General features: G+C 64.0%; 120 protein-coding genes, 3 tRNA genes and 1 pseudogene (2 of these 124 only partly in view). 50 read left to right on the plus strand and 74 right to left on the minus strand.

Features of this window, described 5'->3' with window-relative positions; all coding sequences use genetic code 11:
- The 5 genes from ACSBP4_RS08195 to grpE form a co-directional block, all read right to left on the minus strand.
- Positions 1-374, minus strand: the 5' portion of a protein-coding gene (locus ACSBP4_RS08195) for a DJ-1/PfpI family protein (protein ID WP_373632747.1). 217 nt of this gene lie to the left of the window's left edge; only the first 374 of its 591 coding nucleotides appear in the window; the start codon lies at positions 372-374; its stop codon lies off the left edge, out of view.
- Between the two features lie 130 nt (positions 375-504).
- Entirely contained in the window at positions 505-909 is a 405-nt protein-coding gene (locus ACSBP4_RS08200; protein WP_435551997.1) for a carboxymuconolactone decarboxylase family protein, read from the minus strand.
- A gap of 760 nt (positions 910-1,669) precedes the next feature.
- Positions 1,670-2,854: a molecular chaperone DnaJ gene (gene dnaJ / locus ACSBP4_RS08205; RefSeq protein ID WP_435551887.1), complete on the minus strand. Its 1,185-nt coding sequence runs from the start codon at positions 2,852-2,854 to the stop codon at positions 1,670-1,672.
- A 318-nt stretch (positions 2,855-3,172) separates the two neighbouring features.
- On the minus strand, positions 3,173-5,104 hold the full coding sequence (gene dnaK / locus ACSBP4_RS08210; protein ID WP_435551888.1) for a molecular chaperone DnaK: 1,932 nt from the start codon (positions 5,102-5,104) through the stop codon (positions 3,173-3,175).
- Between the two features lie 227 nt (positions 5,105-5,331).
- On the minus strand, positions 5,332-6,399 hold the full coding sequence (gene grpE / locus ACSBP4_RS08215; RefSeq protein ID WP_435551889.1) for a nucleotide exchange factor GrpE: 1,068 nt from the start codon (positions 6,397-6,399) through the stop codon (positions 5,332-5,334).
- 212 nt (positions 6,400-6,611) lie between these two features.
- Here grpE and ACSBP4_RS08220 point away from each other — a divergent pair, with 212 nt between their 5' ends.
- On the plus strand, positions 6,612-8,078 hold the full coding sequence (locus ACSBP4_RS08220; protein WP_435551890.1) for a DEAD/DEAH box helicase: 1,467 nt from the start codon (positions 6,612-6,614) through the stop codon (positions 8,076-8,078).
- 135 nt (positions 8,079-8,213) lie between these two features.
- Here ACSBP4_RS08220 and ACSBP4_RS08225 read toward each other — a convergent pair whose 3' ends face one another.
- Positions 8,214-8,795 carry a hypothetical protein gene (locus ACSBP4_RS08225; RefSeq protein ID WP_435551891.1) on the minus strand — a complete coding sequence of 194 codons (582 nt, stop codon included), beginning with the start codon at positions 8,793-8,795 and terminating at the stop codon, positions 8,214-8,216.
- Positions 8,796-8,909: 114 nt separating this feature from the next.
- Here ACSBP4_RS08225 and ACSBP4_RS08230 point away from each other — a divergent pair, with 114 nt between their 5' ends.
- The 3 genes from ACSBP4_RS08230 (at position 8,910) to ACSBP4_RS08240 (ending at position 12,021) form a co-directional block, all read left to right on the plus strand.
- On the plus strand, positions 8,910-10,466 hold the full coding sequence (locus ACSBP4_RS08230) for a DUF790 family protein (protein ID WP_435551892.1): 1,557 nt from the start codon (positions 8,910-8,912) through the stop codon (positions 10,464-10,466).
- A gap of 64 nt (positions 10,467-10,530) precedes the next feature.
- Positions 10,531-11,499, plus strand: a complete 969-nt coding sequence (locus ACSBP4_RS08235; RefSeq protein WP_435551893.1) for a malate dehydrogenase — start codon at positions 10,531-10,533, stop codon at positions 11,497-11,499.
- 69 nt (positions 11,500-11,568) lie between these two features.
- Positions 11,569-12,021 carry a response regulator gene (locus tag ACSBP4_RS08240; RefSeq protein ID WP_435551894.1) on the plus strand — a complete coding sequence of 151 codons (453 nt, stop codon included), beginning with the start codon at positions 11,569-11,571 and terminating at the stop codon, positions 12,019-12,021.
- A gap of 40 nt (positions 12,022-12,061) precedes the next feature.
- Here ACSBP4_RS08240 and ACSBP4_RS08245 read toward each other — a convergent pair whose 3' ends face one another.
- From ACSBP4_RS08245 to ACSBP4_RS08255, 3 genes are read right to left on the minus strand one after another with little or no spacing between them, the layout of a single operon-like run.
- Complete coding sequence (locus ACSBP4_RS08245) at positions 12,062-12,622, minus strand: DUF7122 family protein (protein ID WP_435551895.1); 561 nt, start codon at positions 12,620-12,622, stop codon at positions 12,062-12,064.
- Positions 12,622-13,530 (minus strand): RsmB/NOP family class I SAM-dependent RNA methyltransferase, encoded by a 909-nt coding sequence (locus tag ACSBP4_RS08250; protein WP_435551896.1) that lies wholly within the window; start codon positions 13,528-13,530, stop codon positions 12,622-12,624. Before ACSBP4_RS08250 ends, ACSBP4_RS08245 begins: the two co-directional genes overlap by 1 nt.
- 56 nt (positions 13,531-13,586) lie before the next feature.
- Positions 13,587-13,838 carry a hypothetical protein gene (locus tag ACSBP4_RS08255; protein WP_006650853.1) on the minus strand — a complete coding sequence of 84 codons (252 nt, stop codon included), beginning with the start codon at positions 13,836-13,838 and terminating at the stop codon, positions 13,587-13,589.
- A 119-nt stretch (positions 13,839-13,957) separates the two neighbouring features.
- Between ACSBP4_RS08255 and ACSBP4_RS08260 the strand changes: the two genes are divergently transcribed.
- The 4 genes from ACSBP4_RS08260 to ACSBP4_RS08275 all read left to right on the plus strand — a co-directional run bounded on the left by ACSBP4_RS08260 (position 13,958) and on the right by ACSBP4_RS08275 (position 16,770).
- Entirely contained in the window at positions 13,958-14,704 is a 747-nt protein-coding gene (locus tag ACSBP4_RS08260; protein WP_435551897.1) for a proteasome assembly chaperone family protein, read from the plus strand.
- A 109-nt stretch (positions 14,705-14,813) separates the two neighbouring features.
- Positions 14,814-15,611, plus strand: a complete 798-nt coding sequence (locus ACSBP4_RS08265; RefSeq protein WP_006180583.1) for a succinylglutamate desuccinylase/aspartoacylase domain-containing protein — start codon at positions 14,814-14,816, stop codon at positions 15,609-15,611.
- A gap of 108 nt (positions 15,612-15,719) precedes the next feature.
- Positions 15,720-16,064: a glutaredoxin family protein gene (locus tag ACSBP4_RS08270; protein WP_006180581.1), complete on the plus strand. Its 345-nt coding sequence runs from the start codon at positions 15,720-15,722 to the stop codon at positions 16,062-16,064.
- A gap of 121 nt (positions 16,065-16,185) precedes the next feature.
- Positions 16,186-16,770: a DUF7110 family protein gene (locus ACSBP4_RS08275; RefSeq protein WP_006180580.1), complete on the plus strand. Its 585-nt coding sequence runs from the start codon at positions 16,186-16,188 to the stop codon at positions 16,768-16,770.
- Between the two features lie 101 nt (positions 16,771-16,871).
- Here the strand turns inward: ACSBP4_RS08275 and ACSBP4_RS08280 are convergent, their stop codons facing one another.
- Positions 16,872-17,438 carry a hypothetical protein gene (locus ACSBP4_RS08280; protein WP_049966795.1) on the minus strand — a complete coding sequence of 189 codons (567 nt, stop codon included), beginning with the start codon at positions 17,436-17,438 and terminating at the stop codon, positions 16,872-16,874.
- A 148-nt stretch (positions 17,439-17,586) separates the two neighbouring features.
- On the opposite strand from ACSBP4_RS08280, the gene ACSBP4_RS08285 reads away from it, so the two are divergent.
- Positions 17,587-18,060 carry a hypothetical protein gene (locus tag ACSBP4_RS08285; protein WP_233274372.1) on the plus strand — a complete coding sequence of 158 codons (474 nt, stop codon included), beginning with the start codon at positions 17,587-17,589 and terminating at the stop codon, positions 18,058-18,060.
- Here ACSBP4_RS08285 and ACSBP4_RS08290 read toward each other — a convergent pair.
- Together ACSBP4_RS08290 and ACSBP4_RS08295 are read right to left on the minus strand one after the other, a co-directional pair.
- Entirely contained in the window at positions 18,057-18,797 is a 741-nt protein-coding gene (locus ACSBP4_RS08290; RefSeq protein ID WP_049966797.1) for an SDR family NAD(P)-dependent oxidoreductase, read from the minus strand. The two genes, ACSBP4_RS08285 and ACSBP4_RS08290, sit on opposite strands and share 4 nt — an antisense overlap.
- Positions 18,798-18,873: 76 nt before the next feature.
- Entirely contained in the window at positions 18,874-19,986 is a 1,113-nt protein-coding gene (locus ACSBP4_RS08295) for a glutamate-cysteine ligase family protein (protein ID WP_435551898.1), read from the minus strand.
- Positions 19,987-20,216: 230 nt separating this feature from the next.
- Here ACSBP4_RS08295 and ACSBP4_RS08300 point away from each other — a divergent pair, with 230 nt between their 5' ends.
- Positions 20,217-21,188 (plus strand): phosphoadenosine phosphosulfate reductase family protein, encoded by a 972-nt coding sequence (locus ACSBP4_RS08300; protein WP_006650858.1) that lies wholly within the window; start codon positions 20,217-20,219, stop codon positions 21,186-21,188.
- Between the two features lie 135 nt (positions 21,189-21,323).
- On the opposite strand, the gene ACSBP4_RS08305 is transcribed toward ACSBP4_RS08300, so the two are convergent.
- The 3 genes from ACSBP4_RS08305 to ACSBP4_RS08315 form a co-directional block, all read right to left on the minus strand.
- The gene (locus tag ACSBP4_RS08305; protein WP_006180574.1) at positions 21,324-21,518 is read right to left on the minus strand and encodes a DUF7333 family protein; all 195 of its coding nucleotides are present in this window, start codon (positions 21,516-21,518) and stop codon (positions 21,324-21,326) included.
- Between the two features lie 82 nt (positions 21,519-21,600).
- On the minus strand, positions 21,601-22,371 hold the full coding sequence (locus tag ACSBP4_RS08310; protein WP_049905981.1) for a hypothetical protein: 771 nt from the start codon (positions 22,369-22,371) through the stop codon (positions 21,601-21,603).
- Between the two features lie 103 nt (positions 22,372-22,474).
- Complete coding sequence (locus tag ACSBP4_RS08315; RefSeq protein WP_435551899.1) at positions 22,475-23,317, minus strand: aldo/keto reductase; 843 nt, start codon at positions 23,315-23,317, stop codon at positions 22,475-22,477.
- Between the two features lie 191 nt (positions 23,318-23,508).
- On the opposite strand from ACSBP4_RS08315, the gene ACSBP4_RS08320 reads away from it, so the two are divergent.
- Positions 23,509-24,111, plus strand: a complete 603-nt coding sequence (locus tag ACSBP4_RS08320) for a trimeric intracellular cation channel family protein (RefSeq protein ID WP_371827954.1) — start codon at positions 23,509-23,511, stop codon at positions 24,109-24,111.
- Positions 24,112-24,135: 24 nt separating this feature from the next.
- On the opposite strand, the gene ACSBP4_RS08325 is transcribed toward ACSBP4_RS08320, so the two are convergent.
- Together ACSBP4_RS08325 and ACSBP4_RS08330 are read right to left on the minus strand one after the other, a co-directional pair.
- Positions 24,136-25,560 (minus strand): amidase, encoded by a 1,425-nt coding sequence (locus ACSBP4_RS08325; protein ID WP_435551900.1) that lies wholly within the window; start codon positions 25,558-25,560, stop codon positions 24,136-24,138.
- An 84-nt stretch (positions 25,561-25,644) separates the two neighbouring features.
- Positions 25,645-26,130 carry a DUF309 domain-containing protein gene (locus ACSBP4_RS08330; protein WP_006650863.1) on the minus strand — a complete coding sequence of 162 codons (486 nt, stop codon included), beginning with the start codon at positions 26,128-26,130 and terminating at the stop codon, positions 25,645-25,647.
- A 101-nt stretch (positions 26,131-26,231) separates the two neighbouring features.
- Between ACSBP4_RS08330 and ACSBP4_RS08335 the strand changes: the two genes are divergently transcribed.
- From ACSBP4_RS08335 to ACSBP4_RS08380, 10 genes are all read left to right on the plus strand, one after another.
- A complete protein-coding gene (locus tag ACSBP4_RS08335) occupies positions 26,232-26,360 on the plus strand; it encodes a hypothetical protein (RefSeq protein ID WP_006180568.1) in 129 nt (42 codons plus the stop codon).
- Between the two features lie 125 nt (positions 26,361-26,485).
- Positions 26,486-26,568, plus strand: a tRNA-Leu gene (locus tag ACSBP4_RS08340).
- Between the two features lie 172 nt (positions 26,569-26,740).
- The gene (locus ACSBP4_RS08345; RefSeq protein ID WP_435551901.1) at positions 26,741-27,538 is read left to right on the plus strand and encodes an inositol monophosphatase family protein; all 798 of its coding nucleotides are present in this window, start codon (positions 26,741-26,743) and stop codon (positions 27,536-27,538) included.
- Positions 27,539-27,634: 96 nt separating this feature from the next.
- Positions 27,635-28,762 carry a DUF63 family protein gene (locus ACSBP4_RS08350; protein WP_435551902.1) on the plus strand — a complete coding sequence of 376 codons (1,128 nt, stop codon included), beginning with the start codon at positions 27,635-27,637 and terminating at the stop codon, positions 28,760-28,762.
- Positions 28,763-28,880: 118 nt separating this feature from the next.
- Positions 28,881-29,759, plus strand: coding sequence for an NOP5/NOP56 family protein (locus ACSBP4_RS08355; protein ID WP_435551903.1), 879 nt, complete (start codon positions 28,881-28,883; stop codon positions 29,757-29,759).
- Complete coding sequence (locus tag ACSBP4_RS08360; RefSeq protein WP_435551904.1) at positions 29,752-30,387, plus strand: fibrillarin-like rRNA/tRNA 2'-O-methyltransferase; 636 nt, start codon at positions 29,752-29,754, stop codon at positions 30,385-30,387. Before ACSBP4_RS08355 ends, ACSBP4_RS08360 begins: the two co-directional genes overlap by 8 nt.
- A gap of 132 nt (positions 30,388-30,519) precedes the next feature.
- Complete coding sequence (locus tag ACSBP4_RS08365; RefSeq protein WP_435551905.1) at positions 30,520-30,660, plus strand: hypothetical protein; 141 nt, start codon at positions 30,520-30,522, stop codon at positions 30,658-30,660.
- A 390-nt stretch (positions 30,661-31,050) separates the two neighbouring features.
- Positions 31,051-32,643 (plus strand): fatty acid--CoA ligase, encoded by a 1,593-nt coding sequence (locus ACSBP4_RS08370; RefSeq protein WP_435551906.1) that lies wholly within the window; start codon positions 31,051-31,053, stop codon positions 32,641-32,643.
- 87 nt (positions 32,644-32,730) lie between these two features.
- The gene (locus ACSBP4_RS08375) at positions 32,731-33,813 is read left to right on the plus strand and encodes a glutamate--cysteine ligase (protein ID WP_435551907.1); all 1,083 of its coding nucleotides are present in this window, start codon (positions 32,731-32,733) and stop codon (positions 33,811-33,813) included.
- Positions 33,814-33,868: 55 nt separating this feature from the next.
- Entirely contained in the window at positions 33,869-34,498 is a 630-nt protein-coding gene (locus ACSBP4_RS08380; protein WP_435551908.1) for a helix-turn-helix domain-containing protein, read from the plus strand.
- A 12-nt stretch (positions 34,499-34,510) separates the two neighbouring features.
- On the opposite strand, the gene ACSBP4_RS08385 is transcribed toward ACSBP4_RS08380, so the two are convergent.
- Positions 34,511-35,641, minus strand: a complete 1,131-nt coding sequence (locus tag ACSBP4_RS08385; RefSeq protein ID WP_435551909.1) for a M24 family metallopeptidase — start codon at positions 35,639-35,641, stop codon at positions 34,511-34,513.
- A 155-nt stretch (positions 35,642-35,796) separates the two neighbouring features.
- Here ACSBP4_RS08385 and ACSBP4_RS08390 point away from each other — a divergent pair, with 155 nt between their 5' ends.
- Entirely contained in the window at positions 35,797-36,675 is an 879-nt protein-coding gene (locus ACSBP4_RS08390) for a cytochrome oxidase assembly protein (RefSeq protein ID WP_435551910.1), read from the plus strand.
- Positions 36,676-36,713: 38 nt separating this feature from the next.
- On the opposite strand, the gene ACSBP4_RS08395 is transcribed toward ACSBP4_RS08390, so the two are convergent.
- Positions 36,714-37,205, minus strand: a complete 492-nt coding sequence (locus ACSBP4_RS08395; protein ID WP_049966812.1) for a metal-dependent hydrolase — start codon at positions 37,203-37,205, stop codon at positions 36,714-36,716.
- A 168-nt stretch (positions 37,206-37,373) separates the two neighbouring features.
- Here ACSBP4_RS08395 and ACSBP4_RS08400 point away from each other — a divergent pair, with 168 nt between their 5' ends.
- A complete protein-coding gene (locus tag ACSBP4_RS08400) occupies positions 37,374-38,012 on the plus strand; it encodes a uracil-DNA glycosylase family protein (protein ID WP_435551911.1) in 639 nt (212 codons plus the stop codon).
- Here the strand turns inward: ACSBP4_RS08400 and ACSBP4_RS08405 are convergent.
- A complete protein-coding gene (locus ACSBP4_RS08405; RefSeq protein ID WP_435551912.1) occupies positions 38,009-38,311 on the minus strand; it encodes a cupin domain-containing protein in 303 nt (100 codons plus the stop codon). The genes ACSBP4_RS08400 and ACSBP4_RS08405 overlap by 4 nt on opposite strands.
- Before the next feature lie 193 nt (positions 38,312-38,504).
- Here ACSBP4_RS08405 and ACSBP4_RS08410 point away from each other — a divergent pair, with 193 nt between their 5' ends.
- The 3 genes from ACSBP4_RS08410 to ACSBP4_RS08420 all read left to right on the plus strand — a co-directional run bounded on the left by ACSBP4_RS08410 (position 38,505) and on the right by ACSBP4_RS08420 (position 42,367).
- On the plus strand, positions 38,505-39,866 hold the full coding sequence (locus tag ACSBP4_RS08410) for an NAD-dependent succinate-semialdehyde dehydrogenase (RefSeq protein ID WP_435551913.1): 1,362 nt from the start codon (positions 38,505-38,507) through the stop codon (positions 39,864-39,866).
- A gap of 107 nt (positions 39,867-39,973) precedes the next feature.
- Entirely contained in the window at positions 39,974-41,050 is a 1,077-nt protein-coding gene (locus ACSBP4_RS08415; protein WP_435551914.1) for a S1C family serine protease, read from the plus strand.
- Between the two features lie 162 nt (positions 41,051-41,212).
- The gene (locus tag ACSBP4_RS08420; protein WP_006180551.1) at positions 41,213-42,367 is read left to right on the plus strand and encodes a multicopper oxidase domain-containing protein; all 1,155 of its coding nucleotides are present in this window, start codon (positions 41,213-41,215) and stop codon (positions 42,365-42,367) included.
- A 94-nt stretch (positions 42,368-42,461) separates the two neighbouring features.
- Here the strand turns inward: ACSBP4_RS08420 and ACSBP4_RS08425 are convergent, their stop codons facing one another.
- The gene (locus tag ACSBP4_RS08425) at positions 42,462-42,719 is read right to left on the minus strand and encodes a hypothetical protein (RefSeq protein WP_049966817.1); all 258 of its coding nucleotides are present in this window, start codon (positions 42,717-42,719) and stop codon (positions 42,462-42,464) included.
- Complete coding sequence (locus ACSBP4_RS08430) at positions 42,720-43,694, minus strand: transcription initiation factor IIB (RefSeq protein WP_435551915.1); 975 nt, start codon at positions 43,692-43,694, stop codon at positions 42,720-42,722.
- 190 nt (positions 43,695-43,884) lie between these two features.
- On the opposite strand from ACSBP4_RS08430, the gene ACSBP4_RS08435 reads away from it, so the two are divergent.
- A complete protein-coding gene (locus ACSBP4_RS08435; RefSeq protein ID WP_435551916.1) occupies positions 43,885-44,280 on the plus strand; it encodes a DUF5830 family protein in 396 nt (131 codons plus the stop codon).
- Here the strand turns inward: ACSBP4_RS08435 and ACSBP4_RS08440 are convergent.
- Positions 44,277-45,416, minus strand: coding sequence for a DUF7115 domain-containing protein (locus tag ACSBP4_RS08440; protein WP_435551917.1), 1,140 nt, complete (start codon positions 45,414-45,416; stop codon positions 44,277-44,279). The genes ACSBP4_RS08435 and ACSBP4_RS08440 overlap by 4 nt on opposite strands.
- A gap of 102 nt (positions 45,417-45,518) precedes the next feature.
- Between ACSBP4_RS08440 and ACSBP4_RS08445 the strand changes: the two genes are divergently transcribed.
- Positions 45,519-45,670: transfer RNA gene (locus ACSBP4_RS08445), tRNA-Met, on the plus strand.
- 1,110 nt (positions 45,671-46,780) lie between these two features.
- Positions 46,781-46,903: a hypothetical protein gene (locus ACSBP4_RS08450; protein WP_435551918.1), complete on the plus strand. Its 123-nt coding sequence runs from the start codon at positions 46,781-46,783 to the stop codon at positions 46,901-46,903.
- A gap of 531 nt (positions 46,904-47,434) precedes the next feature.
- Here ACSBP4_RS08450 and ACSBP4_RS08455 read toward each other — a convergent pair.
- The 5 genes from ACSBP4_RS08455 to ACSBP4_RS08475 form a co-directional block, all read right to left on the minus strand.
- Complete coding sequence (locus ACSBP4_RS08455) at positions 47,435-47,701, minus strand: hypothetical protein (protein WP_006651200.1); 267 nt, start codon at positions 47,699-47,701, stop codon at positions 47,435-47,437.
- Between the two features lie 258 nt (positions 47,702-47,959).
- Positions 47,960-49,057: a glycosyltransferase gene (locus tag ACSBP4_RS08460; RefSeq protein WP_435551919.1), complete on the minus strand. Its 1,098-nt coding sequence runs from the start codon at positions 49,055-49,057 to the stop codon at positions 47,960-47,962.
- Entirely contained in the window at positions 49,054-50,040 is a 987-nt protein-coding gene (locus ACSBP4_RS08465; RefSeq protein ID WP_435551920.1) for a glycosyltransferase family 4 protein, read from the minus strand. Before ACSBP4_RS08465 ends, ACSBP4_RS08460 begins: the two co-directional genes overlap by 4 nt.
- Before the next feature lie 65 nt (positions 50,041-50,105).
- Positions 50,106-50,969 carry a hypothetical protein gene (locus tag ACSBP4_RS08470; protein ID WP_435551921.1) on the minus strand — a complete coding sequence of 288 codons (864 nt, stop codon included), beginning with the start codon at positions 50,967-50,969 and terminating at the stop codon, positions 50,106-50,108.
- A gap of 132 nt (positions 50,970-51,101) precedes the next feature.
- Entirely contained in the window at positions 51,102-52,697 is a 1,596-nt protein-coding gene (locus ACSBP4_RS08475) for a sulfatase (protein WP_435551922.1), read from the minus strand.
- 121 nt (positions 52,698-52,818) lie between these two features.
- Between ACSBP4_RS08475 and ACSBP4_RS08480 the strand changes: the two genes are divergently transcribed.
- Both ACSBP4_RS08480 and ACSBP4_RS08485 read left to right on the plus strand, forming a co-directional pair.
- Positions 52,819-53,838: a lysylphosphatidylglycerol synthase transmembrane domain-containing protein gene (locus ACSBP4_RS08480; RefSeq protein WP_435551923.1), complete on the plus strand. Its 1,020-nt coding sequence runs from the start codon at positions 52,819-52,821 to the stop codon at positions 53,836-53,838.
- A 70-nt stretch (positions 53,839-53,908) separates the two neighbouring features.
- Positions 53,909-54,379 (plus strand): metal-dependent hydrolase, encoded by a 471-nt coding sequence (locus ACSBP4_RS08485; protein WP_435551924.1) that lies wholly within the window; start codon positions 53,909-53,911, stop codon positions 54,377-54,379.
- Positions 54,380-54,409: 30 nt separating this feature from the next.
- Here the strand turns inward: ACSBP4_RS08485 and ACSBP4_RS08490 are convergent, their stop codons facing one another.
- On the minus strand, positions 54,410-54,862 hold the full coding sequence (locus tag ACSBP4_RS08490) for a metal-dependent hydrolase (RefSeq protein WP_435551998.1): 453 nt from the start codon (positions 54,860-54,862) through the stop codon (positions 54,410-54,412).
- 126 nt (positions 54,863-54,988) lie between these two features.
- Between ACSBP4_RS08490 and ACSBP4_RS08495 the strand changes: the two genes are divergently transcribed.
- Positions 54,989-55,513 (plus strand): DedA family protein, encoded by a 525-nt coding sequence (locus ACSBP4_RS08495; protein ID WP_049966827.1) that lies wholly within the window; start codon positions 54,989-54,991, stop codon positions 55,511-55,513.
- A gap of 99 nt (positions 55,514-55,612) precedes the next feature.
- On the opposite strand, the gene ACSBP4_RS08500 is transcribed toward ACSBP4_RS08495, so the two are convergent.
- From ACSBP4_RS08500 to ACSBP4_RS08525, 6 genes are all read right to left on the minus strand, one after another.
- Positions 55,613-57,046: an aryl-sulfate sulfotransferase gene (locus tag ACSBP4_RS08500; RefSeq protein WP_049966828.1), complete on the minus strand. Its 1,434-nt coding sequence runs from the start codon at positions 57,044-57,046 to the stop codon at positions 55,613-55,615.
- Between the two features lie 126 nt (positions 57,047-57,172).
- Entirely contained in the window at positions 57,173-58,051 is an 879-nt protein-coding gene (locus tag ACSBP4_RS08505; protein ID WP_435551925.1) for a universal stress protein, read from the minus strand.
- A 102-nt stretch (positions 58,052-58,153) separates the two neighbouring features.
- Positions 58,154-58,453, minus strand: a complete 300-nt coding sequence (locus ACSBP4_RS08510) for a HalOD1 output domain-containing protein (RefSeq protein ID WP_435551926.1) — start codon at positions 58,451-58,453, stop codon at positions 58,154-58,156.
- 106 nt (positions 58,454-58,559) lie between these two features.
- A complete protein-coding gene (locus ACSBP4_RS08515; protein ID WP_435551927.1) occupies positions 58,560-61,724 on the minus strand; it encodes a PAS domain S-box protein in 3,165 nt (1,054 codons plus the stop codon).
- A gap of 75 nt (positions 61,725-61,799) precedes the next feature.
- The gene (locus ACSBP4_RS08520; RefSeq protein ID WP_435551928.1) at positions 61,800-62,846 is read right to left on the minus strand and encodes a DNA-methyltransferase; all 1,047 of its coding nucleotides are present in this window, start codon (positions 62,844-62,846) and stop codon (positions 61,800-61,802) included.
- A 134-nt stretch (positions 62,847-62,980) separates the two neighbouring features.
- Positions 62,981-63,511: a hypothetical protein gene (locus ACSBP4_RS08525; RefSeq protein WP_373632675.1), complete on the minus strand. Its 531-nt coding sequence runs from the start codon at positions 63,509-63,511 to the stop codon at positions 62,981-62,983.
- A 461-nt stretch (positions 63,512-63,972) separates the two neighbouring features.
- Here ACSBP4_RS08525 and ACSBP4_RS08530 point away from each other — a divergent pair, with 461 nt between their 5' ends.
- The gene (locus ACSBP4_RS08530) at positions 63,973-64,614 is read left to right on the plus strand and encodes a hypothetical protein (protein WP_435551929.1); all 642 of its coding nucleotides are present in this window, start codon (positions 63,973-63,975) and stop codon (positions 64,612-64,614) included.
- Here the strand turns inward: ACSBP4_RS08530 and ACSBP4_RS08535 are convergent, their stop codons facing one another.
- Complete coding sequence (locus tag ACSBP4_RS08535; protein WP_049966834.1) at positions 64,615-65,208, minus strand: NADPH-dependent FMN reductase; 594 nt, start codon at positions 65,206-65,208, stop codon at positions 64,615-64,617.
- A gap of 108 nt (positions 65,209-65,316) precedes the next feature.
- Here ACSBP4_RS08535 and ACSBP4_RS08540 point away from each other — a divergent pair, with 108 nt between their 5' ends.
- Positions 65,317-66,306, plus strand: coding sequence for a nucleoside recognition protein (locus tag ACSBP4_RS08540; protein ID WP_435551930.1), 990 nt, complete (start codon positions 65,317-65,319; stop codon positions 66,304-66,306).
- A gap of 91 nt (positions 66,307-66,397) precedes the next feature.
- Here ACSBP4_RS08540 and ACSBP4_RS08545 read toward each other — a convergent pair whose 3' ends face one another.
- From ACSBP4_RS08545 to ACSBP4_RS08600, 12 genes are all read right to left on the minus strand, one after another.
- Positions 66,398-66,790, minus strand: coding sequence for an SPW repeat domain-containing protein (locus tag ACSBP4_RS08545; RefSeq protein ID WP_435551931.1), 393 nt, complete (start codon positions 66,788-66,790; stop codon positions 66,398-66,400).
- A 188-nt stretch (positions 66,791-66,978) separates the two neighbouring features.
- Complete coding sequence (locus tag ACSBP4_RS08550; RefSeq protein WP_049966836.1) at positions 66,979-67,407, minus strand: SPW repeat domain-containing protein; 429 nt, start codon at positions 67,405-67,407, stop codon at positions 66,979-66,981.
- A gap of 199 nt (positions 67,408-67,606) precedes the next feature.
- Positions 67,607-67,834 carry a hypothetical protein gene (locus tag ACSBP4_RS08555; protein ID WP_435551932.1) on the minus strand — a complete coding sequence of 76 codons (228 nt, stop codon included), beginning with the start codon at positions 67,832-67,834 and terminating at the stop codon, positions 67,607-67,609.
- Positions 67,835-68,647: 813 nt separating this feature from the next.
- Entirely contained in the window at positions 68,648-68,905 is a 258-nt protein-coding gene (locus ACSBP4_RS08560; protein ID WP_435551933.1) for a hypothetical protein, read from the minus strand.
- A 118-nt stretch (positions 68,906-69,023) separates the two neighbouring features.
- The gene (locus ACSBP4_RS08565) at positions 69,024-69,926 is read right to left on the minus strand and encodes a hypothetical protein (RefSeq protein ID WP_435551934.1); all 903 of its coding nucleotides are present in this window, start codon (positions 69,924-69,926) and stop codon (positions 69,024-69,026) included.
- Between the two features lie 912 nt (positions 69,927-70,838).
- A complete protein-coding gene (locus ACSBP4_RS08570; RefSeq protein WP_435551935.1) occupies positions 70,839-71,873 on the minus strand; it encodes a tyrosine-type recombinase/integrase in 1,035 nt (344 codons plus the stop codon).
- A 111-nt stretch (positions 71,874-71,984) separates the two neighbouring features.
- Positions 71,985-72,578: a hypothetical protein gene (locus tag ACSBP4_RS08575; protein WP_435551936.1), complete on the minus strand. Its 594-nt coding sequence runs from the start codon at positions 72,576-72,578 to the stop codon at positions 71,985-71,987.
- Positions 72,578-72,865, minus strand: a complete 288-nt coding sequence (locus ACSBP4_RS08580; protein ID WP_435551937.1) for a hypothetical protein — start codon at positions 72,863-72,865, stop codon at positions 72,578-72,580. The genes ACSBP4_RS08575 and ACSBP4_RS08580 overlap by 1 nt, the downstream gene beginning before the upstream one ends.
- Entirely contained in the window at positions 72,858-73,439 is a 582-nt protein-coding gene (locus tag ACSBP4_RS08585; protein ID WP_435551938.1) for a J domain-containing protein, read from the minus strand. The genes ACSBP4_RS08580 and ACSBP4_RS08585 overlap by 8 nt, the downstream gene beginning before the upstream one ends.
- Positions 73,440-73,524: 85 nt before the next feature.
- Complete coding sequence (locus tag ACSBP4_RS08590) at positions 73,525-73,770, minus strand: hypothetical protein (RefSeq protein WP_435551939.1); 246 nt, start codon at positions 73,768-73,770, stop codon at positions 73,525-73,527.
- Positions 73,770-74,039, minus strand: coding sequence for a hypothetical protein (locus ACSBP4_RS08595; RefSeq protein WP_435551940.1), 270 nt, complete (start codon positions 74,037-74,039; stop codon positions 73,770-73,772). The genes ACSBP4_RS08590 and ACSBP4_RS08595 overlap by 1 nt, the downstream gene beginning before the upstream one ends.
- Positions 74,039-74,836: a PadR family transcriptional regulator gene (locus ACSBP4_RS08600; RefSeq protein WP_435551941.1), complete on the minus strand. Its 798-nt coding sequence runs from the start codon at positions 74,834-74,836 to the stop codon at positions 74,039-74,041. The genes ACSBP4_RS08595 and ACSBP4_RS08600 overlap by 1 nt, the downstream gene beginning before the upstream one ends.
- 257 nt (positions 74,837-75,093) lie before the next feature.
- Between ACSBP4_RS08600 and ACSBP4_RS08605 the strand changes: the two genes are divergently transcribed.
- Positions 75,094-75,354, plus strand: a complete 261-nt coding sequence (locus ACSBP4_RS08605; RefSeq protein ID WP_435551942.1) for a winged helix-turn-helix domain-containing protein — start codon at positions 75,094-75,096, stop codon at positions 75,352-75,354.
- 64 nt (positions 75,355-75,418) lie between these two features.
- Positions 75,419-75,610, plus strand: coding sequence for a hypothetical protein (locus ACSBP4_RS08610; RefSeq protein ID WP_435551943.1), 192 nt, complete (start codon positions 75,419-75,421; stop codon positions 75,608-75,610).
- Between the two features lie 8 nt (positions 75,611-75,618).
- Here the strand turns inward: ACSBP4_RS08610 and ACSBP4_RS08615 are convergent, their stop codons facing one another.
- Positions 75,619-75,891, minus strand: coding sequence for a hypothetical protein (locus ACSBP4_RS08615; protein ID WP_435551944.1), 273 nt, complete (start codon positions 75,889-75,891; stop codon positions 75,619-75,621).
- Positions 75,892-76,033: 142 nt separating this feature from the next.
- Positions 76,034-77,047, minus strand: a complete 1,014-nt coding sequence (locus ACSBP4_RS08620) for a Cdc6/Cdc18 family protein (protein ID WP_435551945.1) — start codon at positions 77,045-77,047, stop codon at positions 76,034-76,036.
- 317 nt (positions 77,048-77,364) lie between these two features.
- Between ACSBP4_RS08620 and ACSBP4_RS08625 the strand changes: the two genes are divergently transcribed.
- Positions 77,365-79,530, plus strand: coding sequence for an ArnT family glycosyltransferase (locus ACSBP4_RS08625; RefSeq protein WP_435551946.1), 2,166 nt, complete (start codon positions 77,365-77,367; stop codon positions 79,528-79,530).
- 409 nt (positions 79,531-79,939) lie between these two features.
- Here the strand turns inward: ACSBP4_RS08625 and ACSBP4_RS08630 are convergent, their stop codons facing one another.
- The 14 genes from ACSBP4_RS08630 to ACSBP4_RS08695 form a co-directional block, all read right to left on the minus strand.
- Positions 79,940-80,305 carry a hypothetical protein gene (locus ACSBP4_RS08630; protein ID WP_435551947.1) on the minus strand — a complete coding sequence of 122 codons (366 nt, stop codon included), beginning with the start codon at positions 80,303-80,305 and terminating at the stop codon, positions 79,940-79,942.
- Entirely contained in the window at positions 80,302-80,610 is a 309-nt protein-coding gene (locus ACSBP4_RS08635; protein ID WP_435551948.1) for a hypothetical protein, read from the minus strand. The genes ACSBP4_RS08630 and ACSBP4_RS08635 overlap by 4 nt, the downstream gene beginning before the upstream one ends.
- 5 nt (positions 80,611-80,615) lie before the next feature.
- Positions 80,616-80,981, minus strand: coding sequence for a hypothetical protein (locus ACSBP4_RS08640; protein WP_435551949.1), 366 nt, complete (start codon positions 80,979-80,981; stop codon positions 80,616-80,618).
- 18 nt (positions 80,982-80,999) lie between these two features.
- On the minus strand, positions 81,000-83,003 hold the full coding sequence (locus ACSBP4_RS08645; RefSeq protein WP_435551950.1) for a hypothetical protein: 2,004 nt from the start codon (positions 83,001-83,003) through the stop codon (positions 81,000-81,002).
- A 147-nt stretch (positions 83,004-83,150) separates the two neighbouring features.
- Positions 83,151-84,707: a hypothetical protein gene (locus ACSBP4_RS08650; protein ID WP_435551951.1), complete on the minus strand. Its 1,557-nt coding sequence runs from the start codon at positions 84,705-84,707 to the stop codon at positions 83,151-83,153.
- Complete coding sequence (locus ACSBP4_RS08655) at positions 84,704-84,835, minus strand: hypothetical protein (protein ID WP_435551952.1); 132 nt, start codon at positions 84,833-84,835, stop codon at positions 84,704-84,706. Before ACSBP4_RS08655 ends, ACSBP4_RS08650 begins: the two co-directional genes overlap by 4 nt.
- Position 84,836: 1 nt before the next feature.
- Complete coding sequence (locus ACSBP4_RS08660; protein WP_435551953.1) at positions 84,837-85,097, minus strand: hypothetical protein; 261 nt, start codon at positions 85,095-85,097, stop codon at positions 84,837-84,839.
- Positions 85,094-85,387, minus strand: a complete 294-nt coding sequence (locus ACSBP4_RS08665; protein WP_435551954.1) for a hypothetical protein — start codon at positions 85,385-85,387, stop codon at positions 85,094-85,096. The genes ACSBP4_RS08660 and ACSBP4_RS08665 overlap by 4 nt, the downstream gene beginning before the upstream one ends.
- A complete protein-coding gene (locus ACSBP4_RS08670) occupies positions 85,377-89,294 on the minus strand; it encodes a hypothetical protein (RefSeq protein ID WP_435551955.1) in 3,918 nt (1,305 codons plus the stop codon). The genes ACSBP4_RS08665 and ACSBP4_RS08670 overlap by 11 nt, the downstream gene beginning before the upstream one ends.
- A 3-nt stretch (positions 89,295-89,297) precedes the next feature.
- Positions 89,298-89,477 (minus strand): DUF2188 domain-containing protein, encoded by a 180-nt coding sequence (locus tag ACSBP4_RS08675; RefSeq protein ID WP_435551956.1) that lies wholly within the window; start codon positions 89,475-89,477, stop codon positions 89,298-89,300.
- Position 89,478: 1 nt separating this feature from the next.
- Positions 89,479-89,796, minus strand: coding sequence for a hypothetical protein (locus ACSBP4_RS08680; RefSeq protein ID WP_435551957.1), 318 nt, complete (start codon positions 89,794-89,796; stop codon positions 89,479-89,481).
- Positions 89,793-90,008, minus strand: coding sequence for a hypothetical protein (locus tag ACSBP4_RS08685; protein ID WP_435551958.1), 216 nt, complete (start codon positions 90,006-90,008; stop codon positions 89,793-89,795). The genes ACSBP4_RS08680 and ACSBP4_RS08685 overlap by 4 nt, the downstream gene beginning before the upstream one ends.
- Before the next feature lie 25 nt (positions 90,009-90,033).
- Complete coding sequence (locus ACSBP4_RS08690; RefSeq protein ID WP_435551959.1) at positions 90,034-90,429, minus strand: hypothetical protein; 396 nt, start codon at positions 90,427-90,429, stop codon at positions 90,034-90,036.
- A gap of 7 nt (positions 90,430-90,436) precedes the next feature.
- Entirely contained in the window at positions 90,437-90,853 is a 417-nt protein-coding gene (locus ACSBP4_RS08695) for a hypothetical protein (protein WP_435551960.1), read from the minus strand.
- Positions 90,854-90,978: 125 nt separating this feature from the next.
- On the opposite strand from ACSBP4_RS08695, the gene ACSBP4_RS08700 reads away from it, so the two are divergent.
- From ACSBP4_RS08700 to ACSBP4_RS08760, 13 genes are all read left to right on the plus strand, one after another.
- The gene (locus ACSBP4_RS08700) at positions 90,979-91,278 is read left to right on the plus strand and encodes an AbrB/MazE/SpoVT family DNA-binding domain-containing protein (protein ID WP_435551961.1); all 300 of its coding nucleotides are present in this window, start codon (positions 90,979-90,981) and stop codon (positions 91,276-91,278) included.
- Complete coding sequence (locus tag ACSBP4_RS08705; protein ID WP_435551962.1) at positions 91,271-91,822, plus strand: hypothetical protein; 552 nt, start codon at positions 91,271-91,273, stop codon at positions 91,820-91,822. Before ACSBP4_RS08700 ends, ACSBP4_RS08705 begins: the two co-directional genes overlap by 8 nt.
- Positions 91,819-92,679, plus strand: coding sequence for a hypothetical protein (locus tag ACSBP4_RS08710; protein WP_435551963.1), 861 nt, complete (start codon positions 91,819-91,821; stop codon positions 92,677-92,679). Before ACSBP4_RS08705 ends, ACSBP4_RS08710 begins: the two co-directional genes overlap by 4 nt.
- Positions 92,680-92,852: 173 nt before the next feature.
- Positions 92,853-93,806, plus strand: coding sequence for a hypothetical protein (locus ACSBP4_RS08715; protein ID WP_435551964.1), 954 nt, complete (start codon positions 92,853-92,855; stop codon positions 93,804-93,806).
- Positions 93,806-94,324 carry a hypothetical protein gene (locus ACSBP4_RS08720; RefSeq protein ID WP_435551965.1) on the plus strand — a complete coding sequence of 173 codons (519 nt, stop codon included), beginning with the start codon at positions 93,806-93,808 and terminating at the stop codon, positions 94,322-94,324. Before ACSBP4_RS08715 ends, ACSBP4_RS08720 begins: the two co-directional genes overlap by 1 nt.
- Positions 94,325-94,326: 2 nt before the next feature.
- Entirely contained in the window at positions 94,327-96,492 is a 2,166-nt protein-coding gene (locus tag ACSBP4_RS08725; RefSeq protein ID WP_435551966.1) for a hypothetical protein, read from the plus strand.
- Complete coding sequence (locus tag ACSBP4_RS08730; protein ID WP_435551967.1) at positions 96,489-97,100, plus strand: hypothetical protein; 612 nt, start codon at positions 96,489-96,491, stop codon at positions 97,098-97,100. Before ACSBP4_RS08725 ends, ACSBP4_RS08730 begins: the two co-directional genes overlap by 4 nt.
- On the plus strand, positions 97,093-97,443 hold the full coding sequence (locus tag ACSBP4_RS08735) for a hypothetical protein (RefSeq protein WP_435551968.1): 351 nt from the start codon (positions 97,093-97,095) through the stop codon (positions 97,441-97,443). The genes ACSBP4_RS08730 and ACSBP4_RS08735 overlap by 8 nt, the downstream gene beginning before the upstream one ends.
- Positions 97,433-97,753 (plus strand): hypothetical protein, encoded by a 321-nt coding sequence (locus ACSBP4_RS08740; RefSeq protein ID WP_435551969.1) that lies wholly within the window; start codon positions 97,433-97,435, stop codon positions 97,751-97,753. The genes ACSBP4_RS08735 and ACSBP4_RS08740 overlap by 11 nt, the downstream gene beginning before the upstream one ends.
- Positions 97,743-98,945 (plus strand): glycosyltransferase, encoded by a 1,203-nt coding sequence (locus ACSBP4_RS08745; protein ID WP_435551999.1) that lies wholly within the window; start codon positions 97,743-97,745, stop codon positions 98,943-98,945. The genes ACSBP4_RS08740 and ACSBP4_RS08745 overlap by 11 nt, the downstream gene beginning before the upstream one ends.
- Positions 98,946-99,021: 76 nt before the next feature.
- Complete coding sequence (locus ACSBP4_RS08750) at positions 99,022-99,648, plus strand: class I SAM-dependent methyltransferase (RefSeq protein WP_435551970.1); 627 nt, start codon at positions 99,022-99,024, stop codon at positions 99,646-99,648.
- On the plus strand, positions 99,645-100,160 hold the full coding sequence (locus ACSBP4_RS08755; RefSeq protein WP_435551971.1) for a hypothetical protein: 516 nt from the start codon (positions 99,645-99,647) through the stop codon (positions 100,158-100,160). The genes ACSBP4_RS08750 and ACSBP4_RS08755 overlap by 4 nt, the downstream gene beginning before the upstream one ends.
- The gene (locus tag ACSBP4_RS08760; protein ID WP_435551972.1) at positions 100,157-100,984 is read left to right on the plus strand and encodes a hypothetical protein; all 828 of its coding nucleotides are present in this window, start codon (positions 100,157-100,159) and stop codon (positions 100,982-100,984) included. The genes ACSBP4_RS08755 and ACSBP4_RS08760 overlap by 4 nt, the downstream gene beginning before the upstream one ends.
- Before the next feature lie 699 nt (positions 100,985-101,683).
- Here ACSBP4_RS08760 and ACSBP4_RS08765 read toward each other — a convergent pair.
- The 10 genes and pseudogenes from ACSBP4_RS08765 to ACSBP4_RS08810 form a co-directional block, all read right to left on the minus strand.
- Positions 101,684-101,875 carry a hypothetical protein gene (locus ACSBP4_RS08765; RefSeq protein WP_435551973.1) on the minus strand — a complete coding sequence of 64 codons (192 nt, stop codon included), beginning with the start codon at positions 101,873-101,875 and terminating at the stop codon, positions 101,684-101,686.
- Positions 101,872-102,459, minus strand: a complete 588-nt coding sequence (locus ACSBP4_RS08770; RefSeq protein ID WP_435551974.1) for a tyrosine-type recombinase/integrase — start codon at positions 102,457-102,459, stop codon at positions 101,872-101,874. The genes ACSBP4_RS08765 and ACSBP4_RS08770 overlap by 4 nt, the downstream gene beginning before the upstream one ends.
- Before the next feature lie 211 nt (positions 102,460-102,670).
- Positions 102,671-103,936, minus strand: a complete 1,266-nt coding sequence (locus ACSBP4_RS08775; RefSeq protein ID WP_435551975.1) for an AMP-binding protein — start codon at positions 103,934-103,936, stop codon at positions 102,671-102,673.
- Positions 103,936-104,625 carry an SDR family NAD(P)-dependent oxidoreductase gene (locus ACSBP4_RS08780; protein WP_435551976.1) on the minus strand — a complete coding sequence of 230 codons (690 nt, stop codon included), beginning with the start codon at positions 104,623-104,625 and terminating at the stop codon, positions 103,936-103,938. Before ACSBP4_RS08780 ends, ACSBP4_RS08775 begins: the two co-directional genes overlap by 1 nt.
- Positions 104,600-106,462: a hypothetical protein gene (locus ACSBP4_RS08785; RefSeq protein ID WP_435551977.1), complete on the minus strand. Its 1,863-nt coding sequence runs from the start codon at positions 106,460-106,462 to the stop codon at positions 104,600-104,602. Before ACSBP4_RS08785 ends, ACSBP4_RS08780 begins: the two co-directional genes overlap by 26 nt.
- 47 nt (positions 106,463-106,509) lie before the next feature.
- Positions 106,510-107,406 (minus strand): glycosyltransferase, encoded by an 897-nt coding sequence (locus tag ACSBP4_RS08790; protein ID WP_435551978.1) that lies wholly within the window; start codon positions 107,404-107,406, stop codon positions 106,510-106,512.
- On the minus strand, positions 107,399-108,055 hold the full coding sequence (locus ACSBP4_RS08795) for a class I SAM-dependent methyltransferase (protein WP_435551979.1): 657 nt from the start codon (positions 108,053-108,055) through the stop codon (positions 107,399-107,401). Before ACSBP4_RS08795 ends, ACSBP4_RS08790 begins: the two co-directional genes overlap by 8 nt.
- An 18-nt stretch (positions 108,056-108,073) precedes the next feature.
- A tRNA-OTHER gene (locus tag ACSBP4_RS08800) sits at positions 108,074-108,146 on the minus strand.
- A gap of 554 nt (positions 108,147-108,700) precedes the next feature.
- Positions 108,701-108,904 (minus strand): annotated as a pseudogene (locus ACSBP4_RS08805) (hypothetical protein); the annotation flags it as partial.
- A gap of 449 nt (positions 108,905-109,353) precedes the next feature.
- On the minus strand, positions 109,354-109,820 hold the end of the coding sequence (locus tag ACSBP4_RS08810; RefSeq protein WP_435551980.1) for a helicase C-terminal domain-containing protein. Its footprint extends 1,504 nt past the window's final position; only the last 467 of its 1,971 coding nucleotides appear in the window; the start codon falls outside the window, past its right edge; the stop codon is at positions 109,354-109,356.

Genomic DNA, 109,820 nt, shown 5'->3' on the forward strand with positions numbered 1-109,820 from the left:
GCGAGGATCTGGAGGCCGTGACACAGCGCCGCGACGGGTTTGTCTTCCGCGAAGAAGTGCCGGGTAATCTCGAGGATCTCGTCGTAGGTCCGGAGGTACTCGGGCGCGCGGCCGCCCGGCACGACAAGCGCGTCGTACTCGGACGGCTCGACCGCGTCGAAGTCGTGGGTCAGTTCGAACTGGTGGCCCGGTTTCTCGGTGTATGTCTGATCGCCCTCGAAGTCGTGGACGGCAGTCGGACAGGTATCGCCGCTTTCTTTCTCCGGACAGACAGCGTGGACCTCGTGGCCGATCATCTGGAGCGCCTGAAACGGGACCATTACCTCGTAGTCCTCGACGAAGTCGCCCGCGAGGAGCAGGATCTGTTGTGACATGGGTATCCACGTGTTCGTTCGACCATAATCGCCATAGATTGTGTTGGACGCTACCGTGACACTCACCAATCGGAGACGGTTCGCCCGAGTCGATCGGATCGGAAAATATGGAGACCGGAAAACCGGTCATTCAGTCGTCGCTCGGTGCCGCGGCCCGTTGGTCCCTGACGTGGTCGACGATCGCACCGGTCTCGGTCACGAACTCCTCGTGATCGATCTCCGCCCCGTGGAGTACCGTCGAGAAGTTTCGCACGTTGGCCGCGATCGCGATCGCTTCGCTCAGTTCGTCGTCCGTCACCGCCTCGAGTTTCGCCTCCTCCCTGTGGAAATGAACGCAGTACGGACACTGGATCGCCGACGCCGCGCCGAGGGCGACCAGCGCCTTCTCCCGCTGCTCGAGGGCGGTCTCTCCCAACAGGAGATCCCGCACGACCTCCCAGCTGTGGTCCGCGGCCGACTCCGGCAGCGCGTCGATCCAGCTCGGGACCTGCCCGAGGTACTCTTCGACCTCCGCTCGCGTTTCAGTTGATACCATGCTCAACACCTGTGGGCGTCGCACCGGTGACGTCCTCCCCGTGGTAAACGACGGGGCTTCCCCAGCACGAGGAAACCCGGCCTGTTGCCGAGCAGGTTTCAGGACTGTCTCTCCCGAGGTCGGTGGAACGGGTTTCGTTCCTCGATCGGGAGCGTCCTGTGGCACCGCCACGTGTGCTCCCATCCGCAAGCGTGTCATCGACGCTCGGTTTCTCAGAGCGTCTCTCACCCAAGCGGTCATGCCTCGCGGCATCGACGGTTCGGTCACACTTAGCCGCCCAGTGGGTCGGTTTACCGTGCTCGCGAACGACGCGAACCCCGCATCCGATGAACCGTGGTCCATCCGACCGTGGGAACCTTCGCCCCGGAAAACCCAGGACGTTGGTTTCAGCGCGTCTCGTACTTCCGCGCAAGTGCCGAAAGCCGACGTAACCCTTGGGAATACGTACGATTCGGTGCGTACTAAGCGTTGGGGTTTCGGACCGGTCGACGACGGTAGACTGAGTAGTCGAGTGACGCGATTCACGCCCGCCGTGAACGGCGGGATTCTCTCGCTGTTTGAAGAATAGCCTGACGCAGCCTCGCTCACCGCTACCAGTGGAACCCGGTTACGCTACGCCTCACGGGGTAATGAACCTGTCAGACAAGTATCCGATACCACAGTGCGGGGAGTTAACACGAATCATGATAACGACAAGACCGGTCGCGGTCGGTTCGCGTTCGACGGCGGGTCCAGGTTCATAGACCCCGTCGTCGGCCGTCTAGAACGCCCGCTTGATCTTCTCGAAAAAGCCTTCCTTCACTTCGATCTCGTCGCCGCCGGCCTCGGCGAACGACTCGAGGGCCTCGCGCTGGTCCTCGTTTAAGCTCTCGGGGGTGACGACCTGCACTTTGACGTAGAGGTCGCCCTGCCCGCGACCGCGCAGTCGGGGCATCCCCTTGCCCTCGAGGCGGAAGGTCTCGCCGCTCTGGGTTCCCTGCGGGATCTCGAACTCCGCCCCGCCCTCGAGGGTGGGGACCTCGACGGTGTCGCCGAAGGTGGCCTGTGGGAACGAGACCGGCAGCCGGTAGCGCAGGTCGTCGCCCTCGCGTTCGAACTCCTCGTGGTCGCGGATCGAGACGTCGATCAGCAGGTCACCGCGAGGGCCGCCCTCGGGACTGGGCGCGCCCTCGCCTTCCATCCGCAGCGTCTGGCCCTCCTGAATACCGGCCGGGACCTCGACGGTCAGCGTCGCCTCGGTGCGGACGTAGCCCTCGCCGCGACACTCGCCGCAGGTCTCGGAGTAGATCGTCCCCTCGCCCTCACAGCGGGGACAGGCCGTCGTCTGCTGAACCCTGCCGAGCGGCGTCTGCTGAACCTGCGTCACCTGCCCGCGGCCCTGACACTCCGGACAGGTCTCGGCGTCGGCCTCCGGCGGGTGGCCCTCGCCCTCGCAGACGTCACACTCCTCGGGCCGCTCGAGCGAGAACTGCTTTTCAGCGCCCTCGTAGGCCTCCGCTAAGTCGATCTCGAGTTCGGTTCGCAGATCGCGGCCCTTTCGGGGCCGCCGACGACCGCGGCCGCCGCCACCGCCGCCGAAGACCTGCTCGAAGAGGTCGCCGAGGCCGCCGCCACCGCCGCCCATACCACCCATACCGCCACCGCCCATGCCGCCGCCGAACGGGCCGCCGCCCATGCCGCCCGCGCCGCCGGACTCGCTGGCGTCGAAGCCGTGTTTCTCGGCCTGCTCGTAGCGCTCGTGGCCCATCTGGTCGTAGGCCTCGCGCTTCTCCTCGTCGGTCAGGACCTGCTTCGCCTTCTGGATCTTCTTGAACTTCTCCTCGGCGTCGGGGTCGTCGCTGACGTCGGGATGGTACTCGGTGGCCTTCGTCCGATACGCCTGCTTGATCTCCTCCGTCGAGGCGTCGGGGCTCACGCCGAGTACGTCGTAGAAGTCCTCGCTCATTCGTTGTGCAACCGATACTCGTCTGAGGCACTTGAAACGACCGTTCCGCAAGTACCTTTTTGCGCCTCGGGTTCGCTCGTTTCATCTTCGCGCGGCGTTGCCGCGCGAATGGTCCGTGGGACCTCCGGTCCCACGCTACTCGCTCACCTCTCGGCGCAAAAATCTACGCTAAAAAGGCCGCCTCCGCGGACTTCGTCCGCTTCGGCGGGGAACCGCTCGCTACGCTCGCGGATGCTCACCGTGGTACTGCCTTTATTTTCACGCGCGGAATTCGATAACCGAGCGTCGAAACAGGGCTGAGTGGCGAGCCGTCGAGCGTTACTCTTCGTCGCCTTCCTCGAAGTCGACGTCCTCGAAGTCGGCGTCGACGAACTCCTCGCCCTCGTCGCCGGCAGCGCCTGCATCGGGGCCGGGGTTCGGACCGCCGCCCATGCCGCCCATTCCGGCACCGCCGGCACCTGCTGCGCCGCCGGCCGCACCGCCAGCTCCGGCAGCGCCCGCACCGGCTTCCTGCTGGTAGACCTGCTTGCCGATCTCCTGCAGCGCCTCACTCAGGCTCTCGGTCGCGGCCTCGATGTCGTCGGCGTCGGCCTCGTCGTCGTCGATCGTCGCCTCGAGGTCCTCGATCTCGGCCTCGATGTCGGCGCGGAGGTCGTCGTCGACCTGCTCGTCGTTCTCCTCGAGCAGCGTCTCGGCGCGCTGGATCGTGGCCTCGGCGTTGTTGCGGGCCTCGATGCGCTGGCGCTTTTGCTGGTCTTCCTCGGCGTGTTTCTCGGCCTCGCGCTGCATCTTCTCGATCTCCGAGTCGGAGAGGCCGGCGCCGCCCTCGATGGTGATCTCCTCGGTGGTGCCGCTGCCCTTGTCCTCCGCGGAGACGTTGACGATGCCGTTCTCGTCGATGGAGAACGTGACCTCGATCTGGGGCGTTCCGGCGGGGGCCGGCGGGATGCCGGTCAGGTGGAACTCGCCGAGCATCTCGTTCTCCTCGGCCAGTTCGCGCTCACCCTGGAAGACCCGGACCTGAACTGTCGTCTGGTTGTCCGCCGCGGTGGTGAAGATCTTCGACTCCTCGGTCGGAATTGTCGTGTTCTTCTCGATGAGGCGCTCGAAGAGACCGCCCTTGACCTCGATCCCCAGCGAGAGCGGGGTGACGTCCAACAGGACGATGTCGTCGACCTCGCCGCCAAGCACGCCGCCCTGGATCGCCGCGCCCAGCGAGACAGCCTCGTCGGGGTTGACGTTCTTCTGGGGCTCCTTGCCGGTCAGCTCCTCGACCTTCTCCCCGACCTGGGGCATCCGGGTCGAGCCGCCGACGAGCAGCACTTCGTCGATCTCGTCTTTCTCGTAGCCGGCGTCTTCGAGGGCCTGCTCGGTCGGTTCGACGGTCCGTTCGATGAGGTCGCTGGTCAGCGACTCGAACTTCGCGCGGGTCAGCGACTCCTCGAGGTGGATCGGGCCGTCGTCGGTCGCCGTGATGAACGGGAGGTTGATCTCGGTCTCCTTGCGCGAGGAGAGTTCGATCTTGGCCTCCTCGGCGGCGTCTTTGAGCCGCTGGAGGGCCTGGCGGTCCTCGCGGAGGTCGATCCCGTGTTCCGCCTCGAACTCCTCGGCGAGCCAGTCGATGATGGCCTCGTCCCAGTCGTCGCCCCCGAGGTCGTTGTCACCGTTGGTCGCGACGACCTCGTAGACGCCGCCGCCGAGATCGAGAATGGAGACGTCGAAGGTCCCCCCGCCGAGGTCGTAGACGAGGACGGTCTGGTCCTGATCGTCCTCGAGGCCGTAGGCCATCGAGGCGGCCGTCGGCTCGTTGATGATGCGCTCGACCTCGAAGCCGGCGATCTCGCCGGCGTCTTTGGTCGCCTGGCGCTGTCGGTCGGAGAAGTACGCGGGGACCGTGATGACGGCTTTCTCGACTTCGTCGCCGAGATAGTCCTCGGCGTCGCGTTTGATCTTCTGGAGGATCATCGCCGAGATCTCCTCGGGCGTATACTCCTCGTCGTCGATCTCGACGGTGTAGTCTTCCTCGCCGATGTGGCGCTTGATCGACTGGATCGTCTTTTCGGGGTTCTGGACGGCCTGATTCTTGGCCGGTTTCCCGACGAGTCGCTCGTCGTCGGAGAAGGCGACGACGGAGGGTGTCGTCCGTTCGCCTTCGGAGTTGACGATGATCTCCGGATCGCCGCCTTCCATCACCGCAAACGCGCTGTTCGTCGTGCCGAGGTCGATTCCGAGAATTTTGTTGCTCGCCATCGTGGAGGGGTATTGTGCGCACTTTGTTTTAAAGGTTACTAGCCGGGCTCGAAACCCGAATAAAAGCCCGATACGAGGGAGTAGCGGCTCGCTCGCGGTAGTTGGGTCTCAGTAAAAACGGGCGGGGAGATCGGTCGATCGGCCCGCCGTGTCGGACCGGCGGTCGACTGTGAACCGGTCAGTTGCGTCGTCGTGACGGACAGAGCAGCGATACTCTGAGAGAACGGCTACTCGTCGTCGGCGACTTCGCCGCCGAGTTCGATCGCCTCTGCGTCCTCTTCGCCGTCGTCGGATTCGGCCGACTCCTCGTCGGTCCTGGACTCGCCGTCGTCGGCGCTCGAGCCGTCGACGTCGCCGTCCGCATCGGCGCTCGAGTCCTCGTCGTCGGCGAACTCCCCGTTCGAGACCGTGACCTGTGCGTTTTGGATGACCTTGTCGCCCATCTCGTAGCCGGGCGTGTAGACGTCGGCGACGGTTCCCTCGGGCTGGTCGCTGTCGACCTGCATCATGACCTCGTGGCGCTGGGGATCGGTCTCGGTGCCGGGCTCGGGATCGATCTCGGCGACGTTCTCGTCCTCGAGGATGCGGTCGAACTCCTTGAGCGTCATCTCGACGCCCTCCTGCAGACTCTCGACGTCGTCGCTGTCCTCTTCGAGGGCGCGTTTGAGGTTGTCCCGGACGGTGATGAGCCGCTCGACGAGGTCCTCCGTCGCGCGGTCTTTGATCTGCTGTTGGCGCTTCTTGGCGCGTTTCTTGTAGTTCTGGAAGTCGGCCTGCTTACGCTTGAGCCGGCTTTTCAAGTCCTCGACTTCCTCCTCGTATTCCTCGAGTCGGTCGTCGCGGGCCTCGAGTTCGTCCTGCAGTTCACCGATAGTTTCGGCCTGTGATTCGACGCGTTGCTCGAGGTCCTCGAGTTCCTCGCGTTGGTGGCTGACGGTCCCGTTCAGGTCGCGGGCCTCCTCGACGATCGAGTTGACCTGCCGAGCGAGTTCGTCGTCGTACTCGGTGACCCGATCGAGGAGCCGCTGGATGTCCTCGCTGGTTTCGGGTGCGTCAGTCTCGTCCGCCGCGGGGGCCGACTCGCCCTCGGCAGCGTCCCCGTCGGCGTCGGTCGTCGCCTCGCTCTCGTCGTCGGTTCCCGCGGGTTCCGCGTCCGACTCCTCGACGTCGGGAGCCGGCTCTGATTCCCCATCCGTCGAGACGTCGGGGTCCGCCGCGGCCGTCTCGCCGTCGTCGGATTCCTCCTCGGACGGGACACCCGGGGCGGACGTCTCCGTGCCCTCGTCTTCGCTCATATGGCTGTCAACGAACAGCGGTAATAAAAGGGTTGAGGTACCCGTGTCGGAGCCGCCGGCATCGCTGTGCCCATCTATAGTAGCCACTGAAAGTCATTGCACACCTGATCGCACGACTGCGTCGCGCTCAGTGTGTAAATCATTTCAGTGGCTACTATAGTCGCCCGGACCGCCCCACCTCCGGATTTGCCGTCCCGAGTACCCGACCGTATATGTGTATCTACCCCCCACTGGGACGCGTGACGCGGAGCCCGAACGACGAGCCGACCGCGATCGAATGTCGGTACGAGGACGGGACGGTTCGGATCGACGACCTCAAGACGGCACCGCTCTCGCCGTCGTCGCTCCGGGAATCGGTCCCCGAACTCGAGGCCGATTCCCGAACCGGCTGCTGGCGCGTCCCTGCCTACCGCTACGCCGAACTGCGGGCGGCGCTGTGGCGGGCCGACGCCGCGGTCGAGGACCGCGTCCTCGATCTCGAGTCCGTCGGGGACCTCGCGTCAGCCTACGAACTCCGGCCGTACCAGGAACGGGCGCTCGAGTCGTGGCTCGAGACCGACCGGTGGGCCGACGTGCCCGGGCCGGAGTCGCCCGCTCGAGCGCCCGCCGGCGTCCTCGAACTGCCGACCGGCAGCGGCAAGACCGTCATCGCCCTGAAGGCGATCGAGCGGCTCTCGGTCCCGACGTTGATCGTCGTCCCGACGATCGACCTCCTCGAGCAGTGGGAACGGGAACTCGAGCGGGAGTTCGACACGCCGATCGGGCGCTTCGGCGGCGGCGAGCAACGACTCGAGCCGATCACCGTCTCGACGTACGATTCGGCATATCTGAAGGCTGATTCGGTGGGTGACCGGTTCGGGTTCGTCGTCTTCGACGAGGCCCACCACCTCGGCGGCGAGGGGTACCGCGAGATCGCACGCTTGCTCGCCGCCCCCGCGCGGGTGGGTCTGACCGCGACCTTCGAGCGCCCCGACGGTGCCCACGAGGTCGTCGAAGCCCTCGTCGGGCCGCTCGTCCACCAAGTCGACGTGGACGACCTCGCCGGCGACCACCTCGCGGCCTACGATCTCAAGCGCCTCGAGGTATCGCTGACCCCCGAGGAGCGCGAGGAATACGAACGAAACCAGGAGACGTTCACCGGCTACCTCGCGAGATCGAACATCGAGATGCGAAGCGGCTCGGACTACCAGGAACTGGTCAAGCGGTCGGGGTCGGACCCAGAGGCCCGCGAGGCGCTACTCGCGCGCCAGCGCGCACGGGAGATCATGTTCGGCAGCGAGGCGAAACTGGAGGCGCTGTCGGGGATCCTCGACGACCACCGGGACGATCGGGTCATCGTCTTTACCGCCCACAACGACCTCGCGTACGACGTCAGCGAGCGGTTCCTGATTCCGACGATCACCCACCGGACCGGGGCCGCGGAGCGTCGCGAGATCCTAGAGCGGTTCCGCGATGGGAGCTATACCCGGATCGCGACCTCGAACGTCCTCGACGAGGGCGTCGACGTCCCCGACGCGAACGTCGCGGTCGTCCTCTCGGGCAGCGGCAGCGAGCGGGAGTTCGTCCAGCGACTCGGGCGGATCCTCCGTCCGAAGGCCGACGGCGGACGGGCGGTCCTCTACGAGGTCATCACAGCCGATACCGGCGAGCAACGGATCGCCGCCCGACGGCGGGAGTGACGCGCCGAAGGGGCCCCGCAGCGGGTCGTCACCGATCGAATCGAGCGACTCCGACCGACCGTTGCACTCCACGTCGGCCCACGCTCGAGGCGGCACAGTCCCGCGATCCGGCCCGTGTGGTCTTGCCGCGTCGCTTCAGTGGGTATCGTCCACGTTCCACTCTCCACCGAGGTCCCCCCGCTCGGTCGTCACGAACGAGCCGTCCTCGAAGCGCGTCACGCGGCCGGTCTCCTCGCTCAGCGTCAACGTCGACACCACGTTCGGCCGCCGGGAGGTATCCAGTGCGCTCATGTGGCGCGACCCCATCCAGTCCTCGTAGCCGGGATCGTCCGGATCCGCCTTCCCGCTCTCGAGTTCGTCGGGCCCGAGGTCGGTAAACCGGACCAGTTGTTCCTGGACGACGCCGTCGACGCTGACGACGACGGCCCCGTCGCGGGTCCTCGCGACCTCTCGGGCCGTCTCGTAGAAGGCGTCGAGATCGAGACAAACGTCGTGACAGCGGTCCGTCGGCCACGTGTTGTCGCCCATCGGGTACGCGAAGTCCGCGACCGACGGCCCGATGACGACGGCGACGTACATGCCGGGACCTTTGACGTACTGTTCGTCCCACCGATCGAAGTCGATGCTGAGCGACTCGAGGGCGTGTACCAGGCAGTCGATCAGTTCCCGAACCCCGTCGTGGGTCTCGTACGCGATCCGGAGCGACGAATCGTCCATACCGGAGGGTGGAACCGAACCGCCGTAATATCAGTGCCTGAGCCCCGTCGGCGAGGGCGATCGCCGGGTCTTCGTCCGGGTCACTTTTGCCGGTGCCGCGCCGACATCGGACGAATGCTGACGAAGGACCTGCTGCGCGTCTCGCGGGCCGGCGGCGGCTACCACCCGCAGTTCGCCGGCCGCGACCAACGCCCGCTCGCGGCCAGGGTGATCGGCACCTATCAGGGCCACGTCGGCGAACCCCGTGGCGAACTCGAGGACGCGCTGACTACCCTGGAGAACGAGGCCGACGACTTCAAACTCGTCCGCGGCCTCTCGGCGCTGCTCGAGCGCGAGGCGACGTTCGAGACCGACGCGGCGATCGACCCCGAGAAGGCCCGCCGGGCGGCCTTCGAGGCCGCCGAAGCGATCGGCGTCGTCACCGAGGACGAGCGGGCGATGGCGCTGATCCGGGCGGGCGAGTCGCTCGACGTCTCGGCGGACGACCTCGAGACCGCCCTCTACGCCGACCTCGAGGAACGACAGGTCCTGACCGCGGTCGAGCCGCGTTGGGACCCCGACGGCCTGCTCGCCCAGTACAACCTCTCGCTGGCTCAGACGGCGCTGTTCGACGCGACCGAAGTCCGGGTCCGCTCGAGCGATCCGAAGGCGCTGATCTCGGCGATCAAGCGCCTGCGGCTGCTGTACGAGATCCGGCGACTCGAGGAGGAACCGACGCCGAGCGGCGGGGTTGCGGAGACGGACCTCGCGGACGGGATCGCCGAACGGGAGGTCGTCGTGACCGGCCCGACCCGGCTCTTCCGGGCGACGCGGCGGTACGGCACTCGCTTCGCCCGGCTGCTGCGGACCGTTGCGTCGGCCGAGCGGTGGTCGCTCGAGGCGACGATCGACGACCGCGGGACCGAACGGACGCTCTCGCTCTCCCACGATGATCCCGTTCAGGTGCCCGACGCCGAACCGGTCGCGGACGTCTCGTTCGACAGCGGCGTCGAGGCCGACTTCGCCGCCCGGTTTACGAACCTGGATCTCGACTGGGACCTCGTCCGCGAGCCCGAGCCGCTCGCGACGGGGACGCGGGTGATGATTCCGGACTTCGCGTTCGACTACGCCTACGGCGACTTCCGGCTCTACTTCGAGATCATGGGGTTTTGGACCCCCGAGTACGTCGAGAAGAAACTCTCGCAACTGGCCGACCTCGAGGACGTGGACATGCTCGTGGCCGTCGACGAGTCGCTGGGCGTCGGCGAGGAGATCGCGGCCCGCGACCACCGGGCGATCCCCTACTCGGGAACGGTCCGGGTCAAAGACGTCGCCGACGTCCTTCGGGAGTACGAACGCCAGCTGGTCGCCGAGAGCGCGGCCGCCCTGCCCGACGAACTCCGGCCCGACGAGGACGCGATCGCGCTCGAGCGGCTGGCCGAGCGCCACGGCGTCAGCGAGGACGCCCTTGCGGACGTCTCCGTCCCGGACCACGAGCGCGTCGGCCGAACGCTCGTCCGGCCGGCCGTCCTCGAGTCGCTCGCCGACGCGATCGAGGCGGGGATGGCCCTCGAAGATGCCGAGGCGGTCCTCGAGGAGTACGGGATCGCCGACGCGAGCGCCGTCCTCTCGCGGCTGGGGTATCGCGTCGAGTGGGAAGGGTTGGCCGGCGGGACGCTCGTCGAGCGCTGACGGCGCTCCCGCCGGATGACAACTTCCCGGCCAAGTTACAAGTGCCCGCGCCGATAGCTCGGCCATGAACGTCCTCGTCGTCGGCGGTGGTGGGACGATCGGCAGCACCGTCGCGTACACGCTGGCGGTACAGCGTCCGGAGACGACCGTCACGCTCGCGGATCCCCAGACGGCGGTCACGACCGGCCATGCGATCGATCTGCGCCACGCGCAGTGTCACGTCGCCACCGCGGCGGGGCGTCCGTCGTTCGGCGACGACTCGCCCGGCACCGTCACCGCGATCGATCCGAGCGCGTCCCCGGGTCCCGATCCGATCGACGCGGCTGACGCGATCGTCGTCACCGCGAGCGCCGCGCGCGACCCCGACAGCTTCGAACGGGGCGGTCGACTGTCGAACCTCGAGCGGAACCTCGAGATCGCCGCCGACATCGGCGAGTGGTTCGGCGAGGCCGACCCGACGCCGACGGTCGTGGCCGCCAACCCGACCGATCGGGTCACCTACCGTCTGTGGGAGGCGAGCGGCTGGCCCCGCGAGCGGTTCCTCGGCTACTCCCTGTCGGAGACGGCCCGCATCGCGGACGAACTTGCCCGCCGGTTCGACACCTCGCCCGCCGCCGTCTCCTGTCCGGTCCTCGGCGAACACGGCGAACACATGGTCCCCGCGTTCTCGCGGGCGACCGTCGACGGCGAGCCGATCGATCTCTCGGCGACCGAGCGCGAGGCCGTCCTCGAGTACGTCCGCGACGTTCCCTACGACGTCATCGAGCGGCGGGGGCCAGAGGACTCGTCGCGGTGGGTTACGAGCCGCGGCGTCGCCACGATCGTCGCTCGACTGGCCGACGGCGGAACCGACGAACCGGTCTGTCTCTCGACCCCGCTTTCCGGCGAGTACGGGCTCGAAGGCGTCAGCGTGAGCGTCCCCGTCCGGCTCGACGCCGGCGGCGTCGGCGAGGTCGTCGAGTGGGACCTGGCCCCGAACGAGCGGGACGGACTCGAGCGTGCTGCCGCCGCCGTTCGGCGCTCACTGGCGTGATCCGGGCCGATACCAACGTCTGTAGTGGACATCCTTAACCACCGGACCGCACTATTCCGAGACAGTCACGTGTCCCATCAGTCTTCCCCGGAATCGGTTTCCCTCCTCCTCGTCGAAGACAACCCCGGCGACGTGCGGTTGATCGAGGAGGCGTTCAACACGGCGTCGTTCGATGTCAGCTTGCACACGGAGGCCGACGGCGACGCCGCCCTCGAGTTCCTTCACGAACGGGCGGCGAGCGAGGACGGCCCCGAAGTGGACCTGATGTTGCTCGATCTGAACCTGCCCAGGACCGGCGGGTTCGAGGTCCTCGAGACGATCAAGGACGACCCGGAACTCGCGTCGCTGCCGGTGTTGGTCCTGACGAGTTCAAAAGCGAACGAGGACATCGTCCGGAGCTACGAACTGTGTGCGAACGCCTACCTGACGAAACCGACCGATCCCGACGAGTTCGCCGACATCGGCCGTGCGGTCGAGGCGTTCTGGATCGAGGAGGCGGCGCTGCCCCCGATCCCCTCGTAACGGTAGTCACCCAGCGGGCAGCGTCGGGGGCCGACCGACGCTACGACTCGAGGTCGCGTTGCCGGCCCTTCGGCACCATCGAACGGAGTTCGCCGTGGACGTAGAGGCCGACACCGATCGGCTCGCGTTCGCCCCGGTCGACGGGTTCACCGTCTCCCTCCGGTCGGCCCGCCGGCCCGACCCCGATGTCGTGGACGGCGATCAGATAGCCCCAGTCGCCGTCCCACCGCTCGATCTCCTGATCCTCCCCCGCGGCGAACCGGCGGGCCTCCGCGGGCTCTAAGTCGATCACGCAGTCGGTCGCCGCGCGGCCGAACCGCTGGACGAAGTCGGTCGTGGGCTTCCAGTGTTCTTGGCGGGTGCGGAGACAAGTCATGCCGATGGCCTCGATCTCGAGCGGCGTCGACGCCTCGCCGCCGTAGACCCAGATCTTGCCCGCGCCCTTCTCCCAGAAGGTGTAGTCGTCGAACGCTTCGGACGGAATCCCGAACCGGTCGGCGAAGTAGTCGACGACCTCCTCGCGGGTGGCCCGGCCCTCGACGTCCCGTTCCGCTTCGGTCGCGGGCAGCCGGTCGAACCGCTGGCCGTCGTTGTCGCTCATCACGCGGTCACCTCCAGTTTCGCGACGAAGAAGCCGCCGGTGTCGTTGTGATGCGGGTAGATCCGGGCCGCCTTCTCGAGGCTCGAGTCGAACGTCTCGCCGTCCCACTCGGTCAGGCCGGGCGCGTGTTCCAGCCCGAGATCGAAGTCGACGACGCGACAGTCCTCCTCGTCCATGGCGTGTTGCACGACGGCCTCGTTCTCCTCGGGGGCGAAGGTACAGGTCGAGTAGACGACCGTCCCGCCCTCGCGGGTCGCCTGGATCGCCCGACGGATGATCCCCTTCTGGATCCCCGCGACCGAGGAGATGTGGTCCGGCGACCAGTTGTCGAGCGCGTCGGGGTTCTTCCGGATCGTCCCCTCGCAGGAACAGGGGGCGTCGACGAGCGTTCGGTCGAACTCGTCGAAGTCGAAGCGGGACAGCGAGTAGTTCCGGGCGTCGGCGTTGGTCACCGCGAGGCTGGTCGCACCCAGCCGTTCGGCGTTAAAACGCAGCGCCGAGATCCGCCCGAGGTTGTTGTCGTTGGCGACGACCGTTCCCCGGTCGTCCATCAGCGCGGCGATCTGGGTCGCCTTCCCGCCCGGTGCGGCACAGCAGTCCCAGACCCGCTCGCCGGGTTCGGGATCGAGGACGACCGGCGGCACCGCCGAAACCTCCTCCTGCCCGTGGGTAAAGCCGTGAAACGAGGCCCACGTCGAGCCCGGCGAGTCGGTCTCGAGGTCCAGTACCCGGGGGTTCCAGTCGGCCTGTTCGTACGCGAGTCCCTCCGCCTCGAGGGTCGCGAGGGCCCGGTCGACCGAGGCCTTGATCGTGTTCACGCGGACGGCGTTGCCGAGCGGCCGCTGACAGGCCGCCAGAAAGTCCTCGAAGTCGTCGATGATCGGTCGATACCGCTCGAGTGGCTCCATCGACTGCGGGTTCGCGCGACTGGCGTTTGTGGGTTTCGAAGCGCGGCCCGTCCGGCTCAGTCCCGGAACGGCGGGACCAGTTCGAACGCCGCCCCGGCGACCGCAATACTGACCGCGAGCGAAGCGACCGCGAGCCCCGTCGAACCGTCGATAAGAAGGCCCCGCACGCCGACGGCCAGAAACAACAGCGAGAATCCCAGCAGCGAGAGGGTCCCGACGGCGTCGAAAATCGCGTCCGCGACTGCGGAGCGGACGACTGCGTCGCGGTCCTCCCGTGTCTTCTCCGACTCCGGATCGGTCGTCGTCATCGCTGGACGAACGATCGGCGGTGATTGATATAAATACACGGTCGACGGGGACGAACCCGGCGACGGTGTCGGCACACCCTGCCCCCGATTTTAAGCCGGTGACGTCCGTCGGTCCGAGCATGGCAGGAATCCGCGTCCACGGCGAATCGGTCGCGCTCGAGGATCCAACGCTCGTCGAAGGGTTTCCGGGCGTTGGTCTCGTGGGCAAGATCGCGACCGACCACCTCATCGAGCAACTGGAAATGGAGTACTACGCGAGCGTCGGCTGCGAGGGACTGCCGCGGATCGGCGTCTACCGCGAGGGCGATCGGACCGCTCGACCGCCGGTCCGGCTCTACGTCGACGAGGAACACGATCTGCTGGCGCTGCGAAGCGACGCGCCGATCAGCGCCAAGGCCGTCGAGACCGTCGCGGACTGTCTGACCGGCTGGATCGTCGAGCAGGAGGCGACGCCGCTGTATCTCAGCGGCCTCCCCGCGGAACGCGAGAACGGGGAGCGACCCGATCTCTACGGGATCGCGACCGGGGACGCCGGGGAGCGACTCGAGGACACTGACGTGGCGACCCCACCGGAGGACGGCGTCATCACCGGGCCGACGGGCGCGTTGATTAACCGCGCCGCCCACGAGGACTACGGCAGCCTCGGCTTCGTCGTCGAGTGCAACCACCGGTTCCCCGACCCCGAGGCCGCGAGCGTCCTGCTCGAGGAGGGGGTCGCCCCCGTCACCGGCCTCGAGATCGACGTGAGCGAACTGGTCGACCGCGCCGAGGAGATCCGGGCGAAACGGGAGCAGTTGGCCCAGCAGATGCAGGCGATCGCACAGGAGGAGAGTTCGCAGGCCCAGCCGTTGCGGATGTATCAGTAGCATCGATCGCCGACCGAGGCGGAGAAACGGCTCAGGCGTGCGACATGCCACCACGTCTGTCGGGTAAGAGACCGAATCGCCTTTGGCTCTTCAGCCGAACTAACTAGTAATGAGAGTCGCACAGCTCGGGTCGGGGGAGCCGGAGATCGCAGTCGTCGCGGGCGTTCACGGGGACGAACCCTGTGGCGTCCGGGCCGTCGAACGGCTGCTCGACGAGCGCCCGACCGTCGAACGGCCCGTCAAGCTCATCGTCGCCAACGAGGAAGCGCTCGAGCGACGGGTTCGATTCATCGACGAGGACCTCAACCGTGCGTTCCCCGGCGATCCGGACGCGACGACCCACGAGGGCCGCCTCGCAACCGAACTGGTCGACGAACTCGAGGGCTGTCTGACCTTCTCGATGCACTCGACCCAGAGCCACGCCGAACCGTTCGCCGTCGTCAACGGCGTCAGCGAGACGGCCGAGGAGATCGTGCCACAGCTGCCCGTGACGGCGATGGTCGAGACGAGCAACTTCGCGGAGGGGCGACTGTTCGCCGAGATCGACACGGTCGAGGTCGAGTGTGGACTCCAGGGCTCGGAGACGGCCGCCGAAAACGCCGACCGGCTGACGCGGGCGTTTCTGACCGCCGTCGGCGTGTTGCCCGGCGATACGGTCCGACGCGACCTCCCGATCTATCGGCTCACGGACGTCATCAGCAAGGAGCAGGCCGATTCCTACGAGGTGTTCGTCGAGAACTTCACCGAGGTCGAGGCCGGCGACTCCTTCGCCGCTGCCGACGGCGACGAGCAGGTCGCCGACGAGTCGTTCTATCCCGTCTTGATGTCCCCGAACGGCTACCGGGACGTCTTCGGCTACGCCGCCGAGAAACTCGACGTCCTCGAGACGCCGGCGTCGGCCGACTAGATCGCCCGGGTTCCCTGTGCCAACGGTGTGTCCGGCCGGCGGTCGCGACCGACCGGCGTGAGTGCCGATGACGCAAGGCATATCCCCCTTACCGCCCTACGGACGAGTATGGAGTTCCCACCGAACCAGGGTCTCGATCAGGACGAAGTCGACGAACAGGTCGCCGAGGCGCTCGAGGAAAACGAGGTCGTCCTCTTCATGAAAGGGACCGAACTGATGCCCCAGTGTGGCTACTCCCGCAAGGCGCTTGGCCTGATCGACCAGCACCGCGACGAGTTCGAGACCGTCGACGTCCTCGACTCGCTCGACGAGTACCGACAGGCGCTGTCGGAACACAGCGGTTGGGAGACGATCCCCCAGACGTTCGTCGACGGCGAGTTCGTCGGCGGCTCCGACGTCCTCGAGGAACTCGAGGAACGGGACGAACTCGCGGAGACGCTCGAGACCGCGTAGGGCCGGCCCACTGGCGTGACCCATATACTCGAGTTGATATCTCACGCATTTAATAGCAGCTCATATAAGTCACGCCCTCGTAGTAGCAGATCACGACTATCGCCGTACACACCTTCCCACAATGTCAACAGAGGAATCCAGACACGTATATCGGCTGCATTCGACCCTTGAACTGCCCCTCGAAGACCTTCGAGAACACATCGACGAGGCGAGATATCCCGACGGGATCGACGACGTCGAGATCACGCGGCGCAACAACACGCTGATCCTCAAGGCGGTCGCCGAGGATCAGTCGGTCAGCAAGTACACGCCGACGGCCCAACTCAAAGCCAGCGTCACGGAAAACCGGGTCTACGAGGAAGACCCCGACGAGCGGCGACAGAAGTCGTTCAGCTGGGACGAGGAAGAGGAAGAGGAGATCGAGTCCGAACTCGTCGAGTTCGCCGCGTTCAAGGGCGACCGCGAGACGGTCCTCCAGAACTCGCTGTTGCAATACGAGATGTTCCTCGTCCTCTGTGAGATCGCTGAGGCCGCCGAGAAGGGGACGCTGACGGCTATCTCGGAACGCGACGGCGACCTCGATGCGACCCGGATCGTCGACGGCGAACCCCGTCCCGCGGACATCGAAGTCGTCGAAGGGCCCCGCGATACCGGCTCGGGGCAAGGCGGCGTCAACTGGCGGGACAACAAGTTCATCACGGACTGAAGGCGCTTCGGCCGGAACAGAGCGGAGAGCTAACCGATGCGCTTTCCTCGCTGAAGATCAGGAGCCGTAGCTATGGCGGCTAACCGCACGGACGTAGCAAATTAGTTCTCAGCGTCGGTCGCACTGATCTCGAGGTCGACTGAGTCCCCGTCAGAGACCGTCCCGGGAATCTGGCTCGTTCCGTACCCGGCATCGAGCGCGAGACCCAATTCCGCCGACTCTTCTTGCGAGAGAAGCACGTGATTTTCGGGTTCGTCGAGCCGATCAATCGCTTCGGGACCGTCGAAGCCGCCGTCAGGAAAGAGAACGACGCCGCCGGTCGGAGAAACCGTCGTGGACAACTCGATCTCGTGGGCCGACTGATTCTCTGCCTTAATGAGTTTGGGAAACCCGGTAACGGAGCCGTCGTTTACACCTAGTCCCGGATCGGAAGTACCGTTATCGACCTCGGTGATCTCGACGGTGATCGTCCCGTCGCTCTCGCCCGTGACGAACCCGCCGTCGTCCCCGGAGCCAGGTGCGAGTCGCAACAGCGCGGCGTCGTCGACTGCGGTCGACACGGTGACACCGCGCTCGGCTTCAGTCCGGCTGAACGCACCGGTCCCGAAGGCCACCCCACCACCGGCGGTGAGAGCCCCCAACCCGACCAGAACCGTGCGTCGTTTCATTCGGTGGTCACTCTCGAGCGCTCCTATCAATATTTAATACTATAGATACATAACCGTTCTGTATCGACCGAAAAACGACGGACGGGCGCGAACGGACAGCCGAAAATAACCTCGCATGAACCGACTCGTCTCCGCGTTCGGTCTCCTGTTGATCGTTCTCGGCGTCGCTCTCGGCAGCGTTCAACTCGGCGCGTTCGATCAGGTCGTCGCCGAACGGGACGCCTCCGTGAGCGTCGCCGAAGAGGACGAGGCATATCTCTCGATACAGGATGGGTACGGTGGGCGCACTGTGCGGAACTATCTTTGTATCTTCATCTGTTTTTCATACGATAGACCCAGGACAGTCGCCACCCTCGAGAACAGGTACATCACCGACTACTCTACCCTCAATGTCGAAGTCGACACCGTTGGAGGTGCGTCCGACGACACCCTCGAGGTTAGCCAAGCACCGACAACATTGTCCGAAGGGGAGGCCCGCAATGTCGTGGTCTCGTGTTCGGGGACCACTACGGCCGACGGAACGGGTGACGTCACGCTTCTCGTCGACGTTTCCGAGCCGGTCTACATCCACCAGAAAACAACGATTCAGGACGTGTCGTACGACTGTGCTGCCGGCTATTAGGCGAGTCGGTCCTCCCACTCCTCGGCGGTCATCGACTCGCCGGTGACGCCGTCCGGTCCCTGCGCTGCGAGCAGGGCGGCCGCGTCGTCCATCACGTCGGGCTGGAGGATCTCCCCGCGCTCGTCGTCGGGCAGGTGTTCCCAGATCCGCGTGTTGACGCGGCCGCCGGGGTCGATCGCGTTGACGTTGATCCCCTCGTCCTCGACCTCAAGTGCGACGGCCTGGGTAAAGCCCTCGAGCCCCCACTTCGACGTGATGTAGGCCGCGGCGTCGGGGATCGCGTACCGGCCCAGCCCCGAGGAGACGTTGACGACGTTGCCCGAGTCCTGACCGGCCTCGAGCATCGCCTCGAGGACCCGCTTCGTGAACAGATAGACGCCCTTGACGTTGACGTCCATAATCGTATCCCACTCCTCCTCGTCGGTCTCGACGAGCGAGCGACGCTCCTCGCCGAAGCTGAGCCCGGAGACGCCGGCGTTGTTGATGAGCGTGTCGACGCGCCCGAACCGCTCGAGGGCCGCCTCGACGACGCGGTCGACGTCATCTGCCGCACGGACGTCCGCTGGGACGACCAGCGTCTCGCCGGCCGCCTCGTCGGCGACGGTCTCGAGTTCGTCCTCGCTTCGGGCCGTGAGGACGACGTTCGCGCCCCGTTCGGAGAGGGCGAGTACCATCGAGCGTCCGAGTCCCTTGCTCGCACCGGTGACGATGATCGTCTCGTCGTTGAGTGTGGTCATCTGACCGATCAGTTACGGGCCCATCGAGTAATACGTTCGGCCGCGGCGATCGAGTCGCGGTTCGATCGTCGAGCGGTCAGTCACTGGGTATGCGGCCGGCCCGTCGAACATCGTTCGCGAGGCGTTCGGCGTACTCGAGTCGGAGTCGACGCGCCGCCTCGCGGTCGACCGGGCCGCGGCCGCCGATGTCGTGGGCGATCGGCTCGTAGGTCGCGACCTCGAACCCCATTCGCTCGAGATAGGACCGCACCGCGTCCGCGTCCAGCCCGTCCCGGATCGCGGCGTTGACGTGTTCGATGACGGCGTCGAAGGTCGGCAGGACGATCTCCTCGTCGGTCACCCGGCCGGTGTCACCCTCGATTCGGACCTCGGCCCCGCGGAGGCGGTCGACGACGGTGGCCAGCCGGTCCGCCAGTCGGACGACCTGACTCGGGAGGGCGGTGTCGGGCGAGCGCCACTCGACGGTTTCGAACGACTCCCGGATCTGGACCGGCGTCCAGACGGCGCTTTCGGGATCGAACTGCGCCCGGATCGTGGACCGATCGATCCCCGCGTCGACGGCGGCCGTCACGAAGTCCTCGTATCGCCGCTCGAGCCGGCGCGTCCACTCCTCGGTGTCGTCGACGTAGGGCCAGAGCCGTCCCTGATGAGGGACATCGTCGTAGGCCATCCAGCGGTAGAGCTTCGACCGCGCGCCCGTTGCCAGGTTCCGGCCGCGGAAGTACGGCGCGGAGTTGACCAGCGCCAGCGCCGGATCGAGCGCGATGAACGTGTTCAACTGATCGACCGCCCGTCCCGGCTGTTGCTCGACGTGGATGTGCGTCCCCGCGCAGTGGCGGACGTACTCGAAGTCCTCGCCGATGACCCGCTCCTGAACGCGGGTCCTGTCGCTGGGCCGATCCGCAATCTCGCCGTGGTTGATCGGCGTCGCGAGCGGGACCAGTCCCAGCCCGCGTTCGTCCGCTCGCTCGAGGACGGCCTCGAGCCGCTCGTACAGTTCCGCGCGCAACTCGGCGGTCGACTCACAGGGCGTCGTCTTGATCTCGAGCAACGGCTCGACGAACTCCCGTTCGGCACCCGGCGACGCCTCGACGAGATCACCCGGTTCGACGAGCCGGCCCCGGTCGTCGACGACCCAGTACTCGACCTCGATGCTCCGTCGTATCGGCGTGGATTCGTGTGCTGACACGGTTGGTAGTCGCGATCACGGCTCGAGCGGCCGAGCGACGCCGTCCTCGGCCACAGACCTATGCTAACACTCGATATGAGAACCTCTCTCGAACGATGGCAAGAACCTTTCGTGACGGGAAATATTCGCCGCACGGCTCGTCGGGTCGGCCGCTCGCGGTCCGAAGTCCCGACAGGCGTTTCCGCCGACCCAAAGGATTTACAGTTCCTAATTACATCTAATTACACGAGATGACCGAGAACTTCCCCGACTACGTCGACGTCGATTACGACGACGGCAACGGCGAAGACCCCGAGGACTACCAGCACATTCAGGACAAGATCGAGAAGGCCATCGAGGTCACCCGCGAGGGGCTCGAGTCCTACGAGAACCCGGCCGTGATGTGGACCGGCGGCAAGGACTCGACGCTGACACTGTATTTCATCAAGGAGGTCGCCGACCGCTTCGACCTCGAGGTACCGCCCGCGGTCTTCATCGACCACTACCAGCACTTCGACGGGATCCACGACTTCGTCGACCACTGGGCCGACGAGTGGGACCTCGAGGTCATTTACGCGCGCAACGAGGACGTCGGCGAGTACGTCGACGAACACGGCCTCGAACCCGGCGACGACATCGACATTTCGGAACTCTCCGACCACAACCAGCACCACGTCCGGGAGATCCTCGAGTACGAGGAAGACACCTTCCCGTTCCTGCTGGACACCTACGTCGGCAACCACCTGCTGAAGACGGTCGCGCTCAACGACGCCTTAGAGGAGTACGACATCGACGGCGTCATCTCCGGCGTCCGCTGGGACGAACAGGAGGCCCGCGCCGACGAGACGTTCTTCTCGCCGCGACACGACCCCGACATCTACCCGCCCCACGACCGCATCCAGCCCATCCTGCAGTTCGACGAGGCCGCCGTCTGGGACGCCTTCTGGAACTTCGTCGTGCCGGACACGGTCGAGGACTTCCCCGAGGAGGGCTACGTCCCCGAGGCCGACGACGACCTCCCCGAGGGCGTCGACCAGGAAGACATCCCGATCTCGCCGAAGTACTTCGCCGGCTTCCGCTCGCTGGGCAGCGAAGTCAGTACCGAGAAGTCCGACGAGGACCCCGCGTGGCTGCAGGACCTCGAGGGAACGACCGAACGCGCCGGCCGCGCCCAGGACAAGGAAGACCTGATGGAGCGCCTGCGCGACCTCGGCTACATGTAGGCCGTCGGCGCCGACGCTCGTTCGCCAGCTAACTACCCGTTTCTTCCGGTTGCAGCGTCTCGAGGAGTGCCGACGGTGACAACGTCGTGATCACCGGTCTTCAGGAGAGAACGCAGTCCGGGTCGAACCCGTTCGTTATCGACCCGTTGCGCGGTACTCGCCGTGTTTGACGCCGATGGCGAGCATGATCAGTCCGAAGGCGATCATCGACGGTGCGACCATCATCAGGACGGTCTCCGTCGCCATCATCGGCGCGGCGACGAGGCCACCGACGCCGATCACGATTATCGCGAGGAACGCGGCCGCCGTCGTCGTCTGGTTGAACTCCATGGGCGACCGTTAGGACAGGGGCCCCTAATGGTATCGGGAATCGGCAGTCCGTTCACGTCGGTTGATCGAAAGCGAGCGGCAGTTACTGCGACGGCCGAACGAGGTTCGCCAGCGCGACGACGATTCCGAAGAACCAGCCCAGCGGGAACGAAATCCCGAGCCACATCCCCGCGTAGGCCGCCCCCTCGAGCGTGAAGTTGCTCCGGAGGAACTCGTTGAGGCCGCCGACGACCAACACGTTGTCCAGTGCCCAGGCGGCGAACTCGTAGCTGGGGTCGAGGATGTACGGATGCAGCGATGGCGTGACCAGGGCGGCGACGACCGGCGGCAGGAACAACGCCGTCATCGCGAAGGGGTAGGCGAAGACGACTGTCGTCCCGCGGCCGCCGACCTTCGTCGCCGACGCGGCGAGCGCGGTCGCGACCGTCGCGACGCCGCTTGCCGCCGCGACCGCAAGCACCGCCTCGAGGGGGATGTCGACCTGTTCCATGTACGACATCGCCCCCCAGGCGATCGTCAGGAGGCCCCAGCCGAGCAGGGCGATGCCGGTGACGCCGACGATGCCCAGCCGGGTCCGTGTCGAGTCGAGTTTCGCCGCGTAGTAGCGGGTCGCGAGGCCGAGGACGGTAAGCGGGTAAAGGAGGAGCAAGCCGACGACCCCGAGCGCGCTCCAGCCGTGATAGGCCACCTTCTGCGGGAGGCTCTCGGGTTGCCACTTGCCCATGACGGAGTGGCCACGGCCACGTTGCCTGGGGAAGACGATCTCCATCCAGGCCCCGTGTAACCGCTGGACGTCGGCTCTGACCGCGCCGACGAACCCACCGCCGCCACCGCTTCGTGAGCGGGTAGACATACGCGAGCCAAAAAGCCGGCGTACCGTAAACTTTCCTTCTCTTTCTTTGCGAACGACAGGTCGATACCGGACGGAAAAACGCGACTCGCGACTGTGGCTCCGCTCAGTTCCAGGGTGCGAAGTCGGGGTCGACCTCGCGGCTCGTCTCGTCGATCGCGTCGATCGCGTCGATATCCTCCTGCTCGAGGTCGACCGTCAGCGAGGCCCAGTTATCGCCGATGTGGTCCTCGCCGGTCGCCTTCGGGATCGCCGTGACGCCTTTCTCGCGGGCCCAGGCGAGGCTGACCTGTGCTTCGGTGACGCCGTGTTTCTCGGCGATCTCCTGAATCTCCGGCTGGTCGAAGACCTGCCCGCGGGCCAGCGGCGAGTAACCGACGACCTCGACGTCGTCGTTCTCGCAGGCCGCTCGGATCTCCGCCTGGGGAAGCAGCGGGTGGAGTTCGACCTGATTCGCGAAGATCGGCGCGTCACAGACGTCGACGGCCTCCTCGAGGTCTTCGGGGCGGAAGTTGCTCACGCCGACGTTCTCGATCAGGCCCTCGTCGTACAGTTCCGAGAGCGCCGAGAGGGTTCCCTCGGGATCGTACTCGCCGGCCGGCCAGTGGACGTAGAGCAGATCGACGTAGTCGACGCCGAGTCGGTCGAGGCTCGCCCGGGCCGTCTCGAGGACGTCGTCGTGGTCGAGGTTCGAGATCCAGACCTTGGTCGCGAGGAAGATCTCCTCGCGATCGACGTCGGCGGCGGCGATCCCCTCGCCGACCGCCTCCTCGTTGTCGTAGGCCTGGGCGGTGTCGATGTGGCGATACCCCGTCTCGAGGGCCGTACGGACGCTCTCGGCACACTGCTCGGGATCGTCGTTCTGCCAGGTTCCCAGACCGAGCATCGGCATGCCGTTCGCTGTCGGACACGTTTCGGGTGCGACTGTCTCGGCGTCGTTCGTTCCCATGTGCAGGAAGTGGGCCAGCGAGCGAAAATGGGTTTGGGTTGCGGAGAGCGAGTCGGGTGTCCGCTGGTGATCGGAACGGGAACGCCGCGCGCCGGACCGAGCGATGCGTAGCGCTCAAGGCCGTTCCGGTCGGAGACTCCCTCGTGATACGGGACGTCGCTACCGCAGTACTCGCCGACCCGTTCGTCGCGATGAACGCGATCGGGTTGGTCGCGTTCGCGCTCGTCGGCGCGAGCAAGGCGATCCGCGAGGAGTACGATCTGTTCGGGATCGCGGTCGTCGGCCTCGCCACGGCCTTCGCCGGCGGCGCGACGCGCGATCTCCTCGTCAACCGCGTCCCGCTCGCGCTGAGCGATCCCACGGAGATCGGCCTCGGACTCCTCGGCATCGCCCTGGCGATCGGACTCAGCATCGCCCTCGAGTCGCCGGACGATCATCCGGTCACGCTCGTCTCGGACGCCGTCGGCCTCGCCGCGTTCACCACGGCCGGGGCCATCGTGGCGTCCGGGGCCGGCGTCTCGAGTTTCGGTGTCGTCGTCATCGCGACGATCAACGCCGTCGGCGGCGGCGCGATCGCCGACGTCCTGCTGGACCGGCCGCCGTTCATCCTGTTCGAGGACTTCTACGCGAGCTGTGCCGTGCTAGGCGGGACGACCTACTGGATCGTGGCGATCGTCGGCGCGTCGGGAACCACCGCCGCGGCCGCCTGCGCCGCGATCACGGTCGGCACGCGGCTGGCCGCGGTCACGTACGGCTGGGCGCTGCCGACGGCACAGCGGTTCGAGTCGATCTGAGGGCGTCGGATCTGACCGGTGAGACTATTCGTAGAGCCCGTCCCATGGCCGCTCGCGCTCGAGGGCCGCACTCGCCGCGAGGACGTCGTCGTCGGCAAAGCGGCGACCGACCAGTTGCAGGCCGACGGGACCGCCGCGCTCGGTCAGCCCGGCGGGGGCCGAGGCGACGGGGTGGCCGGTCCAGTTGAACGGCCAGGTCATGGGCCACTCCCAAGCTTCGGCCTCGAGATCGGCGTGGAGGGAGACGTCGGCCTGCGACAGCGTCGGGGCCACGAGCAGGTCGTAGTCGGCCAGTACATCCTGAACGGCGTCGTACACGCCAGTGCGGACGATCCCCGACCGGGCGACGTCCGCGGGCCCGTGATCGTCGGCGACGTGGAGCATCGCAAGCAGGCTGTCCGAGACCTCGTCGGATCGTGCCCGAAAGTCGACGCCGTGGGCCTCCTCCATGACCGTGGCACTCTCGAGGACGGAGGTCGTATACGCCGGCATCGCGGCCTCGCTCAGTTCGGCCATCGAGTAGCCGTGATCGACGCCGATCTCGTCGACGGTCGCGCCCGCGTCCGCGAAGGCGCTGACTGCCTCGTCGACGACCGTCTGGACCTCGTCGGCGACGGGAAAGACGTCCAGATCGGGGCTGTAGGCGATCCGGAAGTCGTCGATCGGGCGCTCGACGGCCCCCCGATAGTCGATCTCGACGGGGACGCTGTTGGGATCATCGGGGTGGGGATCGGCCATGATCGACAGCAACAGGGCGGCGTCGGCGACGGTCCGGGTCATCGGCCCCTTCGTCGTGTGCTGGAGTTCGCGCCCGAACGCGCTCGGCCGGCCGTCGTCGGGTACCAGCCCGAACGTCGGTTTGAACCCGTAGACGCCGCAGGCCGCCGCGGGAATGCGAAGCGACCCGCCCGCGTCGCTGCCCGTCGCGATCGGGGCCATCCCGGCCGCCAGTGCCGCCGCTGAGCCGCCCGAAGAGCCGCCGGCGTTCAGGTCGGGATCGATCGGCGACGCGGTCGCCCCGATCAGTTCGTTGTCGGTCGTCCCCTTGTGGCCTAACTCCGGCGTGTTCGTCTTTCCGATCACGATCGCGCCGGCGTCCTCGAGCCGCTGGACGATCGCCGAGGTCCGGTCGGCGACGTGGTCGGCGAACAGCGCCGAGCCGTACGTGTGTCGGACGCCGGCCTTCAGCGCGCCTAAGTCCTTCAGCGCGAGCGGGACCCCGTGGAGCGGACCCACGTCCGCGCCGTCCTCGAGCGCGGCGTCGGCCTTCGCCGCCGCATCGCGGGCCTCCTCTGCACAGACCGTGACGAAGGCGTTGATCTCGTCGTCGCGCTCGCCGATCCGCTCGAGGTGGGCCTCGACCGCCTCGGTCGCCGTGACGTCGCCGTTCCGAATGCGAGCCGCGAGAGCCGTCGCGGAGAGTCGCGTGAGTTCCGTTTCGGATGACATACCGGGTGAACGACACCGTCCGTGATATATGTTAGCTCGGATTTCGACGACATGGATCGTCAAGAAACGATCGGCGGGGCACAGCTACTCCTCGAGCCCCGCGGCGTACGCGAAGTCGGCGTCGGTGGCGACCGGGGCCTCCCCGTCGATTTCGATTTGCCAGCCCTCGAGAACCGCGGGGTCTGCGAGGGCGTTGGTCAGCGTCGTCCGGACGGCGAGGAGGTCGACGCCGTAGTAGTCGTTGGGTACACCCCGGAGGTACTGCAGCGCGGTCTCGAACAGGCTCCGCATTCCGTCGTCGTTCCCGAAATCGAAGTGCTTGTAGGCTCCGGCTGCGACCTGCACGAGTCCGTGACAGAAGGCGCTCTCGGTGGAACCCCGCCCGTAATTGTACCATTCCGCTTCGAAGCAGTCGTGTGACTCGTGGTACGCGCCCGCGTTGTAGCACGCGACGCCGTGGACCGTCGCCCGGCGGAGCGTCGCGTGGTCCCAGCGACCGGCCTCGGGATCCCATCCGGTCGGGGTTCCGGCGGGCGGCTCGACCGTCGGGTCCCGGGTGTGGTCGTCCATACCCGACCGAACGGTCGAGCGCCGGAAACCTCCGTCGGTCACTTCAGACGGCGAGTGTGTAAGCACCGCCTTTATTCGGATGTGATCCCTTACGTCGCGGTATGGAGCATCCGTACGGCCGCTGCCAGCACTGCGGGGAACGCCTCTACGCCCACATCGAGGGCGACTACCAGTGTGTGAACTGCGACCGGCGCTACACCGAGGCCGACCTCGAGACGCGGGCCGTCTGAGTCAGGCGCCACTCATGGCCCGCCGCCATCCCCGACGGTGACGGGACGGAACGGATCCGTTTTCGGGCCACCGCCGATCCGAATCGGACGATTTAACCTCCGGGCGGCCCCAGGGGGAGACGCGTGCGAGGGTAGCCAAGCGGTCAACGGCGGCGGACTCAAGATCCGCTCTCGTAGGAGTTCGTGGGTTCGATCCCCTCCCCTCGCACTCACCATAGTGCGCGGCAAGACGGAGCGTCTTGCCCTCGCAAACTTCTGCCGACCGACGAACCGGACAGCAAACGCTGTGTCCGCTCGAGTAACGCGAACGCTACGATGGAACGTGGTTCCAATCTGTGGATATCACGACCACTTTTCCGGCCCGGCCACCGAGAACGGACATGAGCGAAGCCACGTCCCGCCGCGAGGCCGTCGCGGTTCGTGCGGCCGCGGCGGGAGCCGCCGTCGCGGCCGACTCGTTCCGGACCGATCTCGAGATCGAGTCGAAAGACCGGGAAACCGACGTCGTCACGCAAGTCGATCGCGACGCCCAAGAGCGAGTCATCGAGACGATTCGGGAGACGTTCCCGGACGATCCCGTCGTCGGCGAGGAGGAGGACGCGTTGAAGCGGGTTCCCGAATCGGGGCCGGCCTGGATCGTCGATCCCATCGACGGAACGAACAACTACGTCGACGGGTCCCGGGCGTTCGGCACCGCCGTCGCGGCCGTGATCGACGGCGAGCCGGTCGCCGCCGCGTTCGACTGCCCCGCGCTCGGGGACGTCTACCGGTTCGGCCCCGACGGCATCTCCCGCAACGACGAGCCGCTGTCAGTCAGTGACTGCGACGATCCCGCGGCCGCCACCGTCTGCCCGACGTTCTGGTGGGGCCGCGACCGGCGCGACGAGTACGCCGCCGCGACCCGGGCGATCGTCCGGCGGTTCGACGACATGCGTCGGTACGGCTGCGCCCAGCTCGAGCTGGCGATGGTCGCCTCGGGCGCGCTCGAGGGGACGCTGACCAACGTGCGGGCCAACCCCTGGGACACCGTCGCCGGCGTCGGCATGGTCCGCGAGGCCGGCGGCGTCGTCACCGACCTCTCGGGGGATCGCTGGCGACACGACAGCGAGGGACTGGTCGCCTCGAACGGCGAGATCCACGATGCCGTCCTCGCGGCAGCCCAGGAGATCGACGGCTGAGACGGTCCATCTGACGGCGCTCGTCAGCGGGCAATCGTGAGTGTCAGGCGGGCTGAAATCGGAAACGGTAAGCGCCCCCCACTACGGGATTCCGGTATGGACGATTTCATCGACCGGTTCGGGGCCGAGCGCGTCTGGGCCGCGACCGTCGCCACGCTCGTGGCCGTCGTCGCCCTCGGGGCGGTGATCTTCCCCCAGCGGGTGTACGTCGAGTTCATCTGGCAGTACTTCTGGGGGCCCGTCGTCGCCGACGCACACAGCTGGAACTGCGTCGCCTGGGCCGGCGGCGAACAGGTTCCCTGCACCGAAGCGGCCACCGACGCCGGCCCGACGGCCGAGCCCGGCTACACGTTCGTCTCCTACGCCGGCTACATCCCCACGCTGGTCCTGTTGCTGATCGGGATCATCTTCCTCGTGCGCCGGCTCGAGATCGAGCGGTATCGTGCGGGCTTTTTCGCCCTGTTCCCGTTCATGCTCTTTGGCGGCGCCCTGCGTGTCGTCGAGGACGCCAACGCCGCCGCCTACGAGTACACCGGCGAGATGGCCATTCAGCTCCCGTGGTCGGGATTCATCATCAGCCCGCTGATCTACTTCACCGTCTTCTTCATCGCGCTCTTTGCTGTCGTGACCTCGATCTGGCTCGAGCGCAACGACTACGTCTCGGGCTACGAGTATCCGCTGGCCGGGATCGGGACTGCTGTACTGACGATTACGATCGCGTATCTGGCTTACACGGCAGCGACGGAGCCGTTTTCGGAGTTCTATCCGCTGATCCCGCTGGTCGTCCTCGTCGGGGCGACCGTCGCGACGGCGATCACCTGGTTCGGCCTCGAGCGATACGCGCCGGAACTGAACCGCGGGACCCGATACATGGGGATCGTGGTCATCTGGGCCCACGCGGTCGACGGGGTCGCGAACGTGATCGGCCTCGACTGGGCGACGACGCTCGGGCTCCCGGCCAACCTCGTCCCGAAACACCCGATCAACCGTGCCATCGCCAACACGACTGCGGACGTGTTGCCCGCCGATGTGGTGTCGGCGACCGGCTCCGCGTGGCCGTTCCTGCTGGTGAAACTCGCCGCCGCCGTCTTCGTCATCTGGATCTTCGACGAGACGGTCTTCGAGGACAGCCCGCGCTATGCCGTCTTGCTCATGATCACCGTCGTCGCCGTCGGCCTCGGCCCCGGGACCCGCGACATGCTTCGCGCGACGTTCGGCGTCTGACGGTCCGCTGATTGTCGTTCGAATCCGAGAGTGTGACCTCGAGCCCGTCGCCATAGCCGCGGCGATCGACGCGACCGCGAACGGGGGCTTTAATCGCCCGCGCCCGGAACGACTCGCCATGAGTGATACGGACGGGTGGTTCGCGGCCGGGGACCGCGACGATCCCGACGCGACGGCGGCCGCGGTCCGCGAGGGAAGCGCCGACGAGCCCCGCGACTGGCCGCGTCTCGCGGTCGAAGACGGGTTCGCGGACGACACCGACGAGTACTACGACGCCCTCCGCGAGGTGACGACCGAGGCCACCCGGGCTGCGGTGACCGAGCGCGAGCGGGCCGACGACCGCCAGCTCGTTCACGCGGTGCGGGCGATGGACGACTGCGAGCGAACAGCCAACGAACTCGCCGAGCGGCTGGCCGAGTGGGCCGGGACGATCGACCCCGACGCCGGGACCGGCGTCGAGTACGCGCGGGAGGTGGCCAGCAGCGAGGCCGGCGACGACCTCGGTGAGCCAGCCGTGCGCTCGCTGGCCGAACGGGTGGCTGGACTGGCCGACGAGGCCGATGACCTCCGTGAATTCGTCCAACGGCGGACGCCGGCCGTCGCGCCAAACCTTGCGGCGCTGGCCGACCCCGTGCTGGCGGCCCGGCTGATCTCGCTGGCCGGCGGCCTCGAGGAACTCGCGAAGAAACCCAGCGGCACGGTGCAGGTATTGGGCGCGGAGGACGCGTTATTCGCCCACCTGCGGGGCCACGCGCCCTCGCCCAAACACGGGATCATCTACACCCACGACGCGGTGCGGGGCACCCACCCCGACGAGCGCGGTTCCGCGGCGCGCGCGGTGGCGGGGAAACTCGCGATCGCCGCCCGCGTCGATCACTACTCCGGCGAGTCGAAACCGGAACTCGAGGCCGAACTCGCCGAGCGGATCGAGACGATTCAGGCCCGAAACGCGGACGACGGGGACGCCGCGACCGACGGGGGTGCCGGCGATGAGTGAGGCCCTGCCGACGGGGGTCGAGCGCCGCGCCTTCGACGGGACCGAGCGGCTCGCGACCCGCGGGGAACCGGTCTACGGCGAGCCCACGGACGGCGAGTGGCGCGCGTGGAACCCAAACCGATCCAAGCTCGGCGCGATGCTCGAGCTGGGCATGGACACCGGCCTCGCGGGCGGCGAAACGGTCCTCTATCTGGGGGCCGCCAGCGGGACGACCGTGAGCCACGTGGCCGACTTCGCCGGCCCGACCTACGCCGTCGAGTTCGCCGCGCGGCCGGCCCGGGACCTGCTCGAGGCCGCGGAGTCGCGCGACCGACTCTTTCCGCTGCTGAAAGACGCGCGGAAGCCCGAGACCTACGCCCACGTCGTGGAGTCGGACGTCGACGTCATCGCCCAGGACGTGGCGACGCGCGGACAGGCGCGGGTCGCGCTCGAGAACCGGCGGTTCTTGGCCGACGACGGGCGGCTGCTTCTGGCCGTGAAGGCTCGGAGTGAGGACGTGACTCGAGAGCCCGAGGCGGTGTTCGAGGACGTTCGAACGGAGTTGGAGGATGGGTACGAGATCGTGGAGGCGGAACGGCTCGAGCGCTATCATACGGATCACCTCGGGATCGTCGCGCGGCCGCTGTGAGGGAGGAGACGCGATGTTGCGGAGGGAACGAGACGCTGGTTGCCCGTCTTACTCGAGGTGATTCCGGTCGAGGGGGTGTTTCGGAGCCGGATCGTCACCACGTTTTTATCAGACCGTCTCCGATCCGCTATTATGGACTCCGAAACCCTAGTGTATTTCATGTCTCTCGGATTGATATTCCTCGCGATTTGTGCAGCGGTGGTCGTGGCGGTGGCGTACGGGGCGGTGGACGTTGTCGTCGACTACTACGGTTGGTTGGTGCCCGGTTTCTAATTCTCGGGGTGGTGGACCGGCGGTCTTGGGCCGACCTCCTGCGGTTTCACGCGAATCGGTCCCAGTTTTCGAATCCGCACGCGAGTCACGACGTATCGTGTGTATAACCCGTCCCCGGACTCCCGGTCGTCCAGCAGGCCGAACGGTTCCCAACCTTTCTTTCCCCGCCCGAGGGACGAACGCAGCCGGTACACTCATGTCCGTTCGTGTGGCGTGTTAACGCAGCCGTTCGTGGGAGCGGCTCCAACCAGTCACTGAGTTACCGAGTCCCACCCGGGCCACCCCGGCCCTGTTGTCGTCGCTCTCTCCCGACGAGACGGATCCGGAGAGCCACGGCCCGCTGACGGCATACTAACTACTATAAGGTCGGTCGTGGTACGCGGTCGTGGTATGTCAGAACACCCCACTATCGGCGACACGCTCGAGGGGACGGTCGACCGCCACCCGGACCGGGACGCGATCGTCTATCCGCGCAAGGACCAGCGCTGGACCTACGCCGAGTTCGACGAGCGGGTAAACCGGCTGGCCAACGCCCTGCTCGAGGCCGGCATCGAGAAGGGCGATCGGGTCGCGACGGTGCTGTACAACGGCTCCGAGATGGCCCTGACGGTCTACGCCTGCGCGAAGATCGGCGCGGTCTTCACCCCGCTGAACTTCCGGCTGCCGTCGGGGGAGATCGAGTACATCGTCAACGACGCCGAAGCCGAGCTGGTACTGTTCGAAGCCGATACCCGAGCGGCCGTCGAGGGCGCGAAACCCGATCTCGCGACCGTCTCGGAGTACGTGTTCATCGACGACGACCGCGAGGCGGCCCCCGACTACGCCCGCGGGTTCTACGACCTGCTCGAGTCGGGCGCTCCGGAGAAGCCCGACGTCCGCGTCGCCGAAGACGACGTCTACGCCTTCATCTATACGTCGGGGACGACGGGCCGGCCGAAGGGCGTCGTCCACGAACACCGCAGCATGGTCGAACACAACCTCCTGTGTATCGCGGAGGGGAAGATGACCCGCAACGACGTGGGACTGTCGGTGATGCCGCTGTATCACTGCGCCGAACTCCACTGTAACCTCTTCCCGCGGATCCACCGCGGCGCGACCAGCGTCATCCACCACGAGTTCGATCCGGAGGCGACCCTCGAGGCGGTCGAGGAACACGGCGTCACGCTCCTCTTTGCGGCCCCGACGGCCTGGAACGCGCTGTCGATGACCGCCGCCGAAGCGGACGTCGACGTCTCCTCGCTCCGACTCGGCCTCTACGGCGCGGCCCCGATGCCCGAGCAGGTCCTCGCGAACTGCCGGGAGTACCTCTGTGACGACTACCTCCAAGCGTACGGGATGACCGAGATCGGCCCCGCCGGCGTCTTCCAGCCGCCGGAGGACCAGCTTTCGAAACAGGGGTCGGCCGGCCTGCCGGCGCTCAACCACCGGCTGCGGATCGTCGAACCCGACGCCGATCCGGACGCCGAAGTCGAGCCGGGCGAGATCGGCGAGGTCCTGATCGCCAGTCCCTGTACGATGCGCGAGTACTGGAACCGACCGGAGGCGACTGCGGAGTCGCTGCGCGAGGCCGACGGCACGACGTGGTACTACACAGGCGATCTGGGCTATCGCGACGACGACGGCTACCTCTACGTCGTCGACCGCAAGGACGACATGATCGTCTCCGGCGGCGAGAACGTCTATCCGGCCGAGGTCGAGGACGCGCTCTTTGCCCACGACGCCGTCGAGGAGGCGGCCATCGTCGGCGAACCCGACGACGAGTGGGGCGAGCGGGTCGCCGCCTACGTCGTCGCCGACGGCGTCGAAGCGGCCGACCTCGACGCGTTCGTTCGCGAGAGCGACCAGCTGGCCGACTTCAAGCGCCCCCGGACCTACTACTTCGTCGACGAACTCCCCAAGAACCCCAGCGGGAAGGTCCAGAAGTTCAAGCTCCGCGAGGACGAGGCGGACCTCGAGCCCGAACCCGAGACCGTCACGTCCTGATCGCACGAGCGGGACGGCCGGCCGACGTTCCGGCCGAACGCTCCGACTCCAAACCGTATTTACTGTCGGCGTCGAAAAGGCGATACGATGGAACGCGGGTCCCGAGAGTCGTTTACGCGCATGGGTACGTTGGGGATCGAGGAGGAGTGTTTCGTCGTCGACGAGGACGGTCGCCCCACCAGCGGGACCGACGACCTCGTCTACGAACACGACCCGCCCGAGATCCTCGAGGGCCGACTCGATCACGAACTGTTCAAGTTCGTCATCGAGACCCAGACGCCGCTGATCGAGGACCCCGACGACGCCCGCGACTCGCTGCTTGCGATCCGGCAGGCGTTAGTCGACCACGCCGAGGCTCACGGCTACCGGATCGCCGCTGCCGGCCTCCACCCGCTGGCGAAGTGGCAGGAACTCGAACACGCCGAGAAACCCCGCTATCGGGCACAGCTCGACCGGATCCAGTATCCCCAGCACCGGAACACGACGGCGGGGGTCCACGTCCACGTCGGCGTCGACGACGCCGACAAGGCGGTCTGGATCGCGAACGAACTGCGGTGGTACGTGCCGATCATGCTCGCGCTGTCCGCGAACTCGCCGTACTGGAACGGGTTCGACACCGGGCTCCAGTCCGCCCGCGCGAAGATCTTCGAGGCGCTTCCCAACACCGGCATGCCGACCCACTTCGAGGACTTCGAGGCCTTCGACCGGTTCGAGCGCCGGATGCTCGAGACCGATTCGATCAACGATCGGGGCGAACTCTGGTACGACGTGCGACCCCACACCGCCCACGGCACCGTCGAGTTGCGGACGCCGGACGGTCAGGCCGACCCCGAGGTCGTGCTGGCGTTCGTCGAGTACGCCTACGCACTCGTCTGTGCCCTGGCCGAGGAGTACGAGGACGGCGCGACCGGTCACGACCACCGGCGGGAACTGCTCGACGAGAACAAGTGGCGCGCGATCCGGTACGGACAGGACGCTGCCTTCATCGACCGCGACCTCGAGGGGACCGTCGAACTGGGCGAACTCGTCGACCGGGAGTGTGAACGACTCGGAATCGACGGGATCAAACGGGTCTACGAGCGCGAGAGCGGCGCTGACCGCCAGCGCCGGCTGCTCGAGGACGAGGGGCCGGACGCGCTGTGTAACTCGCTGTTTCTGCAGACCGAGTGACGACCCCCACAAAGGTTTAACTCCGCGGGAAGCCTCCACCTGTACGAGAAAACACATGAGTTTCGACGACACTGACGAGGGTCCGGTCGACGGCGAGGGAAACGAACCGCTCGAGGACCACGACGTCGTCGAGCCGGGTGGAGAGCGCCGCAATCCGACGGTCGAGGAACTCGACCAGCGGCTGATCGACCTGCTCTCGTGGATCCTCGACACGGAGACCCGCGCGAAGATCTACGTGTTCCTGCTCGCGAACCCGGGGAGTACGTCCGAGGAGGTCGCGAAGGGGACCGGTCTCTATCCCAGCACCGTCCGCGAGGCGCTGGCGGAACTCCACGAGGAAGAACGGGTCACGCGGGAGAAACGGGAGAACGAGGGGGCCGGCAACAACCCCTACGAGTACACTGCGATCCAGCCCAGCGAACTCGTCGGCGGCGTCGTCGACCAGGTCCAGGCGGAACTGAACACGATCTTCACGCTCGATCGTATCGTCGATCGGGAAGTCGACCGCGGGACGCCGCCCGATCTCGAGGACGAGACCGAACCGGTGACGATCACGATCGACGACGCGGCACCGACCCGCGAGTCCGACGAGTCGGACGACGCCGACGTCATCGAGTTCGAGGATGAGACGGACACGGAACCCATCGGGACGGACGCCGACGACCCGGCGGACGGCGACGAGTAGCCGGGATCCGACTTACGCCTCGCGGACGAGCGGGACCGGCCGCTCGAGTTCGAGATCCCGATCGACCGCCGTCGCGGTCATGGTCGGCCAGCGATCCGTCGCCGTCAGGACGTCGATCCCGTCGTCGGTGACGAGCGCCGTATCCTCGCTTTTCGCGCCCTGTACTGTGGGGTTCCACGCGTAAGCCATCGGCGCTTCGACGGGCGCATCGTGGCCGGGCGTGGCGATCCACTCCCGACCGGCGAAGCCGGCGGCCCCGCCCTGGTGGTGATGTCGCCACTCGCCCTCGTAGCCGACCGCGTCGTACGCGTCCTGTATGGCCGCGAACACGGCACCTGCGGTACCGCCGGTGGTTCCGCTGCCGTCGGTCTCACCATCGATGGCCGCCGCCTGCGTCGCCGCCAGCGCCGTCGTCTCCACGCGAGCGGCCGCTCTGTGGCGCTCCTCGAGCCAGGCCGGTGGATCGAACGCGACGGTTCGGGTACAACTCGCGTGGAGACCGCCCCGTTCGGCGGTCACGGAGACGAGGACGTAGTCGCCGAGTTCGGCCTCGGTCGGGGTGTAGTGGCGGTAGCGCTGGACGCGTTCGGCACCGCCGACGAGGACCACCGGCGTCTCGATGTTCCGGGCCGACAGCGCGACTCGCAGCGCCGAGGCGACCTCGTGTTCCGTATCGCTGCGCTGGAGCTCCCGGCAGACCGACTCGACGGCGGCCGCCGTCTCCTCGCCGAGGTCGCGGTAGCGCTCCCGGTCGCGCTCGGTCAGGGGCTGGCGCAGCGCGGTCGGGTCGACGCGCTCGAGGCCGGGGACCTCGATATCGGCGGCGGCCCGTTCGTCCGGTCCGACGCGATCGGCGATCGCCGCGGCCAGCGACGACGCGTGCCAGGGGAACTCGACGACCGACACCGCGTCGGCATCGAGGTCGGGGAGTTCCTCGGCGACGATGCGATCGGCCTCGATGTTGTTCGCCACGAGCGTAATCTCGGTGCCGTCGTACCCGACGGCGGCGACGCCGGCGTCGCCCTCGCGGTCGACGACGTTGTTCCCGCCGGTGAGCCATGCGAATGCGTTCGGCCGAGCGAACCAGACCGAATCGAGTCCGGTGGACTCGAGGTGGGCCTCGAGCCGGTCGTGTTTGTCCATATCGGGTGCTTGCGAGGCCGCGTCTTGAATGCGGCGAACGCCGGTCTGCGGGGACCCGTGAGGGAGCCGCAAGAACGGTATCCCGCCCCGATTCCCAGCGAATCGGACGACTCGGTCAACCTAAGTAGGGGCCGTCCTAACGGCCGCTAGAGACCGTGTCGTACGATAATCACACGCCCGACTCGAGGTTTCGATCGTTGATCGATCGGTTCGGCTTCCCGCACCTGCTGACGGTAACGCTCGCGCTGGTCGCGACGACGATCCTGCTGGGGATCGCCGCGAAGGCGACGGGCTCCGGGCTGGCCTGCGAGGCCAACTGGCCGCAGTGTGACGCCGGACCGTTTAACCTGTTCCCAGCGAACCTCCCGAGTTTCTACGAGTGGTTCCACCGCTTCGTCTCGATGTTCGCCGGCTTCGCCATCATCGGCTCCGCGATCGCCGCCTGGCGATTGCCCGATATCGACCGAAACGTCGCCGGACTGGTCGTCCTCGGGATGGTCCTGACGCCGGTGCAGGTCGCACTCGGTCGCGAGACCGTCACGACCTACACGATGGACATCCTCTCCTTGCACTTCTGGACGGCCGTCACCATCTTCACCCTGTTTCTGGTCGCGACCGTCCTCGTGTGGGCACACCGACTGACCAGCCGCCACGTCGTCGCCGCGCTCGTACTGGGGCTCGTCGCCCTACCCGTCCACGTCACGCTCAGCCCCGTCGTCGGCTCGGAACTCTCGAGTTACTCGCCGACGATGCAGATGGCCCAGTACGGCGTGACGCTCGTCCTGCTGGGTGCGGCGATCGTCGCCGCGATGGTCGGTCGTCGCCGCCTGACGGGTCGCGCCGTCGTCCCGCTGCTCGCGGCACCGCCGATCGTGATCGCCGTCCTCTTCTTCGGCCGGCAGGCGATCAACCCCGCGCTCGAGGTGCCGTACCTCGTCGCGGTGGCCGTCTCGCTGGGCACCTTCCTCGCCGGACTGGCGCTTACCCGCGCCGCGGATACGTCCGGGGACGACGCCGGCGCGCTCTCGCCCTGACCGGTAGGAACGGACGCCGTCGCCCTTTTCCCGTTCGATCAGCCCACGACCACGACGATTGCGGCCCCCGTGAGAATCGAGCCGAGGCCCAGTCCGAACAGTCCGTAGTTCGCGACCGGGTTCGCCGCGGTCGTCACCTCGAGGGAGTACCGTCGCCGCGAGAGGGGCCAGAACGGGCGGACGCCCATCGGCGTCAGCGCGTCGACGAACAGATGGGAGCCGACCGAGACGAAACCGACGAGGAAGGCGAAGGTCACGAAGCCGACGTCGGCAAAGGCCGAGGGCGCGTCGACGAGGACGCCGGTGATCGTCGCGAGGCCGATGCCGACCAACAGCGCGAACGGGATCGTATGGGTCGGTCCGCGGTGGTCGATCAGCGGGAGCCGGTGATCGTAGTCCGGCAGCGTCGAGAGCGCGACACAGACGAGGCCGCCGACGATCGCGACCTCGCCGTAGCCGCCCACGGCGATGATGGTGCCAAGCGGTGCGTACGCCGTGAGCGCACCGCCGTAGTGGCCCACCTGATACATGTGCGACATGATCGGCCAACGGGGCATAAAGCCACCGCCATCCGCCCGCGAACGGCGGACAGGGCGATACCGGCCAGGAGAGTACCCAGTAGCGAACGGGACCGGTGGCGGGCGGCCCCGTTCGCCGCGACCGACGCGGTTTTGATCGCGAACCGCCTCCGAACGGCTGTGCGAAACGTTACGGACAGGACGAGCAACCCGTTCGGACTGCGTGCGCCGGTCGACCGCTCCGATCCCGAGGACCGGGCCGCCGTCTTCGGCTACGGCGACGCCAACGCCGACTTCCACGTGATCGGCGACTACCCCGGCGTCCATGGCGGCGAAACGACCGGGGTCCCGTTCACCGAAACTGCGGCCGGACTTGCCGTCCAAGACGTCGCTCGCGCAGTCGGCTTCGCGAGCGGCCCGTCGGACGACCCCGTCCTCGAGAACTGTTTCTGGAGCTACGTCTACCTCTGTAGCCTGCCCGCGGACGAAGCGCCGACCGACGACGACTACGCCGACCTCGAGCGGTTTTTCGACGCCGAACTCCGCGCGATCAACGCACATATCCTCCTGCCGGTCGGTGCCCGTGCGACCGACCGGGTCCTCCGGGAGTACACGACCCAACGCCGTCGGTACGACGACCCTCTCGAGATGGGCGCGCTCCACGCGAGCGAGATCCGCGGACGAGGGGTGCTGGTCGTTCCGATCAGGGAGCCAAGCGAGTGGGCCGACGGCGACCGCGAGGCGATCGTCGCACGGCTCGAGGCCCTGCTCGCGAGCGATTACCGGCAGACGAAAGGAGTCGCGACGACGGTGGGCTAATCGGTCTTCGGGGCGAAAACGAGCAGTGCCGTACTCGCCTCGCGCGCGTACGGAGAAATGTCCTGATCACCGTCGAACCGAGCGATATCGCCCGGCTCGAGGTCGTAGACCTCGTCACCGAGGGAGAGTTCCACGGCTCCCTCGAGCAGGTGGAGGACGACGTTCGACTCCGGATGGCGGTGTTCGGGAACACGCTGATCCTCGGTCAACTCGAGACGGACGGTTCGTGGCGTCTGTCCGTCGAAGACTTCTGCGTGGGGCGCATCGTCGAGGCGCTCGAGCGACGTGACTTCGGGCATATACGAATCGAAACGGGTCGTGGACTTATACCTCCGGACGAATCGGTTCGACCCGACCGACGACGCGGCCGGCGCGCTGTCGGTGGTGGAGCCGATCGTCAGTCGAACCCATGACGCCCCAAGACATTTTATTTGAACTGAATCCTTGTTTCCTGCGAAAAGTTAAATTGAATGCGTAATTATGGGGTTTCGTATGGAGGTCATCAATCCGGCCACCGGCGAGCGAGAGCGGACGATCGAGGAGCAGACCGAATCCGACGTCGACGACGCCCTCGAGCGGGCGACGGCGGCCTACGAGGAGTGGCGTGACCGACCGATCCGCGAGCGTGAGGAACTGCTCGCGGCCGCAGGGGACGTGCTTCGCGAGAACAAGCGCGAGTACGCCGAGACGATGACCCGGGAGATGGGGAAGCCGATCTCGCAGGCGGTCGCCGAGGTCGAGAAGTGTGCCTGGGTCTGTGACCACTACGCCGAACACGGCAGCGCCTACCTCTCGGCGGACGGCCACCCGAGCCCGCCGGGCTCGTCGGTCGAGACGGTCTACGATCCGCTCGGTCCGATCCTGGCGGTGATGCCGTGGAACTTCCCGTTCTGGCAGGTGTTCCGATTCGCGGCACCCCATCTCACGTCGGGGAACGTCGGGCTGCTCAAGCACGCTTCGAACGTCCCCGGCTGCGCGCAAGCGATCGCAGACGTGTTCCGAAAGGCGGGCTACCCCGAGGACGTCTTCCAGACGCTGCTGATTTCCTCGGATCTTGTCGACGACGTCATCGAGGACGACCGCGTCAAAGCCGCGACCGTCACCGGCAGCGGTCCGGCCGGTCGCGCCGTGGCTTCGACGGCGGGCGACCAGCTCAAAACGTCCGTCCTCGAGCTGGGCGGGAGCGACCCGTTCGTCGTTCTCGACGACGCCGATATCGAGGCCGCGGCCGAGACCGGGGCGTGGGCGCGCAACCAGAACGGCGGTCAGTCCTGCATCGCCGGCAAGCGATTCCTCGTCCACACCGACGTCTACGACGAGTTCCTCGAGGCCTTCGTCGACGAGGTCGAGTCGCTGACCGTCGGCGATCCGACGGACGAGGAGACGGATATCGGCCCGCAGGCCCGGGCGGACCTCATGGACGAACTCCACGAACAGGTGGCAGCGAGCGTCGCGGCCGGTGCGGAGCTACTCACCGGTGGCGAACCGCTGGACCGCGAGGGCGCGTTCTATCCGCCGACCATCCTCGCGGACGTTCCGGAGGGCTGTCCGGCCGACAGCGAGGAGACGTTCGGGCCGGTCGCCGCGGTCTACGAGATCGACGACGAGGACGCCCTCGTCGCCAAAGCCAACGACACCGAGTTCGGCCTCGGGGCGACCATCTGGACGGAAGACCGCGAGCGCGGCCGACGGCTCGCCCGCGAGATCGACGCGGGCTGTGTCTACGTCAACCAACTCGTCAAATCCGATCCGCGGGTGCCCTTCGGCGGCGTCGGGGAGTCAGGCTACGGCCGCGAACTCGCGCGCGACGGCATGCTCGAGTTCGTCAATCGGAAGACGGTCTGGGTCGAGTGAGCAGCTGAGACACCCCGTTCGGACCGGCTCACCGGTCCTGTTCGGTTTTCGTACTCTACCGTCGGTCAACATATACGTGGTTCGAGCCAAAATATTCGAACGGAGCCATGACGCCGAGCGTCTCCCGCAGGCGGCTTCTCACGGCAACGTGTGGTGCAGTCGTCGCAGGAACCGCCGGCTGTCTCGCCCGATCGGCGGATTCGGAGCCGCCGGATCCGACCGAATCGATGGCCGCGACCGCAGCCGACAACGCGTACGGGACCGTCTACGAGGACGCGATCGACTCGGTTGTCGAGATCCGGACTCCGAAGGGGAGCGGGACCGGGTTCGCGTTCGACGAGAGCCACGTCGTCACGAACGCCCACGTGGTCGGAACCGCGAGTGTCGTCGAGGTCCGATTCGCCGACGGACAGTGGCGGTCCGGGTCGGTCGCGGGCGCGGACGCCCACAGCGATCTGGCCGCCGTCGCGGTCGAGGACCCGCCGTCGTCGGCGACGCCGCTTCCCTTCGTCGACGACCCGCCGGCCGTCGGTCGGGAGGTCGTCGCGATCGGCAACCCATTCGATCTCGAGGGAACGATCACGACGGGGATCGTCAGCGGCGTCGACCGGTCGATCCCGGCACCGACCGGCTACAGCATCCCCGATGCGATCCAGACCGACGCCGCGGTCAACCCGGGCAACAGCGGCGGCCCGCTGCTGACGCTTGAGGGCGCGGTCGCCGCGGTCATCAACTCCGGCGGCGGGGACAACGTCGGCTTCGGCATCTCCGCGGCACTGACCGAACGCGTCGTCCCCGACCTCGTCGAAGAAGGGGCGTACGACCACTCGTTTCTCGGCGCGTCGTTCACCGACGTCACGCCCGCCGTCGCGTCCGCGAACGACCTCGCGGACCGCGGCGGCCTGCTCGTCGCCGACGTCGTCGACGGCGGACCGGCGGCCGGCGTCCTCAAGCCGAGTCCCGGAACGGAGTACACCGGTCGGGGACGAGTGCCCGTCGGCGGCGACGTTCTTCTCGCCGTCGACGGGACGGCACTGGCGACGAAAGAGGACCTCGAGAGCTATCTCGCGCTCGAGACGCGGCCGGGCGATACCGTCGAGCTGACCGTCCGCCGCGACGGCACCGAACGGTCCGTCTCGCTCGAACTCGGGACCCGTCCCGCGCGTCGCGGGCCGTACCGATAGCGGGACGGGCCCGTGCCGTGTCCCGGTTCTCGGCCGGCCGTGGCCCGCGGGTAGGTACGGACCGCCATTTAAGTACCATACGAGAACATGTTCCTGGGTCTTCTCGGCCGGTAAGAACCGATTGACCCCGTTATACGCCGGCTATTCTTAGCACGAGCTGTCATGAGTGATCGAATCGGCGCACCCGGACTGGGGCTATCGCGACGCGAATTCGTTGCTGCGACCGGTGGCGTGGCGGCACTGACCGGCATGGCCGGCTGTGTGAGCCGGGGATCTCAGGGAGACGCCGGCTCCGAGGAGCCGTCCGCGAAGTCCGCGGGGTCGGAACCCGACCTGCCGTGGACGAGTTCCCCGGAGGTCGTCCAGGTCGACGAGCAGGGCGGGAGCGTGACGCTGCAGTCGGTATCGGCCCAACACGCGGTCCACCCGATGGACTCGATGGGCGGACCGGTAGAACTGCCGCGGGTCTGGGCCTTCAAGGCCGACGACGGCGAACCCAGCGTTCCCGGCCCGATCCTCCGGACGACGGAGGGCAACGACATCGAAGTAACCCTCGACAACACGGGCAACGATCACCCGCACACGCTGCACTTTCACGGGGCACAGAAGACCTGGGAGAACGACGGCGTCCCGACGACGACGGGCATCACGGTCAACCCCGGCGAGAAACACACCTACACGATCCCCGCGAACGTCCCGGGAACGCACCTCTATCACTGCCACTACCAGACCCATCGCCACATCGACATGGGGATGTACGGTATCTTCCGCGTCGATCCGAAGGGGTACGAGCCCGCCGACAAGGAGTACTTCTTCACGCTGAAAGACTGGGATTCGCGAGTCAACCGCCAGTTCGCCGGCGAGGACGTCGACTACAGTCCCCGGAACCGCAACCCCGACGTGTTCACGATCAACGGCAAGAGCCTCCCGCGGACGCTCCACCCCGAGGAGGGCTCCCCGATCATCGTCGACCACGGCGACACCGTCCGCCTCCACATGGTCAACGCGGGCTACATGTCTCACCCGATGCACACGCACAACCACCGCTTCCGGCTGATCGAGAAAGACGGCGGCCAGCTCCCCGAGGCGGCTCAGTACGAACAGGACGTCACCAACATCGCGCCTGCAGAACGTCACACCGTCGAGTTCGAGGCCAATGCCGACCCCGGCATCTACCTCATGCACTGTCACAAGGTCAACCACGCGATGAACGGCGACTCCTACCCCGGCGGCATGGTCAACGGCATCGTCTACCGGGACGCGATGGACACCGACGTCTTCGCCGACCTCATGTCCTACGCGGGCTACGAGGGCTGATCCGATCCGATCGCGGCCGGTCTCGAGGCACTGCTCCCCGTTCGCTCGAGTCCTCGGAGAACACACTGCAACCGCCGGCCGCTGTCGCGAGCAGTCAGGGACGACTTTCCGTTCCCGTCCGAACGTCCGGGTCGGTCGCGACCGGCGTCTCGTCCGCGAGCCGCCGCCGACCCGCGGCCGTGATCTCGTACCGCTGGCCGCCGATCAGTCGAACCTCGTCCCGCTCGTAGAGTCGGTCACAGACGTGATCGACCGTCACCGGATGAGCGTCGATCGCCGCGGCGAGATCGACGACAGCGAGCGGCCCGTCTGCAGCCAGCACCTCGAGAACCGGGCGGTCGTTCCCGGTCATCTATCGATCACGGGTCGCCCCGTAGGCGTCCAGTAGTTCGCGGTAGCGGTTCCGGACCGTGACACCGCTGACACCGGTTTCCTCGCCGATCCGTTCCTGTGTGAGTCCCTCGTCGGTTAGCCGACCCGCCCCGTAGATCGCCGCCGCAGCCAGTCCGGCCGGGCTCCGCCCGCTGTGGAGGTCCCGGTCCTTTGCCGCCTCGAGGATCTTCCGGGCGAGGCGTTCGGTCTCGTCGCCGACGCCCAGTTCGGAGGCGTACTGCGGGAGGTAGTGGATCGGGTCGGCGGGCTCGATTTTGAGCCCCAGCTCGCTCGAGAGATAGCGATACGCCCGCTGGACGGGGAGTTTCTCGACCCGGCTGACCGACGCGAACGCGACGAGCGTCCGCGGGGTACCCTGCTGGCGGGCGGCCGCGTACAGACAGGCGGTCGCCATCGCCTCGATCGACCGGCCCGGCAACAGCTCTTCCTCGACGGCCCGGCGGTAGATGACGCCGGCCGTCTCGCGACACGGCTCGGGGAGGCCAAGCGCCGATGCCATGCGCTCGATCTCGCCGAGTGCCTGCTTGAGGTTCCGTTCGCGGGCGTTCTTCGACGTAAAGCGTTCGTTCCAGGTCCGCAGCCGCTGGAGTTGGCGGCGCTTCCGCCCCGAGATGCGGTTCCCGTACGCATCCTCGTCCTGCCAGCCGATCGTCGTACTGAGGCCCTTGTCGTGTTTGCGCGCCGTGACTGGCGCGCCGACTCGACGCCGGTCGTCGCCGTCGTCGTCGAAGCGTCGCCACTCCGGTCCGTAATCGATCCCGTCGGCGTCGAGAACGAGCCCACAGTCGGCACAGGCTCGCTCGCCGTGTTCCTCGTCGTAGGCGATCCGGCCGGTACACTCCGGACACTCCGACCGCTCCCGCTCGGGAGCGGCGTTGCGCTCGCCGTTCCGGGTCGTCCGCTGGTCGGTCGCGTCGACGCTCGTTCCAGTCATATGTCTATCATCGCCGGAGTCACCCCCGGTTCGTGTGCTGTCTTCCCTTGGAATGGAGGGAACGGACAGTATCAACGACCGGCGGATTCCCACGGCCTGAGAACGGGGCGCACGTCCCTTGCGTCACAGCCACATGGTCTGGATTCGAGAGGAACAACGTTTATTCGCTGCAAGCCGTCACCACGGACGAATGTCGAACGAGGGGGACCCGCTCGAGGACATCGAGATCGACGACGACCGCGTCGAACGGGGACTCGCACTGCTGGCCCGTCTCGAACACGAACAGCTGCCACTCCCCGACGCCGTCGATCGGATCGAGACGGTCACGTCCGATCCGACGGTGACCAGGACGATCCTCGACCGGGCCGAACTCCACGGGATCATCGCCCGCGAGGACGGAGTCATCCGCCCCAAGAGCCGTCAGTACGTCCGCTTCGAGCGAGACGTCATCACGAAAGAGGGGGACTTCTCCTGCCGGCGCTGTGGCTCGGGACTGAAGACCGGCTACTTCATCGACCTCGAGGCGGGCGAACTCGGCCCCTTCGGCTCCTCGTGTATCCGCAAAGTGACCGGCCGGGACGACTAACGGCCCTGTCGGAGTTCCGCGATCAACTGCTCGATCGTCTCCTCCTGTCGCTCGATGATTTCGGTCTGTCGTTCGACCGCCGCCTCGAGGGACTCGATCCGCTCTAAGAGTTCGGGGTCCGTTTCAGCCGGCGTTCGCTGTGCCCGTCCGGCCTCTTCGACGGCCGACTCGTCATCGCTCGCCGACTCGAAGACCGATCCGGTTTCCGTACGGCTCCGCTCCGACGAGCCGACGTCGGTACGTGCGTCGCCCGTCGTCCCGCGGGCCGACGACTGGGCCGCCGATTCACTGCCGGCCGCGGTCCCCGACGACGCCGATCCGCTCGCAGCAGCATCGTTGGCCGTCCCGTCGGCGAGGGGATCCGTCGTCCCGGTCCCGCCGGCGTCACTGGTCCCCGCCGTCTCGCGATCCTCCGGTTCGGGCGGATCGGCGTCCAGCGGATCGACCCCGCCGCCGAAGTCCATCGATCCCTCGTCGGTTGCCGCCTCGTCCTCGTCGTCACCGACGGTCAGGTTAAACTCCTCGAGCGACTCGACGTCGTGGTAGTCGAACAGCGCCCGCTGGAGCCGTTCCCGGAGGTCGTTTGCCTCCTCGTTGGGAGCCTTGATCCGCTGTGGGCGGCCATCGACCGTGAGGACGATCTGGGTCGCGACGCTGCCGTCCTCGAAGGTCAGGTTCGTCACGTCCTCGAAACGATACTCCTCGTAGTCGCCGTCCCAGACCGCGCCGCCGATGTGTTTGACCAGACGGTCGCTCGTGACGATCAGCGTCAGTTCACTGAAACGGTAGGTCTTGACGACCGTCTCGCCGGGATCGGTGATCCCGTTGCCGTTTAACACGCCCGCCAGGACGGGGTGGAGGACGTCGTCGGTCTTTTTCGCGGGAACAGCGAATTCCCGCTCGCCCTCGAGGGCGTACTCGAGGGCGAACTTGGTCTTTCGCCGGCCCTCGGAGATGGTCAGCCGGTCGGCGTCGTGGGGGTACTCGTCGGCCGATTCGTCGCTCAGGAGGCCGTCGGCACGGTAGACGATGGTCCTCGTCGGCGTGATGAAGAGTTCGTCGTCACTGCCAAGAGAGACTCGCGCCGCGATCTCCTCGCCATCGAGAGAAGCGTCGACGATGCCGGGAACGCTCATGCCGCGCCCTTCGTAACACCGTGTGATAAATCCGTGGGTCCACGTTGCACGCCGGATTCGAATGAGAAGGTTAAAGAAACGGACCGCACTATCCGTAACTGAGCCCGGGTGGCTTAGCTGGACATAGCGCCGCACTCATAGGGTTCAGAGATTCGGTGCGGTTTCGCCTTGGAAGCCTCCGTGTCCCATAGAGGACTGCCGAGCCTCGAACCTGGGACATGCGGAGATCGAGGGTTCGGAGCCCTCCCCGGGCACTCACCAATTCATTCACATACCCACGGAAGAACCCCCCTCTCAAGGGCGTGGGTACTCCGATTCTGCTCAATTAGCTCTTGTAGCGGATGATCTATATCCTGCGATAGAGACTCCAACAAGGGAGTCTCGCGGAGCGAACTCCGCGACCGACGGACCCGGCCCGTTCTGCGTAGCGCTCGGCGTGCGGACGATGCCGCCGTCATTATCGACCACCCGAAGCACGGTGAGCTAACAGTCTGCAATGGCTGTGTGACGGCTACGCGGTGATTCGCTTTGTCTGCCGAGTCGGACGTCCGTCCCGAGGATAACCTCCAGGTCGCCCAGCGAGTACTCAACAGGGTGAACTACCTTGAGAAGGATCGCGGCAATCTCCACAAAGAGTACGACACCCTCGGAGACTACGACGACGATCGAGACACTTGTTCCCAAAGCCACCGTCGGAACGCTCGGTCGTAGCGAACTGCAAAACGAACCGAATCCCCGATTGGACGCTTGACGAAACGCATGATCAACTCGGGGTGCCCTACGTCATCTATCATGACTGCGATGCTATCGGTTTACAATTTGGCTGTGTTGAGTCATTTAGAAACGGCCATAAATAATATTAGAACAAACAAATCAAAAAATATAATACATTAGTGTTGGATGTTCAAAGTGTAATGTCGTATGACAAGACTCGACGGTCAGTTTTGCAGAAAGGAGCACTGGCAGCAGTAGCTGGCAGCGGATTGATCCTTGGCTCACAGTCTGGGGCCGCTGCTGAAACCTCAGACTACACACTCCGAATCGAACACGTTGGTACTGAGGAACCCGTTACGTATGGGGTCGGAATCAATGTCGGTGACGGACAGGCGGGAATCAGTACAGAACAGTTGGACACTAACGCGGAGTTTCGTTCAAACTCTGACTACTTCCGAGTTATCTGGGCAACCAATATGGGCCCCGGGGATGTTGACATATTCACATGCGATAACTGTGAAGATCCCGACCCAGTTGTCTGGGAACCCTCCGCAGACAACTATGTAGTATTCCAAGACGGCGAACGGATTCACTAAACGGAATCCACATAGAAACCCCATTGTTGTCCCATTTTTCGTAGAATGTAGCTCGTGACGGTGGCGTTTTGGGACGCCTTCCGCTCGATCATCAACCGGACCGGCACGATCGCCATCTATGACGCGACGAAGAACACCCTCATGCAGGTCATCGCAGCGGAGGCAGCTCGCACATGACGATCATTACCGCCAGCGACGCCCGTAGCGACGATCGAGACCCTCGCCCCGCAAACCAGCACCGAGCCGAGGTCCTCGAGAGTGAACGAAGTGGTCGCTCGAGGGCACGGAAGGTTGACACTCTTCCGGAGGTTCGGAGCCGTCCCTGGCTGCGCCGTTTCTCGCGAGCAACACGAATCGACGCCGAGTGACACTGCTATGCGGCGTGTGCCGGTCGGAGTACGCTCGAGTTCGGTCACGGACAGCCTCGGGATCCACGAGGTGGCTGATAGTTACAGCGGGCACCGGGACGATTCCGAGTTCCTTGGAATCGGAACGAGATTGATAATCAGTTCGCCGAACATCTTCACCGTCGCGTTCCCCGCGCGACAGTGACGATCCAATCAGCATCCACCCCAATCTTGTCCCGTTTCCGCCCGGCGGCCGTCCCCCTGTGCCCATCCGGGCGGGTTCTGCGGTCTTTTCGACGCGATCCGATCGCCGAGCGAGCGCTGTTGCCCGCGAGCGTCAGGACAACCGGGACGTCAGCGATCAGGCGTCGCCGTGATCCTCGCTCCAGTCGGTGAAACAGTCCGCCGGACGGACGTCGCGGATGGCCGCCATCCCCTCGCTCGGGATATGTTTGAAACAGCGCGGTTCGCCCTCCGTTTCGGCGATCCAGGCCGCCTCATCGCCACATTCCGCACACCGCGGGGCACCGCCGAACCGCAGCGCGTACCACCAGCGAACCCCCTCGAGTCGCTCCCGGACCGCCGCGTCGAGGCGGCGTCGGAGGCGCGAGAGTCTGCCGTCGGTCACGGTCGACCACCCGTCTCGGGTCGGTCCCGGTCGTCGGTAAACATGGACGACACTACCGGCGGCAGCCACTTCGGCCTTCCCGATCGTGGGCCTCGAGAAACCGATCGAGTATCGTGTCGATCACGGCCGTTCCATCGCCGGTCACGACCGGGTCGTATCGAACGCGCCGTCTGGGATCAGCCGAACGTCCTCCGACCGCCCGAGATCGATTTCGGCGGGTCTCGAAAGGGGTGCGGGTCGAAGCGATGGGTGTCCCGGCTAGCTCCGTTCTTCGTCGGAGAAGCGCCACGGCGCGTCGGCGTCGACAGGCGACTCGTCTTTCGACAGCGGCACGTTGTGATACAACTGCTCTAAGTGTTCCATCGTGTACTCGACGGAGTAGCGTTCGACCGCCGCACGGGTGTCGCGGTCGGTCTCGAGACAGGTCTCGATGGCGTCGACCATCGCCTCGAGGTCGCCGTACGCGAACCGCTCGCCGTTGTCAGCGCCAATTGTCTGCTCGAACGGCAACACGTCGGTGGCCGCGACGGGGGTGCCACAGGCGTTGGCCTCGAGCGTCGAGAGCCCGAGAGTGTCGGCGGTCGAGGCGGTCAGGAAGACGTCGATCGAGGAGTAGAAGGTCGGGAGATCCTCGCGCGGGAGGAATCCACGGACCTCGACGTTGTCAGGGGCGTCCCGCTCGAGGGGGTCCCGGTACGGCCCGTCGCCGACGATCACGAAGTCGTACTCGGGCAGTTTCTCGGCGACACGGAGGATCTCGCTGACGTTTTTCTCCATGCTGAGCCGGCCGCTGTAGCCGATCACCGTCCGGTCGGGGTACCAGTCCTCGTCGGTCCGCTGGAAGAAGTCCATGTCGATGCCGACCGGGAGCTGGACGTGTTCGACGTTCCGTTCGATTCGCTCGGTCGAGGCGGTGACGATGTCGAAGCCCTCGAGGAAGGCGTTCTCGAAGGGGACGTACAGTTTCGAGAGGGCGTCGGCGACCGACTCGAACTTGACGTTCTGGTGGAAGTACTCCTCGAGGGGGGTGTGATGCGTGTAGATCGACGGCAAATCGTGTTTGCGGGCGTAGTACCGACCCAGCAGGCCGATGGGAGCCGGGCCGTGACAGTGGACGACGTCGAGATCGGGCAGCGTCGACGGGCGGCGAGTCAGCGGGATCCGATAGCCGGGGTAGAACGGGTTCGACACCGATTTGACGGGAACCTCGCGCTCGCCGGGTTCGTAGTCGCCGTCGGGATAGACGACGTAGACCTCGTGTCCCTTCCGCTCTAACTCCTCGCGCCACAGTTTGATCGTATACGTTACGCCGTCGATCTCGGGAAAGTAACTGTCCGTGAAAAATCCGATCTTCATGTTGCCACCTCCGCGTACAGCGACTGGTACTGGTTCGCGACCGCCTCGAGGGAGAACGCCTCGCTGCGGTCGGCCGCGTTCGATCCGAGTCGGTCCCGGAGGTCCGGATCCCGGAGTCGCTCGAGGGCGTCGACGAACGGCGCGACGCCGTCGCCCGACGCCTTGAGACAGTCCGCGCCGTCCTCGAGCCACGAGAACGTCTCGATGTCCCGGACCAGCACCGGTTTGCCGGCGGCCATCGCCTCGAGCAGCGCGATCCCCTCGTTTTCCTCGTGGGTCGGGAAACAGAAGATATCGCCCGCCGCGTAGGCCCCCCGGATGTCGTCGATGAACCCGGTGAACGTGCAGTTGTCCGGTGAGTTCTCGATCAGTCGCGTCGTCTCCCGGCCCTTCAGGGAGAGATCGAGCGGCCCGAACCACGCGAAGTCCATGTCGGGCAGCCGCCGCGCCAGTTCGACGAACGTCTCGAGGCCCTTGCGCTTGATGACGTGACCGACCAGGAAGACGGTCGGCGACTCGAGGTCGTACCGGTCGCGGTACTCGCTTTCGAGCGACTCGAACCCCTCGAGTTTCCCGCGGTCGACGCCGTTCGAGATGACGGTCGTCGGGGTATCGGTGTAGCCCTCGATCAGCTCCCGGTTGTACTCGGAGGGACAGACTAAGGCGTCGGCCAGCCCGTAGGCCCACCGAAGGTACGGTTTCAGCGGTTTGGCGAGCGCGTTCGTAAAGCGAAAGCTGTCGCCGAAGTCCTCGGCGGTGACGTGGGTGTTCGCGACGACCGGAACTCCCTTCGAGCGGGCCCGTCTCGCGTACCAGACCGAGCGCGGGCCCATGAGGTTACAGTGGAACACGTCGGCTGCGAGGGTTGGTTCGGTCGTGTACTGCAGCCCAAGCTGGTCGAGCATCGCCCGCTGGTGAGCGACGGACTCGCTGATGCCCCCGGTGACGTGGTCTTCGAGTTCGAAGTAGTGGCTGATCTTCATGCCCGACTCCCTGTGGCTGTCGTCCCCTTCGTTTCCCGATCCGATTCGCCGATCGTCCCCACTGACTACTCGACCTCGAGCCAGGGCACCTCCATCAGCGGCGGGATGTGCGTCTCGATGTGGTGTTCCCAGACCCCTTCCTCCCCGAACGCTTCGCCGTGGTCGGCGGTCACGATGACCGTGCCGTCCAGTTCCGGGATCAGTTCGGCGACCGACTCCAGCGCGATCCGCAGGTTCTCCTCGTACAGCGCCAGCGCCGCCTCCCGGGTGCCGTTCTTGACGAGGTCGGTCGGATCGAGTTCGAGCCAGAGCCCCGCCTTCTGGGCGAGTTCGCTGCCCTCGAGTTTGTCCTCGACTTTCGGCCGGATCGTGTCGCCGAGCGACGAGAGCGCGCCGCCGCCGGCGTCGCCGTCGCCCTTCTCGGCCTCCTCCTGTTTCCGGATCCCCTTCTGGATCTGTTTGAGCTTCTGGCCCTTCCCGCGCGAGAGGTACGGCGCGTGGGGCTGCATGTAGTGCAGCACCGTCCGATCGGCCCGCTCGACGGCGTCCTGATTGTCGTAGTAGGCCTCGGCGAGGCTGTCCGGCGGCACCGTCCCGAGATCGTCGTCCCAGCCGGACTTCCAGACGTCGTGGATATCGCTGATGTGGTCGGAGGCGGTCCACTCGTAGTCGCAGCTGGCCCCCCACTTGAGTTCGTTCAGCGGGATCCCCAGGTCGTTGATGAATGGGTTCCCCGAGAAGTAGGCGATGTCGTGGTCGTCCTGAAAGGTCCGATAGGCCCACTCCGGCGTCGACGAGCCGACGCTCCATCGCTTCTCCAGCGTTCCGTCGAGGTAGTCGTCGTATACCTCGCTGAATACGTCGTACCGACACGCATCCAGCACGAGACAGTAGTCCCAGTCCGACTCGAGGAAGTGCTGGTCGTCCATTAGTTGCGGCAACCTTTCGAGTCGACCTACGTATTCTTATTGGTTCCCGGAAAGTCACCGCGACCCGTCCGTTGCGGACGCACAGTCCCTGTACCGTCGGTCGATCGTCCGTCGCCGAGGACGGCTGTGGCCTCACTCGAGGTAGCCGAGTTCGCGCAGTCGCTCCTGGGTCTCCTCGTCGGCCTCGGCCAGCGCGTCGGCCTCGTCGGGGTCGGCCTCGCTGGGATCGTCCCACGCGCCGCCGACCTCCTCCTCGAAGCGGGCCAGCGCCCGCTCGGTCGCGGCGACGACCTCGTCCTCGTCCGTCTCGAGGGGGGATTCCTCGGCCGGGTCCTCGTCGAGTCGGTACCCCTCGTCGGGGATCCGGTCCGCGCGGACGTACTTGGCGTCGGTGCTGCGGGCCGCGCGCAGGCGCGAGTACGCGCGGTGATCGTCCGGCAGTTCGATGCCCGCCTCGCTGGCCTTCTCCTCCAGGTGGTGGAGTTCGATGACCGGCTGGGCGTACTCGACGAACGCGTAGTCGCCGCTCGAGGCGTCGGCGGACGGCTCGTCGCCCTCGAGGACGGCCCGCTGGCCGGGGTCGGGCTCGCTCGCCCCCTCGAAGGCGCGGTACTCGCCCGACAGCAGCGACCGGGTCGGATCGCGGGGGACGGGCGCGCCGTCGCCGGTCGTCCCGACCGCGGCCGCGGGATCGACGCCGACCGCGTCCAGCACCGTGTGATAGAGATCCAGCAGTTCGACGAGGTCGTCGCGTCGGTCGGCCTCGAGGTCGGGGTGCTTGACCAGCAGCGGGACGTTGATCAGCTGGTCGTAGAGGGAGAACTCGTGGCCGTAGAGGTCGTGTTCGCCGTGGAGTTCGCCGTGGTCGGCACAGACAACGACCGTCGTGTCGTCCCACTGGTCGGTCTCGCGCAGCCAGTCGAACAGCCGACCGAGTTCGGCGTCCATGTGGGCGATCTCGGCGTCGTAGAGCCCGCGGATGTCCGAGAACTCGTCGTCGTCGATGTCGCGCGCCCCGGAGTTGTACTCCTTGGAGTTCTGGCAGACCTCGCTCGGGTCGACGCCCGGCGCGAACTCCTCGCGGTACTCCTCGGGCGGGTAGTACGGCAGGTGGGCGTCCATCAGGTTGATAAAGCCGAACCACCCCTCGTCGCTGTCGCTCTCGTCGATGAAGGACTTCGTCCGGTCGATGACCGACGGCGTCTTGGAGTCGGCCCCCTCGCCGCTGGCGAGTTTGGCGTGGGCCTTGGCCCCGATGTGGACGATCGACGACGCCAGTTCGCGGAGGTAGTCGTTGTCGTTGACCGCCTGCCACGCGCTGGCCAGCGGCCCCGAGAGGACGTCGCCGGGCAGGACCTCGAAGAACGAGTCCTGTCGGTCGAAGCCGTCGGTCAGGCTCGTGTAGGGCGTGATCCAGGCGTTCGAGGAGTAACAGGCCGTGTCGTAGCCGGCCGCCGACAGCGACGACGCGAGCGTCGTGGCGTCGTCGAGGTAGGGGCTCCCCTGGTCGGCACCGTGTTCGCTCGGGTAGCGGCCGGTAAACAGCGAGGCGTGAACTGGCAGCGTCCACGGAGCGGGGGCGACCGCCGACTCGAAGACGGTCGCCTCCTCGGCGAACCGGGAGAGTGCCGGCGTCGTCGGCCGCTCGTAGCCGTAGGGCTCGAGGTGGTCCTTCCGAACCGTGTCAAGCACGACGAAGAGGACGTTCGACTGGGGGGTGGTATCCATTACGCGTGACACCTCCCTCCACCCAAATAAATCGATTGAACGACGGATCGGCACCGATCGCGAGCGCTCGGCCGTCGGCGTCGATCAGACGTTTCAAGTTCGGTGACGATTCATACCACCCATGGACGAGCGAAATCGACGCGCGTTCCTCGTCGGCGCCGTCGGAACGATCGCGGTCTTCGCGGTCCTGTTTTTCGCCGTCGGTGCGCGGGACATCGTCGATTCGCTGCTGTCGGCGAAACCGTCGCTGGTCGTCGCGACCTTCGTCCTCGCGGTCGCCTGGTTGGTCGCCTGGAGCCTCATGCTCCGGACCGTCCTCGCCGGCCTCGGGATCCGCGTGCCGGTGGGCAAGTCCTTCCTCGTCTACTCCGGTGCCGTCTTCGCCAACAACGTCACCCCGTTCGGCCAGGCCGGCGGCGAACCGGTCGCCGCGCTCCTCATCTCGAAGGTCTCCGACGCCCGCTACGAGACGGGGCTGGTCGGCATCGCCAGCGTCGACGTCCTGAACGTGGTCCCCTCGATCTCGCTGATCCTCGTCGGCGTCGGCTACTACGCGACGACCGCCGCGCTCGGCGAGACGCTCGAGACGGCCGTCAGTTCCGCGATCGTCCTGATCGCCGGCATCGTCGTCGCAATGGGACTGGTCTGGCGATACCACCAGACGATCATCGACCGCCTCCCCGGGATCATCGCGCCCCGCCTCGGGAAACTCGGTATCGAGCGCTTCCAGTCGGATACGCTCGAGGCGGACATCGCGGACCGGCTCGACCGCTTCTTCGAGAACATCGAGCGCGTGGCGACGGACCGCTGGCGGCTGGCGGCGGTCGTCGGCCTGTCGCTGTGTGGCTGGCTCTTTCAGGTGGCCGCGCTCACGGCGGCCTTTGCCGCGCTCGGCTACTCCGTCCCGCCGTACGTGTTGCTGTTCGTCATCCCGCTCGCGAACCTCGCGGGGGCCGCGCCCCTGCCGGGCGGGCTCGGCGGGATCGAGGCCGCGTTCGTCACCCTGCTTGTCCCCACGACCGGGATCCCGGCCTCGGTCATCACCGCCGCCGTCCTCATCTTCCGGGGCGCGATCTACTGGATGCCCGTCCTGATCGGCGGGCTGTCGGTGTCGTCTCTCGGCGTCCGAGCGCTACGCTGACCGGAAAGACCGTCGACGGCTGCCCCGTCTCCGACAGCGTCATAGCCGTCGGTCGCCGACTGGCGTCCGAATGTATCGTGACGGCCACGCCGGGTTCAACGCCTTGCTGTATGCCCCGTTCGTTCCGGTCGTCAGCGGCCGCTGGTCGCTCGAGTTGGCGCTTGTCGGTGCAGTCGTCGCCCTCGCCGCCGCGAACCTCCCTGACCTCGACCAACCGCTGCCGCGGATCAGCCACCGCGGGCCGACCCACACCGTCTGGTTCGCGGTTCTCGTCGGGCTGGTCGCCGGCGTCGGAACCGCGATCGCCGTCCCCGCGACGCCGGCCGCGTTCGCGTTCGGCTTTCTGGTCGGCTCCTGCGGGATCCTCGCACACCTCGCGGGCGACATCGTGACGCCGATGGGGATCAGTCCCTTCGCGCCGCTGTGGCGGGCCCACGTCACCCTCGAGTGGTTCAAATCGAAGCACGAACGTATCAACCGCGGGTTCCTGCTCGCGGGGACGGCCGCGCTGTCGGCGTCGCTGCTGGTCACGGTGTGGTGACCGCACAGTCCGGCAGCCGGCAACCCAACCTCATCGCAGCGACGGGCGGCCGTCGGCGCGCCACAGGAGCAGGCCGATCGAGGCGGTCCAGAGCAGGAGCGTCGCGGCCGGTCCGTGGACCGCGAGGCCGGGGCTCCAGTCGGTTCGCAGCGGGAACAGCCACTCGATGCCCTTCGGCGAGAGCGAGTCGATCGCCAGATGCGACCCGATCGCGAGCGCGACCGCGGCCGCGACGGCCCGTTCGCGGACGAGCGCGTAGCAGCCGACGACGACGGTCAGCGCGAACAGCGGCGTGTGGGTGATCCCGCGGTGGACGAACGGCCAGCCGACCGCCGCCGGGAAGAGGAAATCGGCGTCCGGCAGGAGTCCGAAGACGATCCCGAGTCGCCGATCGGCGTCGGTGAACCCGCCGACGAGCGCGGAGCCGACCAGCGCGTGGGTCGCGAACGCGCCGGTGAGAAAGAGGACCCGCCCGAGTTCCATCGCCCGTTCCTTGGATCGCCGCCCCCAGATAGGTTTCGGTTCACTGACCATCGCTCTCGTAACTAATGTATCACTATATCGGCCGAACCAACAGGACTTACATTCGGGGTCGAATACGGACCGCTAATGGGTCCGTTGCAACTCGAGGGGACACCGTCCTGGCTCGAGTCGATGCTGACGTCGGAACTCGCGTTCGCCGTCCTGTTGGGAATCTGCGTTCTCGAGGGAGCGATGCTGTTGCGGTTCATGCCGAGCGAACTCGTCGTGCCGGCCGCGCTGGCGCTGATCGGGTCGACGATCCCGAAGGCGGTCACGATCGTCGCGATCGCGGTCGTCGGAACGACGGTCGGCCAGCTCCTCCTGTTCCTCCTCGTCCGGCGGGCGGGTCGGGAGTACGTCCTCCAGAAGCGGTGGTTCCCGCTCACCGAGTCGCGCCTCGAGCGGTTCGACGGCTGGTTCGACCGCTGGGGTGCGATCGCGGTCCCGGTGAGCAACACGATGCTGTTCGTTCGCGGACTGCTGACCGTCCCCGCGGGCCTCTCGGAGATGGACGCGAAAGCGTTTCTCGCCCTGTCGGCGGTCGGGTCGCTGTCCTTCCAGTCGATCCTCGCGGCGCTGTACCTGCTCGGCGGGCACCTGTTAGCGCTGTAGTCGCCGCTCGAGAGATTACGCGAGCAGCGGTGACACAGCGAGGGAGAATAGACGAGAGGGAAGTTCTGAGACCGCGTGACGGGTCGCGGCTCCGATCGACTACTCGCTTCGGGTCCGGTAGAACGGCAGCCGGAACCGGACGCCGGCGTCCCGGAGCTTCCACCTGATCTCGAGGGCGATCCACGCCAGCCCCGAGAAGAGGGCGACGCCGATGGCGGCGAACTCGGTCGACCCCATCCAGACCGGACTCACGAACAGGAGGGCGTTGTAGATCCGGTGTGGCAGGATCGACTCGATGAGATCGCCGAGGAAAGCGAGCGGGTTGAAACCGAAGCCACCGCCGCCGTCACCGCCGCCTCCGCCGGTGTCGGCCGCGGTGCGGTTCTCGAGGCCGAGCGACTGGGCGCTTTCCCCACCCGCGCTTTCGTCGCCGGTCTCGAGGCGTTCGGCCTCGTAGGGGAGCGACGACCCGACTTCCCAGACGATCTCACCCGACTGGTTGACCTCGATGACGCGGTTGCCGTGGGTGTCGGAGATCAGCGTGTTGCCGTTGGGCAGTCGATCGGCATCGCGGGGCCACTGGATCCGATCGTCCTCCCACTGCCAGGTCTGGGTCCACTCGCCGTCCTCGCGCTGGAACTCCTTGATCTGGGCGTTCTCGGAGTCCGCCACGAGGACCGCCGGTCCGCCCTGACTCTCGGGGATGTAGTCGGGGTTGTGCTGCTCGTGGAGGACGTCGTACTCGTTCTCGCTGCCGAGCGTCCAGTCCTCGAGCAGTCCCTCCTCGCGGTCGAGGAAGACGACCTGGTCCTGATTGCGCAGGCTGGCCATGATGCGGCCCTCCATCTGGCCCTCCTCGATGTACTCGACGTCGTTGATGTGGGCCCAGTCGCGCGGCCAGGAGTGACCGCCCTCGAGCGGGAAGTCGCTCTGTGCGTCCCAGAGCCACTCGACGACTTCGGTCTCGGTGTTCACGATGAACACCTGGTCGGCGACCATGTCCGCGACGACGAAGTGGCTCTCGTTGATGCGGTCGACGTCGTGCCACTCGCCGGCGTACTCCTTGTAGTCGTAGCGCTCGTAGAGGACCTCGACTTCGCCGGTCTCGAGGTCGGCGCGCTCGATAACGTTACGCGTACACGGCGGAGCGCCGCAGTTGGGCCCCTCGGTGTGGAGGGTATCCGTCGCGGCGTACTCGACGGTCAACGGATCGCCCTCGACGGGATCGGCGTCGAAGTACTTCGTCCGCGAGTTGTTGTAGTAGAGGACCTCGCCGTTGGGCTGGTACGCCGTGATCGTGCCGGCGCGACCGGACTCGGTGACGACCGTGTGGTTATCGGTTGGCGGGGCGTCCGGGACGTCTGCCTTCGACGCCGTCGAGACGCCCTCACCCGCGGCGCTTGCGACGACGGCCGCCGAGACGAGAATCAGGACGACGAACGCGACTCGGAGCCGGTTCCGGGAGAGTGCGGCCCGGACGCTACCGAGTCCCGACCGGACGTCCCCGGCCGACGGCAGCGAGCGCTCGGTCACGGTTCGATCACCACTGCGGGTACTGTCTGGGGAACCATTGCCTTCCGGTTCAGAGTCGAGACACTAGTACCTTTTCTAACCGATTCAGGGCGGTGATTTCAGCCCGTTTCAGTATCTCGTGGGCAGTCAGTCCCGATCAGCAGCGAGGCGTGTCGTGAGAACCGGAACCGGCGAGGTACGCATCACCCGCTCGGTGAAACTGCCGAGCAGGTGTCGATCGAGACCGGTGTGGCCGTGGGTCCCCATCACGATGAGATCCGCGGCCGTGGAGTCGGCTGCGGCCGTGATCTCCCGGGCGACCGATCCCGACGCGATCGTCGTCGTCACGTCGTCGACACCGGCGTCCCGTGCGGTCGCCGCGGCCTCGTCGAGGACCGCCTGAACGTTCTCCTCGACGCCCGCGGAGAGGGCGGCCGACCCCGTATCGAGGACCTCCGGGAGTTCGTCGACGACAGACAGCAGGTGGACGGTCGCGCCGCAGTCGGCGGCGATCGACGCGGCTTCCTCGAGCGCGGCCGTCGCGTGGTCGCTTCCGTCGGTCGGTACCAGCACGTTCTCGTAGGGGTAGGTCGCCCTCGCGTCCTCGGCCGCACGAACGGTCAAGACCGGCACGTCGCTTCGGTTCACGACGTGATCGGTGACGTTCCCGAGGACGTACTCCCCGAGCCCGCGCCGACCGTGGGTCCCCATCGCCACGCGGTCGAACTCGTCGCCGGTCGCGTACTCGGCGATCACGTCCCGCGGGTCGCCCTGGGTGACGTCCTTCACGTACGAGACGCCCCGTTCGTCGGCCCGATCGGCGGCGTCCGAGACGATCTCCGAACCCTCCAGCTCGAGGGCGTCGACGACCTCGGTGCCGAGGCGCGTGATGCTCGGTTGGTTCGTGTCCGCGACCGTAAGCAGGTGGACCGTCAGTTCCCGGTCGGCCGCGATATCGAGCGCGTGTTCGAGGGCGGCCGTCGCGGCGTCGCTTCCGTCGGTCGGCACGAGGATTCGACTCGCCATGCGCTGGCTTGGGCCGCCACCCGCTTACCGTTGTGGGATATCCCGGCCCGGACGCGGTCGGTATCGGACGACCGCCCCGGAGAAGAAGGACTCGGCAGCGCCTCAGACCGATACAACCCGGATCTCGCCGTCCGCTGTGACCGTGACGAGACAGTCGCTGTACTCGAACGTCACCGAGCCGTTGGATCGGAGACCGTCCGTCCGCGGTTCGAACAGTCGCTCGAGCGCGTCGGCGTTGATCGAGTAGTGAAGCGGCTCGAGATCCGTAACCTCGACCCCCTTGTACGTTGCGACGGCGTCCGCGACGGTAACGCTGAGCGGTTCGTCGTCGAGTCTATCGTATTGGACGGCGTAGTGATCCCGGTGTGCGGTCGACTGTGATGGTGAACTCGTTTCAGTCATGTATCGTACCCCCAATGCGATCGATGGGAACTCGTCCCCCGATTCACGAGTCGTTGTAAAGAGCTTGATCGTTAACTGTATAATGGTGATTTCACGACGTGGTTAATCAATTAACCTCCTCCGTGGTCGTCCCGTCGAAGAGCGCCGCGAACAGTTTCCGCTCGGCCGACCGAACGTGCTTGTGAAACGCGGGCGAAGAGATATCAAGCGAGTCGGCGATCTCCTCGCCGGTCGCTCGACGCGGCCACTCGAAGAACCCGCCGTGATAGGCCGTCTGGACGACCTCTCGCTGGCGATCAGTAAAGGACTCGAGGAGGACCGTCCGCGTGGCCCCGCCGACCGTCTCGGGGTCGTCGGTCGGGGCCTCACGTCGCGCGACCATCGACACCGAGGGACCGCTGCGGGTGATGTCGGCAAGCAGTTCACGGATCTCGACGGCATCGGGAACGTCGACGACGGCGCGACCGCCCGACTCGTCGACCGAGAACTCGCGCAGCCGCGCGCCGTGGGTCCCGGCGATCGAGCCGAGGAACGAATCGGTCATCCGGAGCTGGACGAGCGTCTCCCCCTCGTGGTCGGCGATCGTCGTGATCTCGCTAATCCCGTCGACCGCGGCGAGGTCGACGGCCGATGCGGGATCGTCGATCGGCCCTTCGATCGCTGCGAAGACGAGCTGTGGCCCCTCGTCCGGTGCCGTCGCCCCCTCGTATCTCACGGGCGATCCGAGACGCGCCGCCAACTGACACAGCGTCGTGTCGGCTGCGACTGCGAGTTCGACCTCGGTGCGGTCGTCGCCGAACAGCGCGTTCTTGCGTTTGACGGCGTCGATCGCGTAGGCGATCGTCTCGCCGAGTTCCGACAGCATCGAGCGAAGCGTCTCGTCGACGGCGTCGCGCTCCTCGCCATAGATCGAGACGACACCGTAGCAGAACCCGTCGTAGACCAGCGGGACCGCATACACCGACTGGAAGTTCCGGGAGAGCGCCTTCCGTCGCCACTCCCCGTCGTGGACCGCGTCGGCGACGTTCTCGACGTAGACCGGGGCCTGCGTTCGCGCCGCCCGCCCCGCGGGTTCGGCCGCCGAATCGTCGACCGTCGTCGCCGTCACCGCCTCGAGATACCCCCGATCGCCCCCCTCACTGGCCCGCACCTGCAGGTGGTTCCCGCCGGGGTCGGGCTCCCCGAACCAGGCCAGCGAACACGACTCGAGGGCGGCCAGCCGCCGGGGGACGCCGCGTTCGATCTCGGCCCGGGAGTCCGCCTTCAACAGGAGTTCCTCGATCCCCTGCCGGATCTCGTTGGCGTCGTTAAGCCGCTCGAGGTGGCGGTTCTGTGCCTCGAGTTCGCGTTCGCGGTCGCGGAGCCGACGCGTCCGGCCGATCCGATCGAGCGCCGCCTCCGCGGCTCGAGCGAACAGTTCCGCGAGTTCGACCGTCTCGTCGTCGTAGGCGGCCGGGTCGGTCGACAGCGCGACGACCACGCCGTGTTCGCCCAGCGGGACGGAGAGGACGCTCCGTGCGGCCGTTTCCTCGTCGGACACCGCGGTCGAATCTCGAGTGTCGTCGTAGATCGCCGTCTCGCCGTTCACGAACGTCTCCCAGACGATGCTCCCGTCCGGCTCGATCCGTGGCGGCGAACCGAAGGTCGACTCGAACGCCGACGCGTGGGCCGCCGGCCGGAGTTCGTTCGCGCGCTCGTCGAACCGGTAGACGACGCTGTCGAGGTCGAGAACGTCGGTCGCGACCTCGACGATGGACTCGCAGGCGGCTGCCTTCGAGTCGACGCTCAACAGATGGCTGCTCGCCTCGTGGAGTCCGTTGAGCGCCTCTTGATACTGTACCCGTTCGGTAATGTCGCTTGCGACGCCGATCACGCGGTCGACGTCGCCGCCGTCGGTGATCGGTCGGTACCACATCTCGAAGACCCGGTCCGAGAGTTCCCGCCGGGAGTGGACGTCCGCGCCCTCGAGGGCACGTCTCGCGTCGTCACAGATGTCCGGATAGTCCCCGAGCTGGTCGAAAAAGGAGTCACCGACGACCTCGCCGGCATCGGTGCCGAGGTTCGCGAGCCCGCGCCCCTCCGAGAGCGTGAACGTCCCGTCCTCGTCGAGGACGAACAGGACGATCGGTGCGTTCTCGACCAACGTCTGTAGTCGCTCGGTCCGTTCGGTCAGGTCCCGCTTTCGCTGGACGCGGTCGGTGACGTCCCGCCAGTAGACCGACATCCCCGACGGCGACGGGTAGATCCGTGCCTCGATCCACGCATCGTAGGCGTCGAGGTAGCCCTCGACGGTCCGGGACTCCTGCTCGGCCATCGCTTCGGTGGCCGCGGACTGAAACGCCGTCCCGATCATCTCCGGGAACACGTCGAGGATGTGTCGGCCGAGCAGTTCGGAGCGGTCGGCCGAGAGGATCTCGAGGGCGCGGTCGTTGACGTAGGTGAACTCCCAGTCCGAATCGAGGGCGTAGAAGGCGTCGGTGACGCGTTTGAACGACTCGCTCAGTTCCCGCTCGATGCGGTGGTACTCCGTGATGTCCCGAATCGACGCGACGACGCCGTCGACGACGCCGTCTCCGAGCCGGTTGGTGAGGACGGCCTCGTGGACGTACCACGCGCCGTCGGCGTGCCGGCACGTGTACTCGACGGTCCGGGTGGTTCCCAGGTCGGCCTCGCTGACCGCCGCGAACTCGGCCGCGACCGCCGCCGTGTCGTCCTCGTGGACGTGATCGAGATAGTGTTCCCCGCGGAGGGACGCGGGATCGTAGCCGCCGGCGACTTCGACCGCCGGGCTGGCGTAGGAGATCTCCCCGCCGGCGTCGATCGTGAGTACCACTTCCGAGGAGTACTCGAGAATGATCCGGTACCACTCCGGCCCACGAACGGGCGGTCCGTCCGCCGTCGCTGCCCGCGCGTCGGTGGCGACCGCCCGCTCGAGCCGATGAGCCAGCAGCGCCGGGTTCCGGGCGGTCGTCGCGGCGATCACGTCGGTCGCCCCTCGCCGGACGTCGTCGATCGACTCGTCTCCCGTCGGGTCGAGGGCGTAGACGACCGGACACGACCCGGCGAGGTCGTCGACGACGGTCGGGTCGTCGGTCAGGACGCAGTCGGCCGCCTCGAGTCGGTCGTCGGCGAGGTCGTCGACCCCCGTGACCGGCCCCGTCACCGTCAGCCGTTCGTCGGCGAACTCCGCCGTCGACCGGGCCCACTCGGACGAACCGACGACGAGCGCGCGAACCGGCGTCGGTTCGGTCGCCGTGAAACCGCGTGTCATACGTCTGCTGGGAGCGCAGCGCGTAAAAATCTCGTGTCGGTTACGGCGTCGGCTCGCTCGCGCCGGTCAGCTCGCCTACTCGAGGGAGAGCGGGGCGTGTTCGGCCCGGTACCCATCGGCGGTGTCTACGACCTCGCAAACTGCCCACAACCGAATCTCCCGTTCCATCGCCGTCACGACCGGCGTCTCGTAGTGTTCGGCCTCGTACTCGAGGGACTCACCCGCTTCGCGGCGGCGCTCGACGAACTCGCGGTGACGTTCGAGTCGCGTCCGGCCGACCGACCGGGACAACGCCGGGAGTTCCGCGAGGTGGTCGTCGAAGGTCTCGAGAAACGCCGCCTCGAGTTCCGCACCCACGGAGTTGCGGCCGGCACACATCGCCGCCAGCGTCGTCGTTCCAGTCCCCCAGAAGGGGTCGAGAACGGTGTCTTCGTAGGCCGAATACATACAGATCAGCCGGTAGGGGATCTCGAGGGGGTAGGCCGCGGACCGCTCCCGGAGTTCGTCGTCCTCGAGGGCCTGTAGCTCGCCGGTGACTTCCGTCCAGACATCGGAGAACCAGCGGTTGCGCTCCTCCCAGAAGTAGGCGGCCTCGTACCGGCGGTCGGCGCCCGGCTCGAACGATCGCCGCTGTCCCCCCTTCCGGAAGACCAGGATGTACTCGTGTTCCAGCGTGACGTAGGCGTTTGGCGGGATCATCCCGCTGCCCATGAACTTGGCCGCGCTGTTTGCCGGCTTGCGCCAGAGGACGTCCGGCAGCGGATCGAACCCCCGCTCCTCGAACGCCGAGAGGACGCGGGCGTGGTTCGGGTAGACCCGGAAGCTGTCGTCGACCGATCGGGTCGCGTCACCCACGTTGATACAGGCGATCCCACCGTCGACCAACACCCGCTCGAGTTCGTCCCAGACCCGGTCGAGCTGGGCGTGCATCGCCTCGAACGCCGCCCGCCCGTCGCCGGCGTCTAACGCGTCCCCGACGGCCGGATCGAGATCGGTAAAGAGGTCGTCCCACATCTCGATCATCGGATAGGGGGGAGACGTGACGACGAGTTCGACGGACGCGTCGTCGACCGCGGAGAGATCGCGGGCGTCGCCGACGAACACGCGGTGGGTCGTTTCCATTGGCTACACACTGTCAGCGTCGCACCCTTAGCTCCTTCGTCACCGCCGCGACCGCGGGCCACTGCGGCGATGTTGACGGCCCGGTTGCGGGCACGAACTGACTGCGACGAAAAGGGACCGAAGGCGACTCGCGCTTACTCTTCGGTCTCTTCGTCCGCCCCCGACTCGGCCTCGGCTTCCTCGGGTTCGTCGCCCTCGCCGCCAGTGGCGGGTTCGAACTCCTCGATCGGCTCCCATTCGGCCTCCTCGTCGCCGGCGAGTCGACGACGGAGGATCGCGGCCCCAGCAAGCAGTCCGACGCCAAGCAGGAGCCGCGGCAGCACCGAGGAGCCGCCCCCGGTTTCGTCCGTCTCGGTCGTTTCCTCGCCCGTTTCGCTCGTTCCGGCCGTCGTCTCCATCACGTCCTCGATGATCTCGGGTTCCTCGATGTCCTCGATCGGCGACTCCTCGAGTTCCGGTGAGTTCCGTCCCGCCAGAAAGCCAAGCGCCGCACCGAGGCCGAACAGGGCCCCCGCGAGCGGCAGCCGCCCGCCGGAGCGTCCACCCTCCGACTCCTCGACGGCCTCGAGGATCGACTCGCGCAGCGGCGAGTCCATCCCCTTGGTGATCGCTTCCTTGACGACGAGTTCCGATAGCGTCCTGTCCTGTTGCTCCGTCTCGGGCATAATCCGCCACGACCACACCGCCGTACATAGTTCTATCCACCGTTTCCCTCGATTCGGATACGGTCCGCTCGCGTTAGACACCGGCTAACCGTTCGGAGCGAGGGGACAACCGACGTCTACCGTCGGCCCGACCACCGGCCTTGCGGGCGCGGCCGCGACGGACGACCGACTACGATCGGCTCGGAACGCGAGCCGAGACTCCCACCCGGCGAGACGGCTCGCGAACGCCGCCGCCGACCCACCCATCGATCGCGCGGCCGCGTCTCGACCGGGTAGGGAGACGGACGACGGCCCCGACGGCCAGCGAGGGCGGTACGATCCTCGCGCGTCGATCCGGCCTCCCTCGAGGGGCGGGAAAGCCGACCCTTCCCGACCTATAAAACTGCGTCGGCCGCTTTCCCGCGGGTCGCCGCGTCGAACGGGTTCCATAACGAAAGGGCTCCCCCGAAAGACGACCGGACATGAGCGTTATCCGCCGGACGGAGGTCCTCGGCCGGACGACGCGACGACGCGTGGTTGGGGTGACGGCCGCGCTCTCGGCCGCGGCCGTGGAAACGCTCGGGGTCGGGCTCTGGTTCGGGTTAGTCGTCGGCTCGCGGACGACGACGACCGCGCTCGCGGGGCTCGGGGTGTTGTTCTGTGGCGCACTCCTCAGGACGGTCGTCGTCGACGCGACGATCGGCGACCTCGGCGATCTCCTGCAACCGCACCGACTCGCCGCGCCGCTGTTGCTCACCGGCGGCTGGATCTGCTGGCTGCTCGTGGCCGAACTGGTCGGCGACGTGGCCGGCGTCGCCGTCGCGACGGTCGTCCTGACCGCGGTCCTCACCGCACAGTGTCGCCTCGAGCGACGCGTCTGCGATCGCTACGCGCGCTACCGGACGGGCTGGCTCGTCGGCCCGGGCCTGCTGTTGGCGCTCGGGGCCGCCGCGCTGCTGGCCTCCGCCTGGTTCACCGGCTGGACCCTCTCCTCGGGGCCGATTTCGCTCGGGGTCACGACGGTCGTCGTCCGCCTCGAGGCCGTCCACCTCGGCGCGGTGGCGTTCGGCTTCGCGGCCGTTCTCGCCCACCAACGCCGGTTCCAGCGGCTCCTGGGCACCTGATCACTTCCCCTCCGCACCGACGTTCTGGTCGCTCTCGAAGGAGTCCGGATCCGGCTCGATCGTCGCGTACTGGACGGCCCGCCGTCCCAGCGTCTCGACCCGTGTAGCCAGTTTCGGATCGACGAACTCGCCGCCGTCGAACGCGTCGCCGGCGTTCGGAATCGCCGCCTCGTGGGGGATCACCCACGCGTTCAGCGCCCGACAGACCGACCGCATATGCTCGAGGGCCGTCACGGGGAAGGCACCGCCCGACACCGCGAGCAGGCCGACCGTCGTGTCCTCGAACTCGTCGAACCCGCAGTAGTCGAGCGCCGTTTTCAGCGGCGACGAGTACGAGCCGTGATACATCGGTGACCCCAACAGGACCGTGTCCGCATCCCGGACCCGCGCGGCCAGTGCCGCGGCGTCGCCGGCGTCTTCCCGGTCCCGATCCGCATCGAAGACCGGCAGTTCGTACTCACGGAGGTCCAGCAACTCGGTACTCGCGCCGGCCCCCTCGGCGGCTGCAAGCGCCCGCTCGAGCGCGGTCCGGGTGTGGCTTCCGTCACGGAGGCTGCCACACAGTGCGGTCACGCGAACGTCGTCGTCGCTCATGGATCGTCAGATGACCGGCAGCGGGAAAAGCGATCCGAAAGAAACGCTCGTTGACAGGAGGGGGCGCGATCCGACGGCCCTTTGCTCCCGGGCTCCGAACTGGCCGCCGTGCAGACAGTCGTCTCGGTTCTCCTCGAGGAAGCGCTCCCGCGCGTGGTGACGATCACGCTGTTGATCGGCGCGGGCGTCGGGCTGGCGAACCTCGCGGTGGAGTACGGTCTCGTCACGGTCGTCGCTCGGGTCGGGCGCTATCTCACGGAGCCGGCGAACCTCCCCCCGGAGGTCGGCACCGCCGTCCTCACGAACACCGTCTCGGTGACCGCAGGCTACGGCATGCTCGCGGAGTTCCGCGAGGAGGGGCTGTTGGACGACCGCGCGACGCTGATCGCCGTCGTCATCAACACGTTCTTCGGCTTCGTCCAGCACATCTTCACCTACTACGGCCCGGTCCTCGTCCCCATCCTGGGGGTCCAGGTCGGGCTCATGTACGTCGGCGCGCGTGCGGGGATCTCGCTTGGCATCTCGCTCGTTGGCCTGCTCGCCGGTGCCGTCCTCCTCCGTGGCTACGAGTACGACCCCCACGCACTCGACCCCGAGACGCCCGAGGAAGAGGTCCGGACGACCCGCGACAAGTTCCGCGCCGCCGGCACGAGTACGCTCGAGCGACTCCGATCGATCGTACCCCGACTGGCCGTCGTCTACTCGCTGGTCTTTCTCGCGCTCGAGTACTCCGATCGGATCCTCGAAGCCCTTGCCGAGGTCGGGATCACCGAGCCGGCCGCGGCCGTCGACCCGATCGCCGGCCTGCTCGGCCTACCGGGCGCGGCGGTCCCGGTGATCCTCGTCTCGCTGGTCGATCCGACGACCGGCGCGATCACGGTCGCGCCGCTGATCGGGGACGTCCTGTCGCCCGATCAGGCGGTGATCACGCTGCTGGTCGGGGGCCTGGTGTCGCTGACGATCGGCACCGTCAAGCGCTCGATCCCGTTCCAGTTCGGCATCTGGGGCGCGTCGTTCGGGACGAAGGTGATCGTCGTCAACGTCGGGCTGAAAGCCGCGTTCATCCTCGTCGCCATCGCCGTCTTCTTCGTCGCCTGAAACGGGCTGCCTGCGTCGGCGCTCGCTCGAGCGGGCGAAAAATCAGTGTCGGCCCATTGACCTCGACGGCGGACCGTGGACAGCGACGACGCTACGCACTCGCGGCCGACGCGCTCGTCGTTCGGACGCTCCCGTAGATCCCGATCAGCGACAGGATCGCGATGAAAACGCCGGCCAGTCCGTTGATCCCGACGGCAAGCGCCTGTGACGAATTGATCACGTAGGGAGCGGCCGCGATCCAGACGCCGAGCAGCGTCAGCACCGCGGCGAGGACGATGCTCGGCGACCGCTGCTCGCCGGTCCGGTAGGCGTGAACCGAGGCCAGCAGGGCGACGAGCGCACCGACGAGGACGTTGTGGATACCAAGCGTGTCGGTGATGGTAAAGACCGCCGTCGAAACCATGACGAACGCCCCCAAGACCGCGGTCAGTCCCGCCGTTCGTTCGACCAGTACCGCCGCATCGTCCGCTTGGTGGGTACTCATATTCGGTACTACTGACAGCCACGCATATGAGAGCAGCGGCGATTCCTCGCGACGGGGACTCGAGCAGCGCCGGTATCCGGCGGAGCCACGGCGGTTACCGACCGGATCACGTGGACTGTCGGAAGTCATTGCCGAGGCACCCACAGGACGGGCGCGGTTACACCCGACAACCGTTACGACGAGCCGTCTCAGGCCCGGGTTCGCGCACGCTCCGGCGTGTCGGCCTTATTGTTGGCGTAGGCGTTGTACGCCGCGAGGGCCGCGACGAGCAGCCCCGAGATCGCCGTCCCGGTCGCCAGCGCGTTGCCGCCCATGTCGATAAACGAGGGCGAGACGAGCGCCCACAGCCCCAGCAGGACCGTTAGCGACGCCACCCCGACGCTGGCCAGTCGGTCCTTCGACAGCCGGTAGAAGTTGTAGCCGGCCGTCAGGAAGATCGCCGTCCCGACCAGCGTATCGTTCCAGACCGCCGCGTCCGTCGACTCGAGCAGGAACGGCGACGCGACCAGATACAGGCCAAGCAGCGCCGCGAGGGCGCTGACCCACTGCATCACGTCGGTGTTGAGCGAGTTGTAGTCGGTGCGGGTCCGGCGTTCGGTTTCGGATGCGTCGCTCATGTTTCTCAACCGAGGGTAGCCGAGTGTCGGTGATAACGACAGTGCCTGCAGTCGTCGGGCGGTTCATACCGGCTCGGGATGCGGGCCGGCCGGTGGCGAATACGAACTGTTGGACGACACGCAGGACGGATTCTAAGCGAGATCGACGCGGCTCTCAGTCTCACCGACTCCGAGCGGCCACGAGAACAGACACATCGTGTCACTCCACATCGATCGGTGGCTCGGAGACACCAGCAGGCTCGAGTTCGGCAACCGCTCTCAGGGCGTCGATGCTCTGATACGAATCAAGATCGTACGTGTCCAGCGTTTCAGCCGCGAGAACCCACGCCTGTCTCGCCAATTCGGAGTCGGTGTCCTGATGGCGGTACGAAAACTCCGCTAATGCCGCAGCGATCAGTAGGTCATCGCGGAGACGATCGATACTCATGCGCGTAAACATATATCACAGCACATAAATAGATTGTCGTGGCTCAGAGTTCGAGGTACAATCGTATATTCGAATTTGATTACGAACACGCGTCGGCAATACAGGTCACATTCGAATAGTTGCACACACGACCCCAGAATCCACTGGGGTTCGACGCACTGAATGACCCGTTTCCGGCCCGAAAGTAGCGGAACCTATCGGTCACTCGGAGACGAACGACGGGTCAAACGATGGATCGACTCGAGAGATGCACACGAGGTGTCGCGACTCGTGTGCATATTCGGGAATCGAATTCTATCGACGTGTGACCCTTGGCGGTAGTACATGTTCAACGGATCTGCTACCGCATATTACAGATTGAACAAGGTGGAACTGAGTACATTTTGTCCAATGATAATTAAGTACTTCGCGAGTAGGAGATCATGATGTTTACTAACATCATTGCGGTCAGACGAGCGGGAGAACAGCTAAACAACGCGGCTGTCGCATGCCAGGTCTCTCAAAACGCTTGCGAGACGCTACAGACAGTCCAACAGAAGCACCAACAACTTGAGCGATTCCACGTGAGCCCCGAGGTCTACTACCGCTAACAGCGGCAACTCGAGGCTCCGAGATCCCCTTCTAAGCAGACTCGACAACCCTCCTTGTCAAGGTTCCACCTTATCCAAGCAGTGGGGTAGCGCCACTGTAAGGTCTGTTTCGGCCGGTATATCTTGGCTCGCAGTAAGCGGCGCGCGCTCTGCGCGCCGCGCATTGCCCTGCCCCCTTAGGGGCATTTTCCTTGACGTACGAAGGGAGGCGAACAGTGGATAACTATGCCAGCCGTCTCTCAGCCTCCTCAAGCACCTCGTCTAAATCAAAGCGCCAAATTTCTGGCCCGACTTCATATCCTCCGTGGCTCTTTCCTTTTTGGCCTTCTATCTCTTCATAGTCATATCCGATTACGATGCCCTCGTCTTCGTCACAAACAAGCCATCCTGAATCTGAAGGATCTCCCGTCGGTAGTTCATCAATTTCGATTGTATACTTCACTATTGTAAGGTCGGTTTCAGTGAGTTCAGAGATCTCCATAGGACTACGAACACGAGGATGAATAATGAACCCTTCACACGTTGATATACTGATAATATCCTCAGGAGATTAGATTTGGATCCGACTATGTACTGGTGCCGGAATTCAAGTTGAGATATCAGTTAGTTTCTGGCGTTTCTTCATCTAACGTGATATCTGGTTCATCGGGCAACTCCCCTCCCTCTTGGTTAAGTTTGTCTCTGAGATGCTTGAACACATAAATGAGACCACATGCCCATAGAGTGAATATGAAGGTAGGTTCAATCCACTGTGGAAATCCTTTGGCGATAGTGACTCCCGAAACCCGGAGCAAATAAGCAACTAATGGCCCCCCAATTGAAAGAATAATCGTCGCTACCGTAGCCCGGAGGATTTCCCTAATCTGAGATGGATCTAAGGACTCATAACGGCTGACAAGCCGTTTGCGCTCATCTTGGAAAGACCGAATCTCCGTCATTGTCTCAATCCATTGGCGATAGTTCCGATTAAACCGTTCCTCAGTATGAATCTGCCACTGCTGTTCTATCTGGTGGTTGCTTGCCATTATCTCCGGGTCTACTTGAGTAAAAGATCCATCCATTCTATAGAGACTAGAGGTCGATGTCAAGGCTTCCTGAATATCCCCAAAATGCTCTTGGAGAATATTGTGCTGTTCCTCATTGAGACTATCAACACCAAGATATTCTGCAAACTCACGTTGTAATCTGCGAGGTGTGAGGTCATCTGGGCTTATATCAAACTCAGAACCAACATGATCTTGAATAAACTCGTCTACTTGATCTTGTGCCTGCTCATGACGTTGACTGGCCTCTTCTCGCTCTCGAATCTCCTCAAGAGTATCCCGGAAGTGTTCGTATTGGGTATTTAAGTTAGTTAGTCGAGCATCAATTATCTCGATACGCCGTTCAATGCGTTTTCGTTGGACATTGTGGTTTGAAAGGTTACTTGCGAGCAGTGCGGTGAGAATACCGATGAAGACGCTAGCAGATGTCGCGAGCGCCGTATAGAAACCTGTCACCATCCGTCAGTTATTTCCTTATTCTATGATTGAAACTTGCTCGCTCTAAAAGCGTTTGTCTCTGGGTAAGTCACAACATTCTATCGCTGGAGTACAAATCAGTGAACAAGAGAAGTATCGGGAACCATCGTTTCGTGTGCTTCAACTGGAAATCTGTCTGCGGAGATAGGGTGGGGCGCTGTAATTTTTTGGCGCTGTCGCCTTGGCGACACCCGCCAAGGGGGCGTTCACGCGAAGCGCGAAACGACCCCGCCGGCGTTGCGGTGCGATCGCGGTGCTGACCCCTGCCTTCGAGCCACTGGTGACAACCAGAGTTGCAGACGAAACCGTGGTAGTCAACCTAACTTGCAGAAAAGAGGGGTCCTGAGAGTGTTGCCACTACCCAGACCGGTTCACCGATCCGCGACCGCATCGACGAATCCGGTTTCAGTCCCACCGCCCGGCGTCGTCCAGGTCAGCTCGGCGCTACGGAGGACCGTGGGATCGTTCCCTGACTTCGACCACTTCTCGAGGGCCTCACTCGCGATCGTCGCGACAGTCTCGACGCTATCGGCCTTCAGTCTGGAACGGATCGTATCGATTCACATTCGGCGAGTCGTCGTTCTCGTCGGCCTCGAGCGTGGTACCGCTCTTCGTGGGATCTACCTGCCGTAAACTCGAGACCGTCACTCACGACCGTTGTCTCGAATAGGTGTCGGAGGGGATTTGAACAACGCCTGCGAACCTGCTCACTACGGTCGCAGAACCGCAGTCTCGTTCAAATCCTCCTCGTCCAATACGCGCCGCTCGCGAGTTTGCGAGCGGCGAGAATATGGGGTCGGAGGGTCCGCAACCGAGCGGTTGTTGATGCTTCGGTGCGACTGGTAACCGCCGTCTGCGTAATCTGTCGTGAAATATTTGTGATCTGTTGCATGGTCATTGGTCCCCCTCGTCGTTCGTGATGTCCATGTTCTCCGTGAGGGGCCGCCGGCGATCGAGATCCTGCTCGTGGTCGGGCTTGTCGTAGTAGCGCCGGATCGTCTCCGGCGACGCCGCGACGCGCCGGGCCACCTTCACGTAACTCAGCCCCTGGTTCAGCTGCCACGTGATCGACCCCGTCCGGATCGCGTGGGGCGCCCGACTCGAGGGACACTTACTCGCGTGCGTGCGCTGGGTGAACTTGCAGGTCGCCCGATTCCGCCCGTGCGGGCAGGCTACGTCCAGACACGGCTGGGTGACCAAATACGCCCACGAGCGGATTGTCCCCTCGGAGGCCCGGCCCTGCCGCGTCGTGAACAGTGGCTTCCGCCCCTGGTCGTCCCGGACGTCGAACCGCTCGCGAGCGACGTAATGCTCGATCGCGTCGGCGACGTCTTCGGAGACGATGACGTTCCGCTCGTGGTCCTTGCCGTCCTTCAGTCGCGTCGGCGGCCGATGACGGAACCGGAGCGTCCGCTCGTCAGGATCCCAGTCACCGAGATCGAGCGCACGGATGCAACTGATGCGGGGCCCGACGTGCCAGAGCAACTCGAGTAGCGCGTGCTTCGCGACGCCGTGATGGCGCCGGGAGTTCCGATAGAACTCCAGCAGCGATCGGGCGTCGGTGGCCTCGAGCTTGTCGTCGCTGGTCTCCTCCTCCTTCGACAGCTCCGGGATGTTCACCTTCGCCGGGAGATCGTCGTCGACGACGTCGACCGACGCACAGAAGTCGAGCAGTTGCTTCAGCGCGACCAGCTGCCCTTTCAGCGTCGTCGGAGCAACGTCGACCTCCTCGCGATGGGCGCGGTACTCGTCCAGGAGCCAGCCGTCGAGCTCGGACATCGACTCGATCTCGGCCTCCTCGGCCCACTCGACGAAGCGAGTGAGCCGATTGTTGTAGCTCCGGAGGGTGTTTTCCGTGTTCTCGGACTTCCGCCGCGCGAGGAACCTGTCTCGAGCTTCCCGTGGGGTCAGGTCTCGGTTCTGACTCATCGATCTATCTCGCTACTTTCGAAAACCTCATCGACGCTCGAGTGGCGGTCCTCGCACCAGCGGGTGAGACAGCGGCTACCGATTTTCTCGAGGCCGCACGTGGAACAGACCTCACTGCCCACCCGACTCACCTCCGGCCTCGTCGGGATCGATCCCACGGAAGCGCATGTCCGCCTCGGGGAGGTCGACGGCCGCGAACGCGTCGCGCGACTCCCACTTGTTCCGCAGCTCGCGACTGATGAACCGGTAGCCGCGACAGAGCGCGCACGTGTTGTTCCCGTGAGTACAGCGCCCGTTCGCGTGACAGAGATCGTCGTAGCACTCGATGTACTCGCCGGATCCGTCACAGCGGATGCAGCGGACAAATCCCTCGGGCGCTTCGCGAAGTCCGCCGTCGGCACGCAGCCGACCGCCTTCGAGGCGCTCGTCACAGCAACGCAGTGCAGCCTCGAGGTCCAGGTACCGCCGACCGCAAAGATCGCAGCTGTGACCGAACCGCTCGAGTCGGCAGGAGCGACACAGCGGGACCGGGACCTCTTCGTAGCCAAAGCCGTCCTGATGTGGGATCACGATCTCGCGGATAGAAACGTCGTGTCGCGGGACGACGTGTTCGCAGTCGTAGCAGCGAATCGAATGGTCGTCGGCGACCTCGCCGGCACGCTGCTCGAGCAGTTCCTCGGAGTTCGGGCGGGAATCTTCGGTCATCATGAATCACCATTCTGCCAGTTCTCGGGACTGCCCCAGCGGAACTGGGGATGCTCGTCCTCGTCGCGATCGCGTTCGAACAGCCGATCCTGGATATCCCTCTGGAGTGCGCGGCCGCTGCGATCGCGCGGTTCGTGCTCCGCGTGGTGGTGATCATCCACCCGCGCGGAGAGATCGTCCATCGCCTCGAGCAGTTCACACAGCACGGCGTTCTGGTAGCGTAGCTCGGTCGCGATCGCCTCCATCGCCTCCGCCTGCCGCTCGAGGACGTGCCGGTCGTCAGTCATCGAGCATCGCCTCCTCGGCCTTGACAACGCGCTGGAAGCGCTCGCGGTCACCGCCAGCGTCCGGGTGATGTTCTTTCTTCTTCGCTCGAGCCGCCGCCTTGACGACGCCGTCGTCGGCGTCCGGCGAGATCTCGAGAACCTCGTGCGGCGGTTCACTCGCGACAACGGCGTCGTCGTCTGCAGCTGGCAACCGGGCCGTTGCGAACTCGGACTGGCCCGTGGCGACCGGCCGATTCTCCATCTTCCGCTTTTCGGCGACGTACAGCCCGATCGCGCGAGCGTTGTCCCGCGGCCGCGTGTAGTAATCACAGGCAACCGCGAACTGGTCACCGCCCATCGACCACCGAAGCACGACACCCGGATCTTCGGGCTGGGGCTGGTTCGCGTACGGGTAGTTCGGGTCCCGAGACTGGTGGTCCATCGCTGTCTCGAGCCGCCAGTCGTCGACACCCAGCCGATCCATCTCGGTCTCGATATCGTTGATCGACTGCTCGAGATCGACGTCGAATTTCGTCGTTCGCTTACGTTCGGCCGTCTCGGTCTGCTCGAGTTCTGCTGGCCAGTTGAGCGTCATCGCTGACCACCGCCCAGGTGGGCGCAACTGATCCGGTAGCGCTGACACTCGGAACACCAGACGGTCTCGGGCTCGCTGATCCAGTTCATGCGCAACCACCCGCGTTCGGGTTCTCGGTCTGACAGCGCGGACAACGTAGCGGGTTGACCAGCGGGTGAACCGACCGACCACAGTCCGGGCAGTCCCAGAGTCCTCCGTCCGTCGCAATCTCTTTCTCCTGCTCTTCGTCCTCGTCCTCGCAGTTATCGCTCGGGAGGCCGTGGTACTCCTCGAGGCGTTCAGGACAGACGTCGATCGAGTGACCCGACAGGTCGCAGTATCCGCACGGCATCACTCGCCACCTCCGTCGCCGTCCACGGGCAGCCAACTCGGGCGCGGGCCGTTCGGTCCGAGGCCGTGAACGCGCCGGATCTTCTCCTCTTCGCGGAGCCGCCGGCAGTACTTCGCGACGGCCTTCCGACCGCGGTCGATCTCCCCGGCGATCGTCTGCGTCGCGACGCCGCCGTTCGCGCCGTCGGTCTCGCCCGCGGCCGCCAGCTCGCGGATCGCCTCGAGCGTCGCCTCGCGCGCTTCCGGCGGCCGCCCCATCTTCGAGGACATCACTCCTCACCTCCGTCAGCAACGACCTCGCGTTCCTCGCGCTCGCCGACGGCCAGCCCGAGCGCGTCGGCTCGGCGCTCGACGCGATGCTTGAGCATCCGCCGACCGGCGTCGGTCAGCTGGTACTCGTTGGTTCGCCGATCCAGTTCGACGATCTCGACAAAGCCGAACTCCGCGAGTTCGTTCAGGTTCGGGTAGAGTCGGCCGTGGTTGACCTCCTCGCCACGGTCGTCCTCGAGGTCGCGCTTGATCGCCAGCCCGTACGACGTCTCGCCGTCGCGCTTGAGGCGGGCGATCGCCTCGAGGCAGTCCCGCTGGAACGCGGAGAGGTCGCCCCACGTCGCGCTGCCGTCCGCGACGATCTCCCGATCGCCATCGTCGTCATCGTCTCGGTTGCGTCGGGCGCGGTGTTTCGCCTCGGCGAGACGGTCGTCGCCGAACGTCTCGCGCGCGATCGCGTTCAGCACGTCCAAGTCGGCGACGCCGTCGCCCTCGAGCGCGGTCTCGAACAACTCCGCAAGGACCGCGCGTGTGATCGGTTCTGGGATCTCGCTGAACTCGAGGCCGTAGTCCGTGATCCGGCGGAAGCCGTTCTCTCTGTACCGGCAGCCGTTCCACTCGGACTCTGCCATGTACCACTCGCCGCCCGAAGCGGGTGCGAAGCGAATCTTGCGCTGCGTTCCGCCCGCCGTCTCGTAGCAGAGCGTCAGGCTCTGGGACGGACTCGTAGCTGTCTCAGAAGTCGATTCCGCAGTCGTTGCGGGGTTGTTAAGTCCCCGCGTCGTGTCGTCTTGCATGGCTTTCGTACCTCGGATACGAGAGCCGCGCGGACCCGGTGTCACCAGCACCGGCCCGCAGATTTTGTGCGGACCCAACTGACAGTCAGGTCCACGTGGATCTCTCGTGACCCACAGTCTTGTTCCTGCAAACATAAACCTAACCCACAGAACCAAGTGTCTAACACTTGTTTTTGTGGGTGTGCGAAATGCTATGAAAATAGTAAAAACAGAACCGTGCCTTGAAGCACGGGATGGAACCGAGGTTGGCAGAATGGATGACTCCGGTTGATAGAGACATCCTTGAACTCCTTCGGAACGAGGGTGGCGTGAAGGAGCTTGTTCTGACACCTCGGGTGATTTCCGACAATACGGACTGGTCAAGGGATACGATTCGCGAACATCTGATGATACTACGTGAAAAGGGCTTAGTCGAGTACTACGACGAGCCCGGAGCAGTTCATCAGCTAACCGACGACGGTAGAGGGTACATAAACGGCGAGGTCCCGCCCGAAGACTTCGAGGACGACGAAGAATAGCCCCACAGACCACCTTCATGTTCGCGGCCGAGACTTTATCCGACAAGCCGCGGCCAACGCCAGCATGCTCCCGACCGATCACCCACAGGACGACCTGCTGATCGCCGACGCACTGCTTCGCCACCACTACCGCCTCGAGGACGACGCGCCCGACCGGGCGAACCGCGCCCATGACCTCGCGGCGGCGATCGTCGAGCGACATGGCCTCTCCCTCTGCGAACTGCAGCGACAGATCGATAGAGGAGCCTACAGCTGACGCCGCGCTCATTCTTCGACACCCTCGATCCCGATCCGCTGCAGCAGCGGCTCGATCCAGTTGGGAACCTCGTCGGGCTGGCCCGCTCCATGAAGGTCGATCAGCCCGGCGGTCCGGTCCTCGACGGCGAAGATCCAGGTCTGGCCGCCGTCGACCGAGACGTCGACCCGCCGCTTGTTGTTCGGCGAGCCCGTGATCTCGATATCGACGGTCCGCCCATCGTCCAGTTCGGTCCGCAGTCGCGGTTCGTCAGCGTTGTCCTCGAGGGTACGAATCGACATGCTCGAGAGAACATCACAGATGGGAATAAGTCCAGAGCGGAGGCGAACGGAAAACGACCGATATCGACTCTCCCGGCCGATTACGTCATTGAGAGAGCGTCTACTTCGGATAGCGGAAAACGAACGGAAACGAACGGAAAACTCAGAACTCGGGGACGGCGTAGGATTTCCCCTTCCCGTTTCCGTTCGATTCGATCAGGCCGTACTTCTCCTCAAGGTTCTGCAGATACTTCCGCCGCGTACTCTTTGCGCGGGGATCCTGAGCGCGCTGCTCGTAGGTCTCGTGGAGTTCTGTCGACGGGACTTCCTCCGCGGATTCGATGATGTCGTAGAGCAGTCGCTTGTGCGTCCCGAGATCTTCGACGCGCTCGAGGTGGATCTCCTTGAGGGCCGCGTCCCGCTCGGCGTCGACGACATCAACGGTGATCTTTGAGCGGTCGTCACTCCGCTCTACCGCCCGTGCCGAGCTACGTAGCATCCCGATCGCCTCGCGAGCGTCGCCCGCAGCGGCGTCGGCGATATGCTGGACTGCGTCGTCGGTGATTGTCCCCGGCCGCAGCCCGGCCTGGATCCGCGCCTGAAGGATGTCGACCAACTGCGCGAGCGAGAAGCGCTTGAGTCGGATCGGCTCGGCGCTGCGCAACCGGCTGGTAACGCGGCTATCCAGTCGCGCGAAGAGATCGTCCTCGTCGATCGTGACCGCGACGACGATCACATTTGGCGTGTCGATCAGCGCCTGAAGCGTGGTGTCGTCCTCGAGGACGTCGACCTCGTCGACGATCGCGATGACGCGCCGGTCGCTCTCTCGCAAGCGGTCGATGAACGAGCTGGTCGGCGAACCGGTCTTCCTGAGATCAGCCCCCAGACCTGCGTCGCGCATGATACCGTAGAGGACCTCGGACTTCGAAGACCCGGAGATGCAGTTGTGATAGCCCCAGCGGAAATCGAGTGTCTCCCGCTCAAGCTCGCGGACAACGAACTTCGCGAGCGTCGTCTTCCCGGTTCCGCTGGGCCCGAAGATGAGCGCGTTCTCGCCGATATCGCCGTCGGCGATCGGCTGGAGCGCGTCGGCCAACTGGCGGATCTTCCCGTCCCGGTGGTGGAGATCGCTCGGGACGTGGCGCGGCCGGAGCGCTCGAGCGTTCTTGATAGTCATAACTGGTATTCTATATTGATAGTCAATAAATCAGATTGATGTGAAAGTACTCAATGGCTGCTCGATTCGAAAGTATGTTTCGCCAGTCCAGCGCCGGGGAGGAGCCGCTGGGTGAGACCAACCGATCCTCAACAGGCCGCGCCGCCGCGTCCCTCCAGAATGCGGACCGTCGCGATCGGCACGCTGATCGTGCTTCTGTAGATTCCTTTCTTACAGATTCGAGAAGATGAATCGGCCATACACTACATATCAGTACTGCACACGTGAATATGAGGAACGCTAACTTTATTGCTCTACAAAATTGACAGCTTCTATCAATGAGGCACAAATATATACCTGAAAAATTCCAACCGTATGCAGAACGAATACTCCCAGACTCAATTACCACTAAACAGAAAATTTCCGTCTTTTCCGTCTTTTTCATAGCGGTATTTCTTCGCCTTAGAAATCTCCCGACATGGTTCAATCGTGTCCATGACTATGATGAGGGTGCATGGGTGCTTGCTGCACGACTCATCGGTCAAGGAAAATCGCTTTACACAGATGTCTTTTTTGTACATCCACCGCTTTATGAATATGTCCTAGCCGGATTATACGCTATCACAGGGTACGATTTTCTCTACGCCAGATACCTCTCGGTCGTGTTTTCGCTCCTTGGATTGGCAGCTATCGGTTACGTTGCGTATGAGTTATTCCACATTGAGGCAGCAATTATCGCATTAGCACTCTCTGCGTTCAATCCAATCAACGTGTACATCAGCCGGAGAGCTGTTCAAGAGCCACTTGCAATTCTTTTCCTTTCTCTCGCTATTGTTGCTCTTCTGCCGCTCATCCGCGGCGAAGATGCACGGTTACGACGGTATGGGCTTGCGGGTATCGCACTCGGGCTAATGACCGCCACGAAATTCGTCTTCCTACCGGCAGTGCTTGGAGTCGGTGTCGGGGCGCTCGCCATCTTGGTTCTGTCTGTATTTGAATCGGATACCGAGAGCCTATCGGCAGCAAAATCCTTTGCCACTCTCGTCGTGTCGACAATTATTGGATTTCTTCTCGTGACGGCACACCTCTGGCTGACGATCCCAGAAACGTTCCTTGAACAGACAGTTCTTATTCACATAGGCAGAGATGGAACAGGCTCGTTCCCCTCGTTCTTGAGCGCCATCGAAAACTACCAGCGAAACTCGAGTTGGCTATCTTGGTACTATCTCCCGATGCTCGCAACATTTCCAGCAATCCTGCTGATTCTGGCGCGCCCCATCTATAATATCTGGAACGGTGACGAGTACAGCACTCAGAATCTGTTCATGGGGTGTGGACTTCTCGCGGCATTTTTGCTGGCGCAGTTTCTCTCCTACCTTCCTCGATACTATATCGCGCTGTACCCGTTCATGACGCTGGGATTGGCTGGACAGATTCCACGAGATATATGGACCTCTCTCAGGCAGGGAACGGTCAGTAAGCGGATGAAGATCCTTGTCATATCGGTTTTACTCTGTGGGTTTCTGGTCTTATCCCTCCCTATCCCATATGTCTTTCACGGGTATGATGTCACGTGGCAGATCGCACCTAACGGCGAGACTGATGCTTATGAGCAAACAACGGACTACCTCGAATCCCAGAACGCGAATGTAGTGTATTCGTCAAATCCCACGCTTACAGCCCTAACTGACGACGTCACGACGATCAACGAGTATGAGTCGTTTGCCCATCTCTACATGAGAGACCAACAACCAGAGGAATACGCAAAGCAGATACTGTCTAAGAACCCGGATTACATCGTACTTGACCCGTGGTTGCGGAGTTGGGCTGGGGACTGGCAAGCGTCAAATGACCAGTTTATGGCGACCATACGTGAAAATTCAGAACTGGTGAAGGCTGTCCCGATGGGTGATGGCGGGTATATTGGAATCTACGAGCCATCGAACGAATCGACAAACGTGATATTTAACGGCGACCTCCACACCGTTAATGGTGAAAATGCCATCGGATGGCGGACGTTGACGAACGTTAGAGGCGGCGACAGCGCGTCTTTATCGGCCCAAGATAACAGCCTTGAGATCGCTCTCTCACAGGATGGGGTAGCAGAAACCGAGTCCGGTTGGGCCCACGCCGAAACAGCACAGTTGATCAGGTTCCCGGAAGAGCCGATCCCCATGTGCGTCAAGACCTCAACCAACTCAAGCCTTGGTGAACCGAGATCTGTTGAGGCGGGCGCATCAGTAACACATGACGGTAACCGCTTGATGTTTGCCCTTTCACAGGAGGCAGAGGATACCACGGTAGTTGACGGAGATGGATGGCGATATGTGGTGCTTCCGGCGGAATCAGGCTACCATACGCAGACACTCAACATCAGCGAATACTGGAATGAGTCTTGGGAAGAACCAGATCGCGTATCGCTCGCGATATATGTCGCTGCACACGCTGAGAAGCCTGGTAAACACTCACTCTCCGTGAAATCTGTTGGCACAGCCTGCTCCTGAGGAGTCGAATCCCTACAAGCGCCCCCAATCATCTCACAGTTGTACCTTCTCGTTACAACACGTTCGGCCGATATCGAGAAATGGTCTACCCGGGACCGATTACTCCCTGTGCGTTCCCATATGACCGGAGGTAACCAATGTCCCAGCTTACCGATCCCGTAGCGTAGAATCCTCAGCTGTAAGATAATCAGTGTGAAATCCTGAAACACGAGGTCGGGCTGACTGACTGTCGGGCCTCCAGGCGCCACGACTTGTGTGACCTCGATCCGCTCGCAGTCGTGCTTCTCCGGGAGCCGGTGTCAGCACAAAATATGTCCTTGCAGAACGAACACGCACTCGAAAGACCGTCCCCTCCCGAACAACCCGAGTAGTCACAGTCGCTCATCAGTTATTGGAACTGACGTTATAACTATCTTGAATCTACTGACGGCTCAGAACCCACCGACAGCCGCAACTCTCCCTGCGTGCCGCCGTTGAGCGTGTAGACGACCCAGCCGATCACGCCGACAAGCGTCCAGGGCGTGACTTCCCCGCCCCAGTTGAGCAGCGCGATCGGTGCGATCGCGACGCCGACGATCGCCGGGGCGAGCAGGACCAATCGCTCGCGAATCGGGGCCCGCGGCTCGAACCGGAATCCGACGTGAAGATAGAGCAGATCGATCGTGACGACCTCGCCGCCCAAGACCCACGCCGCTGCGGCGTGGGTCAGCTCGTGCAACCAGGCGCCGAGGACGGGCGCGCCGAGCGCGGCGAGCGCAAGCAGGACGACACTCATCGGCCCATCCTCCAGGTCAAGACGAGACCGCCGACTGAGAGGACGGTCAGCATCGTCATCACGACGATCTGAAGCGCACCCGCGGGGAACGCGACGAAGATCACGCCCGCGAGGATGATCGACAGGACAACCGGGATCAACGGCGAGCTACCGACGACGAAGAAGGCGACGAGGATGACGCCCCAGATCACCGATGGCATGAGCATCTGCAACGTGGGATCACCGCCAGCAGTGATCCAACACTGGAAGCTCTCGAACCATTCTCCTTCGAGGAACAAGTCAGCCGCTTTAGTTTCACATGCCATTGGAATCACAGCTCTCTCTGTGCGAGCCCGTAGATGATCATCCGGCCGGCAAGAAGCCCGACCGGCGCGTGCAGGAACACGACGATCTCGGCCGGGAGGCCGACGTTGATCATGATCCGCGGGCCCGCACTGAGCCCGCCGACGAACGTCTGAATCGCGCCGGTCCCGATCGTGGTCAAACCGACGATCGACTCAGCTGAGACGCCGCCGGACTCGATCGTGTTGAGTCCGTTCACGGCAGTCTGGAGTCCTTCGCCAGCGCCGAGTGACGTCGAGACGCCCATGGCTTTCGCGATGCCGGTCGCCTCGAGCAGCGCGGCGCTCGCGCTGAACCAGATCCAGAACAGGACGATGCTCGTTGTTGCTCTCATTGACATGGTTGAATCACCTCACTGCGGCCCCCTCGCGTTCCGAACCATCCAGAGGACGCTGAGCATCAGCGCCACGACGATCATGATGCCCGAAACCACTCCCGGGAGTACCCCCAGCATCCAGAACAGTCCAGCCGTCAGCGACGTGACGACGCCGCCGATGCCGACGTTCGCGGCTGAGAACAGGCCGGCGACCAGTAGGATGATCAGGATCGCCACCAACTCGAGGACGCGATCGCCGATCCCCTCGGTCGGGTCGCCGAGTCCTGGTCCGATGACAGTGGATCCATTGACGTCCGACATCTCGCCATCAGGATCAGTGACCGTTGCTGACCACTCGACGCGGTAGGTAGTCGCGTTGGGATTCTGGACCTCGTCGGGGACCGGGAACCGCTCTTGAATGCTCTCACCGTTTGTCCACGTTTCGCTGGCGATGACCGTGTCTCCTCCGCGTTCGACGATCTTGACCTCAAGTTCATCGAAGCCGCGGTCGGTGTCGTACACGAAATCGATCGCGTCGCTTCCCTCAACGTAACTGGCGTTCCAGCGATAGCCGACATCCTCGTCTTCGAACTCGTAGTCCAGCTGGTCGACTTCAAGGACGACGTTCTCGCTGGCGGTCGCCACGTACGGCCCGAGTTCTCGGATCCGTCCGGAGTCCATGTCCTCGACCTCGATTAGGTATCGCTGATCGCGCTCGAGGACGGTGCTGAACTCACCCGTCCCGAAGACGTCGCCGACGACGGTCTCGTAGGTAGTCGACCCGTTGCGGTCGACTGGTTTCTGGATGAGGATCCGAGTGCTATCTTGGTCGAACTGGCCGGTCGGGTCGTCAAGTTCGAACCGCGATGTGACCGTCTCTGCGTTCTCCGGAAGTAGGAACGCACTCTGCTGTTCGTAGAGCGACCGGATGATCGTCTGGCGCGTGATGTAACCGTCGGCCTCTACTTGGATCGTATACTCTTCGTCCACTGGAAGGCCAGACATGTCCACCGTACCGTTCGAAACCGTCCGCCTCTCGACTGTATCGTCCGATCCGAAGAACGTGATTTCGACGTTCACGTCATCGGTAACCAACTGGTCCGGATCGCTCTCGTTGTAGATCCGCAGCTCGTCGGGAACCTGGAACGAGTGCGATTCGCTGACGGTTTGGTTCAGGCTGTCAGTCGCGGTGACCTCCCAGGTATTGGTCCCGCTCACAGTGTCTGAGCTGTCGATCGAGACCGACGCGGTACCGGACCCTCCAGAGACAGTCTCCGATCCGATGGTCTCTCCGTTAAGAGTGAAATCGACGGAGATCTCGTCATCGATCGATGAGGAGACGTCAACCGACAACTCGGTTGGCGCTGAACTCAAATCGCCCGTCGGCGATGCATCCGTCACAGACAGGTCGACCGTGGCGCCCGATTCGAACTTGAGGTCTCTGCTTCCATCTGTTGCGAACGTGATCTCTCCGTCCGAGTTGACATCGGTCGCCTCGAGGATCGCTCCGGTGTCGGCGTCGATGACCGCGACCCGGTCCGAATCGCTGAAGCCACCGACCGTCATCTGGGTCTGACCGCCATCGGCGTGTTCGACGGTCATCACGTGGCCCTCTCCGACGCCGATCGAGTGGTAGGAGACGGCGGTTGCATCGCCGTCGATGACGATGCGCTCCCGGTTTTCGATGTCCGCCGTCAGTGCTGCCTCGGATGCGTTGATGTCTGAGAGCTGTGTCCAGGTGCTGTCGCTGCCCCAATTATCGACGCGCACGTACGTGGAGTTGTTCGAGTGGAAGGTGCCTTGCGGGGACAGATCGACGGTGTGATCGTCTGGGAACGGGTTTTCAGAGTCGGTCTCGACACCGGTGCCGAGTTCGACGGAGGGCCCGTCGGTTTGCTCGAACGTGATCCCGGACCCCGCCTCCCAGGTGTAGCTGAGGGCGCCGTAGACGAGGACGGGAGTCAGTGCGATCGCGACGCCAAGCATGACTAACAGTGCTGCTTGCTTCCGATCGATTCCGCCCTCGTCTTCGTCTGTCATGTATCAGTTTTGTGTTGGTTTAGTCAGCGGTCAATGCGTCTCAGGACTGTTCGCGTTTCAGGTATGCCTCGAGCAGCGTCTCGTCGAGCGTCTGGTGATACGCCTCGAGCAGTTCGTCGCTATCCAGATGATCGAAAGTGTTGTTGCTCATAGTTGCACCTTCCCGCCACTGGTTTCGATCCAGATCGTGCTATCGTCGGTGTTTTCGATTACGGTGCCGCGACGATACGTCTGCGACGGAGCGTTTCCAGAGCCGGCAGCTTCTTCGCTGAATCCGTTCACTGCTTGAAAGTCGGAGTAATTCAGCCCCTCACTGACGCGTTCAGCCTGAATCGAGAGATCGTCCGCACCGGGACCGATCACTCCCTGCGCGTTGCCGTATGATCGCAGGTAACCGATGTCACCGCTGACGCTCCCTGTCGCGTAGAAGCCACGGCCGTTGCCCGATCCGTCGAAGTTGTTGTTAGTGATGAGCGACCGGATCGACAAGTCGTTGACGTAGTACGCCTCGACGCCGTGGAAGTCGTTATTCCACGTATAGCAGTCGCCAATCTGGATTTCTTCCAGCGGCGTGCTTGAGGTACCTTCGAGATGGACCCCACGACCGAGGTTCGAACTCGACCAGAGTGACCGGATTCGGACCTGTTTCGTCGCTCCCTGAAACCACGTTCCTTTGCCATCGTTGCTGTCCGTATGCAGGATGAAGAACTCTGGCTCGTTTGCACCGACGAAGTTGGCCCCATGGCGGCCGTTGAGGATGGATTCGACCACTACGAACTTATTGGCTTCAACGAGGTTTTGCTCAGCCGAGCCGGGTGTATCGTAGTAGAGTCCGTCTTCGCTTCCGCCGCTGCCGGTGATCCCCTCGAGGAAGGTGTTGACGACCGTGTTGTCGTGAAGATCGCCTTCCCAGTGGAGTTGCCGGTTCCGGTTCTCCCGTGAAATAATGTATTCGATATGGTTCCAGAGGGAATTATTGGAACCGAGGAGTTTCACGCCATCATAACATCCGTTCACGTCGAATCCGGCCAGCTTACAGCGGGTGAAGTCGTCTCCCCGAACACCCGCAACCGATGTCGTGTTGTTGTTCGGGTCCCGCACCCGGATTATTCCCGAGGTCCACCCGTTGATCCCGGAGAAATCGATGGCCGGGAAGTCGCCGCCCGGCTCGATCCGTGTTCCCTGTCCAATAAACCACGTCTGCCCCGACTGTGGTGTGACGCTACTGGAGACCACGAAGGTACCGGGATCCCAAATCACAGCCCCATCGACGCCAGCGTTGTCGACTTTGGTAACTGGGTCGTCGCCTTGAGAGATGACCTTGATGTTAGAGAATTCCTCTGCACCGACCGAGGTCGCATCGATATGGTCTGTGTTCTGATACAGCCCATCAGTGTAGATCGCCCCGATCGGATCGCTTGACGTTCCGAGCTGATCGATCCCGGTTACTGCGTTCGAGGACTGCGCCTCGACGGTCCCGGTCGCCTTGACGATCGCGGTCGGGATCGCGGCGCCGTAGGCGACGAGGCCGATCGCCGCGAGCGCCTGCCGTCGGGTGAGTCCGATATCGAGCAGGCTCCCGAGCGTGACCTTCTTGCCGCTCTCGTCTTCGACTGCGAGCTCCTCATCGACTCGGGTCTCGAGCTGATCAACGCGCTGTTCGAGCTGTTCGATCTCCGGTTCGCCGTGACTGTCGGTACTCATGCGTTCTCACTCGTTTGCTGGTTGCTGGCGATCAGGTCCGCCAGTGTGACCGTAGATCCGTCAGGACGCCTGACGGACGCTTCTTCGCGGACGATATCCTCCAGATCCTCAGTGGTGATCTCAGACATGCTATCTACCTCGAGGAGCCGTCATCCGCTCGCGACGGAAGTACCAGAGCGTCGCCCAGACGAGTATGTAGGCGATGTACATCAGCGGCATCCAGCGAAGGACTGTATCGGCGATGTCCGTCGCGTCCGATGCCAGCCCGGCCTGCTGAACCGCCCCGTTGTTCGCGACGATCTCGAGAATCGGCTCGTACATCACGCCCGTGAACATCGTGATCGCGGTCAGGATGAACAGACCCGAGATGAACACGGCGACGCCCCTCACAGACGACCACCCACGTTGGCCTCGTACGCGGCCGCAGCGATCAGCTGGATCGCTCCGAACCCGACCGTGATCAAATGGAGATGCGTCCAGGCGAGTCGGACGTAGCTCTGCCCCTGCTGCGAACTCTCCCTCGACGTCTCGTTGGCCGCGATATCGAGCATCTGATCGGATGCTGGCTCAAGGACCATCGCGAGCAGGAACGCGATCACGATCGTCGCCAGGAACACGGCGATGTTGTACGTGAGCGCTCGATTATCGTCTTCGAGGCCGATAGGACGCCTACCAGTCATCGAACCCCTCCAGTTCAGCCTCGAGTTCAGTCAACTCACGCTCGATCTCGTCCTGCGGATCATCTGCCGGTGCCGGCGCATCGAAGTCCGTGAGGCCTGGATCCGGCAACTGACGCTCGATGCGGTCCTGGACCCAGCCGCCAGTGTTGGTCTCGACCGCGTCGAAATCGGATTCGAGACCGGGCGTTCGTGGCCGACGTGGGCGCTGGTACGACTGAGATCCAGATCCGTAGCCGTACTCAGTCCCGAACGTCTGACCGGTGCTTTCAGCGAACGTATCGTCGAGCGCCTCGTCGAGTTGTGCATCAGTCGCCGCCGTTGCCTCGAGAGCAGCCTCGATTTCGGCAGCGGACTCCGCAGCACTCGCACCCAGATCCTGATCGAGTTGCGTACTGAGATCCTGCTGGGCCTGTGCGTCTGCTGCCTGGGCTGTCGCGATCTCCTGATCGAGTTGCTGGTCGGTCTCGGTGACCGACTCGAGCGTCGTCTCGATCTCGGCCGCTACGTCTGCCGCAGTGTCCTCGGTAGTGGCCGACACGGACTGTTCGACCGTCTGCGTCTCCTCGAGGCCCTGTTCGATGCCGTCGGCCATCGTCCCTGCAACCGATTCGTCGATGCTCTCGAACTGCGGGCGATCCTCAACAACCTCGAACTCGGTTGTATCGTCGATGACTTCCGGTCGGTCTTCATCGACTGCACCGGCTGCGGTGTCTGTCTCCCCGCCTGGGCCCGGCTCCGCGGCCTCGAAAGAGTCGACGACCGGTTCCATATCAACGTCTGACGTACCACCTTTGTCCTCGATCGAGACAGAGTCAGGCTGCTCAGCGAACTCCTCATCCGCTTCTGTGCTATCAGGCTCTGCATCATCGACGCCCTGAATCCCGCCGATGGTGACGATCTCGTCGGTGGATTCCTCTTCGACGTCCTCGAGGACGCTCTCCTCTTCGGTGACCTCCTGACCGATAACGACCGTCTCCTCGGGGATCATCTCCTCGGGGACCAGCGGCTCTTCCTCCTGGACCGGTTCCTCATCGTCCTCTTCTCCGTCTTCCTCTTCGTCCTCCTCTTCTTCCTGCGCACGCTGCTCGGCGTAAGCGAGTGCTGCTTCGGCCGGCAACTGGATCTGCCCGTCCTCAATCGAGACGTCGCCCTCGCTGATCCCATCGGGGACGACGACCTCGAGCTCACCTTCGGAGCCCTGGAGCGACTCGGGAATCGAGATCTCACGAAACTCCTCTGTCCCGTCGGCCGGCGTTTCGATCTCCGAGGGCGTTGCTTCCTCGTCCGCTGGCACGGCGATTTCGTCTTGTCCCCAGTCGACCCGATCCTCTGGCGCCTCGATCTCCGTGGTCGCCGTTGCGGTCACCTCTCCGGGCCCAGAGCCGTACCGATCAGCAGCCACCGATCCAGCGATCGCAGCGCCGCCGAGTACCGCAGCGCCACCGAGAACTGCTTCCCCAGCTGGCGTCGGTTCGGCAGCCGCTATCGGTGCACCGGCCGCAACGACTCCCGGGACGGCCGAGTCGCCGATCTCTGCTTGGACGTCCTCGGCATACTCTGCGACCTCTGCCCCGACCCGGATAGCCTCCGTCTGGGCATCGAACGGCGCCGTCCCGACCGCTTCGGCTGTTGCTCTCGGGTTGTCGACAGCGGTTGCAGCCGTTCCCACAGCCGTCGCGCTCGCCGATGCCGGGGCAGTCGCGATCGTCTCGAGGGTGTCGAACTGCTGTTCTCGAGTCGTCGGTTCGATCTCGTTCAGATCGTCGCTGACTCGGGATTCGACCTCGACAGCCGTCCCGACCGGGTCACGCACGGAGATGTTACTCGTGTCGATGACATCCTCCTGGTACGCATCGACGAGTTCACTGCCGTACTCGAGGGGGCCATCGACTTCGCGCGGGTCGACGTGGAAGTTACTCAGCTCCCGATCGACGACAGCCGAGCCGACGTTTCCGACCGCGTCGGCGACATCGCCTGGATCCGACGCTTCTGCAACCAGCGTCGACACCTCGTCGCGTGCGACTGAGATCGGGCCCCCTCCGTCCGCGCCTTCGATCTCGGCTTCGAACTCACCGTCGTCTTGGCCGACGATCTCGACATCGCTCGGGTCGACATCCTCTTCTTCAGCGATCTGTTCCCGCGCTCGTTGACGGCGCGCTTCCTCGGTCAGTTCGACATCGAACTCGGACACGTCACTCGGAGACCCTTCCGCCATCCGCGATGCGAACTGCTGGGACTGCTGGATGTCGTCCTCGCTACGAGGCGTCACCACGATATCGTCAGTACCGAGGTCCGGGTTCTCGGCTGAGACCTGCTCACGAATCTGTTGAGCCCTGTACTCTTCGGTAAACTCGAGGGTGGGCCCTCCAGTTCCGAACTCCACGTCCTCGATGTCTCCGCGGTCGAAATCGGGGCCGGTATCGATGAATGGCAGCAACTGATCTGCCTGTTCGACCAGAGCGTTCTGGTCGGGGTTCACCGCCGACTCGATGACCATCTCTTCCCGAACCTCGTCACTCGGACGCGCAGCGCCTGTCTCCTCATCGATCACGACATCGCTGGGGCTGACATCGACGCTTGACTGCTGGTTGATCTGCCTCGCGGCGATCTCGCGCTGCACTGACTCCGCCGGTCGCGCCTCGCCATCCTCGAGGACGATATCGGAGGGAGAGACATCGGACTCGGTCTGACGATCAAGTTCGGCCGCGGTTGCGCGGCGCTGGAGATCTTCGGATGGCTGCGCCGAGAACGATCCGTCGCTGCCGAAATCGCTGGGGTTTACCTCGTAACCCAGCGTCTCTTCGACATCACCCTCAGCCTCGTCTGGCGTCGGCGACGAGATCTCGTCGATAGCTGAGCTGGTTGTATCGACAATATCTTCGAAGTCTGATTCGCCAGAGAGGAAACCAGCTATCTCTCCGCCAACATCTTGGATCCTGTCTATCAGTCCACCGCCCTCGATATCGGCGCTGAACTCGCCGTCTTCGACATCAACGTTGACCTCGTCTGGATCGACATCCTGTTCGTCGGCGATCTGTTGGCGGACGACTTCTTCTTGATACTCTTCACTGTAGAGCTGCCTTTCGAGTTCAGCCGAGGGGACAACTTCTCCGCCCCAAACTTCGAAATCCTCCGGCGTAGCGTTGATACCTGTCTGGCGCTCCCACTCGCGCGTCGCTTCTAACTTCGCATCCCAAATAGCCTCCTCACGGGCTGCTTCTTCCGCTTCTTCTTCTGCACTGGACGTGAGTTCAGCACCGACGACTTCGCCGTCTTCGGTTTCAACACGGACGTCTTCTTCTGGGTCGACATTGATGACATCGACACTCTGGGCGACTTCCTGTCTCGCGGCTCGCTTCTGAGCCTCGAGCGTCAACTGTGCGCCAGTGACTTCTCCGTCCTCAGTTTGGACCTTGATGTCCTCGTTCGGATCGACGTTGATGACGTCGATCTCTTCGTCAAGTTCCTCCGCGGCCTGTTGGCGAGTCGCCCGCTCTTGGGCATCCAGCGTCAGCTCTGCTCCGGCGACATCGTCGCCCTCCATCTGGAACTCGATATCGTCTTGGCTGAGGTCGATGATCTCGACCTCTTCGTCGAGATTCCCACTAACAACACGCCGCTGGGCGCTCGTTGTGAGTTCGCCTTCGATGCGACCGTCTCGAACCGTCGTCTCGACATCGCCCGGACCGATATCGACAGGCTCCTCGTCAGAGACTTCTGCGGCGGTCTCCTCCCGCACGCTCTGCGCGCGACGTTGCTCTTCGCGGCGCTGCTGTTCGAGTTGCAGCTGCTCATCTCGACTAAGGTCGGAGATGTTACCGCGTGGTGCTTCTCCAGGTCGACGCTGCTGTTGTTGGCTCTCTGTATAGGGGCTGGACCTGGAGCCATCTGGGTCGCGCGCGGACATCTATCAGCCCCCGCTGCGGGACTGAATCGTCCCGTTTGCACGGTAGATGATGAGTTGTTCTCCAGACGATGCGAGCCCTCGAGCCTTCGACTTCGCCCGACTCTTCTTCCGATGGTTCGATTTCGTGACGCCGTTTTTCGTAACGCGCCATCCGTTTCCGTTTGGTAGTACTTTGACTGTCATTTCAGATTCCTCCAGTTTCTTGGATCTCCTCGATCGCCGCCTGGAACATGCTGAGCAGTGCCGTCGCACCTCCGACGACAGCGACCCACGCCACTTGCGGGTAGCTCACGGTCTCAGACGTTCCGCCGCTGTAGACGACAATCTCGAAGCTCGAGACGGCGACGAGCCCCCAGAGAACGAAGATAAACGCTGAGATGACGATCCCCGTTCGGCGATCGACGCGAATTCCGCCGATGGTCCCTTTCGTCCCAGCTGCGATCACAAGTGCTGTGCCGACAGCTCCAATGACGAGCAGGACGAGGTACAGCGAGAGGATCATGATCGAGCCAGTACCCCCAGCGTTGCGATGACAAGTCCGACCATCATCACGAATGGAAGGATCGTGGAGATCTCGACCCCGCTCGCGAACAGTTCAGCGATGCCGTCCATCTGGGCGCTGTCTGCACTGCTCTCTTGGTAGGCAACGGAGATCGCGCCACCACCAGCTAACAGAGCAACTCCCAGGGTTACGATGGCAAAAATGCGGGTCATGGGTCAGAGGCGGGTTTACCGCTTGTTAGGCCCTCATCCGCTGGACGACCGCGATGACCACGCTTGCGAGGAGCACGATCATCACGATCGGGACGAACTCCATCGAGTCGCCGAAGCCCTGAGTGATGGAGTCGACCGTTCCAGCCAGCGGGCTGTAACTCTCGTTCGATTCATTAGTTGACATAGTCGGCAGCGCCTGCTCTGTCTGAGCGAAGATCAGCACGCCGACCATCGCGACGACACCGATCACGACGACCGTGATCACGGTGCCGGCCTGGGCAGCTCGGACGATCGCCGACTCGCTCTCGGTCGGGTACCGCGACCGGGCCCGTCGGAGCTGAAGCCGGTAGGCCGACTTGAGCCATGCTCGAGCGAACGCGAATAGTGCGATCAGATCGGCGAGGCGTTTGCTGACGTTCATGGCGAGATCACGCTCGCATCCGCTGGACGACCGCGATGACCACGCTTGCGAGGAGCACGATCATAATGATCGGAACGAACTCCATCGAGTCGCCGAAACCCTGCGTGATCGACGTCAACGAGTCGTTAAGCGGCCCATCGACAGACGGCATGGCCTGCTCCGTCTGAGCGAAGATCAGCACGCCGACCATCGCGACGACGCCGATCACGACGACCGTGATGACGGTTCCCGCCTGGGCAGCTCGGACGATCGCCGACTCGCTCTTGGTCGGGTACTTCGACTGAGCCCGTCGGAGCTGGACTCGGTAGGCCGACTTGAGCCATGCCTGAGCCATCGACAGCATCGCGACGAACGTCGCGAGCAGCGACATGATACGATTCGATCCGTTGCTTCCCGCCTTCCGGCGGCGCGTACTGAGACGCATACTCTGACGCAACCGACCTCAGCTAAAATAGATCGAATTTCAACAATCGCACCCAAGACAATGTTTTGATATGATGTGTAAAATGCGTGGTTTAATATCAATGGGGGCGATTCGAAGTCCCGGATATGCCAGTTTTCGATTACGACTCATCAGACAACTCAGACGACCATTCAATGGCATCTCAGACACAAACACCGCCGTCTGAGAAAACCATCGATGAGTTATCAACAGACGGGAAAATAAAGCCGATCTCCGTTTGCGCTCAAGAACGGAACGGCTACACGCAGTTCACGATGACCATCCCCGCTGATTTCGCCGACGCTCTCGGGATCACCGGAGACGACTACGTGCTGGCACAGCTCCTCGATGACAACGGCGGCTTCGTCGTCCAACCACCTGAAAAAGCGGCCCAGAACCATGACTGAGGAAGAAACGCAGTCCCAAGCCGGCCGCAACTGGCTCTCGGTCCTGAACGAGGCCAGATCGAACTGCCGGCGAAAGGTCGCGGACGCGATGGTTTCGGTCCCTGATCCGAACAAAGTCCTCTGGCGGGTCAGTTCTCGAAACCGGATGACAGAGGCCCAAGAGGCAGCGATGGAGGCCCACGTCGCCGTGATCGACTACCACGACCAGTTGATACCATATCGGAAGGAGGACGGTGTGGACGAGGAACTCTGGACCGAAACCCTCGCAACGGTGGCGATCTCAGAAGAGAAGGCTCTCGAAGTTACTCTGGACGATCTCGACGCGTGGGAGTTCGAGTTCTTCGAGAACGAGATCGAGCGCGACGACGAACTCTACGGCGAAACGAGCGATGTCGAGCAGTACCGTGTGCTGCTCCCCGTATCGGGGATGCGGGCGTGCTATCGGCAACTGAACCAGATCACGAAAGACCTCGGCTTCGCTGCGGATGCAGATGCCGCAGGGCTGCCGAAAGGCGGCCTAAAAACGCCTGAACCCGGACAATGAGTTCTGCCTCCAGTCCGGATATCCCCGACAAGTCCTGGTCGAACCCGTTTCCAGAGGAGGCTCCGCTCTGGGAACTATTCAACGAGGTCCTCGAGCAGGACCGCGACATCGTCATCATCATCGACGACTATCGCGCACGGCGCGGGACCGGAAAAACGGTTACAAGCCTCCAACTCGCCGATGGGATGGACCAGACGGCAGAGGGGCTGACGATCGAGAAGACATCCCTCAGCCCCGAGGAGGTCAGAAATGCCTACACGACCCAGCCACCTCGATCAGGGCTCGTCTTGGACGAGGGCGAGGTTGGCGCGTCGAACCGTGAGGCGATGACGAACACGAACAAGGCACTCCGCGAAATCATGTCGATGGGCCGTGTCGAGCAGAAATACGTCGTTCTGAACGCGCCGGCAAAGTCGTTCATCGACAAGGACATTCTCCGACTCGCGGACGTCTGGATCACGATGGTCCGGCGAGGCCTCGGCCTCGTCCACTTCCTCGAGCACGAACCCTACAGCGGGCAGCTCCTGACACGCCAGGTCCAGTGGATCGAGACGGAGGACATCCCGAAGAACACGCAGCTACGGGATGTCTACAACAAGCTCACGCAGAAAAAGCGTGAGCGGATGGGGGACGGTGACGGCGGTGATGCGTTCGTTCCCGCAGCCGAGCATAAAGACGAGTTGAAGAAAGCTCGAGAGGCTGCACGGAAAGAGACAAGAGACGACATCGTCCGCGGCATCTGGAACCATCCAGAAATCCAAGAAACGGCAGTAAGTCAGCGGATGCTCGGCGAAGCGATCGGTGTCAGCCAAGCGACCATCAGCAATATTATTTCAGGTGATGGCGATGGCGACTAAGCGATTAATTACCACCTCACGGATACCGTCTATACATTACACGTGTAGGGAGTCTCGCACCCTCAGTTGTGAAACTACCCGGCAGCCGTCCCAGCCCGGGGCGTCCGGTCTGGCAGCGATGCTGGCGGCGCAGCGGAATTCGAAGAGAGACATCGTTCTCACGAGGCCCAATCATGCAACGACAGCTCCACATCGTCGACGAACAGGAAACTGATCGCGTACGCGACGACGTCGACCTCGAGATCGAAGTCGATGCCGACGACGTCAGTGTCGACGCGCCAGTTCGAGAGCAGAGTATCTACGAACAAGCAACCGAACCGCCGTGGAAGGACTACAACCGGCAGACAGCAGCGTTCATCAAATCGCTGCTACCGGCCGTCGGGAAAGAAGAGTTCCTCGACGATCGACGCCGCGTCCATCACTACAAGCAGCTCGAGGAACTTCGGCTCGTCGACGAACTCGATACGAGTACGACTGACGATGCGGACCTGGCGCTCCTCTTTGCGCTTCCAGACGAGTCGCTCCTCTTCGTCGGCAGCGACCCGACGGCGAAGGAGACGACTCCGCTGTATGGATTCCTCGTCGATACGTTCGCGCCGATCCCGGCGCCGGCATCGGCACAAGAAGCCCTCGACCTCTTACGGCCGGACCAGGTCCGCAGTGCGTTCGAAAGTGGCGACGAACCTGACCGGCAAGGAGAGTGGTGGTTGCTCCCGACGAAGAAGGTCCCCGTCGAAGAAACGTTCGAACCGGGCGTCAGTTCGCGCCCGTTTGGTCCCTCTCCACTGGCGAACCACGTCCCTCGAGAGTGGGGGATGACCGTCTCCCCGGGAGACTTCATGGACGATGTTCGAGATCGCGTCGATCAGCTCCCCGGCACGATCGAGACGGCGCCCGAACTGATCGAGTGGGTCCATCGCCAGCACCAGCGCGTTCCGACGCCCGAATCTGTCCCAGAATGGAGTGAAATCCAGGACCTCGCGGGCGAGATACTCGTTCGGGGGACGCTTCGACATCGAGAGAACGATCATTTCGTCGAATCACTCGGCGAGACCTGGCACGTCGCTGAAACGCACAACATGGAGGTCTACACGGCCGACGAGTTCGATCGGGTGGTGCTTGACTAATGGGGGTTCTTAGTTCAGAGCAAGACGTCGACGAGCAACGAGAGGAACAGCGCCGCCAGCAAATGCACATGCAGAACCTCGGCTCGGCAGGGGCCCAGGACTCGCCAGTCGATCCGGACTACGTCGACCGGATTACGACGTCCGAGATGGATCAAGGGACTGTCCGGATTCTCAAGAACATGCTCAGCCGGGACTGGGTGCTGGCGAACTTCGACGATGCCGAGGTCCACGAAATCCGGTGGCTCGCGCGCGTGATGATGAAGCAACTCGAGGCGCTGCATCCGCCGGAAGATTCGATCTGGACCGGCGAACTGCGCAAGTACGCCGCTGACGATGACCGTCAAGCGCTCGAACCCCTCGACTCGGCCCAGCGGCTGGTCGTCTTCGAGACCATCCAGGGCATAATCTCGCGAGCAACCCGATCGAAGGACGGCTGGCAACAAGAAAACTTCAACAAGACGATCAACCAGTCCGAGACGATCGACCGGTCCTCGGACGACGACGGGGGATGGTTGTAATAATGATGTTCCTCGTCTGGATGGGACTGGCATTCTTCGCCGGGCTCGCGCTGTATATCGTGATGCCCTGGACGGCAGCGAAGATCGCCGGCGACGACTGGATCGAGAGCGTCAGCGGGACGTACGTCTGGTTGGCTCAGACGGCCGCCCACAAGAGCGCGATCGTCGAACGCGACGGGACGCTCGAGCTCGTCAGTAAGCGCTTCGACTCGGAGATCCTCGGCGACAAAGACAAAGAACACGGCGACCTGCGACATCATCAAGACGGCTTCTCTGTTCTGAGCCGGCTCAAAAACAAGTCCTTCGGCGTTGCTCTCGGCGATCGGGCCGAATACGTCTCACCGCTGTTGGCCGAACTCGGTGGGGAGGCCTGGAGAGCCAAAGAGAACGACGAGATCGGGAGGGACCAGCGAACCGTCGAAACGAGCGGGGGGAAAAAGACGACGGAGTCCGTGATGCGCGACGGGATCCTCATCGACAAAGCGTCGAAACTCGTCGACGTCTCGCGGGCCCGCCATCTGACGACTGGGGATGCAGACCCTGAAGACGGCCACGAGAGCTACCTCTGGACGGAGATCAGCCAAGAGAAGTTCAACGAGCGGATGTCCTTCGGCCAGACGATGGTCATCGTCCTCGGTGCGCTGGGGGCGATGGTCACGATGTTCTACCTGACATCTCAGACCGGCGGTAGCGCCAGTGCCAACGCCGCTTCCGGCGGTGGTGGTGGCGGCGGAAGCGTCACAGACGCCGCGAACAACACGACGACAGTCTCGATGCTGTTCATCCTCGCAGCGCTGAGTCGCTTCGACCTCGAGTGGGTCAAAAGCGGCGGGAGAAAGACAGCAGCGGTGCTGTGGGTCGTCGGCTGGATCGTGACCTGGCCGCTGACCGCTCTGGTCATGGAGGGACTCGTGATGGCGCTGCTGGTTGCGATCGTCATGACCGGGGTCGCGCTGCTCCTCCCGGTCGGGATCGCGCTGCTCGGCCCGTCGATTCCGAAGGGGGTCGGCCTGATCCTCGCACGTGGCCACTGGATCCTCGCCCAGCTGACCGTCGGTCGCGGGATTCTGGTTCGGCGTGAAACAGGTGAGTACGAGCATCACAAGCTCTACAGAGCGGAGACGAGCGTTGAGGAGACGCTGTCGGCCAGGTTGACGAACAACGATCGGCACGAGAAGGCGACCGATACCGGCCTCGATTGGATGAGTTCCGTCGACGGCGATAACGGATCCGTGTTGGTCCATCTCGAGACGACCAATGAGGTCGAGACGATCGCCGAGGCGACGCTGTCGGTGACCGCGAACTTCGAGAACGAGTCGCGGACGCTGATCGATGAGACGTTCGACGACGTCGACGCGATCAAAGAACACGCGAACCTACCAGTCACGAGCGGCCGCGAGATCGCAACCGACGGTGGGGAGAGCGAAGACGACGATCTCCCCACGGTCGATCTCGGATCCGATTTGCAGTCCAGCCCGGACGATGACAGCTTCTTCGGCGACTCCGCAACCGAAGACGATGGGATTGACCCAGACCTCGAGGAAGCACTCGACGATGCCGAGGTCGATGATAGGGAAGCGTCGTCCGGCGGGTGGGACTGGAACCCGCTCTCCATCTTCCGCGATGACGAGGAAGAAGACGAAGAAGAGGACGAGCAGGAGATCGGCGACCTCGTCGACGTCGAGATCGTCCTTGAGGTCGAAGCCGAGCGCGATCTCGATCACAACTTCGTTGCGACGCTCGCGGACGGGACGGAGTTGCCCGTCCACGGCAGCGAGGGAGATCTCTACCGGTTCGGCTGGGCACCGCTCGGAGTCACGGAGGAGAAGGGGCCCGCGAACATGGATCCGATCACCGATAGCCCACCGGAAGATGTCCAGGCCGACGGCGGCCGAATCGTGCCGAACAACACGCGCCAGGGCTATCGCCCGATGCTGAAACTTCCCGACGAGGACGACGGCGACCAGTACCTCGTCACGCTCCCGCAGCTGTACAGCTGGTGTCAGGGCACCTCCGAGAGCGAGACGATCGAGCAGGGCCGTGACAAGGCGCTGTCCGAACACGGCGGCGCACAGCAGATCGGGATGGCCGTCTTCTCGGTGATCGTCCTGGCTTCGGTCGTGATCGGCGGGGCCTTTGGCTGGATCGCAGCCGGTGGTCTGGGATGAGTGCCGTCCAGCAGACCGACGGGGATCAGGGCGACCTCGGCGACGAACTCTTCCAGATCCGCCACCACACGCTCGATCGAGACCGCGTCCGTGGCGAGATCACTACAGTCGAGGACGGCGACGGCACGATCGTCGTCAACTTCGAGGTCCTGACCACGGGACAGGAGAGCAGCGCCGAGTTCGCAAAGCCGAAAACGTGGTCGCCGACTTACGGCTTCGTCCGGCTCGTCGAGTGGTGTGGCTACAGCTCGGCGAGCGCGATGCAACTCGAGGGCGAAGAGATCCCGCTGCGCTACGACGGTGACGAGGACGACTGGAGGGCAGCCAACTGGGAGATCGATATCGAACGGATGCCCGGCGAGGGGCTGATGGATCGGGCCGACTACTACAACGGCGCGATCAAGGGAACGCTCGCCGGTCTCTTCGTCGCAGGAGCGTTCGTCACTCCGGCGCTGCTGCCGTGGACACTGCCACTTGCAGGGATGGGGATCCAAGTCGGAGCTGCGTCTGTGGCGGCGCTCATAGCGGTCAGGTGGATCCACGAGCCGCCAGATGACGATCGGCGCGCAACGACATACGAGGAGATCGGGGTGGGATTCGATGAGTAGTCTCCTCGAGGACCGCCGCGACCAACTGAAAGATATCCTACTGGGGGTCGAACTGACGTGCTTCTTCGCGTTCGTCGGCCTCGGGATGTTCGCCGCCGGCTGGATCAAGAGCCGTCAGGTCCACGCACAGACCGGCTCGTCGCGACCGGCTATTGAGATCATGCAGGAGGTTCCGATGGTTCAAACGTTCGAACCCGTTCCGGACTGGGTCGTCTACGGTCTTTACCTGACGATCGCCGTCCTTCTGGTCGCGGTCGCGATCGATGTCTGGTTGCTCCTCGAGGACGACGACGTCAACGTCCGCGAGACACTTCGAGAGTGGGGTGATCGAGATGTCGAGTGACGATGAGATGATCACGGAACCACGATCATATTGGGACATCGCCAGAGACGGCCTGAAGAGCAACCAGAGGTACATCTGGATCACATTAGCACTGTTCTTCGGACTGTGCTTCTTTTTGACCACACTGATACTGATCCACGTCCATCTGACAGAGATCTCCTTCGTCACAGCCGTAGAAGAAGAGAGAGGCCCAGTGACCCAACAGAACCCAATCTGGGCCTACTACGGTACCTTCGTCTGGTACGGAATGCTGTGTCTCGGTGCGTTCCGCAGGTATCTTCGAACGCAGGGTGATCACGATGCTGAATAGAAATATCGCAATCGCACACAAAGACTACGACACTCGTGGCGGTGGCGAAGTATTCTGCCGACGTCTTGCAGAGACCATTGATGCTCCGTTGTACGTCGGCCGAAGAAACCAAGCGAACGAGCCCGATGATGAGACCTTGGATATCCGTGAGATTCCACTCTCAAGGCTCGATAAGTGGATGATCGACCGCGGTGGACTCACTCGGACGGCAGCGTACGCTCTCCGCTGGCAGGCCGCCGCGGGAGACCTTGCAGAGTATGATACGATCATCAGCTCTGGGAACGAGCCGCTCTGGTACGTCCCACCGGATCAGCAGACCGTGATCGCGTACACCCACAGTACGCCGCGGTTTATGTACGACCTGTATAACGAGACGATGGACTTCGACGGGGTCATGGGGCGGCTCGCGACGCTGTTCAACACCGCCCAGCGGACCGTCTACGAGAGCAATGTCAACCGGCCAGATCTGTGGGTAGCAAACTCGGATCTCGTGGCGCGGCGGATCGAACGCTACTGGAGCGTTCCTAAGGATCAGATTCAGACGGTCTACCCGCCAGTTGATACACATAACTACAGTCCGGATGATGCCGAAACCCAAGACGTCTATCTCCATCTCGGACGGCTCGTCGAGGCCAAGCGCGTCGACGAGATCATCGAGGCGTTCAACGGCCTCGATGCGACGCTCTTGATCGCTGGTGACGGCGACGATCGCGACCGCCTCGAGCGGATGGCTGGGCCGAACATCAAGTTTTGCGGATTCGTGAACGAGCCACGCAAGCGCGAGTTGTACTCGCGTGCGAAAGCACTCATCTACAGCCCGCTCAACGAGGATTTCGGGATGGTCCCCATCGAAGCACTAGCCGCTGGAACGCCCGTGATCGGCGTCGAAGACGGTTTCACCCAGTTCCAGATTCAGCATGGCGAGAACGGGCTGCTGTACGATCGCGGGACGAGAGCGCTCCGCGAAGCCGTGCAGGAGTTCGAGCGTGAGGGCGTGGCTTGGACCGAGAGCGAGATCGCCGCGTGGGCGAGTCGTTGGTTCAGCGTCGAGCGATTCAAGCGTGAGATGGAACAGGCGATCGAGGAAGCCCAGCAGCGAGCGGCGGTCTCGACGCCATGGGACCGCGACGAGCCAGAGGCCGGCGACCAGGGGGTCGAACTCGCCTACGCGGATGGTGGTTCTGATGAGTGATACTGGCCGACCTTTCAGCGACCGTTCTGCCGCATGTGGTGACTGCCGGGTTGACGAGTCAAACGCAATCGAGACGATGGAACTCGTGACTTTGGGCGAGCGGAATCCCGAGGATTGGTGGTGTGAACAGCATATTAAAGAGTTCAACCAGGAAACGCGAGAATGGGCAGAAGAACAGGGCTATCTGCCACCGACGCTGCTGAACCTCGGCTGCGGCGAGGACTACAACGACGGCTGGCACAACGTCGACATCTCGGCCGTGGTTGATCCCGATGAGACAGTCGATCTGAACGACTTCCCGTGGCCGTTCCCCTCGGATCACTTTACCCGGATCCAAGCGAGTCACGTCGTCGAACACCTTGAGCGCCCGATACAGGCGCTCCAGGAGGTCGGCCGCATCCTCATCGACGGCGGAACTCTCGAGTTGACGTATCCGATCGGGCATACCAGATTCGAGGATCCTACGCACGAACAGTATTGGAACTGGAACACGGCCGCAGCGCTTGCTGGCGGGCGGAAACACGGCCACGAACACGTCGCCGACCTCGAGCTGACGCGCCAGGAGTTGGACTGGCACGTCGGCGACCGCCTCTGGCGCGCGTACACGCGAGTTCGTCTCTGGTACGACGGGCCCGGTCCGTGGCTCGGACAGATCCCCGGCCTCTCCGGCGAAGTGACTGCGATCTACAAGTACCGACCATGAGCCTTGTCGAGAAACAGGCCGACAGCTACGTCCCCGACGACTGGTTGCGCGTGATCGGGGCCTGTCGGACTTACGCCGCGAGAATGCAGTTCTTCCTCGGCGTTCCGAACACGCTGATGATCGCCGTGCTGTTCTACCGGGACAGCGCGGTTATCCAGTCGTTCGTTCCAACGGTGTGGCACTGGGTGGGGATCATCCTCTTCGTGGTCGTGCCGTCGGCAGTCCTCGTCGATCGCGTGCTACTGCATCCGGCCCAGATCATCTACGATCAGTATCAGAACGGCCACGAGAACCGCTCGCCCAACTTCCGCGAGACAATGGCGACCAAGCGGAAAGTCGAAGGCCTCGAGGAGAAGGTCGATCGGCTGCTCGCCGAGACCGATGGCGGCCAGTCGACGGTTGTCCCGGTCTGCCAGGAGTGCGAGGCTCGAGGAGTGCATGGAGAACACAAGGGCAGCGACGTGATCAGCTGTCCGGAGTGCGGATCGATCTTAGTCCGGGGAATAGCATGAAAGCGATCGAACGACTGGCCGCGATCCAGGCCAAGGTCGAGCAGCGGGCGACCCGGATCGGCGACGTAATCGGCGCGATTCCGGGATCGAGTGGCGCGATGATCGTCACGACCGCGGCCGCCGCGGTCGTCGGTCTGAAGACGTACCTTTCCTTCCTCCCTGAAACACCACGGGCACCGGACGAGCAGCCAGAGGTGACACGCCAAGTGTTCATCACCGAATTCCAGGCTCACGGCCTCGAGTACCTCTTCGAAGGCCTTCCGGCGATCTTCGCTCTCTCGATCGGCATCTATCTGGCCGGGCGCTGGTATACTGCTGGCCAACCGCTCCCCACTGTCCTCGAGGATGCGATCGATCGCGGTGCCGAGTGGCCCCACTGGTGGCTCGCCATCCCAATCGGTGCCGTCCCCGAGATCGTCGCGATCGTCCCGATCTACGGCTACGCGATCGTCCGGTACGCACAGGGCGCCACCGGGTCGCAGGTCGAGACCGAGCTGATAGAAGTGATCGAGAGTGTCGTACTCCCTGCTGTGGAGTCAAACCCAGACGTTGCGCTGCTCGTGTTCACGCTCGGATTCTGGGGATGGCTTGCCTGGAGTTTCCTGCTGGTGCCACTCGCGCTCTACCTCGACATGCGTCACGTCGAGCGATACACCTACGCCCGCTTCCACGTCAGAATGATCATTCACGTCGCGCTCGTCTCGAGGACGTTCGCGATGATCCGGTATCTTCGTCGACGGCGCCGAGCGGTCGGCGGCTGGTACGTCGACGACCTCGAGGTCGACGCGCGTGCGCACTGTGAGATCGAGGGGATCCAAGCATGAGACCAGGACGAACTCCGGAATCGAACCGAGAAGCAGCACTCGTACTCGCGTCGTTCTTGCTGTCGGCCACAGTCGGCGTAGCGGCGGCAGGGTACCTCGGACTTCCCCTTGTGCCGCAGCAGCCTCACCACCCGTTTGCACCCACGCCTGGTACTCTCGTAGTCGCAGGAATCTGCGCACCGGTTATGGTTCTGGTTATGCAGGTGGTCGGAAGATGACCGAATGCTCTTCAGACTGGTGTTCGAAACGGGCGATCGTCCGACTCGATGGAGTGTCGTTCTGCGGCGGATGCGCTGAGCGCTACGACGAGCTGACCGATGGCCTCGAGAAGATAGACAACCCGGTCGTCCGCGATCGATGGCGAGAGGCGATCAAGGCTGAGTTCGGTGGGTGAGACACACTCTGACCAGTTGCCGATTTCAGTACAGATTCGGAAACTGGCGACTGATCTATGCAGTCAGGTAGGTCTGTTATTCAATACGTTCTATCGTATCCTTAGCGTCGCTGTACGGCTCTTGGATGTACAAAACCCAGAGAACACCGACTACAATTTCATAGGGGACAACTAAGAGGAACGGTGAAAAGCCCAGAAGTCTGCCACCTACGAACGAGATAATAGCGCCAAATACACCGAGAGAGATGAACGTAATAGCCGTTAGGCGATCTTGTCCCCGAAGCAATATCTGCAGTACAGATTCATCATTCGCCATCGTCGTTGTCCTCCAGAACCTCCTCGACGCGAGCCTCGTGGCCAACCTCCGTATCTGGCCAGTCGTCGCGCCGGTACTCGCCGGGATGCTCTTCATTCACGTGCGTCGCGAGCTTGGCGATGGGCAGTTCCACATCACAGTCCGGCGATGGGCACTCTTTCGTGCGTGGTTCGTCGTTCATAACCAGCTCACCTTCCCCCGTTCCCGTTGTTGCGCCTCTGGGCTGAAAGTCCCGCGGTAGTGCTCGAGGAACGTCTCGAGATCGTTCCAGCCGCCCCAGTCGCAGACGAGGATCGGGTCGACGTCCTCCGACGCAAGCGAGGTCGCCCAGGTCCGACGGAGATCGTGGAAGCCGAGATGGTCCCAGCCCTCATCGCCGGTCTCCTCCAGGAGATCGTCGGCGGCCGATCGGATCCAGCGCCGCAGCGAGCGGGTCGACGTGATCTCGACGAGCGACTCGCTCGAGGATTCGTCGCGAACGTCGTCGACGGTCTGGATGGTCGTCGCGAGATCTCGAGGGACGGGCGTCTCGCGGAACTGGTCCCCCTTCCCGTGCCAGACACGCAGCATCGTTCCGGCGTCAGTATCGACGACATCGTCCGGGGAGACGTCCAGGACCTCGTGCGACCGGAGCCCGCAGCGGGCCCCGAGCGCGAACGCGATTCGTTGCTCGGTGTTCGGCGCGGCCTCGAGGAACTGCTCGACCTCGTTCTGGCTGAGCCAGACCTTCATGTCCTCGCGGCTCTTGTGCTGTTGAAGATTCATCGTGTCCGGAATGCCTGTATTCCGGTCAACTTTCGGCAGAGTACTAGTCTTTTCGGTGGGGTTGAGGCGTAGATTGGGGCGGATTCTGTCCGACTCTCCCCGAGATCTCGGACTCTCCATAAGATGGAACCCATTTTCAATAGGCTTCCGTTCCAGAAGTACCATTAATTGTATATTTATTATTTAGATTAAGGATAGAGATTGGGTCCGCTTACGATCCATTCCCATCGACCGAGTACGGGATTTTCTGTGAGTGAAGCAGTTCCCCTTGGACGGTCTCGACTATGACCGACTGACGATCAATGCCAAGTTTGGATGCAACCCGCTCTCTGATCGCTCTTGTATCCGCCTCTGACAGCTTCGACCACAGCCGTACGACGACCCACCCGCCGGAACGGTGACGGACGATCGCACACCGCGCGCCTAATATGGGACCGAGAACATCGAGCGTGTCCCGCGGCCAGTAACCGCCGATCTGCACGTCCAACTCCCGGCCGAGGATCTGGAGTCGACCGTCATCGTCGATCGTGCCAAGGTCACCGGTGTCGATTGACGACTGCCACGGCGACTTTGGTCGGCCGTGGGCGTCGAGTTCGACACCCGCATTCGGCGCGTCGACGCTGATTATCGGTTTCCCGTCGCACATTGTGACCCGTGTCTCGACGCCCGGCATTTCCCGTCCGACGGTACCCTGCGACGCTTTGGTCCCCTCGCGGTCGAAGTGCGTGAGCGAACACGTCTCGGTGAGTCCGTACCCCTCGCGGAGGTCACCGAACCAGTCACGGTACAGTTGCACTGCGTGTCTGCTTAGCGGGGCCCCTCCGGAGTCGAGGAGTACCCGCGGGTCGATGTCTGGTCGTGCGTTGGCCATCGCCTCAAGGACGACTGGGTTCATCAGACCAACGACACGGTCGCAGTCCGGCGGTGGGTCGGCGAGAAGCGACAGAACCTCGCCCGCGCCGTCGGCGACGTAGTACGTTGCGCCGGTCACCGCCGCGGTGTACGCGCCGGCAATGAACGAGAAGTTGTATGTGGACGGCAACGGTGAGACGATGACTGAGTCTGCCGTGAGGTCGTAGGCGTCCCGATACCACTCGACGGTTCGGTCTAATTGCTCGGTGCGCAGTCCGATTGGTCGTGGCGACCCCGTGCTCCCGGATGTGTAGCAGACTAAGTCCCACTCCGCGCCCTTGGACGGCGGACCGTTGAGGACGGCTCCTTCAGTATGGAGCAGCTTCGATGCCCCGAGCGGCGGCTCGTCCGCTGGAGCCACCGACTCGGGACAGAGCACTACCTGCCGACCGTCGTTCAGAAGCGTAACGCCGAGGGCGGCCACCCACAGATCGTTTGATCCGGTGACGGCGATGCGCTCGTGGCTCCATGCATCTTCGACTTTGCCGGCCTGTCCCTGCAGTGTCGCCGCAACGCGGAACGCCATCGGTGCTTCGCCCACGCGGGTGATGTCGCCCTTGGGCATCATTCGGCCTCCGCGACCCGCCAGCCCGGATCGACCGTCTTGAGGTGGTTACACAGCTGAGCGGCCGCGTCGGTCGGTGATATCGACGGCTCCGACGGCAGCGGCGGGTCCTCAGGGGCGTCGCCGACAACAGTCTTCATCGGAACACCAACGTAGGGCAGCCGCACCGCGGTGACAGCAAGCGCGTCGGGAAAATCTTCGACGACGAATTGGAGCCCTGTCTCGAGCGTCCGCTTGGACATCGCGTAGACAGCGGCGTCGGGCGCCGGGTCCGAGAGGAGGTCGGTGGAGGCTAGCGACACCCGGAAGAGCCGATCGCAACTCGTAAGATCTGAATCCAGAACCCCCGAAAGCAACCGGAGCTGCGAGACAGCGTTGACCTGGACGGCGGTTCGCGCCGCCTCGGAGTCAAACTCGTCTCCGCCCGCGAAGCTGTCGACGCCCGCACAGAGGACTGCGCCGCGGAACGCTCGCTCCGACTGACGGAGTGTTTCGACCGCCCGAGCGACCGTATCCGGGGCGGTGAAGTCCGCTGACACGTGATGAATGTCCCCCGGCGGTTCTGTTCTGCCCACGGAGACGACGGAGATATCGCGGTCACAGAGCAGCGTTGCCACCTCGCTGCCGATCGTTCCGGTCGCGCCAGTCAGGACGACTGCGCCGTCACCCCTCGATAGTGACTCGGCCATTGGCGATGTTGTAGTGTAGCGAACGGAGATCGATTGGTATCTCTAGCGTGTCGATCAACTCTCTGACCTTATGCTGCTGGAGTTCGTAGTAGTCCTCCAAGACGTTCAGGTGTGTCGGAGGGTCATCGGCGTGGTCGGCGAGGACATCGTCAACGAGCGCCCTGAACTCGTCCTCGGGGTTCTGCGGTGAGGTGACCGCCTCGAACTGTGAGTACAGCGACTCGATCTCCTGACGGCGTTCGTCGTGCGGAATGTCCTTTGAGAGGACGGCGGCGATCTCCTCATGAATGTCTCCCTCAAGGTCGAACCGCTCGGCGAAGAACGTCCGGAACCGCTCCGGTGCCGTTCGGTAGACTAGGAGTCCGACCTCGAAGAACGCACAACCATTGTCACAGCGCCCCTCAAAGTCCTCAAACAGCTCGATTGTCGTTTGGTCTGAGACGTCAAGATAGACGTTACCACCGCGCTTTTCGACATCTTGGTCGAGTCCCTGTTCGTCGAGCCGATCGAAGAGAGCGACCACGATGGCTCGCGTGATCGGGCTTGACTCGGGGATGAGTTCGAACTCATCACCGGGGCGGAGATAGGATTCGAAGAAGTTGCGGTACTCCCGCGGGGAGAGCTGCACGATGACGTGGTCGTCGTCCACCATCGGCCGGAGCGCCGGTTCATTGCCGGTCTCCTGGAAGTGCCGGAAGACATCGACGCCAATCCGCATCCCCGCGTGCTGATCGTCGTCTATCTCGCGGTCGAGGTGGAGGTGTCCGCACTCGATGGAGCGAACCGACTCGAGGCCTGATTCTCGAATCGTCGAGACGGCCTCGTCTGCGATCGCGTCGATGTCCGTCTCGGTGCTGTCAGGGGCCGCGAGCGGAACCGAGACGGAATTGTCCACTCCAGCAAGTTCGATAAGCCAATTGTCGGATTCTAATCCCACGGCGTATTCTGCGTTTCTGACGATGCTCAGGCGCTCAAGGTCGCCCGGACGGCGCAGCGTCTCGATCGTGGGGAGCACCGTGTCACACCAGGTGATCAGGTCGTCGTTCGGTTCACCAGCCGGTCGACTCCACGACAGGTGTCGGACCTCCCCGTTAGCCCGCCGCGACAGCAGATCGATCGCGGTTTCTGAACCATCGCCCTCAGAGAGATAGATACAGAGCGCCAGCGCCGACTCAAGCGGTGTCAGATACGGGAGCAGGTTCCGGTGGAAGAACGTCGACTTTCCCCGAGTCCGGCTGTTGCCGCGGACCAAGAGAACATAGTCGGCATCAGTTTCCGGGGACTGGACCTCGATCGACTGATCGATCGTTATCGTCGACACGCCGGGCGAGCGGCGACGCGGCAACGAGAGCGAATTGCCACGCTGGAGGTGACGCGACCGCGTTACCGTCATTAGTTCGGTCGTTACCTTCAGAGTGTCCGGGAGGTCAGTTGAGTTCCGAAGCCGCTTGGTATGGAGCCGGTCCACTCCACGCCGGTCTTGTTGCGAGGGGATGTCGACGATGCGGGAGAAGTGGACGAACTCCTGTTGGAGTTCACGGCGTGAGAGGGCCTCTTCATCGGCGTGCTCCGGCGGAACACCCGCCTCAAGGAACGCGTTCACGATGTCAAATGCCTCTCCCTCGTCGGCTGCGCCGAGCGCTTTGAGGAACCGGCGGGGTGTCTCCTCGCCATGATAGAACGTCAGCGCGCTCGTCCGGAGCAGGAACCGACAGAACTGCTTTCGGAGGCGGTAGTCCGACAGTTCCTCGCCCATCCCCGAGTCGATGGCGGTGAACGCCCCCAGAAGGTCCTCTTTCGTCTCTGAGTCTTTCAAATACGTTTCTGACTCGATCATGGCACAATACAATGGATTAATACATATAAAATTTTTGTCCTGTTCGATCAGCGCGTCGACTGCCGTTCCTGCAAGTACCCGACAGTGTAGAAGACAAACCGAACGAGGATGTAAGTGATTTGCAGGCGGTCGTGGGGGTCCTCACGACCCAAATACACGTGGGCTGCGTCTCGAAAGCCGCGACGCCAGATCGCCCCGGGGGAGAACTGCTCTCTGAACAGGGACTCACGACGGCGTTGGATATGTACTGCACCGCGTCCGTACCGATAGAACCGATGGCAGTTCCCGCGAATGGTGCGCGGATACTTGTGGTAAGCCCGTATCTCCGAGTGGTGTTCGATCACGATACCGTGTTCCTTGAGCCGAGACAGAAGCAGCAGGTCTGTCGCGGCGTCCGCGTTCTCTCGTTCGGTCTCGAATCCCCCGATGTCGAAGTACACCTTACGGGACAACACGAGATTGCGGCTGTCAAGTTGTCCGCCCCGAAACCGGAACTCGTCGGCGATGGCCTCGGTCTCGGTCACCCAGTTCCGTTCCGGCGGGTAGTCTAGGTAGTACGCACCCTGGATCACACGGTGAGTCCCCGAGCGTGACGCGAGCGCAGCCTGCACCTGGGTCATCCAGTCCGACGCGACTACGACGTCAGAATCGAGGATCGCGATATACTCGCAGTCGGCGGCCGAAATCCCTCGATCCCGGTTCGCATTCGCTTCCGAGCGATCGCTTTCGATGCTATGAAGCGGCTCCCACTCGATTCGCTCAAGACGATCGGCTGCGGGATCGCCGCGGGGGTACACGATGATACACTCAAACCATTCGGTCGCTGGCTCGTCGGTGTCGTAGGCGTCGACAGCCGTCTTCAGCGAACTAACAAGTTCGACCGTATCCACAGGGCGCTCATAGGTGGCACAGACGACCGATACCGACCGCGGTGAATCAGACATTGAATCGTCCCGACAGTCGTTCGCGCCGGTCGACGACACCGAACCCGTGGGCGACCATCTCGAAACCGTCGCGCTCGATCGGTGGGGGTCCGTACGACTCGTCGACGATCTCAGCTTTCGTCCCATCGGGGTCGAGTTCCGCCCAGAACTCGTCGACCTCAATGTCGGCGTCTCCGTGGACCACAATGTCGTGTAGCGCAATCAGTCCGTCGGACGCTACGAGCGGCGCGTACAGTTCATAATCGCGTCGGACGCCCTCGTAGCTGTGGTCTGCGTCGATCACCAATACGTCGACGGGCGCTCCGTCGAGTTCGCATTCAAGTGTGCGTTTAGTATCGACGCGCTGGGAATCACCGCGAATGGCGTGGACGTTGACCCCCTGAGAGAGAGCTCGCAGTTGCTCCTTGGACGCGGCAACCCCCGGGAGGTCGACGGAGACAACTTGTTCGATACCGTTGATCCCGTTACAGAGGAGATAAAACGTACCTCCGCTTGCGGTTCCCACCTCAACGACGGTCTGGGGGTCGCGCTCGTTAATCGTAGCGAGAAGCGCACTGATTTCCGCTTTGAGCTGCTGGGGCTCGGGGATATCGCTCTCCGGATTGAACGCCGTCACCAACAACTCTTTGATAGACACTGGACCTGTCATTGCTGGCTACGATGGAGACACGCCGGACAGGATTTGAACCTGTGGCCCCCCATTTCGCAACGGTCCTCTATCCAGGCTGAGATACCGGCGTGACGGGCCCAGCTAGCTAACGGAATCATATTAAACGTACTGAATCTAATAAGTCTGGCCGGTAGCACGGCCGCCACAGCGACCAGTGGAATAGACAATTGAGAATATCATGGGAAAGACGATCAAGGGATCACGTTCGATCATCCCCTAGAAAACAGATCTGAGCGTAAGTGAGATGCAACCTGCAATCTCCTTTCTAAGGAAGTGCTATTTAGTCGGGGTGAATGATTAGGAATCCTCTGAGATCACCACAAAAGGCTTCGATGTTGCACGCGATCGAGAGGCTGAGGAAAGGCAAGTAGAAATCAACCGCCATCTTTTGATTGTCACTGTTGTTCTTGCTGTCAGTTCTATCATCCAGATTGCTCATCTTATTACTTCGAACTATAGTTCTAACTGGATACTTCTTCCTCTGGGGTCTTCTTTGGCCTGACAGGAGCATATCTGTTTGATGCACTCTACAGGATGCCTGGATAAGAACTAGATCTGCATGTCCGGGAATCCCCCAATTCTCGGACGCCGCTGTTACCGGTGACAGCGGTGTCTGGGGTGATCCTACGTTGTACGAAGTGTATCAGTAGAGGGCTCGTAGACCTCCCCCTTCTGTTTGAGCTTATCTATCTCGAGCTCCAGTTTCGATCGGTCCATCCCGATCTCATTAGCTCGCTCAAGAAGAACATCTACTGGCGCCCCGTCGTCGTACTCCTCCTCAATGTCGCCGATGAGATGTTTCACAGACTTGATTCGCTCTCGCTCACTAAGTTCCATTTCACCGACTGTAAATCGGAATGGGGAGGACACTTCCACTTCCTGATCGAACTGCTCTTCGATCGAATCGGCCAGGCCCTTCGGCGTGCAAGTGACCTCGAAAGCACCACCCTTCAGTTTCACAGCGATCTCCGCATCAAAGGGGAGGCTTTCTGCGACGCCATCAAGTACATCCCGCTTTGCTTCAGCGCGGAGTTTTTTGGCTCGATCGTCGTGATCGGAAGCCGTCTCGAGTTTCTCGAAAGCTCCGGGCTCCGCACTTTCGTCTGTGGATTCATCTACCTGATTATCGGCCATAGAGCGGCATTCCCGCGAACTAATAAGAAAGCTTGGGTGACACGAGACGGCAGACTCGATTTTGTAGCTGTCGCAAAACACCGGAGAGTCGGACATTCCACTGATCCCCGGACACTGTACCGCTGATGTCCTTATGCCTCAAACTAATCAGGCCGAGACTCTGAGGTAACTGCATCACAGTACCAAGACGGAGCTAAATGCCAGACGTTCTTAAATGCCTCATCAAGTACGTAAAATTCGCAATTATCCTCTGCACTACGGACGCCACGGCCTGCAGCTTGGACCAATTCAGTCGTTGCCTCAGAATGATACCAAGACCAACCTCGGTTTTCCTGTAGATAGCGGACTCTGGGATCTGCCAGATTCGGATATGGTACTTTTGTTGCCGCCTGCCAGCGGCACTTGTCTCCCGCAAGATCTACGCCTTCCTTCATAGATGGTGTGATTAAAATCTGTGTCCCAGTGTAGGTAGCAGAGTCAGATTGGCCGCCCTGCCACGTTGCAAGCGCTGATTCAGCATCTTGTTCTTTCTTATGGACAGTAACCGATACGTCCACATTGCTAAGATCATCAATTGTCTCCCCAAGATGAGAAGCTTGCTTATAGCTTG

The sequence above is a fragment of the Natrinema sp. CGMCC1.2065 genome (assembly GCF_051225675.1).
Lineage (GTDB): Archaea > Halobacteriota > Halobacteria > Halobacteriales > Natrialbaceae > Natrinema > Natrinema thermotolerans.

Bases quoted from the DNA above. Each gene is read 5' to 3' on its own strand.
- ACSBP4_RS08200 (WP_435551997.1), bottom strand. From the start codon at position 909: ATGGTATCAACTGAAACGCGAGCGGAGGTCGAAGAGTACCTCGGGCAG.
- dnaJ (WP_435551887.1), bottom strand. From the start codon at position 2,854: ATGAGCGAGGACTTCTACGACGTACTCGGCGTGAGCCCCGACGCCTCG.
- dnaK (WP_435551888.1), bottom strand. From the start codon at position 5,104: ATGGCGAGCAACAAAATTCTCGGAATCGACCTCGGCACGACGAACAGC.
- grpE (WP_435551889.1), bottom strand. From the start codon at position 6,399: ATGAGCGAAGACGAGGGCACGGAGACGTCCGCCCCGGGTGTCCCGTCC.
- ACSBP4_RS08220 (WP_435551890.1), top strand. From the start codon at position 6,612: ATGTGTATCTACCCCCCACTGGGACGCGTGACGCGGAGCCCGAACGAC.
- ACSBP4_RS08225 (WP_435551891.1), bottom strand. From the start codon at position 8,795: ATGGACGATTCGTCGCTCCGGATCGCGTACGAGACCCACGACGGGGTT.
- ACSBP4_RS08230 (WP_435551892.1), top strand. From the start codon at position 8,910: ATGCTGACGAAGGACCTGCTGCGCGTCTCGCGGGCCGGCGGCGGCTAC.
- ACSBP4_RS08235 (WP_435551893.1), top strand. From the start codon at position 10,531: ATGAACGTCCTCGTCGTCGGCGGTGGTGGGACGATCGGCAGCACCGTC.
- ACSBP4_RS08245 (WP_435551895.1), bottom strand. From the start codon at position 12,622: ATGAGCGACAACGACGGCCAGCGGTTCGACCGGCTGCCCGCGACCGAA.
- ACSBP4_RS08250 (WP_435551896.1), bottom strand. From the start codon at position 13,530: ATGGAGCCACTCGAGCGGTATCGACCGATCATCGACGACTTCGAGGAC.
- ACSBP4_RS08255 (WP_006650853.1), bottom strand. From the start codon at position 13,838: ATGACGACGACCGATCCGGAGTCGGAGAAGACACGGGAGGACCGCGAC.
- ACSBP4_RS08260 (WP_435551897.1), top strand. From the start codon at position 13,958: ATGGCAGGAATCCGCGTCCACGGCGAATCGGTCGCGCTCGAGGATCCA.
- ACSBP4_RS08265 (WP_006180583.1), top strand. From the start codon at position 14,814: ATGAGAGTCGCACAGCTCGGGTCGGGGGAGCCGGAGATCGCAGTCGTC.
- ACSBP4_RS08270 (WP_006180581.1), top strand. From the start codon at position 15,720: ATGGAGTTCCCACCGAACCAGGGTCTCGATCAGGACGAAGTCGACGAA.
- ACSBP4_RS08275 (WP_006180580.1), top strand. From the start codon at position 16,186: ATGTCAACAGAGGAATCCAGACACGTATATCGGCTGCATTCGACCCTT.
- ACSBP4_RS08280 (WP_049966795.1), bottom strand. From the start codon at position 17,438: ATGAAACGACGCACGGTTCTGGTCGGGTTGGGGGCTCTCACCGCCGGT.
- ACSBP4_RS08290 (WP_049966797.1), bottom strand. From the start codon at position 18,797: ATGACCACACTCAACGACGAGACGATCATCGTCACCGGTGCGAGCAAG.
- ACSBP4_RS08300 (WP_006650858.1), top strand. From the start codon at position 20,217: ATGACCGAGAACTTCCCCGACTACGTCGACGTCGATTACGACGACGGC.
- ACSBP4_RS08305 (WP_006180574.1), bottom strand. From the start codon at position 21,518: ATGGAGTTCAACCAGACGACGACGGCGGCCGCGTTCCTCGCGATAATC.
- ACSBP4_RS08310 (WP_049905981.1), bottom strand. From the start codon at position 22,371: ATGTCTACCCGCTCACGAAGCGGTGGCGGCGGTGGGTTCGTCGGCGCG.
- ACSBP4_RS08315 (WP_435551899.1), bottom strand. From the start codon at position 23,317: ATGGGAACGAACGACGCCGAGACAGTCGCACCCGAAACGTGTCCGACA.
- ACSBP4_RS08320 (WP_371827954.1), top strand. From the start codon at position 23,509: ATGAACGCGATCGGGTTGGTCGCGTTCGCGCTCGTCGGCGCGAGCAAG.
- ACSBP4_RS08325 (WP_435551900.1), bottom strand. From the start codon at position 25,560: ATGTCATCCGAAACGGAACTCACGCGACTCTCCGCGACGGCTCTCGCG.
- ACSBP4_RS08330 (WP_006650863.1), bottom strand. From the start codon at position 26,130: ATGGACGACCACACCCGGGACCCGACGGTCGAGCCGCCCGCCGGAACC.
- ACSBP4_RS08335 (WP_006180568.1), top strand. From the start codon at position 26,232: ATGGAGCATCCGTACGGCCGCTGCCAGCACTGCGGGGAACGCCTCTAC.
- ACSBP4_RS08345 (WP_435551901.1), top strand. From the start codon at position 26,741: ATGAGCGAAGCCACGTCCCGCCGCGAGGCCGTCGCGGTTCGTGCGGCC.
- ACSBP4_RS08350 (WP_435551902.1), top strand. From the start codon at position 27,635: ATGGACGATTTCATCGACCGGTTCGGGGCCGAGCGCGTCTGGGCCGCG.
- ACSBP4_RS08355 (WP_435551903.1), top strand. From the start codon at position 28,881: ATGAGTGATACGGACGGGTGGTTCGCGGCCGGGGACCGCGACGATCCC.
- ACSBP4_RS08360 (WP_435551904.1), top strand. From the start codon at position 29,752: ATGAGTGAGGCCCTGCCGACGGGGGTCGAGCGCCGCGCCTTCGACGGG.
- ACSBP4_RS08365 (WP_435551905.1), top strand. From the start codon at position 30,520: ATGGACTCCGAAACCCTAGTGTATTTCATGTCTCTCGGATTGATATTC.
- ACSBP4_RS08370 (WP_435551906.1), top strand. From the start codon at position 31,051: ATGTCAGAACACCCCACTATCGGCGACACGCTCGAGGGGACGGTCGAC.
- ACSBP4_RS08375 (WP_435551907.1), top strand. From the start codon at position 32,731: ATGGAACGCGGGTCCCGAGAGTCGTTTACGCGCATGGGTACGTTGGGG.
- ACSBP4_RS08380 (WP_435551908.1), top strand. From the start codon at position 33,869: ATGAGTTTCGACGACACTGACGAGGGTCCGGTCGACGGCGAGGGAAAC.
- ACSBP4_RS08385 (WP_435551909.1), bottom strand. From the start codon at position 35,641: ATGGACAAACACGACCGGCTCGAGGCCCACCTCGAGTCCACCGGACTC.
- ACSBP4_RS08395 (WP_049966812.1), bottom strand. From the start codon at position 37,205: ATGTATCAGGTGGGCCACTACGGCGGTGCGCTCACGGCGTACGCACCG.
- ACSBP4_RS08405 (WP_435551912.1), bottom strand. From the start codon at position 38,311: ATGCCCGAAGTCACGTCGCTCGAGCGCCTCGACGATGCGCCCCACGCA.
- ACSBP4_RS08410 (WP_435551913.1), top strand. From the start codon at position 38,505: ATGGAGGTCATCAATCCGGCCACCGGCGAGCGAGAGCGGACGATCGAG.
- ACSBP4_RS08415 (WP_435551914.1), top strand. From the start codon at position 39,974: ATGACGCCGAGCGTCTCCCGCAGGCGGCTTCTCACGGCAACGTGTGGT.
- ACSBP4_RS08420 (WP_006180551.1), top strand. From the start codon at position 41,213: ATGAGTGATCGAATCGGCGCACCCGGACTGGGGCTATCGCGACGCGAA.
- ACSBP4_RS08425 (WP_049966817.1), bottom strand. From the start codon at position 42,719: ATGACCGGGAACGACCGCCCGGTTCTCGAGGTGCTGGCTGCAGACGGG.
- ACSBP4_RS08430 (WP_435551915.1), bottom strand. From the start codon at position 43,694: ATGACTGGAACGAGCGTCGACGCGACCGACCAGCGGACGACCCGGAAC.
- ACSBP4_RS08435 (WP_435551916.1), top strand. From the start codon at position 43,885: ATGTCGAACGAGGGGGACCCGCTCGAGGACATCGAGATCGACGACGAC.
- ACSBP4_RS08440 (WP_435551917.1), bottom strand. From the start codon at position 45,416: ATGAGCGTTCCCGGCATCGTCGACGCTTCTCTCGATGGCGAGGAGATC.
- ACSBP4_RS08460 (WP_435551919.1), bottom strand. From the start codon at position 49,057: ATGAAGATCGGATTTTTCACGGACAGTTACTTTCCCGAGATCGACGGC.
- ACSBP4_RS08465 (WP_435551920.1), bottom strand. From the start codon at position 50,040: ATGAAGATCAGCCACTACTTCGAACTCGAAGACCACGTCACCGGGGGC.
- ACSBP4_RS08470 (WP_435551921.1), bottom strand. From the start codon at position 50,969: ATGGACGACCAGCACTTCCTCGAGTCGGACTGGGACTACTGTCTCGTG.
- ACSBP4_RS08475 (WP_435551922.1), bottom strand. From the start codon at position 52,697: ATGGATACCACCCCCCAGTCGAACGTCCTCTTCGTCGTGCTTGACACG.
- ACSBP4_RS08480 (WP_435551923.1), top strand. From the start codon at position 52,819: ATGGACGAGCGAAATCGACGCGCGTTCCTCGTCGGCGCCGTCGGAACG.
- ACSBP4_RS08485 (WP_435551924.1), top strand. From the start codon at position 53,909: ATGTATCGTGACGGCCACGCCGGGTTCAACGCCTTGCTGTATGCCCCG.
- ACSBP4_RS08490 (WP_435551998.1), bottom strand. From the start codon at position 54,862: ATGGAACTCGGGCGGGTCCTCTTTCTCACCGGCGCGTTCGCGACCCAC.
- ACSBP4_RS08495 (WP_049966827.1), top strand. From the start codon at position 54,989: ATGGGTCCGTTGCAACTCGAGGGGACACCGTCCTGGCTCGAGTCGATG.
- ACSBP4_RS08505 (WP_435551925.1), bottom strand. From the start codon at position 58,051: ATGGCGAGTCGAATCCTCGTGCCGACCGACGGAAGCGACGCCGCGACG.
- ACSBP4_RS08510 (WP_435551926.1), bottom strand. From the start codon at position 58,453: ATGACTGAAACGAGTTCACCATCACAGTCGACCGCACACCGGGATCAC.
- ACSBP4_RS08515 (WP_435551927.1), bottom strand. From the start codon at position 61,724: ATGACACGCGGTTTCACGGCGACCGAACCGACGCCGGTTCGCGCGCTC.
- ACSBP4_RS08520 (WP_435551928.1), bottom strand. From the start codon at position 62,846: ATGGAAACGACCCACCGCGTGTTCGTCGGCGACGCCCGCGATCTCTCC.
- ACSBP4_RS08525 (WP_373632675.1), bottom strand. From the start codon at position 63,511: ATGCCCGAGACGGAGCAACAGGACAGGACGCTATCGGAACTCGTCGTC.
- ACSBP4_RS08530 (WP_435551929.1), top strand. From the start codon at position 63,973: ATGAGCGTTATCCGCCGGACGGAGGTCCTCGGCCGGACGACGCGACGA.
- ACSBP4_RS08535 (WP_049966834.1), bottom strand. From the start codon at position 65,208: ATGAGCGACGACGACGTTCGCGTGACCGCACTGTGTGGCAGCCTCCGT.
- ACSBP4_RS08545 (WP_435551931.1), bottom strand. From the start codon at position 66,790: ATGAGTACCCACCAAGCGGACGATGCGGCGGTACTGGTCGAACGAACG.
- ACSBP4_RS08550 (WP_049966836.1), bottom strand. From the start codon at position 67,407: ATGAGCGACGCATCCGAAACCGAACGCCGGACCCGCACCGACTACAAC.
- ACSBP4_RS08555 (WP_435551932.1), bottom strand. From the start codon at position 67,834: ATGAGTATCGATCGTCTCCGCGATGACCTACTGATCGCTGCGGCATTA.
- ACSBP4_RS08560 (WP_435551933.1), bottom strand. From the start codon at position 68,905: ATGGAGATCTCTGAACTCACTGAAACCGACCTTACAATAGTGAAGTAT.
- ACSBP4_RS08565 (WP_435551934.1), bottom strand. From the start codon at position 69,926: ATGGTGACAGGTTTCTATACGGCGCTCGCGACATCTGCTAGCGTCTTC.
- ACSBP4_RS08570 (WP_435551935.1), bottom strand. From the start codon at position 71,873: ATGAGTCAGAACCGAGACCTGACCCCACGGGAAGCTCGAGACAGGTTC.
- ACSBP4_RS08575 (WP_435551936.1), bottom strand. From the start codon at position 72,578: ATGACCGAAGATTCCCGCCCGAACTCCGAGGAACTGCTCGAGCAGCGT.
- ACSBP4_RS08580 (WP_435551937.1), bottom strand. From the start codon at position 72,865: ATGACTGACGACCGGCACGTCCTCGAGCGGCAGGCGGAGGCGATGGAG.
- ACSBP4_RS08585 (WP_435551938.1), bottom strand. From the start codon at position 73,439: ATGACGCTCAACTGGCCAGCAGAACTCGAGCAGACCGAGACGGCCGAA.
- ACSBP4_RS08590 (WP_435551939.1), bottom strand. From the start codon at position 73,770: ATGCCGTGCGGATACTGCGACCTGTCGGGTCACTCGATCGACGTCTGT.
- ACSBP4_RS08595 (WP_435551940.1), bottom strand. From the start codon at position 74,039: ATGTCCTCGAAGATGGGGCGGCCGCCGGAAGCGCGCGAGGCGACGCTC.
- ACSBP4_RS08600 (WP_435551941.1), bottom strand. From the start codon at position 74,836: ATGCAAGACGACACGACGCGGGGACTTAACAACCCCGCAACGACTGCG.
- ACSBP4_RS08605 (WP_435551942.1), top strand. From the start codon at position 75,094: ATGACTCCGGTTGATAGAGACATCCTTGAACTCCTTCGGAACGAGGGT.
- ACSBP4_RS08610 (WP_435551943.1), top strand. From the start codon at position 75,419: ATGCTCCCGACCGATCACCCACAGGACGACCTGCTGATCGCCGACGCA.
- ACSBP4_RS08615 (WP_435551944.1), bottom strand. From the start codon at position 75,891: ATGTCGATTCGTACCCTCGAGGACAACGCTGACGAACCGCGACTGCGG.
- ACSBP4_RS08620 (WP_435551945.1), bottom strand. From the start codon at position 77,047: ATGACTATCAAGAACGCTCGAGCGCTCCGGCCGCGCCACGTCCCGAGC.
- ACSBP4_RS08625 (WP_435551946.1), top strand. From the start codon at position 77,365: ATGAGGCACAAATATATACCTGAAAAATTCCAACCGTATGCAGAACGA.
- ACSBP4_RS08630 (WP_435551947.1), bottom strand. From the start codon at position 80,305: ATGAGTGTCGTCCTGCTTGCGCTCGCCGCGCTCGGCGCGCCCGTCCTC.
- ACSBP4_RS08635 (WP_435551948.1), bottom strand. From the start codon at position 80,610: ATGGCATGTGAAACTAAAGCGGCTGACTTGTTCCTCGAAGGAGAATGG.
- ACSBP4_RS08640 (WP_435551949.1), bottom strand. From the start codon at position 80,981: ATGAGAGCAACAACGAGCATCGTCCTGTTCTGGATCTGGTTCAGCGCG.
- ACSBP4_RS08645 (WP_435551950.1), bottom strand. From the start codon at position 83,003: ATGACAGACGAAGACGAGGGCGGAATCGATCGGAAGCAAGCAGCACTG.
- ACSBP4_RS08650 (WP_435551951.1), bottom strand. From the start codon at position 84,707: ATGAGTACCGACAGTCACGGCGAACCGGAGATCGAACAGCTCGAACAG.
- ACSBP4_RS08655 (WP_435551952.1), bottom strand. From the start codon at position 84,835: ATGTCTGAGATCACCACTGAGGATCTGGAGGATATCGTCCGCGAAGAA.
- ACSBP4_RS08665 (WP_435551954.1), bottom strand. From the start codon at position 85,387: ATGACTGGTAGGCGTCCTATCGGCCTCGAAGACGATAATCGAGCGCTC.
- ACSBP4_RS08670 (WP_435551955.1), bottom strand. From the start codon at position 89,294: ATGTCCGCGCGCGACCCAGATGGCTCCAGGTCCAGCCCCTATACAGAG.
- ACSBP4_RS08675 (WP_435551956.1), bottom strand. From the start codon at position 89,477: ATGACAGTCAAAGTACTACCAAACGGAAACGGATGGCGCGTTACGAAA.
- ACSBP4_RS08680 (WP_435551957.1), bottom strand. From the start codon at position 89,796: ATGATCCTCTCGCTGTACCTCGTCCTGCTCGTCATTGGAGCTGTCGGC.
- ACSBP4_RS08685 (WP_435551958.1), bottom strand. From the start codon at position 90,008: ATGACCCGCATTTTTGCCATCGTAACCCTGGGAGTTGCTCTGTTAGCT.
- ACSBP4_RS08690 (WP_435551959.1), bottom strand. From the start codon at position 90,429: ATGAACGTCAGCAAACGCCTCGCCGATCTGATCGCACTATTCGCGTTC.
- ACSBP4_RS08695 (WP_435551960.1), bottom strand. From the start codon at position 90,853: ATGCGTCTCAGTACGCGCCGCCGGAAGGCGGGAAGCAACGGATCGAAT.
- ACSBP4_RS08700 (WP_435551961.1), top strand. From the start codon at position 90,979: ATGCCAGTTTTCGATTACGACTCATCAGACAACTCAGACGACCATTCA.
- ACSBP4_RS08705 (WP_435551962.1), top strand. From the start codon at position 91,271: ATGACTGAGGAAGAAACGCAGTCCCAAGCCGGCCGCAACTGGCTCTCG.
- ACSBP4_RS08710 (WP_435551963.1), top strand. From the start codon at position 91,819: ATGAGTTCTGCCTCCAGTCCGGATATCCCCGACAAGTCCTGGTCGAAC.
- ACSBP4_RS08715 (WP_435551964.1), top strand. From the start codon at position 92,853: ATGCAACGACAGCTCCACATCGTCGACGAACAGGAAACTGATCGCGTA.
- ACSBP4_RS08720 (WP_435551965.1), top strand. From the start codon at position 93,806: ATGGGGGTTCTTAGTTCAGAGCAAGACGTCGACGAGCAACGAGAGGAA.
- ACSBP4_RS08725 (WP_435551966.1), top strand. From the start codon at position 94,327: ATGATGTTCCTCGTCTGGATGGGACTGGCATTCTTCGCCGGGCTCGCG.
- ACSBP4_RS08730 (WP_435551967.1), top strand. From the start codon at position 96,489: ATGAGTGCCGTCCAGCAGACCGACGGGGATCAGGGCGACCTCGGCGAC.
- ACSBP4_RS08735 (WP_435551968.1), top strand. From the start codon at position 97,093: ATGAGTAGTCTCCTCGAGGACCGCCGCGACCAACTGAAAGATATCCTA.
- ACSBP4_RS08740 (WP_435551969.1), top strand. From the start codon at position 97,433: ATGTCGAGTGACGATGAGATGATCACGGAACCACGATCATATTGGGAC.
- ACSBP4_RS08745 (WP_435551999.1), top strand. From the start codon at position 97,743: ATGCTGAATAGAAATATCGCAATCGCACACAAAGACTACGACACTCGT.
- ACSBP4_RS08750 (WP_435551970.1), top strand. From the start codon at position 99,022: ATGGAACTCGTGACTTTGGGCGAGCGGAATCCCGAGGATTGGTGGTGT.
- ACSBP4_RS08755 (WP_435551971.1), top strand. From the start codon at position 99,645: ATGAGCCTTGTCGAGAAACAGGCCGACAGCTACGTCCCCGACGACTGG.
- ACSBP4_RS08760 (WP_435551972.1), top strand. From the start codon at position 100,157: ATGAAAGCGATCGAACGACTGGCCGCGATCCAGGCCAAGGTCGAGCAG.
- ACSBP4_RS08765 (WP_435551973.1), bottom strand. From the start codon at position 101,875: ATGAACGACGAACCACGCACGAAAGAGTGCCCATCGCCGGACTGTGAT.
- ACSBP4_RS08770 (WP_435551974.1), bottom strand. From the start codon at position 102,459: ATGAATCTTCAACAGCACAAGAGCCGCGAGGACATGAAGGTCTGGCTC.
- ACSBP4_RS08775 (WP_435551975.1), bottom strand. From the start codon at position 103,936: ATGCCCAAGGGCGACATCACCCGCGTGGGCGAAGCACCGATGGCGTTC.
- ACSBP4_RS08780 (WP_435551976.1), bottom strand. From the start codon at position 104,625: ATGGCCGAGTCACTATCGAGGGGTGACGGCGCAGTCGTCCTGACTGGC.
- ACSBP4_RS08785 (WP_435551977.1), bottom strand. From the start codon at position 106,462: ATGATCGAGTCAGAAACGTATTTGAAAGACTCAGAGACGAAAGAGGAC.
- ACSBP4_RS08790 (WP_435551978.1), bottom strand. From the start codon at position 107,406: ATGTCTGATTCACCGCGGTCGGTATCGGTCGTCTGTGCCACCTATGAG.
- ACSBP4_RS08795 (WP_435551979.1), bottom strand. From the start codon at position 108,055: ATGACAGGTCCAGTGTCTATCAAAGAGTTGTTGGTGACGGCGTTCAAT.